Origin of the sequence: Streptomyces sp. NPDC001513 (assembly GCF_042894695.1) — a bacterium.
Lineage (GTDB): Bacteria > Actinomycetota > Actinomycetes > Streptomycetales > Streptomycetaceae > Streptomyces.
In genome coordinates this window covers 56,132-171,474 of record NZ_JBIAVU010000012.1, presented here as the reverse complement: position 1 = coordinate 171,474, position 115,343 = coordinate 56,132, and the positions used below count along the sequence as shown (strand labels likewise).

The following is a 115,343-nucleotide window of genomic DNA, read 5'->3' as shown; positions in this document are numbered from 1 at the left end:
CGCCGGAACCGCCGGCTCCGCCCGTGAGCAGGTGCGTGTAGAACTCCTCGGCGAAGGAGACCCCCTGGTCGTCGGGGATCCGCCAGGCCGCACCGATGTAGTGCCCGACGCCCATCCGCAGGAACTCGTCGGCGAGGCTCGGCACCAGCGCGGCCTGCGGGTTGCCCCACGGGCTCTGGTCCGCCGCTCCGGGCTGCGCGCCGGGCTTGCCGGGCGTGCCCGGCGTGCCGGGGCCGGTGGCGCCGCCGAGCCGGGCCGTGTAGCAGGCGTTGGCGACGACGATCCGGGGCGGCCGTTCGAGCAGTGCCAGTTCCTGGGCGGTCAGCAGGCCGTCCGCGAAGACCCAGCCCGAGCGTCGTCCCGTACCGGTGGGGTCGAAGTCGCTGTGGCCGCAGTAGTGGACGATGTGGTTGCCCCCGCACAGCAGGACGCGCAGGACGTCCAGGCGCCTCGCGGGGTCGATGCCCGGCTGCCGGGTGGAGTTCGCCGCACCGACGAAGAGGGTGACCTTCGCCCCCAGGTCCCTGAGCCGGGTGGCGACGGCCAGGGCCTCGGTGCGGGCTCCCGGCAGCTGGAAGCCCTTCTCCGGGTCTCCCGGGTCGCCGATCACCAGGGCGCGCAGCGGTCCGTCCGACAGCCCCTCGGTCATCACGCGCGAGTAGGGCGTGCGCAGTTGCCGGGACAGCCGCGTCCGGATCGCCAGGGGATCCTGCTGCTCGCCGCCGGCCTGCCGGCTCCCGGCCAGGAACTCCCAGGGCACGGAGGCCGCGTCGCGGTCCAGCTCCAGCAGCACCGTCGCGTCGTCGGTGACCAGTCGCTGGAAGTCCGGAGGCACCACGAACCGCGAGAGCAGGTCCGGGAGTTCGATCGCGTCCTCCACGGTCGGCTCCGTGAGCCGCTCCACGAGCTCCCGCAGCAGGTCCATGTCCACGGGGACGAGCCGTTCCGGTACGGTGGCCCGCCCGGTCAGCGCCGCCCAGCGCAGGCCGCCGATCCCCGACTGGACGGACATCCGGACGGGCACGGAGCCGGAGCCGGGCCCGGAGGCCTCCGGGTCGTCCATGGCCCGTCCGACCGTCAAGGACAGGTCGGTGCGCGCCACTTCGGCCAGGTGGGCCAGCTGTTCGCGGATCTCCCGCCGGATGTCCGGGGCGAAGCCGGCCAGCACCGTGTGCAGGGCGTCCGACGGGTCCGGCGAGTTCGGCGGGTCCGGCGGGTCCGTCCCGCCCGGACTCCCGTCGTGGGCGGCGGCCCCCTCGGAGCGGGCGAGTCCGGTCAGCGCCGTCAGGGCGTACACCGCCGCGGAGGGCGCGAACAGCCGGCCGCCGCTCTCCTCGCGCAGCTCCGGGCCGATCCGCAGCCGGGTCAGTTTCGCGGCGGCTCTGGTCAGCGCGAGGTGGAGCTGCTCCGCGCGCAGCCGGTCGACTTCGACGACGAACACGTCGGTGAGGCGGGGCGCCGGCGCGGAGGTCGGCTGCGTCACGGTCGGCGTCGGCTGCGTCGGCTGCGTCGGGCCCGCGGACGCCAGGATGCCGGCGAATCCCCCGGCCAGTGCGCGGGCGGCCTGGTTCACGGTCAGGTTGCCCGTGCCCGAGCCGATGAGCACGGTCGCCATGGTCCCGACGTGGCCGAGCGCGACCGCCTCGCCCAGCAGCGAGGCGTACATCTGGTGGGCGCGGCGTTCGGTGAGGGTGCCCATCGGCCCCATGCCCACGACGGCGGCCGTCCGTACCGGTCCCCCGTCCTTGCAGGGGAAGTACGTGACCTCCCCCAACTGGGCGCCGATCCAGCCGAGCTTGGTGTGCTCCGTGATGGTCCGGCGGGGGCCGGCGGAGATGGCGGCGTCCAGCGCGAGTTCCGCGGCGGCGGGTGCCACCGACTGGTAGTGCCCGGTGACGTGCAGATCGGCGGGGACCTGTGCGAGGTCGCCCCAGACCACGGTGACGACCAGGACGGGACCGTCGGCACGCGGTGGTTCCTCTGCGGCCGGGTCCGGGGCCGGAGCGGGATGCGGTCCGGGAGGATTGGAGGCGGTCGGTACGTCCTCCAGCAGGTCAGCGATGCGTGCGGCGGCAGTGCTCACCACACTCCTCCTTCGAGTGCGCCACACCGGTCTCCCCAACAGAATTATCCCACTGTTTCCGCGACCGGCCATGGGAGGCGGGGCGGGTGCGCGCCGAAAACCGTTTCGAGCGCGACGGCGGCCGCCCTACCGTGACCTGGTGACGACTCAGGTGATCGTGTTGAACGGCGGGTCCGGCTCGGGCAAGTCCGGGATCCTCCGGTGTCTGCAGGCGGTCCTGCCCGAGCCGTGGCTCGCCGCCGCCGTCGACTCGCTGGTCGAGGCGATGCCCGCCTCCCTGCGGGCGTCGGACGCGGGGATCGGGTTCGCCGCGGACGGCGGCGTGCAGATCGGTCCGGAGTTCCGGCGGCTGGAAGCGGCGTGGATGGCGGGGGTCGCCGCGATGGCCCGCGCGGGCGCCCCCGTCATCGTCGACGACGTCTTCCTCGGCGGAGCGGCGTCCCAGGAACGGTGGCGCACGGCTCTCGACGGCCTGGAGGTGCTGTGGGTCGGCGTCAGGTGCGAGAGCGCGGTCGCCGCGGCGCGCGAGATCGCCCGCGGGGACCGGGCTCGGGGGATGGCCGCCTCCCAGGCCGAGGCGGCCCACCACGGCGTGGTGTACGACCTGGAGGTGGACACCACGCACACGGAGTCGCTCGACTGCGCCCGGGCCATCGCCGCCCGCGTCACGTGACGGGCACCGCGGTCACGGCCGGTACGCCCGCTGCCGCTGGCTCCCGCTAGCGGTGGTGGAGCCACCAGAGCGCGAGGGTCGCGGCCGAGGAGCCGCAGGCGGTGGCCGCGCCGCGGGCCAGTGCGAAGAGCGCGGTCCGCAGGAGCCGTGCGCCCGTCCGCCGCTTGTTCCGATCAGTCGTCCCGGTCATCGCTTCTCCTTGTGCCGTCGGATCTGTGCGGCACCACCGTCGGAGCGGCGACGCTGCGCCGGGCCAAAGAGCGGGCGCAGCGGGCGAGTTCGCTCTAGGCTGCAGGTCATCGACTGCCCGGTGGTGACCGCAGCGGGCACCATCGGGCACGCAAGGGGCACCGGAGCGGGGGGATGACCGAGAAGGCCACGACGCTCCATGCCGAGTTGAGCGCGCTGGAGCGGCGGGCCAGGGCGGGGCGTCGGGCCGACGGCCTGCCGTACTCGCGTCGCGAGACGGCCAAGGCGCTTCGCGCGCGCCCCGAGCCCGTGGACCTGAACAGCAGGCGACTCAGCGACTGGCTGCCCGACGATCCGGCGAAGGCCGTCGCCCCGAGCCCGGCGAACGCCGACGCCGTCTGGGCCCTGGTCTGCCTGTGGAACGAGTGGGCCCGCGTCCCCCCGCGCGAGCGCCCGTCCCGCCGGTACGTCAACGACCTCGTGGACGCCGCGCAACCCGAACGCCGCCCGCGGCCGACCGTCGCGCCCACGCTCCCGCCGCGTCTGCGGGCCCTGCTGGAGCGGCAGAGCACGCTCAGCGAGGACTGGCCCTACGTCCTGCACGAGGGGTCCGGCTCCCTGCTGCCGCTGTCGATGATCCACGTACGGCAGCACATCGACCTCGGCATGGAGACGGACATCGATGGCGGCGACGCCCGCGACAGCGACGGCTATGGAGACGGCGACCAGCACAGCCGGGACCTGGGGCCTGCGCCCCGAAGCCTGCCCCTGGACGCCCTCCTCTCCGACGACGCCGTCGGTCACCTCCTCTTGGAGGCGGGCCCCGGCGGCGGCAAATCGTCCCTGCTGGCCCGGCTGGCCGGGGACGTTTCGGATGCGCTCCTGCGCCGGGACGACCCGCACCGGCCACCCGTCATCCCCCTCTGGGCGACCGCTTCGGCGCTCTCCGCGCACCCCCACGGCGTCGAGGACGCCCTGGCCCGCCCCCTGTCGGACGACCACGGCGGCGAGGAGCCCGTCCGGTTCCACGAGACCGTCGCGGACCTGCTGCCCGAGGCCGGCCGGTGGCTCCTGCTCGTCGACAGCCTGGACGAGCTCCCCGATCCGAACGCCCGCGCCCATCTGGTCCACCGGCTCACGCGCCTCGCCAGGGAGACGGCCGCCCAGAGCGATGAGCGCGTACGGATCGTCATCACCAGCCGCCCCATGCAGGAGCCCGAGCGGAGGCTGCTGGAGATGGCCGGGTTCACCGCGCGCACCCTGGCTCCCTTCGACCACCACCAGCTCCGGGAACTGGCCGGGCGCTGGTTCGACCAGCACGAGCACGGCGGCACCCTCGCGGCGGAGTTCCTGCGCCAGGTCGACCTCGCCCGCCTGCGGGACCTCGTACGCGTACCCCTGCTCGCGGCCGTCGCCATCGCCCTCTACGAGGCGTGGCCCGACCGGGCCCTGCCGTCGAACCAGTACGCCCTCTACGAGCAGTACCGCCTGTACCTGACCGCGGCCAAGGCCCAGCACCGCGGATCCCGCCTCGGCCGGCTGGCGACGCTGTCGCTCAGGAACCCCTCGGCCGCCGCGGCCGTCAGGTTCCTGGAGCAGAACTTCGACGACCTCCTGCGCGAAGTGGCCCACGCGGCACGCGTCATGAAGGCGCCGGACCTGCACCAGCACGCGATCGACTGGCTGGCGCGGAAGCTCGGGCCCGCCGCCCGGGTCTCCATTCCGGGCTGGCGGGACGCCGTCGCCGGGCTCCTGACCTCGACCGGGCTGATCGTCTCCCGGAACGGCAGGCTGCGCTTTCTGCACATCAGCTTCGCCGAGCACCTCGCGGCGGAACACGACGCCCGGCTCCTGCCCGTGGAGTTCTCTCCCCTGGCCGACAGCTGGCAGGAGGTCGTGCTCGGCGCCACCCGCCTGCGCGGCCGGCGGACCCGCCACGCGATGGCCACGCTGCTCCACTACTGTCACCTGCGGCCGCTCTCCTCGGCGGCGTTGCTCAGCTGGCTCCAGCAGGGCAGCGACCGGCATCACCGCGTCGCCGCCCGGCTGTTGGCGGAGGGCTGCCCCGCCTCGGCCGAGCACGTGCGGGACTTCCTGGAGAGGCTGCCGTACCTGCCCGCCGAATGCTGGGAGTCCGCCGGCCACCTGGCCGACGAGGCGGCGTACGAGATGCTCGTCTTCTACGCGTCGAGTTCCGCTCAGCACCGCACGACCAGGGAGCACGCGCTCGACGCGCTCGCCCTCCGGCACCCCGGGGAGGCGCTGCTGCTGCGCGAGCGGCTGGGCCGGGAGGAGTTCCGGCCGCGGCCCGAGTCGCCGTCGACCGGCCTGCATGCGACGGCGGTCGTGGGGACCGGCGTGGAGAGCGTGCTGGAGGGGTTCGGCCCGGCCGATGTCCGCGACCAGGCGGACATCCTGGGCGCCATGATCCTCACCGGGGAGCTGGAGCCGGCCGACAGGGCGGCGATCGCCCAGGCGCTGTGCGCCTCGGCGCCCGACCGGGCCCGGCAGGTCGCGGACCGGCTCGAAACGCTCGCGCGCGACACCGCCCGCACCCCTTGGGCCCGTCATCACGCGGTCGAGGCGCTCCTCGAGTTCGGCGGCTCGTACGTCGGTACCGCCGCGGCCGTGCTGTTGGACCTCGCGACGCGGCCGGACCTCGCGCCCCTGGACCGGTGGGACGCCGCCGAGAGCGTGCTCGACCTGGGTGCACCCCACACCGAGCACGCCCGCCGGATCATGCGGGCGCTGACGCGGGAGCCGGGCCTGTCGGTCGGAGACCTGTTCGACCTCCAGGGCCGCACTCACCGGCCCGGTCCCGCCTGACCGTCCGCGCGTGGTGTGGTCAGGCGAACGGTTGCCGGAGGGTTGCCGACCGGAGGGAGGCGTATCGGGGTGGCTGATATCAGAGGGGGCGACGCGGGTGTCCGCCAGTGGCTCAGGGGCATCGAGGTGTTCGCCCGTCTCCTGCCCGGCTTCGCCCCGGAGCGGGCACCGGCCGAACCGGTCGCGCTGTTCCTGGACTGGCTCGCCGAGGCGGTGGCCGCGGGGGTTCCCGATCCGCACGCCATGACCCTGTCCACGGTGGACGCGTCGGGAGCCCCGGACGCCCGCGTACTCCTCCTCAAGGGCGTGGACGGCGCGGGTTGGCAGTTCGCCGGGCGCGCCTTCAGCCCCAAGGGCGGTCAGCTCGCCTGCCGTCCGCGGGCGGCGCTCACCTTCTACTGGCCGGAGCACGGCCGGCAGGTCCGCGTCCGCGGAACCGTCACCGCCGGCTCGGCGCAGGACAGCGCGGCGGACTTCCTCGGCCGCTCCGCCACCGCCCGCGCGGAGGCCCTGCTGGGCCGCCAGAGCCAGTACCTGACCGACCCCGCCGATCAGGAGCGGGCCCTGGCGAAGTCGCTGGCCATGATCGAGCGGGAGCCCTCGCTCGTGGACACGGCCTGGACGCTCTACACCCTGGAGCCGACGGAGGTGGAGTTCTGGCAGGCCGCCGAGAGCCGCGTCCACACCCGGCTGCGCTACGAACGCTGCCGGGGCGGCTGGGAGCGCTTCCCCCTCTGGTCCTAGCCGCTGCCCCTCCCGGTCCTGGCCGGGCTCCCGCACCATGCGAAAACACAGATGCCAGCAGAACTGAGTATCCACCTCGCAGGTGCCCCAATGATTGACTGATTCTCCTCTTGAATGATTCACTGATCTCCGGCGCTCGCTCCCCGACTGCTTGGCGGCTCTCGCAGTCGCAGCGGGCGTGACGCAAGGAAGCCCCTGCATGCCGATCGCGGTGTTCGGCACGCAGGGGCTCCTTCATGCCGCCATGGCTCGAACGTAAGGAGTGGCCGATGGCAGTCGTCGTCCTGCAGCACGCCCCGGCGGGAGTCCCCTCCGCCGTGGATGCGGCCCTGGAAGCAGCCCGGCTGGACATCCGCATCTACCGCGCGGCGGAGGGCGATCTGCCCGAGGACCTCACCGGGGTCGACGCCGTCGTGGTGACGGGCACGGCCGCGCGGATACCGACCGGCGAGAGCAGCCCCTCGCGCGACGCCGAGCTGGAGCTGTTGCGCGGCGCGCTGGCGACGGAGGTGCCCGTGCTCGGTCTCGGCCTGGGCGCGCAGCTGCTCGCCGAGGCGGCCGGCGGGGGTGCGCCCGAGGACCCCGAGCGCTCCGAGCGGCCGGGCCGAGGGCCCGTACGCACCGCACCGGTGTCGGGCTCGGACCCGCTGTTCGCCGGTATGGCCGCGGAGGACCACCACCGCGTCCACGCGTTCCGCATCGGCGCCAGCGCCTGGGGCCTGCTCCTCCCCGTCGAGGCCGGGCCGGCGCGCGTGGCCGTGGAGCGCTGGTGGGGGCTGCTGCCGGCCCGGTTCGCCGAGCTGGTGGCCGGCCGCTCCGAGCACACCGCCACCCGTGCGTTCTTCACCCGGCGTGCGGACGCGTGGGAGGAGCGCTTCGCCTACCAGACCCCCGCCTACGAGGCCGCCGTCGCCCGCATGGGCCTGCGGCGCGGGCAGACCGCGGTCGACCTGGGCTGCGGTACCGGGCGGGCCATGCCGGCGCTGCGCGCGCACGTGGGCGACGAGGGCACGGTGCTCGGGTTCGACGTCACCCACGCGATGCTCACGGCGGCCGCCCGCATCGGCCGGACCACGGCCGGCCGGCTCCTCCTCGCCGACTGCGCCAGGCTGCCGCTGCGCCCCGCGTCGGTGCACGGCATCTTCGCGGCGGGGCTCCTCGACCACCTCCCGCGCCCGCGCACCGCCCTGCTGGAATGGGCGCGCGTCAGCGCACCGGACGGCGCCCTCCTGCTGTTCCACCCGGCGGGCCGGGCCGAGCGGGCCGCCCGCCACGGCCGGCCGCTGAGCCCGGAGGACCCGCTCGCCGAGCCCAACCTCCGGCCGATGCTCGACGCCACCGGCTGGCGGCTGACGACGTACGACGACGCGGAACAGCACTTCCTCGCCCGGGCCGTCCTCGCACGCTGACCGCCCCGGCATCCCGTGCGCCCTCGACGGCAGGGCCGATTCCCCTGTACGGATGCCGCGGCGGTGGGCCAAGGTGGCGTTGGCGTGGTACCAGTACTGCTTGTAGCAATCCTCGGTGGTGCACTGCGGCGGGCTGCCGGCGTTGCAGCCGTTGCTGCTGTTGCAGAAGGAGTCGAGCGGGGGCTTGACGGCCGTCATACGGGGGTTGATGTCGGCCCACCAGGCCGCCTGGTGGCCGTCGTCAGGTGTCCTTCTTGGCCAGGAACCTTCGCAGGCGGGTCAGCGGCCAGGTGTTGATGACGTCGTCCGCGGTGAGCCAGCCGCGCTGCGCGGTCGCCACGCCGTAGCGCATGTACGGCAGGTGCGTGGTGGCGTGCGCGTCGGAGTTCACGGCGAACTTCACGCCGTACCGCTTCGCGCGCAGGATGTCCTCGTCGCGGAGGTCGAGCCGTTCGGGGTGGGCGTTGACCTCCAGCGCGGTGCCCGCCCGCGCGCAGGCCTCGAACACCGCGTCGAAGTCGGCATCGATACCCGGGCGTTTGCCGATCCGGCGGGTCGTGGGGTGGCCGATGACGGCGACGTGCGGGTTCTCGCAGGCGCGGATGAGGCGGCGGGTGAGTTCGCTCCTGCTCTGGTGGAAGTGGGAGTGCACGGAGGCCACGCAGATGTCGAACTCCGCGAGGAACTCGTCGGGCCAGTCGAGGGTGCCGTCCGGGCCGATGTTGAGTTCCGTGCCGTGCAGCAGCCGCATCCTGTGGTGCGCGCCGTCCAGTTCCCGTACGCGCTCGCGCTGGGCGAGGATCTTCTCGCTGGTCATGCGCTGCATGGAGAGGTTCGGGGCGTGGTCGGTGACCGCGTAGTACGCGTATCCGAGGGCGGCAGCGGCGGCAACCATGTCCTCCAGCGGGGCCAGGCCGTCGGTGAGGTCGGTGTGGGTGTGCAGATCGCCGCGGATGTCCTTGTCCGTGAGGAGGTCCGGGAGTTCGCCGCGCAGCCCGGCCGCGATCTCGCCGCGGTCCTCGCGCAGGGTCGGGGGGATCCAGGGCAGTCCCAGCCGGGCGTAGACCGCTTCCTCGGTCGCGGAGGTGAGGTTCTCGCCGCTCTCGGCGTCGAAGAGTCCGTACTCGGAGAGCTTGAGGCCCTGGCGCACCGCGAGTTCGCGGGTGCGGATGTTGTGCGCCTTGGATCCGGTGAAGTACTGGAGCCCCGCGCCCCAGGAGGCGGGCGGCAGGACGCGCAGGTCCACCTGGAGGCCGGTGGCGGTCCGTACGGAGGTCTTCTTCTGCCCGTGGGCGATGACCTCGGCGGTCTGCGGGAGGGTGGTGAGCGCGTCCATGAACGGAGCCGGCCGGCGGGCCGCCACCAGGATGTCGACGTCGCCGATGGTCTCCCTCATGCGGCGCAGGGACCCGGCGTACGTGCACCGGACGCAGCCGGGGACCTCCGACAGCGCGGCGACGAGCTGCTCGGCGACGTCCATGGCCGCGCTGACGAGGATCCGTCCCTCGCCGGCCTTCTGCAGCACCGCGATGCCGTGCAGGATGTTGTCCTCGGTCCGCTCGCCGAAGCCCTTCAGGTCGCGCAGCCGTTCCTGGCCGATGGCCTCGACCAGCTGGTCCACGGAGCTGATGCCGAGCTCCTCGTACAGCACCATGGCCTTGCGGGGCCCGAGCCCCGGAATCGCGACCAGCTCGCGCACTCCGGCCGGTACGTCGGCCCGGGCCTCGTCGACCACGGTCATGCGGCCGGTCCGCAGGTACTCGATGATCTTGTCGGCGACCGATGTGCCGACGTGGGGGATCTCGCGCAGGCCCTTGGCGTCGAGCGTGGACACGTCCTGCGGGTGGCCCCCGACGGCCCGGGCGGCCTTCTCGTAGGCGCGCGCCTTGAAGGCCTCCCCGCCCCGGATCGCGAGGAGGTCCGCGTACTCCTGGAGCAGAGCCTCGACCTGGTCGTTGGCTCGGGCCATGACTCCAGGGTGCCCCGCGGGCCGCGCCCGGGCACGTCGGGCGGCCCACCGGTCCGTGGGCGGCCCGGGGTCAGAGCATGACGTGTTTGGCCTGGGTGTAGTCCAGGAGGCCGGACAGGGAGAGGTCGCTTCCGTAGCCGGAGTGCTTGACCCCGCCGTGGGGCATCTCGGAGACGGTGGTGCCGTGGGTGTTCACCCAGACGATGCCGGTGTGCAGGGCGCGGGTGGCGCGCATGGCCCGGTCGTGGTCGGTGGTCCACACGCTCGCGGCCAGGCCGAAGCGGACGGCGTTGGCCAGGTGCAGGGCCTCGGTCTCGTCGGCGAAGGGCTGGACGGTCACCACCGGGCCGAAGGTCTCCTCCTGCACGATCTCGTCGTCCTGGCGGACGCCGGCGACCACGGTGGCCTCGTGGAAGAAGCCGGGGCGGGGCGGCCGGCCGCCGCCGGTGACGATCTCGGCGTGGGCCGGCAGCCGGTCCAGCAGGGCCCGTACCGAGGCGAGTTGGGCCGCGTTGTTGAGGGGGCCGAAGTCGACTCCGGTGCGGAGCGCGGCCGCTTCGGCGGCGAAGGCCGCGAGGAAGGCGTCGTGGATCCGGCGGTGGACGAGGAGCCGGGTGGGCGCGGTGCAGTCCTGGCCGGCGTTGTAGTAGGCGACCGCGGCGAGGGCGGCGGCGGTGGCCGGCACGTCCACGTCCTCGTGGATCAGGACGGGGGCGTTGCCGCCCAGTTCCAGGTGGACCCGTTTGAGGCCGGCGGCCGCGGCCGCGGCGATCTCCCGGCCGGCCCGGACGCTGCCGGTGACGGCGATCAGGGCGACGTCCGGGTGGGCGGTCAGGGCCCGCCCGGTGTCGCGGTCACCGCAGACCACGTTGAGCACCCCCGGCGGAAGGTGGTCGGCGGCGAGCCGGGCCAGGAGCACGGCGGAGGAGGGCGTGGTGTCGGCCGGTTTGAGCACGGTGGTGTTCCCGGCGGCGATGGCCGGGGCGATCTTCCAGGCGGCCATCATCAGCGGGTAGTTCCAGGGGGTGATCTGGGCGCAGACGCCGACCGGTTCCCGGCGCAGCAGGGAGGTGCGGCCCTCGGTGTACTCGGCCGCCGCGGCGCCCGGGAGGTTGCGTGCGGCGCCGGCGAAGTAGCGGACGGCGTCCGCGATCGCGGGCAGTTCCTCGGCGCGGAACTGCTCCGGGGGTTTGCCGGTGTCCGCGGTCTCGGCGGCGGTGAGGGCGTCGGCGTGTGCCTCGATGGCATCGGCGATGCCGAGCAGGGCGCGCTGGCGGGCGGCCGGGGTGGTGGTGGACCAGTGCGCGTACGCCGTGGCCGCCGCGGCGCAGGCCGCGTCCGTGTCGGCGGGGCCGGAGCGCGGGGCGTGGCCGTGCACCCGGCCGGTGGCCGGGTCCGTCAGGGCCATGGTCGCGCCCGAGGCGGCGGGGCGGTCCGCTCCCCCGATGTGGTTGTGCAGGACGTCAGCCACGGCGCAGCGCCTCCTCGGCGGCGGCGCGTCCGGTACGGACGGCGCCTTCCATGTATCCGGCCACCCACTGATCGGATCCGCAGACGTAGAAGGGTGGTTCGTGGGTGCCGTGCCGGGGGCCGACGGCCATGACGTCGCCGGGGGTCCACTGGGTGACGTACCCCTGGGTCCAGGGGTCGGTGCCCCACAGGCGCAGGTACGAGGCGAGCGGCCGGTGGGCCTCGTCGCCGTAGAGGCGGGCGATGTCGGCGAGCAGTTCGGTGGTGCGCAGCGGGGCGGGCGTGCCGAGGAGGACGCCGTAGCGTTCGGGCGGGACGAGGGCGGACAGGATGCCTTCGCTCTGCGGCCAGGTGCTGCCGAGGACCCCCTCGCTTTCGGAGAGGCCGCTGAGGCCGCGCCCGCGCCAGAAGGGGCGCTCGTACGCGGCGGTGAACTTGGCGGCGAGGGCGTGGCGTTGGCGGTGCAGGGAGGCGAGGCGTTCGTCGGACACTCCGGTGACGGCGACCGAGCGGAGCGGGCCGACGGGGAGGGCGCTGACGACGGCGCCGGCGGTCAGGGTCTCGCCGCCGGCCAGGCGTACGGTGCAGGGGCCGGGCCGGCGGATCGCGATCGCCTCGACGGGTGAGCCCGTACGGATCCGTCCGGCGAGCCCTTCGGCCATGCGCAGGGCCACGGTGGCCGATCCCTCGGCGACCCGCAGGCCCTCCCAGGCCTCGTACTCGTAGTGGCCGGTGGCGGGTACGGCGGCGTGCTTGCGGAGGGCTGCGAGCAGGGAGGTCCGTTCGCAGGAGCCGTCGGCGAGGGCGAGTTGGCCGATCTCCCAGAGGCGGACGACGGCCGGGGTGGCTCCCTGGGCGCGCAGCCAGTCGCCGACGGACAGCAGGTCGAGGGCGGTGGCTTCGGGGTGCGACCAGGGGTCGGCCGGGTCCACGGACTCGGCGAGCGCGGTGAAGGCGGCGGTGACCTTGGCGTGGCAGGTGTCGTCGCCGGGGCCGAACCAGTGGGGCGGGTCCGCGGCGGACACCCCTTCGGGGGTGGCGCGGACGAGGGCGCCCGGTTCGGCGACGTAGCTGGGCACCAGGGTGAGGCCCAGTTCCGCGGCCAGCGTGGTGTAGGCGGTGTGGGCCCGGCCCGCCACCTCCCCGCCGAGCTGGACCAGCCGGCCGTCGGGGAGGGTGGTCTGTTCGACGCGTCCGCCGACCCGGTCACGGGCTTCGACGACGAGGACGTCGGCCCCGCCCGCGGCCAGGTCGCGGGCGGCGGCGAGACCGGCCAGTCCGGCGCCCAGCACGATGACGTCGTGGTTCATGGGGGTGCTTCCTTCGGTCGGTACCGGGCGGCGGTACGGGCGGGAGCGGCGGCGGGAGGGGCGGCGCGGGCTCAGTCGAGGACCAGGCAGTGTTCGGGCTTCCAGCCGACCTCGACCTGCTCGCCGCCGCTCCAGCGGTCCTCCATGCGGGAGCGGACGGTGTTCTGCTCCAGCACGGACACCGTGACCCCGGGGGCCAGTTCGATGAGGTAGGTGGTGGTCGGTCCGCAGTAGACGGTCTCCCGGACGACTCCGCTCACCTTGGCCATGCCCGGTTCGAAGTCGGAGAGCCAGATCTTCTCCGGGCGGATCGAGAGGCTGACCCGGCTGCCGTCGGGCACGTCGGTCCGGGGGCCGACGGGCAGGGCGGGGCCCTGGTCGAGGACGACCCGGCCGGAGCGGTAGGTGCCGGGGACGAGGTTGGAGGTGCCCATGAAGGAGGCCACGAAGCTGCTCGTCGGGCGCTCGTACACGTCCTCGGGCGTGCCGCACTGCTCGATGCGGCCCTCGTTCATGACGGCGAGGCGGTCCGACATGGTCAGTGCCTCGTCCTGGTCGTGGGTGACGAAGACGAAGGTGATGCCGACCTCGCGCTGGATCTGCTTGAGCTCGACCTGCATGCGGCGGCGGAGTTTGAGGTCGAGGGCGGCCAGCGGTTCGTCCAGCAGCAGGACCTGGGGGCGGTTGACGAGGGCGCGGGCGAGGGCGACGCGCTGGCGCTGGCCGCCGGAGAGGGTGGGCGGCTTGCGGCCGGCCAGTCCCCCGAGCTGGACGAGGTCGAGCATGTCGGCGACGCGCTCGCGGATCTCGGCGCGGGCGACGCCCTTGCGCTTGAGGCCGAAGGCCACGTTGTCGGCCAGTGAGAGGTGGTCGAAGAGGGCGTAGCTCTGGAAGACGGTGTTGACGTTGCGCTTGTTGGGCGGCAGGCCGGTGACGTCCTGGCCGTCGAGCAGCACGCTGCCTTCGGTGGGGTCGGCGAAGCCGCCGGTCATCCGCAGCAGGGTGGTCTTCCCGCAGCCGGAGGGGCCGAGGAGGGAGAAGAACTCGCCCGGGGCGATGTCGAGGGTGACGTCGTGGACGGCGTAGGCCTCGGAGTTGGGGTACCGCTTGCCGATCCGGTCGAGCCGGACGGCGGGGTGGTCGTACACGGGGGTCGGGTACATGGGGTCACTTCCCGGAGAGCAGATCGAGGCCGCCACGGCGGCCGAACAGGCGCGGGATGGCGAGTGCGAGGACGATGAGTCCGATGGATCCGACGAGCATCAGGGTGCCGACGGCGTTGATGGTGGGCTGGACGCCGAACCTGATCGCCGAGTAGATGCGGACGGACAGCGGCTGCGGATCGACGCCGGTGGTGAAGTAGGCGAGGACGAAGTCGTCGAAGACGAGGGCGAAGATCAGCACCCCGGAGGCGAGGATGCTCGGGAGCAGCGCGGGGAGCGTCACCAGGCACAGGGCCTGTCTGCGGGTGGCGCCGAGGTCCATCGCGGCCTCTTCGACCTCGGGGTTGAGGGCGGCGATGCGGGAGCGCAGGATGACCGTCACGTACGAGATGGAGAAGGTGATCTCGGCGAGCATCACGGTGCCGGTGGACAGCGTGATGCCCAGCCCCTTGAAGAGCAGCATCGCCGCGACGCCGGTGACGATCTCCGGGGTGATCAGCGGGACGAGCATGACCAGGCCGGCGAAGGAGCCGAGGCGGCCCCGGTTGCGGACGAGGCCCAGGGCCAGGGCCACGCCGAGGACGAGCGAGCCGGCCATGGCGACGAGGGACACCCGCAGGCTCATGCCGAGCGAGTCGAGGAGCACGTCGTCGTGGAGGAACGCCGAGTACCAGCGGAGGCTGACGCCGTCGAAGACGGTCAGGGACTTCTGCGCGTTGAAGGAGAACAGGACGACGACGGCGACGGGGAGGTAGAGCAGCGCGAAGAAGACCGCGGTGACGGCGATGGCGAACCGGGGCCTGCGCTCGGCTCCGCGGCGCGGCCGCCGCGGGCGCGGGGGGCGGGGCCGCGGTCCGGCGGGCCCCTGCGGCCCGGCCGTGCCGGCGGGACGGGGGACGGTGGGTACGGTCGTTCCGCGCGACAGTCGAAGTGCCGTACGAAGACCTCGGGGGGCGGGTCGCAGGGTCATCGGGCCGCCTCCGCCTCGTCCTTGCGGGTGCGCCGCAGGTAGCCGAGCATCCCGAGCAGCAGGACGGCCATCAGCAGCATGGTCAGGGCGGAGCCGAGCGGCCAGTTCTGGCCCTGGAAGAACTTGTCCTGGATCAGGTTGCCGATCATGATCTGGTCGGGGCCTCCCATGAGCTGGGCGCTGACGAAGTCGCCCATGGCGGGCAGGAAGACGAGGACGCAGCCGGCGGCCGCGCCCTGCCGGGTGGCGGGGACGGTGACGAAGAGGAAGGTCCGCAGGGGGCCGCCGTAGAGGTCGCGGCCGGCTTCGATGAGCGAGGTGTCCATGCGTTCCATGGCCGCGTACAGCGGGATGACCATGAAGACGACGAAGCCGTAGACGAGTCCGGCGATGACGCCCGGTCCGGTCTGCAGGATCCTGGTGCCGTCGTCGGCGACGCCGATCGCGCGCAGGGCCTTGAGCAGTGGTCCGTCGTCGGAGAGGAGGACGGACCAGCCGTACATCCGCACCAGGTAGTTGGCGAAGAACGGGACGACGATCGCGGCGATCAGCAGGTTCTTGAAGCGTCCGCCGTGCAGGGCGATGGCGTAGGCCACCGGGTAGGACACGGCCAGGCAGATGAGGCAGGTGATCAGCGCGTAGCCGAGGGAGCGCAGCAGGACGGTGCGGTAGGCCGGGTCGGCCAGCGCGGCGAAGTTGTCGGGGTTGAGTCCGAAGCGGGGGTTTCCGAGGGGGTCGGTGGTACCGAGTGCGAGGGTGGCCACCAGGAGGAGGGAGGCGAGGAGGAATCCGGTCATCCAGAGGGTGCCGGGGAGCATGAGCCAGGTCCACAGCCGCGCCCCGGACGCGGCGGACGTTCCTCCGCGCGGGCGGGCGGCGGGGCCGGATCGATCGCGTCGCAGCATGTCAGCCGGCCTTCACGTCGGTCCAGGCGGCGTCGCGGCGCTGTTCGCCCTCCGCGGTGCCGTTGCGGAAGTAGCGGTCGTCCTTGAGGTCTTGTGCGGTGACCAGGCACTGGGGGAAGGGTTCGACGAGCGCGGTGTAGGTGTCCTCGGTGCCGCGGACCGGCATCGGGTAGCCGATGTACTCGATGTTCTTCTTCACGTTCTCCGGGCGGAGCATGTAGTCGATGAAGAGCATCGCGGTGCCGGGGTGCTGCGCGTTGGCGGGGATGGCGTAACAGTCGGAGTTGACGGGGGCGCCCTCACGGGCGACTTCGAAGCCGAAGACGGTGGGGTCCTCCGCCTGGGCGAGCATGGCGGCCATGTCACCGCTCCAGGCCTGGGTCATGTCGGCGTTGCCGTTGAGCAGGTTGTTGTAACTGTCGCTGGAGAAGCCGCGCAGGCGGGGGCGGAGCGAGCGCAGGGTGTCGGTGACGCGTGCGAGGTCGCCCGGATCGCCGGTGGTGAGGTCGAGGCCCAGCTTGAGGGCTCCCAGGCCGAGCACCTCGTCGCGGTCGTCGAGGACGAAGACCTTCCCCTTGGCCTGGGCGTTCCACAGGTCGTCCCAGGAGCCGGTCAGGTCGCCGAGCCGGTCGCGGCGCCAGCCGATGCCGGTCTTGAACATGGTGAAGGGGACGGTGTGGGCGGAGCCGGGGTCGTACCAGGGGTCGGTGAAGTAGTCGTAACCGCCGAACACGGCCTCGGCGTTCTTCAGCCGGGTGTGGTCGATCGTCCGCAGTCTGCCGCCGGCGGCGAGGCGCTGCGACCACTTCGCGGTGGGGAAGATGATGTCGTAGCGGTTTCCCGCGTTGAGCTTGGCGGCCATGCCTTCCATGGAGTCGAAGTTCGACTGGACGACCTTGACGCCGTACTCCTTCTCGAATCCTTCGAAGACGGCGGGATCGACGAAGTCGGCCCAGTTGAAATAGACCAGGTCGCCGTCGACCTTGACGTCGATCGGTGCCTGACCGGCCGCTTCGCCGGCCGGGTCAGCGCCGGAGGCGAATCCGCAGCCGGCGGCGGCGAGGCCGAGGACCGTGGCGGTGCCGGCGCGCAGGAAGGAGCGTCTGGTCGGGGGGAGTGCCTCGGGGGACATGGGGTCCTCTCCGTAGGGGGGCCTCGGGGGGAAGGGGCGCCGGGGTGGTGACGGGGGGCGGCGCGGACGTGTGCAGACAAGCGGTGCAGCGGGGGGCGGGCCTACGGCGGTACGGCTGGGAGGGGTGGCCGTACGGTGGTGCCCGCGGCGGGTCTTCAGCGGGAACGGCTCACTGTCCCGCGGTGTCGAGGTCCGCCCGGATGCGGCCGGCGAACCAGCCGACCGCCGACTCGCGGCGGGACAGGGGCCCGGGCTCGAAACCGGGGGTGGAGAGTCCCTTCTGGACGCGGGCGACCAGTTCGGCGTCCTCGTCGTTGGTGATCCAGCCGATGTGGATGTTCAGGCGCCGGGCGAGCCGGGTGCGCAGGCCGGTGCCGCGCCGGGTGTAGAACGCGCCGGGCACTGCCACCCGGTCCACCGCCGTCGGGATCGCGGTCCAGGCCAGTACGTGGTCGGGGTAGAAGTCGATGAGGGTGTTCGGGTAGATCACCGCGTACCGCCAGACCCGCCTGTCGGCCTCGGCGAGGCCGGGCATGGGGGCGGCGATGCGCTGGTAGAGGCGTTCGGCCCAGTTCGAGGACGGTTTGTCCCGCAGCGGCGAGGCGAACAGCGCGTACGAGTCCTCGATCTCGCAGGTGTAGCCCTGGTAGTCGAGCAGCCGCATCAGCCCGGGATGGGCGACGGGGACGTGGTAGCCCTCCAGGTAGTTGTCGACCGCCACCTTCCAGTTGGCCTCCTGCACCTCGGCGCCGGCCAGGTCGTGGATGCGGCTGCGGCCGACGGGCACCAGGTCGGCGCCCGCGTAGTGGCCGACCGCCTCGGCGAGCCCGGCGCACTGTTTCGCCAGTGGCACGGCGTCGGGGTCGAGGTTGACGAAGACGAAGCCGAGGAAGGATTCGACGCGGGCCGGGAACAGGCCGAGCGCGGGCTTGTCGAGGCAGGGGATCTGCCGGGCCTCCGGGGCGCCGACCAGGCTGCCGTCGAGGCGGTACGTCCAGCCGTGGTACGGGCAGCGGATGGCCTTGCCGTCCGGTTCGGGGGCGGTGACCAGGCGCGTTCCGCGGTGCCGGCACACGTTGAGGTGGGCGGCGAGGCCTCCGTCCTCGGTGCGGACGACGAGGACCTCGCGGTCCGCGACCGTGGCGGCGAGCCGGGCGCCGGGGCCGGGCAGGTCGGACTCGTGGCAGACGAGCTGCCAGGACCTGGCGAAGACCTGCCGCGTCTCGGCGGCGGCCGTGCCGGGGTCGGTGTAGTAGCGGGCTGACAGTGCGGGCCCGGGAGCGTCCTGGACCGGCTGCCGGTCAGGGTCGGCGGGGGTTCGTTCGGGGGCTCTGGAGTACATCGGGTGACTCCTCCGTGCCGGCGGTGCGGCGATCGGTTCGGCGTCCGGTTCAGAGAGGGAGGGCGAGACGACCCAGCGGCGGGCAGCAGGAGGCGGCGGACGCCGCAACCTTGCTGACCGATTGGACAGCCAGATTGCTGGCTGATTTCCGCCGGGTCAAGACTTGTACGCTGACCGATCGGTCAGCTAGCGTAATTCTCGTCGCTGCACCGGCGTTCCTCCACTTCTGGGCCTTTTGTCGGGCCGGATGCAGCCCCGCCCCCCGGGCATCCCCCCTCCTCTGCCTTTGGCTCACGTGACCGTCCGGCCCCTGACGGTCACGGACCGTCCCCCTCCCCCCTCCCTTCCTCCACCCCACCCCTCCCGGAGGCACGCATGAGCGGTCGTCGGCGTCTGGACTGGCTCGGGCTCACCCCCGAACCCGAGCGGGAGCTGCCTGCGGCGGTCGCCGCCCTGCGCGCCTCCTCGCAGCGCCCGCCCGTGGCGCCCGCCGAGCTGGCGGCCGCCGAGCGGCGCCGCGTCGAACACCTGGTCCTGCGGGGCAGCCGGCACAGCTGGCTGCGCTACCTGACCGAGGTCACCGAGCTGGTGACCGCCGCGGCCACCGGCCCGGAGCCAGGGCCAGGGCCCGAGCCGGGGCCAGGGCCGGGCCCCGGCGACCGTACGGCCGCCCTGCTCGCCGCCGAGGTGGTCCTCGACCACCACCGCATGCTCATCGGCCTCCCGGGACCGGGGTACGGCCGCACCGCCAGGGACCGCGCCGCGCTGGAAAGCGCCGTACGGACCCTGCGGACCACTCCCCCGACAGGAGAAAGCCGATGACCACGATCCGCCGGCCGGCGCAGCCGCCACCGGACTCCGTACTCGGAGCGTCACCCCACGCCGTCGAGAGCGCGGCGGCCTACCGCGCCGCCGGGGGCTACGCCGCCGCCACCGGCCCGGACGAGCTGCTGCACCACCTCGCCGCGTCCGGTCTGCGCGGCCGGGGCGGGGCCGGCTTCCCGGTCGCCGTCAAACTGCGCTCCGTACGGGACCGGGGCGGCCGCCCGGTGGTGGTGGCGAACGGCGAGGAGGGCGAGCCGGGTTCGGTCAAGGACCGCTGGCTGCTGCGGGCCCGGCCCCATCTGGTCCTCGACGGACTCGCCCGCGCCGCCGCCGTCACCGGCGCCGTCAGCGGCTACGTCTACCTCTCGGACCCCGAAGCGGCGGCGCGCGTCCGCCGGGCCCTCGCCGAACGGGACCCCGGCCTGCGCGTCGAGGTCGTCGAGACCGCCCACACCTACGTCGCCGGGGAGGAGAGCGCGGTCGTCCGCCGGATCGACGGCGGACCGGCGCTGCCCACCGCCAAACCGCCCCGCCCCTTCGAGCGGGGGGTCGGCGGCGCGCCGACCCTGGTCTCCAACGTCGAGACCCTCGCCCGGATCGCCCTCACCGCCGCCCGCCCCGACCTGCGGGACCGGATCGCGGACTCCACCCTGGTCACCCTGTCCGGCGGGCCCGCCGCCCCGGTCCTCACCGAGGTTGCCTTCGGCACGCCGCTGCGCACCCTGGCCTCCCTGCTCGGCACCCCGGAGGCCGGCGGCGCGCTGATGGGCGGCCTGTTCGGCGGGCTCGTCGACTCCGACGCCGTGGACCGCCTCCCGCTCGAACGCGACGCGCTGACCGCCGCCGGTACCGCCCTGGGCTGCGGGGCGATCCGTTTCCTGTCCCCCGGCACCTGCCCGGTGACCGCCTCCGCCGACGCGGCCGGCCACCTCGCGGCCGAGAGCGCCCGGCAGTGCGGGGTCTGCGTCTCCGGGACCAGGGCCGTCGGCGAGGCCCTGTACGCGCTCGCCGCCGGGACGGCCGGGCCGGACACCGCCGACAGCCTGCGGCGCTGGTCGCAGGGGCTGCCGGGGCGGGGCGCCTGCGGTCTGCTCGACGCCGCCGCGGGCATCGCGGGCAGCCTGCTCCGCGCCTTCCCCCGACTCGTCCGCTCCCATCTCGCCGCGCCGTGCCCGGTGTGCGCGGCCGCCGAGCCCGCGGACGGCCGCCGACGCCTCACGGTCGCCGTGCCCGAGGTGGCCCCGCGCACCAGGGCCGCGTCCGCGCCGGCCGTGCCGAAGGCCGCCGCCCTCCCTACCCCGTTGCCCGCCCTGAAAGGAACATCGTGAAACTCCTGCTGGACTCCACCCGCTGCCAGGGCTACGGGCTGTGCCAGGAACACGCACCCGGCCTGGTCGAACTCGACGAATGGGGCTACGCGAAGGTCATCGCCGTCGCGGTCCCGTCCGGTACCGAGGAAGCGGCGCGCGCCTGCGCCGAGAGCTGCCCCAACTCCGCCCTCCGAGTGGAGAAGTGACATGGGACGAGATCTGACGGCCCTCTTCGACCCCCGCTCCGTCGCCGTGGTCGGCGCCAGCGACGACCCCGCCAAGTACGGGCACGCCGTGGCCTCCCAGGCACTGCGCGCCGACGGGCGCCGGCCGGTGCACCTGGTGAACCGGCGCGGCGGCACCGTCCTCGGCAGACCGGCCGCCCCTTCCCTCGCCGCGATCGGCGAACCCGTCGAACTGGTGGTGGTCTCCGTCCCCGGCAACGGCTTCGAGGCCGCCGTCGACGACGCCCTGGCCTGCGGGGCGAAGGCGATCGTCGGCATCACCGCGGGCTTCGCCGAGGCCGGCCCGGCGGGCCTGGCCCGCCAGCGCGCGGTCGTCGCCCGCGTCCGGGAGGCCGGAGCCGTCCTCGTCGGCCCCAACTGCCTGGGCATCGCCGACAACACGACCGAGCTCTACCTCGCCTCGGACCGCTTCGCGCCCGGCGGCGTCGCCCTGCTGAGCCAGAGCGGCAACCTCGCCCTCGAACTCCAGCTCCGCGGCGCCCCGCACGGCCTCGGCTTCTCCCGGTTCGTCTCGCTCGGCAACCAGGCCGACGTGACCCTCGTCGACCTCGTCGAGGACTGTGCCCGCCACGAGGCCACCACCTCGATCGCCGTGTACGCCGAGGACTTCGGCGACGGCAGGGCCTTCGCCCGGGCCGCCGCTGCGGCGGGCAAGCCGGTGGTCCTGCTCACCGCCGGGCGGGGCACCGCCTCCGCGCGCAGCGCCCAGTCGCACACGGGGGCGCTCACCACCTCGGCCGACGTCGTGGTTGCCGCCTGCCGTGACGCGGGCGTGGAACTGGTGCGCACGCCAAGGGAGATGACGGTCGTCCTGGCCGCCCTCAGCGCCCGGCCGGGCCACCCGCGTACGAAGGGACGCGCGAGCGGCGCCCGGACCGCGGTCTTCACCGACGGCGGCGGCCACGGCGCCATCGCCGCCGACGCCGCCGAGGACGCCGGACTCGGCGTGCCGGAACTGGGCGCGGCCACCCAGGCACGGCTGCGGACCGTGCTGTGGCAGCAGTCGGCGGTCGGCAACCCGGTCGACCTGGCCGGCATGGGCGAGCAGCAGCCCCTCTCGTACGCCGACACGGTCGCGGAACTCCTCGCGGCCGAGGAGGTCGACGCGGTCCTGATGACGGGCTACTTCGGTGGCTACGCCGCCTCCGACGGCGGCCTCGGCGGCGGACCGGCCGGCGGCTCCGCGCTCGCCGAGGGCGAGACGCTGGCCGCGGAGAAGATCGTCACGCACCTCGCGGCCGCACCGAAGCCGCTGGTCGTGCAGTCGATGTATCCGGGGTCGCCGAGCTGCCGGGTGCTGGCCGAAGCGGGGGTGCCGGTGTTCGCCGCCACCGAGGACGCGGCCCGCGCGCTGGCGGCGATGACCGGCCGGGCGGCGGCCGGCGGCGGTGCGGGGGAGCTGCCGGAGTTCCCCGCGCTGCCCACCCCGGCCGCGCCGCTGCGGGACGCCGGGTACCACGGGGTGCGGGCGCTGCTCACCGCCGCCGGTGTGCCCTTCCCGGCCGCGCGGGAGATCACCGACGAGGCCGGACTGATCGCCGCCGCCGGTGAGTTCGAGGGCCCGTACGTGCTCAAGGCCCTGCACCTGCTGCACAAGTCGGACGCGGGCGGCGTCGCCCTGCGGCTGGCCGACCGGGAGGCGCTCCTCGCCGCGTACCGGGAGATGCACGCCCGGCTGGGTGCCCCCGCCTACTCGGTCGAGGCGATGGCCGACCTCTCCGACGGCATCGAGCTGATCGTGGGCGTGAACCACGACCCGCGGTTCGGGCCGGTGGCCATGGTCGGACTCGGCGGCGTCCTCACCGAGACCCTGCGCGACGTGGCCTTCGCGCTGGCGCCCGTACCGGCCGGGCGGGCCGAGGCCCTGCTGCGCGGGCTGCGGACCGCCGCGCTGCTGGACGGCGTCCGCGGCCGGCCGGCCGTGGACGTGGCCGCCGCGGCGGCCGTGATCGAACGCATCACCACGGTGGCCGCGGCCCATCCGGAGATCGCCGAGCTGGAGGTGAACCCCTTGCTGGTACGCCCGGACGGCGCCCTGGCCCTGGACGCCCGGGCCGTCCTCGGCTGACCACCGCCGCTCCCCCGCCCCCCTGGCTGGCTCCCTCATCCCTTCCACCGGAGGACACCGCACCATGGACTTCCGCTACACGCCCGAGCAGGCCGACCTCAAGGCCCGCGCCGCCGCCTACGCCCGGCTCCTGATGGAGTACGAGGACCGGTCCGAGGAGGCCGGCGGCCCGCTGCCGGCCGACACGGTCCGCGAACTGACCCGCGCCGCCATGGACGCCGGTGTCTATGCGATCAACATGCCCGCCGCCTGGGGCGGGGCCGGCCTGTCCCTGCTGGACCAGGTCATCGTCGAGGAGGAGTTCGGCAAGGTCACCAACTGCCTCTGGGACATTCCCTGGCGGCCCGCGAACGTCCTCGCGTACGGGACCGAGGCGCAGCGGGAGAAGTACCTGCTGCCCGTCATCCGGGGCGAGCGGTTCGACGCGTTCGCGGTCACCGAGCCCGGGGCGGGCTCCGACCCCGGCTCGGGCACGAGCACCGCGACGCGGACCGACGGCGGCTGGCTGTTGAACGGCGAGAAGTGGTTCGTGACCTGCGGTGACATCGCCGACTTCCTGCTGGTGCAGGCCGATGCGGGCCCGGAGCGGGCCGCGACCCTGTTCTTCGTGGACAAGCACGCACCGGGTGTGGAGATGACGCGGGTCCCGCGCTTCATGCACTCCGCGGTGAACGGGCATCCCGAGTTCACCTTCACCGAGGTGTTCGTCGCCGACGAGGACGTGCTCGGCGGTGTCGGCAACGGGTACGAACTGACCAAGGAGTGGTTCACCGACGAGCGGCTGATGATCGCCGCCCGGACGGTCGGCGCCGCCGAGCGGGCACTGGAGCTCGCCCGCGACTGGGCGGTGCGGCGACGCCAGTTCGGCTCGCCCATCGCCGACTTCCAGCTGATCCAGGGCATGCTCGCCGACTGCGCCGTCGACATCGCCGTCAACCGCGCCTACACCCACCAGGTCGCCTGGGAAGCCGACCAGCCGCACACCGACCGCAAGACCCTGCACGCCAAGGCGTCGACGGCGAAGCTCGCGGCGAGCGAGGCCGCCGGGCGGGTCGTCGACCGCTGCGTGCAGATCTTCGGCGGCCGCGGCTACGACCGCTCGTACCCCGTCGAGCGCATGTACCGGGAGCTGCGCGTCGACCGCATCTGGGAGGGCACCTCCGAGATCCAGCGGCTGATCATCGCCAACGAACTGATCAAGCGCGGCACCCGGGCCCTCGCCCTGCCCGCCTCCTGACCGCTCCTGCCGTCACCCGCTCCCCGTACCGCACCGGTACCAGCACCAGCACCCGTACCCGCCCCCGCGATCACAAGGACCCGGACATGGACTTCCGTCTCACCGCCCGTCAGGAAGAGCTCAGGGACTCGGCGCGCGCCCTCACCGAGTTCATCACGAAGTACGAGCTCGACTGCGAGGAGAACAACGGCCTGCCCCCGCAGGCCCACACCGAGATCCGCGACGCCGTCCTCGACAGCGGCCTGCAGGCCGTCAACATGCCGGCGGAGTGGGGCGGCGCCGGCCTCACCATCCTGGAGCAGGTCACGGTCCAGGCCGAGCTCGGGCGCCTCACCGGCGCCCTCTGGGACATGGTGTGGCGTCCCGCCAACGCACTGTCCTTCTGCACGCCCGAGCAGCGCGAGCGCTACCTCGTCCCCGTCATCCGGGGGCAGCGCCGCGACTGCTACGCGGTGAGCGAGCCCGAGGCCGGCTCCGACCCGCAGAGCCTGAGGACCACCGCGACGCGGACCGCGGACGGCTGGGTGCTGAACGGCGAGAAGTGGTTCGTCACCGTCGGCGACCACGCCGACTTCATGATCGTGCTCGCCGCCGCCGGGGACGAGGGGGCGCCGACCCTGTTCCTCGTCGACAAGGACACACCGGGCATCGAGATGACCCGGGTCCCCCGCTGGATGCACACCTTCGTCTACGAGCACCCCGAGTTCACCTTCACCGACGTGCACGTCCCGGCGGACGCCGTGCTCGGGGAGGTGGGCAACGGCTACGACATCACCCGCTCCTGGTTCACCGAGGAGCGGCTGATGATCGCCGCGCGGACGATCGGGGCGGCCGAGCGCGCCCTGGAACTCGCCCGCGACTGGGCGGTGGAGCGACGCCAGTTCGGCTCGCCCATCGCCGACTTCCAACTGATCCAGGGCATGCTCGCCGACTGCGCCGTCGACATCGCCGTCAACCGCGCCTACACCCACCAGGTCGCCTGGGAGGTCGACGAGGGCGGGATCGACCGCAAGACGCTGCACGCCAAGGCGGCCATCGCCAAGCTGTCCGCGAGCGAGGCCTCCGGCCGGGTCATAGACCGGTGCCTGCAGATCTTCGGCGGCCGCGGCTACGACCGCTCGTACCCCGTCGAGCGGCTCTACCGCGAACTGCGCGTCGACCGCATCTGGGAGGGCACCTCCGAGATCCAGCGCCTCATCATCGCGGGTGAACTGGTCAAGCGCGGCACGGGAGTTCTGCGGCTGCCGGTGACCCGGTGAGCGATGTGGAGCGCGTCGGGATCGTGGGCTGCGGGCTGATGGGATCCGGCATCGCCGAGGTCTGTGCCCGCGCCGGACGGGACGTCGTCGTGGTGGAGGCGGACCGGACCGCCGCGGACGCCGGCCTGGAGCGGATCGAGCGCTCCCTGGCCCGGGCCGCGGCGGCCGGGAAGTTGACCGCCGCCGACCAGGACGCCGCGGTCGGCCGGATCACGCTGACCACGGACATGTCCCTGCTGGCGGACCGGGACCTGGTCGTCGAGGCGGTGGCCGAGGACGAGCGGGCCAAGCTGGAGGTGTTCGCACGGCTGGACCGGGTGGTGGAGCGCCGGGACGCCGTGCTGGCGACGAACACCTCGTCCATCCCGGTCATCCGGCTGGCCGCCGCCACCTCGAGGCCGGCCCAGGTCGTCGGCCTGCACTTCTTCAACCCCGTCCCCGTGCTCCCCCTGGTGGAGCTGGTGCCCTCGCTGCTCACCGGCGAGGAAACCGCCCGGCGCGCGCGGGAGTTCGCCTCCGGGGTGCTGGGCAAACGGGTGGTCCGCGCCCAGGACCGGGCGGGCTTCATCGTGAACGCGCTCCTCGTGCCGTACCTGCTCGCCGCGGTACGGATGGCCGAGTCCGGGATCGCCTCGGCCGAGGACATCGACCAGGGGATGACCCTGGGCTGCGCCCACCCGCTGGGGCCGCTGGCCCTGGCCGACCTGATCGGGCTGGACACCGTCCAGGCCATCGCCCGGTCGATGTACGCGGAGTACCGGGAGCCCCTCTACGCCCCGCCGCCGCTGCTGGCCCGGATGGTGGACGCGGGCCTGCTCGGCCGCAAGACGGGCCGGGGCTTCCACACCTACTCCTGACCGGGTCGGGGGTCGGGGACTGCGTTCCCGACCCGATCTCCGACCCCGTTCCCGATCCCGTTCACGCCCCCGTTCCCGGCCGCCGCGGTCCAACGGCCGGGGACCGGGGGCCCGATGCGCGAGGATGGTGGTCCGGCGGGTCCGGCCGCCGGACCTTCCGCCCACCATCCGCTCAACCACCCACCCACCGACCCAACAGGCGCCGACACGGGGAGCAGCCAACGTGACCAAGGCCGAGCGCGCACTCGAAACGCGGGAACGCATCCTCACGGCCGCGTGCGAGGTGATCGCCGACATCGGTTTCGAGCACGTCTCCATGCGCAAGGTCGCCGAGCACGCCGGTGTCTCCAAGGCCCTGCTGCACTACCACTTCGACACCCGCGAGAAGCTCTTCGCCGAGGCGATGACACACTCCTTCGCCCGGACCGGCACGGACACCGGCAGCGACACCGGTACGGACCCGGCCGCGGTCGTCCTGGCCCGCATCGTGCGCAGCATGCTGCCCACGGACGAGGTGCTCCGCCAGGACTGGAAGCTCTGGCAGGAGCTGTGGGTGCGCGCGCTGCGCGACGGCACGGCCCGGACCCTCGCCGTCGACCTGTACGACCAGCTGCACGCGTGGGTCGCCGGCACCGTGGAACGGGGCATCGCGTCGGGCGAGTTCACCGACTGCGACGTCGCCGCGCTCGGCGCCCTGGTGCTGGCCCTGTGCGACGGCCTCGGCATCCGCCTGATGCTGGACGACCCCCGGGTCGACCTCGCCACGGCCCAGTCGACGGTCTGGCGGGCCATCGCGCCCGCCCTCGGGATCGCGCCGGAGTTCCCTGAGGTCTGACGGCGCCGGGCCGGCGGATTGTTCGGGGAATGTACGGGCGGCGGCGCGCCCGCCGGAACACCGGGTCGACGGGGTTAGCATCGACGGTGTTTCCGCACGTGAGAGGCAGTGATGACGGGTTCGGAGTCCAAGGGCCTCGTGCTGATCGTCGAGGACGAGCGGCACATCTCCGACGTCCAGAGGCTCTATCTGGCGCGCGAGGGCTTCGGTGTCCACGTCGAGGCCGACGGGAGCGCCGGGCTCGCGGCCGCGCGGCGGATGCGTCCGGTGGCCATCGTGCTGGACATCGGCCTGCCGGGCATGGACGGCATCTCCTTCTGCCGTGCCCTGCGCGACGCGGGCGACTGGACGCCGGTGCTGCTGGTCACCGCGCGCGGTGAGGAGGCCGACCGGATCCTCGGCCTGGAGCTGGGCGCGGACGACTACCTGACCAAGCCGTTCTCGCCGCGCGAGCTGGTCGCGCGGGTCAAGACCGTACTGCGCCGGGCGGCGGGGCCGCCCGCGCCGCCGGCGGAGAACCTCGGCGGGCTCAGCGTGGACCCGGTCAGCCGGACCGTGCGCCGCGACGGTGAGCCGGTGGAGCTCACCGCCACCGAGTTCAACCTGCTGGCACACCTGCTCCGGCACGTGGGGCAGGTCTTCACCCGTGAGCAGCTGCTCGCCCAGGTGTGGGGCTACCCGGGCTACCGCGACACGCGCATGGTCGACGTGTTCGTCTCGCAGCTGCGCGCCAAGCTCGGCGACGCGAGCCCGATCCGTACGGTCCGGGGCGTCGGGTACAGCGCGATCGCCCCGCGCACGTGAACCGCCCCCGCCCCGGCTCCGGTACCCGTGGCTCCCTCGCGCGCAACATCGTGGTGCTGAGCACCGTGGTGGCGGCGCTCGCCGTGGCGCTCACCGGGCTGATCGCCTGGCAGACCGCGGCGCACGGCGCGGAGCAGCGCGAGCGCGACCAGCTGGCGCGTCAGGCGACGGTGCTCAGCCGCCTGCCGGCGCTGTCCGAGGCGCTCTTCACCGGCGCCCAGGTCCTGGCGGGGCCGAACGGTGTGCAGCTCGCGGTCATCTCCCCGGACGGCGCGGTGAGCGGAACCGCCACCCCGGCCGTCGACCGGGCGTCGAAATCGGCGCTGCTGGCGGGGAAGCCGGTCTCCACCACGGGCATCCTCGGCGGCGAGGAGGTGCTGCTGGTGGGGCGGCCCGGCGTGCGCGGCGGCGCGGTCGTGCTGACCGAGCCGTACGCGGTGGTCGGCGAGGACACGAACCGGATCCGCCGCAACGTGGTCGTGCCGCTGATCGTCGGCATGCTCGGCGCGGCGCTGGCCGGGGCTCTCCTGGCCCGGCGCATCGCCCGTCCGCTCGTGCGGGCCGCGCAGATCGCGCACCGGCTGGCCGACGGCGAACGCGGCGTACCGGCCCCCGTCGACGGTCCCCGGGAGACCGCGGACATCGGGCGGGCCCTCAACGTCCTGGACGAGGCGCTGGCGCACAGCGAGAACCGGCAGCGGGAGTTCCTGCTCTCCGTCTCCCATGACCTGCGCACTCCGCTGACGGCGTTGCAGGGATACGCCGAGGCGCTCGCCGACGGCCTGATCGAGCCGGAGCGGGTGCCCGAGGTCGGCGGCGTCCTGGCCGACGAGACCCGGCGCCTGGACCGGTTCCTGGGGGACCTGCTGGACCTGGCCCGGCTGGAGGCGGACGACTTCCGTCTCGACATGGCCCCCGCCGATCTGGGCGCGGTCGTCGCCGAGGCCGCCGCCTTCTGGACGGGCCCCTGCGCCCGCGACGGTGTCGGACTCCGGCTGGAGCGGCCCGGGCGGCCCGTCGTCGTCGAGACGGACTCCTTCCGGGTCCGGCAGCTGATCGACGGCCTGGTGCAGAACGCCCTGCGGGTGACGCCCGAGGGCGCCCCCCTGGTCCTCGCCGTCCGCGCCGCTCCGGACGGCGGGGCCGAACTGCAGGTCCGCGACGGCGGACCGGGCCTCACCGAGGACGACGTCCGCATCGCCTTCGACCACGGCGCCCTGCACGAGCGCTACCGGGACAGCCGCCCGGTCGGTTCCGGCCTGGGGCTGGCCATCGCGCACCGGCTGACCGGCCGCCTCGGTGGCGCCATCCGCGTCGAGGGGCACGGGCCGGAGGGCGGCGCCTGCTTCACCGTCACCCTTCCGCCGGCGCCCGGGACCGGGTGAGCGGGCGCGGCTCCGCTTCCCGGCGGGGGCGCGCGGGTGCCCGTACATTCCCCGAACCGGGTGCCCGTACATTCCCCGAACAATGCGCCCACGGCCCCCTTACAGGCGCCGCGCACCATGAGGCCCCATGAACACTCCATCGGCCGGGGGGCCGGGTCTCCTCCATCGCATCGGAAGCCGGTGTGCCCGGCACGCCTGGCGGGTCGTCGCCCTGTGGGTGGTGCTGCTGGCCGGTCTCGGGCTGGCCAACCGGGCGTGGGGCGGGTCCTTCGCGGACAGCTTCTCCCTGCCGGGCACCTCCACGCAGACCGGCGCCGACCTGCTCAAGGCCCACACCAGCGGCTCCGGCGGCACGGCCTCCCCCGTCGTGATCACCTCCGACCAGGGTTCGGTCACCGGGCACCGGGCCGCGATCGAATCGTCCGTGGACCGCCTGCGCCGGCTGCCGGACGTCCTGTCGGTGACCGACCCGCTCACCACGCCCGGGGCGATCTCCGCGAACGGCGGGACCGCCCAGATCACCGTCCGCTTCGACGGTAACCCGGCGACCTTCGACCCCTCCTACCTCACCGGGGTCGACAGCGCCGTCGAGCCGCTGCGCGCGGACCACCTCACCGTCGAGTACGGGGCCCCGCTCGGGCAGCTGGCCACGCCCAAGTCCGCCGACCACACCTCGGAGGCCATCGGTCTGGCCGTCGCCGTGCTCGTGCTGCTGATCGGCTTCGGCAGTGTCGCCGCCACCGGTCTGCCGCTGCTGACGGCCGTGCTCGGCCTGGCCGTCAGCCTGGCCGGTCTCGGACTGCTCGCCGGGTCCTTCGACTTCGCCCAGGCGGCCCCGACCCTGGCCGCGATGATGGGCCTCGGCGTCGGCATCGACTACGCGCTGTTCCTGACCACCCGCTACCGGGCGCTGCTGCAGGCGGGCACGGAGCCGGTGGAGGCGGTCGGGCGTACGGTCGCCACCAGCGGGCGGGCCGTGCTGGTGGCCGCCGCCACGGTCGCCATGGCCCTGGGCGGGCTCTGCGTCTCCGGTGTGGGCTTCATCGGCACGCTCGGCGTCGCGGCCGGGATCAGCGTGGTCGTGGCGGCCGCCGCGACCGTGACGCTGACTCCGGCCCTGCTGGGCCTGCTCGGCAGCCGCATCGACCGCTTCCACGTGCGCACCCCGGTCGCCGAACCCGGCGGCGAGGGCGACGTCTGGCACCGCTGGGCCGTCAGGGTCAGCAGGCGCCCCTGGCTGTTCCTGGTCAGCGGCCTGCTCGTGCTCGGCGTCCTGGCCGTCCCGGTGGCGTCCATGCGGCTCGGGCACGTGGACGCGGGAGCGCAGTCCACCAGCAGGACCGACCGCCGGGCCTACGACCTGATCACCGAGGGCTTCGGCCCCGGCGCCAACGGTCCGCTCACCGTCGTGGCCCACCTCGACAGCCGGCAGGTCGCCGACGGGGCCCGGCGCCAGGAGCTCGCCGCCTCCCTCCAGCGGGACCTGGCCGCCGTACCGGGAGTGGCCTCGGTGAGCACCCCGGTGCCCAGCCCGGACAACGTCCTGCTCATCACCACGGTCACCCCGGCCACCGGACCGCAGGACGGCGCCACCGCCGACCTGATCCACACCTTGCAGGACGAGACGGTGCCGCGGGCGCTGTCGGGCACGGGTGCCACGGGCTACGTCACCGGCACCGCCGCCGCCACCCAGACCTTCACCGACACCCTCACCGCCAAACTGCCCCTGATCATCGGTGTGGTCGTGGCCGCGGCCTTCCTGCTGCTGCTCACCGTCTTCCGCAGCCCGCTGATCGCGCTCAAGGCGGCCGTGCTCAACCTGTTCTCCATCGCCGCCGCGTACGGGGTGGTCGTCGCGGTCTTCCAGTGGGGCTGGGGCGGGGAGCTGTTCGGCATCACCGAGAAGGTGCCCGTCGAGTCGTACGTGCCGATGATGATGTTCGCGATCGTCTTCGGACTCTCGATGGACTACGAGGTCTTCCTGCTGTCCCGGATCCGCGAGGCGTGGCTGCACCGGGAGGACAACCACCTGGCCGTCGCCACCGGCCTGGCCGCCACGGCCCGTGTCATCACCTGCGCGGCCCTGATCATGACCAGCGTCTTCCTGGCCTTCCTGCTCTCCACGAACGTCGCCGTCAAGATGCTCGCCCTCGGTCTGGGCGTCAGCGTGATCATCGATGCCACGGTGGTCCGTCTGCTCCTGGTGCCGGCGTCCATGTACCTCTTCGGGCGGGCGAACTGGTGGCTCCCCGGCTGGCTGGACCGGCTCCTTCCGCATCTCGATCCGGAAGGCCCGGCCGCCGCGCCCGCCCCGTCGCCCGTGTCCGCCCCGTCGTCCGCCTCCGCCCCCACACCCACGCCCCCGGCCCCGGTCTCGGCGGCAACCGATCAAGGAGACCGCCGATGAATCAGCGCCTCGGGAAGACCCGCGCGGCCCTGCGCCGGCACCTCGTCCTCACCGTCACGACCACGGTGGTCCTGCTGACCGTCGTCGTCGCGGGCGCGGCCGAGTTCACCGCCCGCACCGTGATCCGGAACCACGTCACGAAGGCGGCGCCCGGCCTCGGTGAGGACGTGGCGGTCGGCGTGGCCGACGACTGGGCCCTGTGGGACCTGGCGCGGGGAAGCATCCCCCGGCTCGACGTCAGCAGCGACGACGCCCGGGTCGGGCGCCTCCCGCAGGTCCGTGTCCGCGCGCGGCTGGACGACGTCCGCCTCGGCGACGGGGGCACCGTCGGCGGCACGAGCGCCGAGGTGACCGCCTCCACGCAGTCCCTCGCCGCCGCGATCCGGACCGCCGTACCCGCCGTATCGGTCTCCGCCGTCACCACTGATCCGGCGCGCGGGACCCTCCTCGCCTCCGTCGGCCCGGGCGGCGCCGGACAGCTGACGCTGCGTCCCGTACTGGCGGACGGCAAGGTCACCCTCGCGGTGGACGGACTCACCCTGTTCGGGCGCTCCGTCCCCACCGGCCGGCTCGGCATGGGCGAGGGCGCACTCGGCCCGGAAGCGGGTGCGCCCAAGGAGTACCCGCTGGGGCTCAAGGCCACGTCCGTAGACGTCCGGGCGGACGGCCTCCACGTCGCCCTGACGGGCGGCCCGGCCCCCCTGGCGGGTGCCTGACACCGACGGGATCGGGGGTCGGCCCGCGCGTCCGCTCGCGTACCGGGGACGGCAGGGAATCCTGGGGCGACAGCCCTACGGACCCCTACGGACCCTGGAGCACTGATGCGCGCATGAGCCACGACCCCGCCGACGCCCCCGGCCCGCCGCCGGCCGCCGCTCCCGGCAACGGGCCCGCCGTCTCCCGCCGGGAGTTCGACGCGCTCTTCGACGAGGTCCGTACGTGGGGCCGGTGGGCGGCGGCCGACCGCGGCGCCTGGAACAGGGTGACGGCGGACCACGTGCGGCGGGCCGCCGCCCTGGTCCGGTCCGGGACCGTCGTCCCGATGGCCCGGCCCTGGGACACCCGGCCCGGTCCGGACAACGCGAAGCCCGCCCTGCACTACATGTCGGACCTCGGCGACGTGGAGGCCCCGGAGCCCTCCGTCTACAAGGACTTCCTGGCCGTGGACTACCACGGCAAGGGGGTCACCCACCTCGACGCACTGTCACACGTCGCCTACCGGGGGCAACTGTACGACGGCCGGGCGGCCCGCGACTGCGTGGATGCCGCGGGCGCCCGCTTCGGCGCGGTGTCGGCGCTCGGCCCGCTGGTCACCAGGGGCGTGCTCGTCGACCTGCCGGCCGTCCTCGGGATCGAATGGCTCGATCCCGGGCGTGCGGTGCACGCGCGGGACCTCATCGCCGCCGAGCAGGCGCTCGGTGTGACGATCGGGGACGGCGACGCGGTGCTGCTGCGCTCCGGCGCCCTGCGCCGCCGAAGCGAAACCGGCCCCTGGGACCCCGGCGGGGCGAGCGCGGGCTGGCACGTGGACGCCGTGCCGCTGCTGGCCCGGCGCGCCATCGCGCTGCTCGGGGGCGACGGGGACAGCGACGTACGGCCCTCGCCCGTCGAGGGGCTGCACTCCCCCGTGCACGCGCTCACCGTCGCCGCGATGGGGGTGCCGCTGCTGGACAACCTCGATCTGGAACCGCTCTCCGCCGCCTGCGCCGAAACGGGCCGTTACGCCTTCATGCTCGTCGTGACGCCGCTGAACGTCCCGGGCGGGACGGGTTCGCCCGTCAATCCCGTCGCGATCCTGTGAGAGCGGACCTGAGGAATATACTCAAATCTGATGATTCAGGGCATTTCGGCGTGGACATCGAGGGCTGAGGGCCGAGGGCTGACGGCCGAGGGAAGTGGTGCAGATGGGGGTGGTGGAAGACCGCATCGGGCCCGTGCATCCCCGTGACCGATTCCTGCACGGCGAGTCGGTCGAGGGCAGCGTGCGGGGACCGATCCTGCACTCGTGGCAGCGCAGCCAACTGCTGGGCCTCTCGCCCGACCAGTCCGAGCTTCCCTTCACGCAGGACTTCGACCCGGACGGCCGGCTCATCCGCGCCGCCCGGCCCGTACTCGACCGACTGGAGACGGTCTTCGCGGGCAGCCAGATGAACATCAGTCTCGCCGACGGGTACGGCACCGTCCTCGAACGCCGCTTCGGCGAGAAGTCCATGGTCAAGCGCCTCTCCCCGATCCAGACCGTCCCGGGCTTCGTCTTCGCCGAGCAGTTCGCCGGTACGAACGGCATCGGTCTCACCCTCGCGGAACGGCGGCTCTGCCAGGTCTTCGGCGCCGAGCACTTCGCCGAGCGGTCCCAGTCGAGCGCCTGTACGGCGATCCCCCTGCGCGACCAGCTCAGCGGGCACATCGAGGGCGTCCTGTGCCTCGGCTATCCCTACACCGACGCGGACCCGGCGCTGGTCCCCCTGGTGCGCAAGGCGGCCGAGGCCATCGAAAGACGGCTGATGGAGCAGAGTTCGGACCGTGAACGCGGCCTGCTGCACGCCTATCTCGAGGCCGCGAGCCGGACCGGGGCCGAAGACCACAGCGGCAACGGCCACGCGCTCGCCATGTCCGAGCTGCTCCAGAGCGAGCTGGAGCAAAGCGATCAGATGACGCTCAAGGAGAAGGCCACGGAGCTGATGTCCTCGGCCCAGTGGGCGGCCGCCGACGTGCCCCTCTCCCGCGACCGGTGGGTCACCCTCGTGAGCCGCCCCGTGACGAGCCCCTCCGGGGTGGAGGGCATCGTCATCGAGGCGCTCCTGCCCGACGAGGACGAGCGGCACGCCCCCGCCCCCACCGGACCGCCGCCCGGCCCCCTCTCCCGCGCCGCGCCCCGTACGCCCACGAGGGCGGCCCGCACGCGCGGCACATCCGCCACACCCGGGGCGGCGGACGCGGCCGGCTCCGATGACCCCGCCGGCGGGATGGTCCGCGGGCTGGTGCTGGTGGGCGAGCCCGAGGTGGGCAAGTACGCCGTCGCCGCACGGCGCCGCCTGGAGCTGCTGGCCGAGGCCAGCAACAGCATCGGCACCACCCTGGACGTGGGCCGCACCGCCTGGGAGCTCGCCGAGATCGCGGTCCCGCGGCTGGCCGACTTCGTCACCATCGACATGCCCGAGGCCGTCCTGCGCGGCGAGGAGTCCGCCCACCCCACCACCGAGATGCGGCGCACGGTGGTCCACGGAATCCGCGAGGACTGCCCCTTCTACCCGGTGGGCGAGCAGGTCACCCTGCGCCCGACCACGCCGCACATGCGCTCCCTGACCACCGGTCAGCCCGTGCTGGAACCCGATCTGAAGGCCGCCTTCGGCTGGATCGCACAGGACCCCGAGCACGCCGAACTGCTCCTCGCGCACAACATCCACTCCCTCATCACCGTCCCGCTGTTCGCCCGCGGCGTCCTCCTGGGCATCGCGAGCTTCTACCGTTCGCAGGACCCGGCCCCCTACGGGGACGACGACCGCTCCCTGGCCAAGGAGCTCGCCGCCCGCGCCGCCCTCTGCATCGACAACGCCCGCCGCTACACCCGCGAGCACACCCTCGCCCTGGCCCTGCAGCGCAGCCTGCTCCCGCGCGGCCTGCCCGACCAGGACGCCGTGGAGGTCGCCCACCGCTACCTGCCCGCCGAGTCCGGAGTGGGCGGCGACTGGTTCGACGTCATCCCCCTGTCCGGCACCCGCGTCGCCCTCCTCGTCGGCGACGTCGTCGGCCACGGGCTGCACGCCGCCGCCACGATGGGCCGGCTGCGCACCGCCGCCCGCAACTTCGCCGAACTGGAACTCGCCCCCGACGAACTCCTCACCCACCTCGACAACCTGATGGTGCGCCTCGACCGCGAGGAGGGCGAGGACAACCCGGCCCTGGGCAGCGGCATCGTCGGCGCCACCTTCCTGTACGCCGTCTACGACCCCACCTCGCAGCGGTGCACCATGGCCCGGGCCGGCCACCCGCCGCCCGCGCTCGTCCACCCGGACGGCACCGTGACGCTCCTCGAACTGCCGGCGGGACCCCCGCTCGGCCTCGGCGGTCTGCCCTTCGAGTCGGTCGAGATGCGGCTCCCCGAACACAGCCAGCTGGTCCTCTACACCGACGGGCTCATCGAAGACCGCCGGCGCGACATCGACGTGGCCCTGGACGAGCTCATCCGCGCCCTGGCCCACCCGGACCGCGCCCCCGAGGAGACCTGCCAGGCGGTGCTCGACGCCGTGGCGCCCGAGCACCCCGGTGACGACATCGCCCTCCTCGTCGCCCGCACCAACGCCGTGTCCCCCGACCGGATCGCCTCCTGGGACCTGGCCGCCGACCCTGCCCTGGTCGGCGAGGTCCGCGCCGCCGCCGTGAGCCAGCTGAGCCGGTGGGGGCTGGAGGAGTCCGCGTTCGCCACGGAACTGCTGCTCAGCGAGCTGGTCACCAACGCCGTCCGCTACGGCACCGCACCCATCCGGGTACGCCTCATCCTCGACCGCACCCTGATCTGCGAGGTGCACGACGCGAGCAACTCCGCCCCGCGCATGCGCCACGCCGCCAGCACCGACGAGGGCGGCCGCGGCCTGTTCCTCGTCGCCCAGCTCTCCCAGGCCTGGGGCACCCGCTACACCACCGAGGGCAAGGTCATCTGGGCCGAGTGCGCCCTGACCGCGGCGTGACGGCGTCACCCACGACGGGCACATCCCGGCGAGTTCAATACCGGATATACGCGACAAGATCGGCATAGAATCCCCCATGCAGTCGGGAAGATCTCGGAGGCCGACCCCCGGAGAAGTCTGTGCATGACGCTCCCGACACCTCGATGAGCCCGCCCCCTCCCTTCGGCGGCGAACCCCTCGTCCGCATCCGCGGTCTCGGCAAGCGGTTCGGCGGCACCGTCGCGCTGGCCGCGGTCGACCTCGACATCCACCGGGGCAGCGTCCTCGCCCTGCTCGGCCCCAACGGCGCCGGCAAGTCCACCCTCATCAAGGTGCTCGCCGGGGTCCACCACGCCGACGAGGGCGCGGTGACCGTGGCCGGCCACCCGCTCGGCTCCCACGCCGCCGCCCGGACCATGTCCTTCATCCACCAGGACCTCGGCCTCGTCGAGTGGATGACGGTGGCCGAGAACATCGCCCTGGGCACCGGCTACCCGCGCCGCCGCGGACTGATCTCCTGGCGGCGGACCCGGGAGCGCTGCGACGAGGCCCTGCGGATCGTCGCCGGGCACCTGGACGCCGACGCCCGCATCGCCGACCTCGCCCCTGCCGAGCGCTCGCTGGTCGCCATCGCCCGCGCCCTGGCGACCGACGCCGAACTCATCGTGCTCGACGAGCCGACCGCCACCCTCCCCGCCGCGGACTGCGCCCGGCTGTTCGCGGTCCTGCACGCCCTGCGCGACCGGGGGCACGGCATCCTCTACGTCAGCCACCGCCTCGACGAGGTGTACAAGGTCGCCGACACCTTCGCCGTCCTGCGCGACGGCCACGTGGTCGAACGCGGACCCCTCGCCGGTTTCGGCCCCGCCCGGCTGGTGCGCGCCATCGTGGGCCACGAGCCGGTCGCCCACGCGCCGACCGCGCCCCGCGCCGCCGACGGCCCGCCCCTGCTGAGCCTCGACCGCGTACGGACCGCGTACGCCGGACCGGTCAGCCTGGACCTGCGGGCCGGCGAGATCCTCGGCATGGTGGGCCTGACCGGCGCCGGCCACACGGACCTGGGCCGCGCCCTCGCCGGCGCCCGGCCGATCCTCGGCGGGCGGGCCCTGCTCGACGGCCGTCCGTACCGCCCGCGCCGGGTCTCCGCCGCCCTCGACTCCGGTGTCGGCTTCGTGGCGGGCAACCGTCAGGAGGAGGGCTGCGCCGCCGAACTGACCGTGCGGGAGAACTTCCTGGCGAACCCCCGGGCGGCCGGTGTCCCGGCGCTGCGGTGGACCGGTCCCCGGCGCGAGCGCGCCGAGGCGACCGCCCTCATCGACCGCTTCGCGGTGCACCCCCGCGACAGCGAGGTGCCGATCGCCACCCTCTCCGGCGGCAACCAGCAGAAGGTGATGGTCGGCCGGTGGCTCCGCGGGAACCTGCGCCTGCTCGTGCTGGAAGAGCCGACCGCCAGTGTCGACGTCGGCGCCAAGGCCGTGATCCACCGGCTGCTCGACGACGCGCTGGCCTCCGGCCTGGCGGTCCTGCTCATCTCCACCGATTTCGAGGAGGTCGCGAACGTGTGCCACCGCGCGCTGGTGTTCGTCCGCGGGACCGTGAGCGCCGAACTGACGGGTGCGGCCCTCACCGTCACCGAACTCACCCGCACCGCCTCGGCCATGCCCCCGATCACCGGGACCGCGACGAGCCGATGACCCGATCCCCCTCGCCCCGGTCCCCGCTGGGCCACCTTCGCGGGCACCTCATCGGCGGCTACGGTCTCCTGGCCCTCGCCGTCCTGCTCTTCCTGGTCTTCTCCCTCACCCTGCCGGGCACCTTCCCCACCCGGGACAACATCTCCTCGATCCTCTCCAACCAGTCGATCCCCGCCCTCCTGGCGCTCGGCGCCACGGTCCCGATCGCCGCCGGCAAGTTCGACCTGTCGATCGGCTACGGCCTCGGCCTGGCGCACGTGCTGGTGATGCAGCTCATCGTCAACGAGGGCTGGCCCTGGCCCCTCGCCTGCCTCGTGGTGGTCCTCGGCGGGGCGGTGTCGGGCGCGGTCAACGGCGCCATCGTCGAGTTCGGGCGGATCGACTCCTTCATCGCCACGCTCGGCACCGGCAGCATCATGTACGCCTTCACCGGCTGGATCACCGACGGCGGCCGGATCGTCCCCGGCCCGGACGGGCTGCCCGCCGCCTTCACCGGCCTCTACGACTCCCGGTTCCTCGGCCTGCCGGTTCCGGCCTTCTACGTCCTCGCCCTCACGGCCGTCCTCTGGGTGGTCCTGGAGCGGCTGCCGCTCGGCCGGTACCTGTACGTCATCGGCTCCAACCCGCGCGCCGCCGGCATCGTCGGCATCCCCACCCACCGGTACTCCGTCTACGCCTTCACCGCATCGGGGCTGATCGTCGGCTGCGCCGGGGTCCTCCTCGCCGCCCAGCAGCAGACGGGCAACCCCAGCGTCGGACTGGAGTACCTGCTGCCCGCCTTCGTCGGCGCCCTGCTCGGTGCCACCACGATCAAACCCGGCCGTGCCAACGTCCTCGGCACCGTCGTGGCCGTCGCCGTCCTCGCCATCGGCCTCGCGGGCATCGGCCAGCTCGGCGCCCAGTTCTGGGCCACGCCGCTGTTCAACGGCGGCACCCTGCTCATCGCCGTCGGTCTCGCCGGCTACTCGGCCCGCCGCCGGCTGCGCACCGGCACGACGGCGGCCCGCCGGTCCCCCGCGGAGCCTCCGGCCGCACCACCGCAGGACAGCCACCCGTAGCAGACCTCGTACGCGCACCCGCGCCAGGAGCACCGTGTACCCGAACCGCAACACCCCTCTCACGGCCGCAGCCCTGCTGACGGCGGCCACGGTCCTCGTCGCCGGCTGCGGGAGCGGCCCGTCGACGGGCGCCGGGCCGTCGGAAACCGGGTGCCCCGCCACCCTCGCGAGGGCCGGGGCGGCCGTCCGGCAGGCCGAGAACTCCGACGCCGCCTGGCACGGCCCGACCAGCGGGCCCCCGGCGGCGTCCGGCAAGACCCTCGTCTACGTCGCGCAGACCATGACCAACCCCGGTGTCGCGGGCGTCGCCAAGGGCGTCGAGGAGGCCGCGAAGGCCATCGGCTGGAAGCTCCGGGTGATCGACGGGGGCGGCACCCCCGCCGGCATCCAGGCGGCTCTCAGCCAGGCCATCACCCTCAAGCCCTCGGGCATCGTGATCGGCGGCTTCGACCCCCAGCTGACCTCGCAGCAGATGGCGCGGGCCGAGGCCGCGCACATCCCGGTCGTCGGCTGGCACGCGGTCGGGTCGCCCGGCCCGAGCGAGCGCCCCCGGCTCTTCACCAACGTCACCACGAAGGTGGAGGACGTGGCCAGGATCAGCGCGGACTGGATCATCGCGCGGTCCCGCGGCGACGCCGGAGTCGTCCTCTTCACCGACGACTCGATCCCCTTCGCCAAGAACAAGGCCGAGCTCATCCGGCAGGAGCTGGCCACCTGTTCCGGCGTACGGCTCCTGACGACCGAGAACATCCCCATCCCGGACGCCGCCAGCCGCACCCCGCAGGCGGTCTCCTCGCTCGTCTCCCGCTTCCAGGACGACTGGACCCACTCCGTCGCCATCAACGACCTCTACTTCGCGGACGCGGCCCCGGCCCTGCGCGCGGCGGGCAAGCCGGGGGCCGGACCGCCCTTCAACATCGGCGCGGGCGACGGCGACCCGTCCGCCTTCCAGCGGATCAACAGCGAGCAGTTCCAGGCCGCCACCGTGCCCGAGCCGCTGTCCGAGCAGGGCTGGCAGATCGTCGACGAGTTCAACCGCGCGTTCGCCGGCCGGCCCGCCAGCGGTTACGTGGCCCCCGTGCACATCGCGACGGCCGACAACAGTGACGGGGCCACGTCCTGGGATCCGTCCGGCTACCGCGAGGGGTACCTCAGGATCTGGGGCAGGTGACGCACGCCCCCAGCCCCCGGCGGCGGCCGGGGGCTGCGGGGCCGCCTACTGGTACGGGTCGAAGGGGATGCCCGCCGGCTTGGCCTCGGCGAGGTGGGAGGCGAAGGAGTCGTCCCTCAGCCCGAAGTGCGCGCTGCCGAAGTCGGCCTGGCTGAGCTTGTCGCGCAGGGTCGCGGGGTAGCCCGACCATCCGACGAGCGTCGGGAACTGCCAGGTGCCGCGGTGGTTCTCGGGCGGCTCGTCGTTGGTGTTCGCCGCGCGGAAGCAGTGCGTGCCGATCCCGTCCTTGTGGTAGACGATCTTGGGGTGGGTGCCGTCCCAGCGGATCTGGTCGCGCGCGTGGACGTTGAAGTCGCCGTGGGCGGAGGTCGCGACGTACTTGGCCTCGTCGTTCTGGATCCACACCACCACGTGTTCCCAGTCGTGGCGGTGGCCGCCGAGGGAGATGCCGGCGAGGGCCTGGTCCTTCTCGAAGTAGAGCGCGTAGACCACGGCGCACCAGCCGTTGTTGCACTTCCAGCGGGAGTAGCCGTTGGTGTTCTGGAGGTCCGAGGCGTCCCGGCAGCTGCCGTTGAGGGCGCCGGTGGGTTTGAGACCGCCGTTCAGATCTCCGCCCGGGCCTATGGCGGGTGTCGGGTAACAGCCGTCGGTGTCGTAGTCGTAGGCGGGCTGGAAGGTCCGCTCGATCGCCTCGGCCTGGCCGGGCAGGGCCGTGGGCGGGGCGGCGAAGGCCACCTGGGGGATGCCGACGACCAGCGCGAGGGCTGCCCCGACGACCACGGTTGATCTCCGGATGTGACGGTTCGTCCGCAAAACGGGCTCCTGACCGGTCGGCTCGACGATGGCGGGCGGAGCGCGGCCGCCTTCGGCCGACACGCCCGGAGCATCATTCGCGAACCACAGCCGACACGGCAAGGGCCCGAGCAGCCCCTCTTCCATCCCCCAGAGAGCCCGAACCACCCTTCACCCCAAGAGATTTGACTCAATGTCAGGAAATGGGAACGGAATGTTCCACCGACTCTCGACCTCCCGCCCGGAGCGAAACCCGCGTGAGGTCCCGGGCGGATCCCCGTTGGATGCGTGAACGACAAACCCCTGGCGCGCGCGTGGGAGCCGGGAGCGCGGCACACCGCTCCGGTACGTCCCGGTGGAGGAACGGGACCATGGGCCGGCGGTCAGGAGCTTCCCCGCCGTCGACGGCAGGGACGGCGGGCGGATCGGCGACATGCTGATCGAGGTGCGACTCAAGGGCGAGAAGGTGCACGACGGGAACTACGAGCTGTGCGACGCCGCCCTCGTGGACCAGCAGCCCTGCCCTGAGGACGCCTCACTCGTGGACATCGCGCTGTCGTCGGGCGCCTCAGAGGCTTCGGCGCGGTCGTGGAGCTCCGGTGGGCAGGGTCATTTCCCGACGGTGTTCATCAGGACGATGGCGACGAGGTTGAGGAAGATGACGGCGACGACGCCGCCGATCATCATCCAGGCTCTGCGTGATTCGTCCATGCGTACGAGTCACCTCCCGGCTCGCTCGGGCCGCACCCTCGCGGGAGGGTTTCGGCGGCCCTCCCGCCATGATGACCCGGTTCCGCGCGCGGCACAGGTCGGGCGCCCCGAGCCGGTCGTGACCGGTCAGGCGACCCAGGTGCCGGTCATGCCGACGACCGCCGAGCCGTCCTGGTCGACCAGCTTGGTCCCGGTGAAGGCGCGGGCCCACTCCGAGGTCTGGATGCGGAACGCGGGGCGGTCTGCGGTCAGCGCCTCCATCACGGACTCGGCCGCGCCGGCCGGGGTCTGGGCGCCGTCCAGGAACTGGCCGACCGTGCGCTCGACGTAGTGGCGCAGCGCGTCGGCGTACGGGCCGGCCGCGGCGATCCGGCCTTCGATGTCGATCCCGATGTTGTTGACGAACTCGGTGGCCACGGCGCCCGGCTCGATGACGGACACGCTCACGCCGACGGCGCCCGCGACGGGGGCCAGGCTCTCCATGTACCCCTCCACGGCGAACTTCGCGGCGCAGTAGGCCTCGTTGAAGGGCTGGCCGATGACGCCGCCGACGCTGGTGACCGTGATCAGGCGGCCGCCGGTGGCCCGCAGGTGCGGCAGCGCGGCCTTGGAGACGTTCAGCACGCCGAAGAAGTTGACCTCCATGACCTCGCGGACGTCGGCGACGGATTCGAGTTCGAGGGTGCCGACGTGCCCGGCTCCGGCGTTGTTCACGACCGCGTCCAGACGGCCGTAGTCGGCGATCACGCCGTTCACGGCGGCGGTGACGGAGGCCTCGTCGACGACGTCGAGGCGGCGGATGTCGAGGTCGACGCCCGCTTCGGCGGCTGCCTTGCGCAGGGCGTCGGCCTTGCCGGTGTCACGCAGCGTGGCGACCGTACGCCAGCCGGCCCGGGCGGCGGCGATGGCGGCCGCCAGGCCGATACCGGAGGAGGTGCCGGTGATCAGGACGGTGCGGAGGGAGGCATCGGGGGTGGTGGGGAGGGTCGACATGGCGGTCACCTTTCACGGAACGTGATTTATGTGCGTGCACACACACCATAAAGTTATGTGCGTGCGCACGCAACCCCTAGACTGCCGACATGCCGAAGAAGCTCACCGAAGCCGAGATGTCGGCGGCCGACTACGCCTTCTACGGGCTGGTCTGGGCCGGCACCACACTGACCGACCGCGTCGACCGCGCCCTCGTGAAGGCCCACGACCTCCCCGTGTCCTGGTTCGAGGTCATGCTGTGGCTGGCGTCCAGCCCCGAGCCCGTGCCCGCCTCCGTCCTCGGCAACAGCACGCTGCTCAGCCGCAGCCAGGTCTCCCGGGTGGTCGACGCCCTGCAGACCCGCGGCCTGGTGACGCGCACCCCCTCGGCACGCGACGCACGCTCGGTGGAGGTCTCCCTCACGGAGGCCGGACGCACGGTGTTCGCCGCGGCCGACGCCACCCGGCGGGAAGCCCTGGCCCCGGTCTTCACCGAGCTCCTCGACGAGCGGGACCTGGAGGCGCTGGGGACCGTGTGGCGCAAGCTCAAGGCAGAGAAGGGCCGCCTTCAGGACTGAGCGTGGCGGCGGCCGCGAAGAGGCGGGCGCAGCGCCGGGTCATGGCCTCCGGGGACTGCTCCGGATGCTTGACCCACCAGCGGACGAGGGTGGCGACCAGGTCCCGCCAGACGTACTTGAGCGCGTCGGCGTCCAGCGGGTCGGCGGACCCGGCCGCGCGCAGCAGGTCGGCGGTGCCGCCGGCCGCGAGCCCGTCGATGGCCGCCCGGTACTCCGAAGCCCGGCGGGCGGCCTCGCCGCCGGGCGGCAGCGTGGTGTCGTACAGCACGAACCACGCCTCCCGCTGTCCCTCCAGGGCGGCGAAGATGCCGTGCAGCACGCGCAGCGGCGTGTGCGGCGCGGTCCCGTCCTGGCCCATCGCCGTACGGATCGCGTCCAGCAGCCGGTCCCCGACCGGGATCAGGCAGGCGACGTACAGGTCCTCCTTGGTCCCGAGGTACTGGTGCAGCAGCGTCTTGGTGACGCCCACGCGCGCGGCGATCGCGGGGAGCGACGCGGCCGCGTAGCCGTGCGTGCCGAACTCCTCCGTGGCGGCCTCCAGCATCTGCCGGCGGCGGTGCTCCCGCGGGACTCCTTTGGTGCCGGCCTTCGAAGACGGGGCTGGTGGGGTTGCCATGAGCAGATATTATCAGTAGGTAATTTACCGCTAGGTAAATTACCTCGACCCCTGGAGTGCCCCATGACCGGCACCACCGCGCAACCGATGTCCCGTGCCCGCTCCTGGTGGGGCTGGGGGTGGGCCGACGCCCATCCCGACGACGCCGAATGCGCCGCGATGGGCGCCCTCCTGCCCGGTACCCTCGCCCGCCCGCTCCCCGTGCCCCGGGTACGGGACCTGGGCATCGGGAGCTCCGCCGTGCGGCCCCCGCGGAGCCTCGCCCGGCTGGTCACCGCCGATCCCGCGGACCGCGCCGCCCACGCCATGGGCAAGGCGTACCGCGACGTGATGCGCGCCCTGCGCGGGCGGCCCGGCCGCGTCCCCGACCTCGTCGCTCGCCCGCTGGACGAGCGGGACGTGGCCGACCTGCTGGACTGGGCCGGCGAGCGGCGGGTCGCCGTCGTCCCGTACGGCGGGGGCTCCTCGGTCACCGGGGGCGTGGAGTACCGCGGCGACGAGCACCGGGCGGTGCTGTCCCTCGACCTGACCGCCATGGGCCGTGTCCTGGAGGTCGACGCCGAGGGCCGGTCCGCCCGCATCCAGGCGGGCACCCTCGGGCCGAGCCTGGAGGACCAGCTGCGCCCGCACGGCCTCACCCTGCGGCACTTCCCGCAGAGCTTCGAGTTCTCCACCCTCGGGGGCTGGCTCGCCACCCGGGCCGGCGGCCACTACGCCACCGGCCGTACGCACATCGACGACTTCGTCCAGTCGATGCGCGTGGTCACCCCGGCCGGCACCGGAGAATCCTGGCGGCTGCCCGCCTCCGGGGCCGGCCCCTCCCCCGACCGCCTGTTCCTGGGCTCCGAGGGAGCCCTCGGCATCATCACCGAGGCCTGGGTCCGGGTGCAGGAACGCCCCCGCCACAAGGCCTCCGCCGCGGTCTCCTTCGCCGACTTCCACGACGCGCTCCGGGCGGTGCGCGCCCTCGCGCAGTCCGACCTCTCCCCCGCCAACTGCCGGCTGCTGGACGCCGGTGAGGCCGCGCTGTCGGGCGCCGCGCAGGACGGCTGCGCGGTGCTGGTGCTCGGCTTCGAGTCGGCGGACGAACCGGTGACCGCTCGGCTCGACCGGGCCGTCGCCCTCGCCCGCTCGTACGGCGGCCGGCACGAGGCGGCGCACGGCGGAGGCGACACGGTCGCCGGAGCGTCCGGTGACACCGCCGCCGGTGCGTCCGGTGACGCGGCCGTGGGCGCCTGGCGTTCGGCCTTCCTGCGGATGCCCTACCTGCGCGACGGCCTGGCCAGGATGGGCGCCGTCGCGGAGACCTTCGAGACGGCCGCCACCTGGGACCGGATCCCCGGCCTGATCGACGCGGTGCGCACCGAGGTCGGCGCGGCGGCGCTCAAGGCCACCGGACATCCCGCGACGGTCAACTGCCGTCTGACGCACGTGTATCCGGACGGCGCGGCCCCGTACTTCACCGTCCTCGCCGCCGGCCGGCCCGGTGACGAGGTCGCCCTGTGGGACGACCTCAAGGCCGTCGCGGGCGAGGTCCTGCACCGCCACCGGGCCACCATCACCCACCACCACGCCGTCGGCCGGGACCACCGCCCGGACTACGACCGCCAGCGCCCCGAGCCCTTCGCCCTCGCGCTGCGGGCCGCGAAGGGGGCGCTGGACCCGCACGGCATCCTCAACCCCGGCGTCCTCGTGGACTGACCGGTCCCGCGGACGGCGGGTGGGGCCGTGTCCGCCGGGGGGGCGGACCCGGCCCACGGGCCGGAGGGCGCGGTCAGACGCGGTCGGCGGCGATCAGCACGTACTGGAAGGAGCCGTCATTGTAGGACTCGATGAACGCCTCCTCGATACCGGTGACCAGCGAGGACGTGGCCCGCAGCTCCCAGTAGGGCAGCGTCTCGGGCGTCAGGTCGATGACGGCCTGCGGTACGAGACGGTTGTCGGCCATCGCACGCAGGTACTCGCGGCGGGAGTGGATGTTGCACTCGAAGTGCGCGTTGATCTGCGAGACCCACTTCGAGGGCTGGCCGTACCGCGGGTTCCAGCAGCCGGTGATGGTCACGTAGCGGCCGCCGACCGCGAGGACGCGCGCGTGCTCGGCGAAGAGGTCGTGCAGGTCGACGTACATGCTCGACTCGTTGTTCCACGAGCCCGCGGCCTGTCCGGTCTCGAAGGGCGTGCTCAGCATGTTGCAGACGCGGGCGTGGACGTGGTCCTCGATGCCGAGTTCACCGGCGCGCCGGTTGGCGAAGTCGGCCTGCTTGGCCGACAGGGTGACGCCCTCGACCTTGCATCCGAAGCGCTGGTGGGCCATGACCATGGAGCCGCCGCGGCCGCAGCCGGCGTCGACGAGGGTGTCCTCGCGCCGGATGGGGCCGAGGTGGTTCAGGAGGACCTCGGCCTGCGCGGACTCCAGCCGGTGGAGCTCGGCGACCAGCTTCTTCTCGTACTCGCTGTCGCCGGCGTCGCCGAGGGCCGCGTGGTCGACGTCGCCGATGCCGTAGTGGTGGTGGTAAAGGCCGTCGACGTCGCCGAGGCGCAGGTTGACGGGCCGGGCCTCGTTGTTCCAGTAACGGGCGATGTCGCCCTGGTAGGGCGTCGCCGGGGAGGGAATGATCACGGAGGGGTCCGCGGATGTGGCGGCGGTGGTGGTGAGATCGGTGCTAGTCACGGATAAGTCCATCCTTACCAGAAGTCGGGCAGGCTGTAGCGATAGGTGTTCGTCTGGTGCCAGTAGTGGTTGCCGTCGACCCATACGGCCACGCCCCGCAGGAAGCGCGACACGCTCGGGACGGGACAGCCGGCCGCCAGTGCGGCGGCTTCGGCTTCGAACTCGTGCATGAGGTCGTTGTGGACCTCGACCGCCTTCAGGTAGGCCTCCCGCTCGGACATGTCCTCGCGTTCGGCGATCACCACGGGCAGGTTCAGGTGCCGGCCGGGGCCGGCGAGTTCCTTGGTGTAGGAGTACAGGTCGTTGACGATGGTGGTGGCGTTGCCCGCGAGCGCGATGACCCGTTGCATGGCGGCCTGCGCGTGGAGGTCCGCGGGCAGTTCGTAGCCGCCGACGGAGTCGGTGATGGTCGGGCAGGGGCGGAAGTTGTTGAACTGGCGCATCGCCAGGTACTCCCACACCTCGGGCATGTGGTCCGTCTGGGCCCACGCCGCCTCGGCGAGGTACCCCATGTGCAGACGGGCCATGTCGTGCCGGAACCGGTCGGCCTGGGAGGCGGTGGCCACCTGGAGGAAGTACTCCATGGCGGAGCGGTAGGCGCGCCGCGGGGCGTCCGAGTGGAGCGACTGCGCCCACTCCGGCTGGTACTCCTTCGTCGTGTGGAGGGGGTCGAGGGCCGTGTGCGCCAGCAGGAGGCGTCCGCCGAGGCCGATGGGCGAGCCCCCGTGGTCCTCGCAGTAGCAGTCGTCGACCGCGTTCTCGGCGACCATCAGCCGGGTGGCGAGCATCAGGTGCTCGATGCTTGGGGCGTCCGGATGGCAGGCGACCATGTAGCGCCCGACGGAGAAGCCGTCGAACTCGCCCTCCCAGTCGTCGGGGTACAGGTCGACCTCGTCCACCGCCCAGTCCTTGATCCTGCGGCTGACCTCCTCCACCCGTGCGGGATCGGGCTCCGGGATCGGGTGGTAATAGAGACCGGGGATGGGATGGCCGGGCACCGGCTGCTCGAGCGCCTCGGGCACGGCGGACGCGAGCGGCTCCTCGGCCCGCGCCGCCAGGTGCAGGCTCGCCGTGCCCAGCCCGCTGGGTCCGCGCAGGATCCGCTCCAGGGCCGGGCTCGCCTGCCGCACGGCGGCGGCCCCGCCGTCGGACACGGGTACGGCGGCGGGCACGGGTACGGCGGCGGGCACGTGCACGGGCACTGCTACGGGCGCCGGTACGGGTGCCTGTACGGGCACTTCTGCGGGCACGGTGGACAGGGCGCCGGCGGCCTCGACACCGGCGGCCAGGGCGTCGGCGAAGAGGTGGGCCCCGAAACGGGCCGCAGCGGCAGGCAGGCTCGACTGCAGAGGGGAAGGCCCGGGCTCGGGCATCCGTGGCTCCTTGCTGGGGTGGGTGGGCTGTCCCGGACCGTCCCGGGCACGCTCGGCCGGTCCGGCCCGGGGTGATCCGGGCCGGCCGTCGTGGCCGTCGGGGGTGGTGTCGCTAGTCGCGCCTGCGGGCGATCTGCACGTTCTCCAGCACGCCGAGCGCGTCGGGAACCAGGATCGCGGCGGAGTAGTAGGTGGTGACCAGGTAGGAGATGAGCGACTTCTCGTCGATGCCCATGAAACGCACCGACAGGCCGGGCTCGTACTCCTCCGGCAGGCCGGTCTGGCGCAGGCCGATGACGCCCTGGTTGTCCTCGCCGGTTCGCATGACCAGCACGGAGCTGGTGTTCTCCTTGCTGATGGGGATCTTGTTGCAGGGCAGGATCGGGACCCCGCGCCAGGCCGGGACCTGCTGCCCGCCCACGTCCACGTGGTCCGGGTAGAGCCCGCGGGAGTTGAACTCGCGCCCGATGGCCGCGATCGTCCGGGGGTGGGCGAGGAAGAACTTGGAGCCGCGGCGCCGGCAGAGCAGCTCGTCGAGGTCGTCCGGAGTGGGCGGGCCGGAGTGGGTCTGGATCCGCTGCTTGAAGGCGGCGTTGTGGAGCAGGCCGAACTCCCGGTTGTTGATGAGCTCGTGCTCCTGGCGCTCGCGCAACGCCTCGATGGTGAGCCTGAGCTGCTCCTCCGTCTGGTTGTGCGGCCCGTTGTAGAGGTCGGCGACCCTGGTGTGGATCCGCAGTACGGTCTGCGCGATGGAGAGCTCGTACTCGCGGGGCTTGAGCTCGTAGTCGACGAAGGCGCCGGGCAGTTCGGCCTCGCCGGTGTGGCCGGCCGACATCGCGATCTCGGCCTCGCCGTGCTTGTTCTGCCGCTGGTGCGGGAGCGAGCTGAACTGCTGGACGTGGGCCTGGAGGCTCGGCGCCGAGGACAGCACGGCGGCGAACTCGGCGCGGGACAGGGTGAGCAGGGTGCCGGGGGTTTCGGCGGTGGCGGTGTAGTCCCACGTGGCGTCGGCGTCCAGCAGGGCGTTCTCGCCGAACTGCTCGCCGTCGGCGAGTACGGCGACGGCGACCGCGTCACCGTACTTGCCGACGGAGGTCTGGCTGACCCGGCCGTGGGCGATCAGGTGGATCTGGTCGGCGGGGGTGCCGCGCTCGACGAGCACCTCGCCGGCCCGGAAGTCGCGCTGGACGCACCGGCCGGCGATCGCGGACAGCACCTCCTCGTCCTCGAACCCGCGCAGCACGGCCAGTTCGCCGAGCTCGCGGGGGATCACCCGGACGTTGCCGCCTTCCTGGATGAACTCGATCCGTCCGTCGCCGACGGTGTAGCTGAGCCGGCGGTTCACCCGGTAGGTGCCGCCCTTGGTCTCCACCCAGGGGAGCATCCGCAGCAGCCACCGGGAGGTGATCTCCTGCATCTGCGGGGCGGACTTGGTCGTGCTGGCAAGGTTGCGGGCGGCGGCCGTGCTCAGGCTGGACTGCTGGGGGGCTTCCAGCTGCGCTTCCGGGCTCGTGTCAACAGTCATCGGTCGAGCTCTCCTTCGTAAGGGCGGCGATCGGCATACGTGCACGTCACCGGTGAAAGAGGAAAAAAGAAGGGGGAAATATTCGAGAATCCGTCCAGAACCCGGGGAACACTAACGGCGGGTAGGACCGGCGGACCCTGACACGCCGTCCTCATTACCTCGATGCAGTGATCTTGACCCGCACCACGTTTGCCGGGCCGACCGATGAGATCCAGCCTGGTCCAGACCACCGCGGCTCGTTGTCGGCAGTGGCCGCGGCGCCACACGACAAAGGCCCGCCGCGCCCGTGGGGCGCGACGGGCCTTCGCTCCGGCTACTTTCCGGCCTCGCGGCCGTCGACGTACGTTGCCACCACCTGGATGTCGCCGATGCGCGAGACGTCTACCCTGCGCGGGTCGTCGCCGAGGACGACCAGGTCGGCGCGTTTGCCCGGGGTGAGGCTGCCGGCCCGGTCCTCCCAGTGGCAGGCGTGGGCGCCGGCGACGGTGTAGGCGTGCAGGGCCTCGTCCACGGTGATGCCCTCGTCCGGGCCGATCAGCCGGCCGGATGCGGAGGCGCGCTCGACCATGAACTGAATGGCCCGCAGCGGGGAGCCGTCGGTCACCGGGCGGTCGGAGCTGCCGACCAGGGTGATGCCGTGGTCGAGGAACCCCCGGCCCCGGTAGAGCCAGGGCGCCCGCTCCGCGCCCATGATGGCCGCGTAGTCGTCGCCGAAGAAGCGCAGGAAGCTGGGCTGGACCACCGCGCTGACGCCCAGTCGGGCGATGCGCGGGAGCTGGTCGGGGCGGATCAGGCCGGCGTGCTCGATGCGGTGCCGGGCGCCGGGGCGGGGGCGCAGGCGCTGGGCGCGTTCCAGGGCGTCGAGGGCCACGTCGGCCGCGCGGTCGCCGATGGCGTGCACGGCGAGCTGCCAGCCGCCGAGGTGGCCGTCCACGATCGACTGCGCGAGCACCTCGGGGTCGTCCTGCAACTGGCCTGCGTGGTCCAGGCCTTCGTAGGGGGCGCTCAGGGCGGCGGTACGGGCCATCATGCCGCCGTCGGTGAAGATCTTGAGGGCGCCCACGGAGAGCCAGTCGTCGCCGAAGCCCGTGCGCAGGCCGAGGTCGAGGGCCTTGGGGATGCCGTCGGCCTCGTGCGCGCCGACCGGGCGCAGCCGGTCGGCGGAGATCATCAGCTGGACCCGCAGCGGCAGCAGGCCCTTCTCCCGGGCCAGTTGGTAGGCGCCCAGCTCGACCGGGGTGTGGCCGAAGAGGGCGCCGCCGATGCCCGCCTCGGCGCAGGCGGTGATGCCCTCGGCCAGGCAGGTGCGGGCGGCTCGTCCGATGGACTCGGCCACCTCCTCCTGGGAGTACGGCAGCCGCAGGGCTCGGGCGGCGCCCATCGCCCCCTCGGCGAGGAAGCCGTTCTCGTGCGGGACGTCTGCGGCGAGCAGGTCCAGGACGGCGGTGTTGACGACGCAGCCGTGCCCGGAGTCGTGCAGCACGTACAGCTTGTGGCCCTGGCTGACCGTGTCCAGTTCGGCGGCGGTCAGATGGCGGCCCAGCGCCCGCTGGTCGTAGCCGACGATGCTCACCCAGGCGCCGGGCGAGTTCTTCCGGGCGACGGCGTCCGCCACGATCGCGAGGGCGTCGTCGATGCGCGTACAGCCCGCGATGCTGGTGGTGTTCTGGGTGAAGCCGGTCCAGGGCAGGTGCACGTGGGCGTCGATGAACCCGGGGAGCACCGTGGCTCCCTGGAGGTCGATCACCTCGCGCGCGGGCAGGGCGGCGACGGCCTCGTCCAGGCCGACGATCCGGCCCTGCCAGATGCCCAGTTGACGGGCGACCGGATGGTCCGGGTCCATGGTGAGGAAGCGGGCGTTGACGATCTTGGTGCACAGCATGGGCGGTGTCGTCCCCCTGTGGGTGTCGGCCGGAGCGGGTCAGGCGTCGATCGACCGGACGAGGGAACGGGGGCGCAGGTCGGTCCAGTTGGCCTCGATGAACTCCAGGCACGCCCCGCGGGTGTTCTCCTCGAAGACGGTCGTCCACCCGCCGGGCACCTCGGCGAAGGAGGGCCAGAGCGAGTGCTGGCCCTCGCCGTTCACCAGCACGAGGAAGCGGCCCTCGGCGTCGTCGAAGGGGTTGGTGCTCACGGTCGGTACCTCCCGGGAACGTCGTAATTAGGTTAGGCTCGCCTAATTCGGAAGAGCTTAGTCTTTCCCCTTGCCGCTCACAAGGAGATCCGCATGCGCCTGACCGATCCCGTCTCCGGCCGCGGGGCCGGCACGGACCACTCCCTCGCCTCGTACGGACTGCCCGGCGAACCCGGCACCGACGCGTTCTGGGCGGCAGCGGGGGCACCCGCCTCCGTCCGTACCGGAGACGGGAGTTGGACGACCCTGTTCCTGTGGCGCGGCGCTCCGGCGAGCATCGGGTTCGAGAGCTGGTCGGAGCCGGTGTCCCTGCGCCGGTGGGGCGGTACGGACTGCTGGTACGCCGAGGTCCCGATGCCCCCGCGGCTGCGCGTGAGCTACCGGTTCCTCGTCGACGGTACGGCGCACGCCGACCCCTTCAACCCGGCCGGCGCGGGCGGCGACCTGTCGATCGCCGCGACCCCCGACGCTCCCGCCCAGCCGCACTGGCCCCTCATCGGCCCCTCGGACGTCCTGCCCCTCCCGCGCACCCGGCTCCGCTGGGCGAGCGAACGGCTCGGCGGGCGGCGCACCGTACGGGTCCACCCGGCGGGCGGTGGCGGGCCGGTGGTCCTGCTGCTCGACGGGGACGACTGGCTGTACCTGCATCCGGCCGTGACCGCCTTCGACTCGGCCGTCGCCGCCGGCGGGATGCCCCCCGTGACGCTGGTGTTCCTGCCGGTCCGGGACCGGGAGGCCGAGTTCGGGTGCGGGCCCGCGCTGTGGGAGGCCGTACGGGACGAACTGCTGCCGCTGGTGGCGGAGACCGGTCTGCCCGCGGACCGGGACCGGCTGGTGGTCGCCGGGCAGAGCCTCGGCGGACTGAGCGCGCTGTACGCGGCGCTGGAGTTCCCGGACCTGGTGTCCCGGGTCGCCTGCCAGTCGGCGTCGTTCTGGTGGACGCCCGGCGCCCCGGACCTGGCGGACCCCCTGGGCGGCCCGGCGGGCGGCGCCCTCGCCGCGCGCCTGCGGGAGGGCCCCGACCTGTCCGGGCTGCGGATCGCCTTCGACGTGGGGGAACACGAGACCCGGATGCTGCCCCACTGCGAGCAGGTCGAGACCCTGAGCGAACGGGCCGGTGCGACCGTACGGGTGTCCCGCTCGGCGTCCGGCCATGACCGGGCGGGCTGGCGGCACGCCCTGCTCAGGGACGTCGCCTGGGCCCTCGGCTGAGCCGTCTCTTTCGGATTCCGCCGCTCAGCGGGCCACCGCCAGGCAGTAGTCCGCGTCGGTGGCGAGGAGGTTGCGGTGGGTGTCCTCGGCCGTGATGACCCCGTCGTCCAGGACGAGGACGCGGTCGGCGGCGTCCAGGAGGGCCGGGCTGCCGGTGATCACCACGGTGGTGCGGCCCCGGCGCAGCTCCGCGATGTTGCGCGCGACGAGCTGTTCGGTGACCGCGTCCACGGCGGTCGTCGGATCGTGCAGGACGAGGATGTCGCTGTCTGCGGCGAGGGCGCGGGCCAGGGACAGCCGTTGGCGCTGTCCGCCGGACAGGTTCGCGCCGCGGTCCCGGACCCCGTAGTCGAGCCCTTCGCGGTGGAGGGCGACGACGTCGGTCAGCATGGACGCCTCGACGGCCTCGGGGAGCGTGCGGCTGGTGCCCGACGGGTCGATGTTCGTACGGAGGGTGCCCGCGAAGATCTCCCCCTCGTACGGGTTCACCAGCATGTGCTCGCGGACCGCCTCGACCGACAGGCCGGCGATGTCCTCCCCGCTGACCCGCACCACCCCCTCGTACGCGTCCGGCGGGATCCTGACGGCCAGGATCGAGGCGAGGTCGGCCGCGCAGCGCGGCTGGTAGACGGCGATCGCGACGAACTCGCCGGCGGGCACCTGGAACTTCAGGTCGCGCAGGGACCCGTACCGGACGCAGTCGATCTCCAGGTCCCCGCCCGCGGCCGGCCGCTCGGGCCCGCCGGCCGTGACCGGCGGGGCGGCCAGTACCAGGGCCATCCGCTCGGCCGAAGCACGGGCCATCATCACGTACTTGGGCATGTCCGAGAACATCTTGAGCGGTTCCATGATGAACTGGGCCAGCCCGACGGCCATGACGAGTTCGCCGATGGTGATCCGGCCGTCGAAGGCCAGCCAGCCCGCCGTCAGGGTCACGGAGGCCGCGAGGACGGCGTTCAGGGCCATGGCGGTGCCCGCGTACGCGCCGTTCGCCACGGCCACGGTGACCGCCTGGTGCTTCGCCTCCGTGCTGACCTTCCGGTAGGACCGGAAGGCGGCGTGGTTGCCGCCGAAGCCGTGCAGCGGGCGCAGGCCGGTGATCAGGTCGGCGACCTTCGCGCCCGCCCGTGCGACCCGGGCCTGCTGTTCGCGGGTGCCGGAGCCGATCCGTTTGGACATCACGCTCAGGATCGACAGGATCGCGACGGTGCCCACGATCACCAGCAGGCCGAGCCGGAGGTCGGCCAGCCCCAGGGCGACCGCCGCGACCAGCACCGCGACCAGTGAACTGATCAGCAGCGGCACCACCTCGATGATGTCGGCGGTCTGGTCGGCGTCCTCGGTGGCGATGGTCAGCACCTCGCCGGACTTGAGGTCCACGTCCCGGGCCACCGGCTGGAGCCCGCAGTCCGCGACGCGCACCCGCCAGCGGTGCGCCTCGGTCGTGTTGGCCTTCTGCAGGACGCGCATGCCGAACCGCCACGACAGCGACACGGTCGTGATGATCACGGCGAGCGCGGCGATGGACGCGGCGAGCGCGCCGAGGCTGCGCTCCCCGCGCATCGTGTGCTCGACGATCAGGCCGAGGGCGATGGGGAAGGCGGTCTCACCGGCCTGGTAGAGGCCCATGAGGACGGTGCCCCAGGTCAAGGCGCCGACGTTGCGGCGCAATGCGGTGCGGAGGATGTCGGACCCTACCGCCGGGGGTGCCCCCACGGGGGGCCGCTGCTTGTCAGGAGTTTTCATCGAGGTGGCGGGCAATCGCTTCCGGGGTGCGCAGGGTGAACAGATCACGGATCGTGATCACTGGACCGTACTCGCGGCGGAGCAGCCCGATCAGCCGCACCGCCAGCATGGAGTGTCCTCCCAGGGACACGAAGTCGCTCACCGCGCTCACCTCGTCGTCGTCCAGGTCAAGGGCCTCGGCGAAGTACTCGCACACGACGGTCTCGGTCTCCGTCTCCGGGCCGCGCTCCCCCGCCGTCGTCAGGGCGCCGAGCGGCTTCGCCTCCGGCAGCGCCTTGGTGTCGGCCTTCCCGTTCACGGTCAGGGGGATGGCCTCGACCTGCGCGTAGTGGGTCGGGCGCAGGAAGTCCGGCAGTGCAGACCCCACTTCGCCGGCGACGGTCGCCAAGTCACCGCCGTCCAGGACGAGGTAGGCGGCCAGCCGGTGGGCGCCGTCGACCTGCGGGTCGGGCTGGGCGACCGCGGCGGCGAACCGCACGGCCGGGTGCGCGGCGAACGCGGCCTCGACCTCGCCGAGTTCGACCCGGTGGCCCCGGATCTTGACCTGCTGGTCGGTGCGGCCGAGGTACATCAGGTTCCCGTCGGGCCGCCGCAGCACGAGGTCGCCGGTACGGTACATCCGCTCGCCGGGTGCGCCGAACGGGCAGGCGACGAACCGGTCCGCGGTCTGGCCGGGCTGGCCGAGGTAGCCGCGGGCGATGCCGATGCCCGCCACGTACAGCTCACCGGGGACCCCGTCCGGCAGCGGGCGCAGCCACGGGTCCAGTACGTACACGTCCGTGTTGTCGATGGCCACGCCGACCACCGGGTCCTGGCATTCGAAGGTGCCGACGCCGAGGGTGTTGATGGTGTACTCGGTGGGGCCGTACAGGTTGTAGCCGGCCGTCCCCCCGGTCTCGGCGAGGCGCTGCCACAGCGTCGGGGTGACGGCCTCGCCGCCCAGCAGCACCAGCGCCGGCCGCCGCGACGGGTTGTCGAGCAGGCCCTCGGCCACCAGCTGCTGCGCGTAGGTCGGGGTCACGTTGATGACGTCGATCCCGTGCTCGAGGCAGTACTCGACCAGCCGGGGGGCGTCGCGGCGCAGTTCCTCGTCGCAGATGTGCACCTCGTGGCCGTCGGCGAGCCACAAAAGCTCCTCCCACGACATGTCGAAGGCGAAGGACACGGTGTGCGCGATGCGGAAGACCCGGTGGCCGTGCTCGGCCAGCACCGGCTCGAAGATCCGGCGCTGGTGGTTGATCAGCATGTTGGTGAGCCCGGCGTATTCGGTCACCACGCCCTTCGGGCGCCCCGTCGATCCGGAGGTGTAGATCGTGTACGCGGGGTGCCGCAGGCGGTCCGGGTCGTCCGGCGCGTACGTCACGAACGGTTCGGCCTCGGGGAGGGGCCGGTCCAGTGCGATCAGGTCGCCGGCCAGCCGGGGTGACACCGCGCTGACGGTGAGGATGACGTCGGGGCGGGCGTCCGCGACGATCGCCGCGATCCGCTCGTCCGGGTGGTCCAGCTCCAGCGGCACGTACGCGGCGCCGGTGCGCAGCACGGCGAACAGGGCCACGATCGAGTCGAGCGAGCGGGGGATCGCGAGGGCCACGGTCGACTCGGGTCCGATGCCGCGGCGGGCGAGCACGCCCGCCACCGCGCGGCTGCGGTCCCGGAGGCTGCCGAAGGTCGTGGTCCGGCCGTGGGCGACGAGCGCGACCCGCTGCGGGTCACGGTCCGCCGCCCGGTCGAAGCGGTCGACGACGGTGTCCGTGCCGATGTCCGTACGGTCGGCCGGGGCGGGCCGCGGCTCCAGGCCGGGGAGCGCGCCGACCGGGCCGGTGGAGCGGGCCAGGTCGTCGAGCACGCGCAGGTAGTCGTCGAGGAGCCGGCGGGCGGCCTGTGTGTCGTGGTCGCGGTACTCCAGCTTGACCGTGAGCTGGTCGCCGGGCGTGACGACCCAGGTGAAGGGGTAGTGCGTGGAGTCGTCGGCGCGGACCGCGGTGATGCCGTGCCGGGCGTTCATCTCGGCGAACGCGTCCATGTCCAGGAAGTTCTGGAGCACGAACAGGTTGTCGAAGAGGGTGTCGTGGCCGCTGGCCCGCTGGATCTCGCCGAGCCCGAGGTGCTCGTGCTCCATCGCCGCGACCCTCGCCGCCTGTACGGCGGACAGGTACGCGCCGGCCGTGTCGCCCGGCCGGGCCCGCGTCCACATGGGCACGGTGTTGAGGAGTACGCCGACGATGTCGGACAGGCCTTCGCCCTCGCGGCCGGAGACGGTCACGCCGAACACGGCGTCACCGCGGCCGGTGCGTGCGCCCAGGAGGAGGCCGAACGCGCCGGTCAGTACGGAGTTCAGGGTGACGCCGTGCGCCCGGGCCGCCTCCCGCAGCAGTTCCGATTCCTCGGTGGAGAGCGTGTGCACGAGCGTGCGCGGCAGGTCGTCGACGAGGGCCGGCGCCGGTCCGGCGAGGAGCGTCGGGCCCGGGAGGCCGGTCAGGTGCTCCGCCCAGAACCGTTCCGATGCGGCCGCGTCCTTGGCGTCGAGCGCCCGGGCGTAGTCCTCGAAGCTCGGGGCCGCCGGGGCCGGGGGCGTCAACTCGCCCGCGACGGCGGCCTCGTAGGCGTCGAACAGGTCCCGCAGCACGATCTCGCGGGACCAGCCGTCCCAGAGCAGCAGGTGGTAGCTCAGCAGGAGGCCGTCACGGCCGTCGGGCCGCCGCGCCACGGTCAGCCGGATCAACGGCGGCTCACCCGGGTCGAATCCGGTGTCCCGGCCCCGGGCGAGCAGGGCGTCGACCTCCGCGTCCGTGGCGAGGGTGAGCGTGCGGACGCCGACCCGCCGGCCCGCGGCGAGGACCTGCACGGCGTTTCCGTCGTCGTCGGTGGTGAATCCGGCGCCCACCACCGGGTGCCTCGCGATCACCCACGCCATCGCCTCGGCCAGCGCGTCGGTGTCCAGGCGCCGGTCGAAGGTGAACCAGCTCTGCGCCACGTAGTGGCCGGCCGGGCCCGCCAGCTGGGCCTGGAAGAACAGACCCCTTTGGAGCGGGGTGACCGGCGCCGTGCGCTCGGCGCTCGTGGCGGCGTCCGCGATGCGTTCCAGGGCCCGCCGCCAGTGCCCGGTGATCTCGTCGGGTACGCCCTCGGCGAGGGTGAAGGCCGCGTGCAGGCTGCCGGTGGCCGCGTCGGTCCAGGCGTTGACCTCCACGGCGTAAGGGCTGCCCTGGTCCGCGCCGGTGAGGTGCAGGGCCTGGGACTCGCCGCCCCGGCCGAGGTAGTTGAACAGCACCTGCGGGCAGGCGTCCAGCAGGGGGGCGGTCTGCGGGTTGAGGTACCTGAGCTGTCCGTACGCGACGTGCGCGCGCTCGTCCGGCTGCCGTGCGGCCACCTCGCGGGCCGCTGCCACGGGGTCGGTGTGCGCGGTGAGCCGTACGGGCGCGATGGAGGTGAACCAGCCGACCGTACGGGTGTAGTCGTGGTGGGCCAGCGCCGGGACCCGGCCGTGCCGTTCCAGCTCGACGGCGAGATCGGTGGGCGCGGGCTGTACGTGGGTCAGTGCGGTGCGCAGCGCGCCGCACAGCAGCTCGGTGAGCCCGACGCCGAGTGCGGCGGGCGCGGTACGCGTCACGAGCTCGCTGACCTCGGGCGGGAGCACGACCGTGGTCTCGCGCGCTCCCGAGACTGCGGGCAGCAGCGGGGGCGCCTGGAGCGTGGTGATCCAGTGCCCGAGGTCGTCGGTCACGTGGGCGGAGCGGTACGCGAGTGTCTCCGCGTACTCGGCGTAGGAGGTGGTCGGCGGCGCGAGGGGCGTGCCGCGCAGGGCGGCGGCCAGGTCGTCGAGGAGGACCAGCCAGGACACGGAGTCGACGGCGAGGTGGTGCACGGTGACCACCAGGGTGCGGCTCGCCTCCAGCCAGGTGAACGCGATGACGTCCCCGGCCTCGGGATCGAGCCGCCCGGCGGCCTCGTTCGCCGCGGCCGTCGCTGCCGTCATGGCATCAGTGGCATCGGTGGCGTCCGCCCGTACGACGGTGACCGCGCGGGCGGGTTCGGTGCGCAGGGCCCACACCCCGTGCTCGACGCGCAGCCGCAGCCGCAGGGCGGGGTGGGCCGCGACGACGGCGTCCGCGGCGCGCCGGGCGTCGGCGAAGTCGGTGCCCTCGGCTGCCACGAGCGCCCTGGCCTGGGCGAACCGGGCGAGGGAGCCGCCCAGTTCGCGCTGGCGCAGGATGATCGGTGTCGGCGTCAGCGGGCCGTCCTCGCGGATGGCGGGGGCGGGTGCGGCGGACGGCTCCGCCGCCTGCGGGGTGCTCGTCGCCAGGTGTTCGGCGAGGGCGCGGGGTGTCCTGAGCAGGAACACGTCCCGTGGGGCGATCGTGAGGCCGAGCGCCCGGGCCCGGTTGACCACGGTGATGGCGAGGATGCTGTCGCCTCCGGCCCGGAAGAAGTCGCAGTCGCCGTCCACGGCGACACCGGGCAGCGTGTCGGTGAAGATGCCGACCAGCGCGGCGAGCGCCGAGCCGGTGGCGGCCACCGGGGTGTCGTGGTGTGCGGCCCGCTCGGCCAGGGCCTTGCGGTCCAGTTTGCCGTTGACCGTCAGCGGCAGGGCCTCGACCGGGAGGACCAGGCCGGGCACCATGTGCGCGGGCAGCTTCGCGGACAGCAGGCGGGTGAGGGCGGTGGCGTCGCCGGGGACCCGGCCCACGACGTGCGCGACGAGGTGGTCGGCGCTGTCCGCCACGGTCACGGCGACGTCGACCACGCCGTCGAGCTCTCTGATCGCGGACTCCACCTCGCCGAGCTCGATGCGGAAGCCCTTGAGCTGCACCTGGTCGTCGGCGCGGCCGGTGAACTCCAGGTCGCCGTCGAGGGTGCGGCGGGCGAGGTCGCCCGTGTGGTACATGCGGGAGCCGCCGCCCGCGAACGGGTCGGCCACGAACCGGCCCGCGGTGAGTGCCGGACGGCCCAGGTAGCCGAGCGACACCTGGTCGCCGGCGACGTAGATGGCGCCCACCCGGCCCGGCGGCACGGGCCGGAGGCGGTCGTCGAGCAGGTAGGTGACCAGGCCGGGGATCGGGGCGCCGATCGGGCTGGCCTCGTCGCCGTGGCCGAAGTCCGCGTCGGTCAGGACCCGGTGGGTGACGTGGACGGTGGTCTCGGTGATGCCGTACATGTTGACCAGCTCAGGCGTGGCGGTGCCGTGCCGCTCGACCCAGCCGCGCAGCCGGCCGAGGTCGAGTGCCTCGCCTCCGAAGACGATCCGGCGCAGTGCGGGAAGCGGCTCGCCGGCCTGCCGGTCGGCCTCGATGAACTGGTAGAAGGCCGAGGGGGTCTGGTTGAGCACGGTCACACCGCGCTCGCGCACCAGGCGGTGGAAGTCCACCGGGGAACGGGTCAGCCCGTAGTCGGGCACCAGCAGTTCGGCGCCGTGCGTGAGCGCGCCCCACAGTTCCCAGACCGCGAAGTCGAAGGAGTACGAGTGGAACTGGACCCACACGTCGTGCGGGCCGAAGTCCATGTCGGGCCGGGTGTTCGCGAGCAGGGTCACCACGCTGGAGTGCGGCACGACGACCCCCTTCGGCCTGCCGGTCGATCCGGACGTGTAGATCACGTACGCGGGATCGTGCCAGTCGGTCTCGACCTCGGCCGCGGGCGGGGTGGCGTCGTGCGTCGCCTCGTCGCCCTGGACGAGTACGCGGGCCGGTACGCCCGCCCGGTCCAGCAACCGTGTGAAGCGGTCCCGCTGTTCGCGGTCCACGAGGACGACCTGCGGTGCGGCGTCGGCGAGGATGTACTCCAGCCGTTCGTCCGGGTAGGCGAGGTCGAGCGGTACGTACGCGCCGCCCGCGGTGACGATGGCGACCAGGGCGACGACCTGCTCCAGGGAGCGGGGCACGGCGACGGCGACCCGTTCGCCCGGGCGGACGCCGGCCGCACGCAGCACCGCGGCCAACGCGTCCTTGGCCGTGGCCAGTTCGCCGTAGGTCAGGGACCGGGCAGAGCCGTCCAGGGCGCACTGGGTGACGGCAGTCCTGGCCGGGTCCCGGTGCGCGGCGGCGTCGAAGAGCGCTCCCAGGGTCGTCGGGCTGATCTGCTGGGGGCGCCGGGCGTCCTCGGGTGCCAGGTCGTCCACCAGGTCGTCGGGGCGGGTGAGCAGACCGGTGAGGATGTGGGTGAAGGTCTCCAGGATCGCCCGGGCGCTCGCCTCCCGCAGCAGCGCGCCGTCGTAGATGAGGTTGAAGCGCGGCCGGCCGTCGAGGGCGCGTTCCACCACGAGCGTCAACGGGTAGTGCGGGGCGCCTTCGTTGACGATGCCGGTGACGGCCAGGGTGTCGTCGGATCCCCGCAGACCTGCCACGTCGGTCGCGACGTCGAAGACGACCAGGGTGTCGAAGAGCGGTCCGGCGCCGGCCTGGCGGCCGATGCGCGCCAGCGAGACGTGCTGGTGCGGCAGCACCGCGCTCTGGTGTTCCCGTACCGAGGCGAGCAGCTCGCGGGCCGTGGTGCCCGCGGCCCACCGGGCCCGTACCGGGATCGTGTTGATGAACAGGCCCACCATGTCGGCGATGCCGGGCACGTCCGCGTCCCGCCCGGACACCGTGGAGCCGAAGACGACGTCCCCGGTGCCGTGCAGGACGGCGTCCAGGGTCACCGCCCAGGCGCTGTGCACCGCTACGCTCAGCGGCACACCGGCCGACCGGACGGCCTCGTCGATGTCGTCTTGGGGCTCCACGGCCGTGTCGGCGAACCGGTCGGACGGCGTGTGTCCCTCGGCGACCAGTGAGGGGCCGGGCAGCTCGGCGAGCTGCTCGCGCCACACCCGGTCGCTCTCGTCCTCGTCCCGCCCGGCGAGCCAGTGCACGTAGTCGGCGAAACCGCCGAGCGGGTACACCGTGCCGGGTGCGTGGTACTCGGCCAGCAGGGCGCGGAGCATCGGCGGCACCGACCAGCCGTCGGCGATGATGTGGTGCACGGTCTGCACCAGGACGGTGCGGCCGGCGCCCGCGCGGACGAGCGTGTACCGCATCAGCGGGCCGGTGGCCAGGTCGAAGCCCGCGCGGCGGTCCCGTTCGGCGAGGTCGCGGATCTCCTCGTCGGTGATGCCGGGGCGGTCCAGCGTGGTGAACGGGGCCTGCGCTCCGCTTTCCAGTACGGAGACGACCCGGCCGTCGGCGAGGGCCGTGAACCGCGCGGCCAGATTGGGGAAGAGCGTGAGCAGGCGGGTGGCCGCCGCCGCGAGCCGGCCGGGGTCCACCTCCCCCTCCAGCGTCAGCAGTTGCTGCTCGACGTAGCTGCCGGCGGAGTCGTCGTCGAAGACCGAGTGGAAGTACAGGCCCTCCTGGAGCGGGGTCAACGGCAGGACGTCCCGCAGCGACGGGCCGTCCAGGTCGTCGACGTCGGCCTGGGTGAGCTCCACCAGGGCGAAGTCACTGGGCGAGTGGCCGCCCTGGTCGAGTGCGGCCAGGGCGGCCAGGGTCTCCCGGAAGTACCGTCCGATGGTGGCGATGTCCTCGTCGGTGAACATCCCGTCGGGCCAGGAGACGGTGGTGGTCAGCTCGTACGCGCCGGCCGCCGAGGCGGGTTCGGCGATCGCGTTGAACTCCAGGGCGCGCGGCAGCCGCATCCGCGGATCGCGCCGCTCACCCAACTGCCCGGTGCTGCCGGTGAGTTCCCAGTCACCGGAGGCTCCGGCGTCGAAGCGGCCCAGGTAATTGAACAGTACCTGGGGCGCGGGCGTGTCGGACCCGGTGCCGCCGCTCAGGTACCGCAGGACTCCGTAGGAGAGGCCGTTGCCCGGTACCCGGGCGAGGTCCTCCTTGACCGCCTTGAGCGCGGCCGCCAGGTACGCGGGCGCGGTGAGGTCGGCCGCCGGTCCGGGGTCGACGGTCACCGGGAAGAGGGTGGTGAACCAGCCGACGGTGCGGGAGAGTTCGGGCTCGAAGCCGGCGGCCGGCGCCACGAGGTGCCCTTCGCGGCCGTGACCCTCCAGTTCGATGTGCGCGAACGTCTGGTCCTGCCCGAGGTCGCGGCGCCACCGGGCGAGGGTGACGGCGAGCGCGGTGAGCAGTACGTCGTTGACGCCCGCGTGGAACAGGGCGGGGATCTCGCCCAGCAGCGCGGCCGTGACCTCGGGGCCGACCGAGACGGTCGTCACCCGCTCCTGCTCGACGGTGTCGCTCTCGGCCGGCGTCCGCCTGCCCACCGGCGCGTCGGGCCCCGGCAGGGGGCGCCGGTAGTGGGCGCGGTCGGCGTCGAACGCGGTGCGCTCCAGCAATTGCGTCCAGCGCCGGAACGACGTGCCCACCGGGGGCAGTTCCACCGGCTCGCCCGAGGCGAGGCGCTGCCACGCCGTGGCGAGGTCCTCCCGCAGGATCCGCCAGGACACGCCGTCGATCACCACGTGGTGGACGACCACGACCAGCTGTCGTGCCGCGCGGCGCCAGACGGCCCGCAGCATCACGCCGTTGTCCGGGTCCAGCCCGGCGGTGGCGAGGGCCACGCACGCGTCGAGAGGCAGGTCGTCCCTCTCCTGCCACCCCGCGGCGGCTCCGCCGGCCTCCGGGATGTCGAAGCTCCAGTCGTCGCCGCGCACCAGCCTGGCGCGCAGCATGTCGTGCCGTGCGAGGACGGCGGTGAGGATCTCGTCGAGGGCTTCGGCGGTCAGGTCGGCCGGGGTGTTCAGCACCACCGACTGGACGAAGCCGTCGACGGCGTCGGTGGTCTCGCCGAGCCATCGCACGACGGGCGATCCGGCGACGGAACCGGTCGCGACGTCGCCGTGGTCCACGGCGGCCGCGCCCTCGCGGCTCGCCACCGCCGCCAGCGCGCCGATGACGCTGTTGGTGAAGATCTGCCGGGGGGTGACGTGCAGGCCCACGGTGCGCAGCGCGCTCAGCAGGGAGATGGCCAGGAGGCTGTCTCCGCCGAGCTGGAAGAAGTCCTGGTCGACACCGACCCCGTCCAGTCGCAGCAGCGCCGCGACCGCCTCGCACACCAGGCGTTCGTTCTCGGTGGCCGGCGCGGCGAGCGGGCCCGTCCCGAGGTCGGGTTCCGGCAGCGCGCCGCGGTCGAGCTTGCCGTTCGCGGTGAGCGGGAACTCCTTCATCACGACGATGTGGGTGGGCACCATGTACTCCACCATGTGCCCGGCGGCCCAGGCCTTGACCTCGTCCGCCCGCAGGTCCTCGCTTCCGGCGGCGGGGATCACGTACCCCACGAGGTAGGTGCCGCCGGCCGCGTTCTTCTTCGCGAGGACGCAGGTGTGGCGCACGTCGGGGTGTTCCGCGAGGCCGACCTCGACGTCCTCGATCTCCAGGCGCATGCCGCGGATCTTGATCTGGTTGTCGGCGCGGCCGAGGAAGTCCAGCGATCCGTCCGGGGCGAAGCGTGCGAGGTCGCCGGTCCGGTACAGCCGGGATCCGTCCCCGGCGAAGGGGTTGGCGACGAAGCGGGAGGCGGTCAGGCCGGGCGCGCCCACGTATCCGCGCCCCAGGAGGAAGCCTCCGACGTACAGTTCGCCGCCGACCCCGACCGGGACCGGGCGCAGTTCTTCGTCCAGGACGTACAGCTGGGTGTTGGGGTTGGCCTTGCCGATCGACGTCGACAGGCGTTCCGCGGCGCCCCGGTAGATGACGTGCGAGACGCCGATCGTCGTCTCGGCCGGGCCGTAGCCGTGGTACATGGGTATGTCGAGCCGGGTGCGGAACCGTTCGTACAGCTCCGGGGTCAGCACCTCGCCGCCGCACCACACGTGCCGCAGGCTGTCGAGCCGCCCGGAGTCGCCCGCGATCTCCAGCAGCACGTCCAGCATGGACGACACCAGGTAGGTGAAGGTGACGCGCTGCTCGGCGATCACGCCGAGGAGGTGGTGCGGGTCGCGTTCGCCGCCGGGGCGCAGGACCACGAGCCGGCCGCCGGACACCAGCGGCAGGAAGATCTCGTTGATGGAGATGTCGAAGGACAGCGGTGCCTTGAAGAGGGAGGCGTCGTCGTGGCCGAAGCCCAGGATCTCGTCGACCTGCCACAGCAGGCGCTCGCTGATCGCCTCGTGGCGGATCATGGCGCCCTTGGGCCGGCCGGTCGAACCGGACGTGAAGATGACGTAGGCGAGCGCGTTGCCGGGGACGGTGATCCCGGTCCCGTCCGCGGGGTGGGAGCCGTACCGCCAGTCGCCGAGGTCGACGGGCACGGCCGGTGGTTCGCCCGGGTCGTGCTCGCCCGGGCCGGCCAGTTGCAGGACGACGCGGGCGTCGTCGATGACGACGGCCCGGCGCGCGGCGGGCCACTGCGGGTCGAGGGGGACGAACGCGGCCCCCGCCTGGAGCACGGCGAGCAGTCCGATCACCATGTCGGCGGAGCGGCTCAGGGAGATGCCGACGACCTGCTCGGCCGTGATGCCGCGTTCGATCAGGTGGTGGGCCAACTGGCCGGAGAGCTTCGCTGCCTGACCGTACGTCAGTGAGCGGTGCTCGTCGATGACGGCGACGGCGTCCGGCCTGGTCCGGGCCTGCTCGCGGAACATCTCCACGATGCTCGGGCGGACCCGGTCGGCCCCGGTGTCGTTCCACTCGGCGAGGCTCGCGAGGCGTGCCGCCGCGCTGGACGGGGCGATGCTGCCGAGGGAGCGGTCCGGGAAGTCGGCCAGGTCGTCCAGCGCGAGCTGTGCGTCGGCCGCCGCGACGCCTTCGGGTACGGAGATGCCCAGGCCGACCTCGCCGACCTCGCCGACCTCGCCGACCTCCCAGCCGGGCGCCCCGGCACCGCCGTTGGCGGCCCGGCCGAGGACGTCGGCGAACAGGGTGCCGGGGGTGAGTTCCATGCCGTCCGGGCTGCTGCCCGTCGCCCAGTACGACAGCCCGATGGCGCACGCGTGGGCGATGGTCCGGTCGGAGTGGTCGCCTGTTCGCCGGCGCACGCCGGCCAGGCGTGTGGGAGAAAGCCGCACGAGACGAGCGGTCGGTTCCGTCATCGAAGACTCAACGCCCCTTCACAGTCCGTAAGTCGGCCCACCCGGATCAGGGTGGGCTAGCTGCCCTCGCGCCAGGCCCGCCACAGGCGCGCGTACCGGCCGCCCAGAGCCACCAGTTCGTCGTGCGTGCCGTGCTCGACGACGCGTCCCGCGTCCAGCACGGCGATCCGGTCCGCTGCCATCGCCTGCGTCAGCCGGTGCGCCACGAACAGCGTGGTCCGGCCCGCGCACGCGGCGAGCACCGCCCGTTCCAGCTCGGCCGCGCCCTCGCTGCCCGCTTCCGCCGTGGACTCGTCGAGCACCACCACCGGGGACCGGCCCAGCACCAGCCGGGCCAGGGCGATCTGGGCGACCTTGGTGACGTCCAGGCGCTCGCCGCCCTCGCCGACCAGGGTGTTCAGTCCGTCGGGCAGCGCGTCGACCCATCCGTCGGCGCCGACGGTGCGCAGGGCGTCCGCCAGTTCGGCGTCGGTCGCCTCCGGCGCGGCCAGCCGCAGGTCGTCGGCGAGCGGGCCGGAGAACACGTGCGTTTCCTGCGTCAGGATGCTCACCAGGGCCCGCGCCCCGGCCTCGTCCAGACCGGCGAGGTCGGTCGGCCCGATGCGGACCGACCCGGCCTGTGGGGTTCCGATGCCCGCGATCAGCGCGGCCAGGGTGGACTTGCCTGCACCGGTCGCCCCCACCAGCGCGAGCGAACCGCCGGCCGGAATCATCAGGTCGACGTCCCGGAGGACCGGCTCCTCGGTGTCGGGATAGCTGAAGGTGAGTCCCTCCACCCGGACGGGGTAGGGCGCGTCGACCGCCGGTGTGACGCCCGGGGCGCCGACCAGCCGGTCCTCCGCGTCCTCCCCCAGCACCCCGACCAGCCGGGTCAGGCTCGCGCCCGACTTCTGCGCCTCGTCGAAGGTGAACATGATGGAGCCGAGGGGGGTGAACAGCCGGTGGAACAGCAGCGGGGCCGCGGACACCTCGCCCAGGCTGGCGGCATCGGCCTCCAGCAGGGCGTACCCCACCACGATGATGAGGACGAGTCCGATGAACTCGGCGCGGTTCTCCCGGCCGACGAACCGGCCGAAGAGCCGGAACACCTCGATGCCGAGTTCGCGCACCCGCCACGACTCGCTGGTGACCTTCTCGCGGACGGCTCCCTCCAGGCGGTACGCCCGGACCGTGTCGATCCCGTTGAGTCCGCTGATCAGGGCTTGTGCGCGGTCGGCCTGGACCTCGCGCTGTCTGCGGTAGAGCGGGGCGGACCGGGGCAGGTACCAGCGCAGGGCCAGCGCGTACGCGGGCAGGGCGCCGGCGCCCGCCAGGCCGAGCCGCCAGTCCAGGCCGAACATGCCGAGCGTGGCGATGACCACCAGCACGCCCGCCGAGAACACCGTGGGGACGGCCGTGCGGATGCCCCGGGACAGTACGGCAACGTCGTCGCCGACCCTGGACAGCACGTCTCCCCGGCCGACCTGTTCGATGCGTGCGCTCGGCATCCCCAGCACCGCCCGTACGGCGCCTTCGCGCAGCCGGGCGAGCAGATCGGCGCCCAGCTTGCCGACCAGGTAGGTCGACAGGGCGGTGGCCGCCGCGCCGAGGAGCGCGGCGGCGACCATCAGGACTCCCGTCGTGACGAGGATGGAGCGCGACGCGCCCTCCACCACCCCGTCCACGACCCGGCCGAGCAGCAGCAGCGGGAGTACCTGGAGCGCCGCCCCGGCCACCGTGGTGAGCACGGTGGCGGCCGTCAGCCAGGGCACTTCGCGGCAGTGCGCGGTGACCCAGCGGGTGGCCTCGCGTCCGGTCGTCGTGCGCAGGGTCGACGGGGCGACGCGCGTATCCGTGGTGCTCACACCTAGCCGACCGACTTGACGAGTTCGTCGATGGCGTACGGCAGGGACAGCAGGGTGCCCTGGGACATGGCCGCGCCGACCGCCGGGCCCTCGCTGTCGAGCAGGTACGACACCTTGCCGTTCTTGACCGCGGCCAGGTTGGCGAACAGCTCGAACTTCTTGAGCGCCTCCGTGTCGGCCTTGTCGTTGATGACGAAGATGCGGTCGACGTTGATGAGGTCCATGCGTTCGGGGGAGAGCGTGGTGTAGAACTTGCCGTCGGCGATCTTGTCGATCTCGGTCTGGTACTTGAAGCCGGTGCCCGTCACCAGGCGTCCGCGGACGTCGGTGGAGGTGAAGGGGGCCGCCGAGTCCTTGTACCAGGACAGCGCGACGGCGGTCTGGTTCGCGAACTCGGGGTGTGCCTTCTTCGCCGCGTCGAGCTTGTCCTGGATGCCCTTCACCAGCTCGGTGCCCTTGGACTCCTGGCCGAGCGCCTTGGCGATGTGGACCGCGTTGTCCTGCCAGGGGGCGCTGAACGGCTCCTTCTCGGCCTTGGTGCGGCCCACCGTCGGGGCGATCTTGGAGAGCTTGTCGTAGGCGGCCTGGTCGATCTCGGAGTAGACCGCGATGATCAGGTCCGGCCGGAGCGCGGCGATCTTCTCGTAGTTCGGGCCCGTGTCGCCGTTGTTCATGACGACCTCGGGGCGGGTGTCGCCCCACTTGTCCTTCACCCAGGGCCACTGGGTGTTGATGTCCGGGCTGGTGCCCGGCGGGTTCGGGTACTGGTCGACCATGCCGACGGGCTTGATGCCGAACGCCAGGATGGCCTGGTCGTCGGTGTAGCCGACGGAGACGACCCGCTGGGGGGCCTTTGCGACCTTCGTGGATCCGAACGCGTGCTCCACGGTGACCGGGAAGGTGCCGGCCGCGGTGGCCGGGGCGTCGTCGGCCTTCTTGTCGGCCGGGTCCTTCGAGTCGGAACCGCAGCCGGCCAGGAGGCCGACACCGAGGGCCGCGGCGGTCAGCACCGCCGTCAACCGGCCCCAGGAGTTGGTACGAGTCGTTCGCTGGAGAAGCATCCGCAATCCCTTGCTTTCGTGCCGTCCACTACACCCCCGCCCGAGGGCAGGCAAACCGTATCGCGCTCAAGTGAGGCTAGCCTAGCCTTACTTACCTCGGAACTATGTCCAATCTAGTCGAGTCGGCCAGGCTGTACGTGGGTGCGTCCGATGGGCACGATGAGCGGCCGGTCCCCCACCGGATCCTCGATCACCTTGGCACGCAGCCCGAAGGCCTCGTACAGCAACTCGGCGGTGATGACGTCCCGCGGGTGCCCCTGCGCCAGGATCGACCCGGCCCTCATCACGATGAGGTTGTCGCTGTAGCGCGTGGCCAGGTTGAGGTCGTGCAGCACCATGACCACGGTGCATCCCGACTCGTGCAGGTCGTCCACCAGATCCAGTACGTCGATCGCGTGCGCCAGGTCCAGGAAGGTGGTCGGCTCGTCCAGCAGCAGCAGGTCGGTGCCCTGGGCCAGCGTCATCGAGATCCAGACGCGCTGGCGCTGCCCGCCGGACAGGGCGTCCACCGGCCGGTCCGCCAGGTCGGACACCCCGGTCATGGCCAGCGCCCGTTCCACGACGGCGGCGTCGTCCGACGACCACTGGCGCAGCCAGCTCTGGTGCGGATGGCGCCCCCTGGCGACCAGGTCGGCCACCGTGAGCCCCTCCGGCGCTACCGGCGCCTGCGGCAGCAGACCGAGCTTCTTCGCCACGTCCCGGGTCCGGAGCGTGGCGATGTCCTCGCCGTCCAGGACGACCGAGCCCTTCGTCGGCTTGAGCAGCCGCGAGAGGGTCCGCAGCAGGGTCGACTTGCCGCAGCCGTTGGAGCCGATGATCGTGGAGATCACCCCCGGCGGGATCGCCACGTGGAGGTCGTCGATGACGCTCCGGCCGCCGTACCCGACCGTGACCCCTCTGGCCGCCAGCCGCGCGGTCTCCTGCCCCCCGGACGCGATCCCGGTGATGTGCGATACGGCCACAGCTCCCCCTGAACTAGACGTGCCTGCATACGAGTCGGTCAACGGAGGTTCGCCCGCACCAGGAGGTAGACCAGGAAGGGCCCGCCGATCGCGGCGGTGATCACGCCGACCGGCAGGGTGATCGGCAGGGCCGTACGCGCGATCAGGTCGGCGCCGGTCAGCAGCAGGGCCCCGACGATGCCGGAGGCCACCATCGGCGGTGTCGGGCACCTCAGCAGACGCATGGCCACCTGCGGCGCGACCAGGGCGACGAACGGGACCGGGCCCGCCGCGCTCACCGCCACGCCCGCCAGCAGGACCGCGCACAGCAGCAGGACCGCCCGGACGGCCGAGTACCGCACGCCGAGGCCCGCGGCCACCTCGTCGCCGAGGTGCATCGGTTTGAACTGGAACGCGGCGCACGCCACGACGACCATCAGGACGAGCGTGCACCAGAGCGCCACCCGGATGTCGTCCCACGAGCGGTTGTCCAGGGAGCCGATCAGCCAGGCCTGGGCCCGGGCCACGTCCCTGATGTCGGCCTGGACCAGCAGCCAGGTCGTGACGGCCTCCATCACGGCGCTCACCGAGATGCCGATGAGGATGAGCCGGAAGCCGTCGATCCCGCGCCGCCAGGCCAGGAAGTACACGAGGAGGCCCGTACCGAGACCGCCCGCGAGCGCCGCACCGGACAGACCGACGGAGCTGACGACCGCCGCGGCGGTCCCGCCCGAGACCGTCACCAGGAACACCGCGACCGCACCGGCGCCCCCGGTGATCCCCAGGATGTCGGGGCTGGCCAGCGGATTGCGCGCGATCGACTGGGTGATCGCCCCGGACACCCCCAGCGCGATGCCCACGACGCACCCGGCCAGGGCCCGCGGCATCCGCAGGTCCATGATCACGAACTCGTCGACCTGCTCGCCCCGCCCGAGGATCGTGGCGATCACCTGGGGCAGACCGATGGGGAACTCCCCCACGCCGATGGACAGGCAGAACACCAGGAACGTCGCCGCCGCCAGCAGCAGCGTGACGCAGACCATCCAGGGCCGCCATACGAACGACACCCGGCCGAGCCGGACGCCCGGCGCCACCGACGCCTTCGCGACCTCCACCGCTTCCACTTCCACGTCCGCCCCGTTCACGCGCTCTTGAACTTTCCGCGCCACACCAGGACCGCGAAGAACGGGGCACCGAGCAGGGCCACCACGACACCGGCGTCCAGCTCGCCCGGCCGCACCAGCAGCCGCCCCGCGATGTCGCAGACCAGGAGGACGATGGCGCCGAGCAGGCCCGCGTACGGCACCAGCCAGCGGTAGTCCGGACCGGTCAGGTACCGGGCCACGTGGGCCACCATGAGGCCGAGGAAGGCGACGGGCCCGCAGGCCGCCGTCGCCGCCCCCGCCAGCAGGGTGATGGCGGCGATGCCGACGGCCCGGGTCAGCGCGATGTTGACGCCGAGCCCGCGCGCCACGTCGTCGCCGAGGTTGAGCAGGTTGACGGCGGGCAGGGTGGTCAGGGCCAGCACCAGCCCGACGGCGATGAACGCGGTCACCGGCCAGATGACGTCGAATCCGACGCCGGCCACCGAGCCCGCGTACCAGAAGCGCAGCGCGTTCAGCGAGGCCTTGTCCGACAGGGCGACCGCGGTGGTCATGGCGGCCAGGAAGACGGTGATCCCCTGCCCGGCCAGGGCCAGCGTCAGCGGATTGCCAGCCCCCCGGCCGATGCTCGCCAGCCCGAACACGACGACACCGGCGACCGCCGCCCCCAGGAAGGCGAACCAGACGTACTGGAACGGGTCGGCGAAGCCGAACACGGCGATCACCGTCACCACGGCGAAGGAGGCGCCCGCATTCACCCCGAGCAGACCCGTGTCGGCGATCGGGTTGCGCGTGTACCCCTGGATCAGCGCCCCGCCGACTCCCAGGGCCACCCCTGCCACGACCGCGAGGACCGTCCGGGGCACGCGTACGGTCTGCACGATGAGTCTGATCTCGGTGAGCCGCCGGTCCGGGTCCGGCGCCGCCGTCAGCCCCTGCCACACATCGGCCGGGCTCAGCGCGCGGGCACCGACGGCCAACGACACCACCACGGCGGCCAGGAGGATCAACAGAAGCGTCAGCGAGCCCACAACGCGGCGCCTGCGGGCCTCCGTTGCACCCTTGGGCGCGGGACGCTCCACTGTAGTCGTGCCCATGTCGCTGTACGTTATCCCTTCGCTCCACCGGCGAAACATCGTCGGTGGCACGCGCCACCAGGCGTCACGTGTACGGACCGGACCGGTCCAAGTATCGGCTATCGGGCCGTGCTGCCCGTCCCGTCGGCCACCGTCCGGACCTCGTCGGGATCGGACTTGAGGCCCCGGTCGAGGAGCGAGTCCAGGATCTCGCCGACCCTGACGCTGGTGTTGGACAACAGGGACGAGGTGATGCCGTGCGTGTGCTCCGTGCCGCCCTGCACGTAGATGCCGCAGCGCAGTGCGGGGTCGGTCGCGATGCGGTAGTCGCGTTCGACGCGCACGCGTCCCTCCTCGTCGCGCAGGCAGCGGTCGGCGACCTCGCCGAGGAGGCCGAGCGGGTCGGCGGGGCGGTAGCCGGTGGCGAAGACGACCACGTCCGCCTCCAGGGGTGTCTCCTCGCCGGTGACCAGGGACTGCACGGTGGCGTGGACCTTGGCCGGCGTCTCCGTGACGCCGGTGAGCCGGGAGACGTTGAGGAAGCGCAGGCGCTCGGTGCCGAGGACCTTCTCCTGGTACATCTGCCGGTACAGGTCGTCGATCAGATCGATGTCCACCACCGAGTAGTTGGTGTTGCGGTGGTAGTCCATCAGCTTGCGCTTGACGTTCTCGGGCGCGGTGAAGAACTCGCCGACCGCTTCCGGGTCGAAGATCCGGTTGGCGAAGCCGCTGTCGTCGGCGGGGCTGTACCCGTACCGGGAGAAGACGGCGCAGACCTCGGCTTCGGGGAAGCGGCGGTGCAGATAGGCGACGTTCTCGGCGGCGCTCTGTCCCGCACCCACGACGACGAACCGGGAGGGGGCGGCGCCGCCCAGCCCCTCGACCTTCGTCAGGAGGTCGGAGTTGTGCCAGATGCGGTCCGTGCGCTCCACGCCTTCCGGCATGAGGGGGCGTAAACCGGTGCCGATGACGAGGTTGCGGGCCCGGTGGAGCGCGAGTCCCTCCGCCGAGCGGACCGTCACGTCGAGGTGGTCCACCACTCCGTCGCGGACGACCGGCGTGACCCCGACGACCTCGTGGCCGTACGACACCATGTCGTCGACCTTGGCCGCGGACCATTCCAGGTAGTCGTGGAACTCCACCCGCAGCGGGAAGAGGTTCTTGTGGTTGATGAAGTCGATCAGCCGTCCCTTGCTCTTCAGGTAGCACAGGAAGCTGAACTCGCTGGCCGGGTTCCGGAGCGTCACCAGGTCCTTCAGGAAGGACACCTGCATGGTCGCGTCGTCGATGAGCATGCCCCGGTGCCAGCCGAAGCGCGGCTGCTGTTCGAAGAAGTGAGTGGTGATCACTTCTTCCCTGCCGACGCGTGCGTTGTGCTCGCCGACCGCGATCGCCATGGCCACGTTGGACGGCCCGAAGCCGATTCCTATGAGGTCGTGGATCAGCGGGGGGTCGCCAGGACGAGCCTGAGCCATGTCACTCCCATCGTGCGAGGGCAGCCGCCGGACCCGAGGGGCAGGTGGCCTGGTCGAGCATCGGGAAGGCGGGAAAACCGGGCACGCCGACGGAGACGCGACCGAAACTTAGGTAAGGCTAAGCTGATCCCCATGGAGCTGTCGATAGACAAATCGGGCGGCCGGGAAGCTGAGTGATCGTCAATTTACGGCACTGCGGGCACCGTTGCAGACTTAGGCAAGCCTTGCTTTACTCGGCAGGGACCAACCCCTGTCCCTGAGGAGGAACCCCATGCGGGTCGTCATGTTCGGTTACCAGACCTGGGGGCACCGCACCCTGCAAGCCCTCCTGGACTCCGAGCACGACGTGGTGCTGGTGGTGACGCATCCGAAGAGCGAGCACGCCTACGAGAAGATCTGGAGCGACTCCGTCGCCGACCTCGCCGAAGAGCACGGGGTCCCGGTGCTGCTCCGCAACCGGCCGGACGACGAGGAGCTGTTCCAGCGCCTCAAGGAGGCCGATCCGGACATCATCGTCGCCAACAACTGGCGTACGTGGCTGCCCCCGCGGGTCTTCGGACTCCCCCGCCACGGCACGCTGAACGTGCACGACTCACTGCTGCCGAAGTACGCCGGCTTCTCGCCCCTGATCTGGGCGCTGATCAACGGCGAGACCGAAGTGGGCGTCACCGCGCACATGATGAACGACGAACTCGACGCCGGGGACATCGTGCGGCAGGAGTCGGTCCCGGTGGGGCCGACGGACACCGCCACCGACCTCTTCCACCGGACCGTCGACCTCATCGCCCCGGTCACCGTCGGCGCCCTCGACCTCATCGCCTCCGGGCGGACGGAGTTCACCAAGCAGGACCGGACCCGGGCGAGCTTCTTCCACAAGCGGTCCCTCGAGGACAGCCGCATCGACTGGACCTGGCCCGCGGAGGACCTCGACCGGCTGGTCCGCGCCCAGTCCGAGCCGTATCCCAGCGCCTACACCTTCCACAAGGGCAGGCGGCTGGAGGTGCTGTCCGCCTGTGTGTCCGAGGGGCTGTACGGGGGCACGCCCGGCCGGATCTTCTACCGCGAGGGCGAGGGCGTGGTGATCGTCGCGGGCGCCGACGCCCGGACCGGCCGCAACCACGGGCTGGCCATCACCCGCGTACGGACCGAGGACGGCCGGGAGCTGCCCGCGGCCGAGTACTTCACCGCCATGGGCGGATACCTGACCGGCCGGCCCTGACCAACACGCCCTGACCGGCCGGCCCGTCTCGGCTAGCGACGGCTGCGTACGAGCAGGTACAGGAAGTACGGCGTGCCGATCACGGCGGTCATCAGGCCGGCCCCGAGCTGGGCCGGTGCGATGACCGTCCGGCCCACCAGGTCGGCGGTGCAGACGAGGACGGCGCCGAGCAGCACCGCGACGGGGACCACCCTCGCGTGCTGCCGGCCCACCAGGGCGCGGGCGGCGTGCGGTGCGACGAGACCGACGAAGCCGATGGTGCCGGCGGCGGCCACCGCGGTGGCGCTGAGGAGGACGCTGAGGGTGAGGAAGCCGAGGCGTCCTCGTCCGAGGTTCATGCCGAGCAGCCGCGGGGTGTCCTCGTCGAGCGATACGAGGTCGAGTTCGGTGCGGCGTACGACCGCGACGGCCACCCCGACGGCGAGGACGGCCGCGAGGGGCACCACGTCGGGCAGGGTCCGCCCGTAGGTGGAGCCCGACAGCCAGGTCAGCGCCTTCGTCGCGTTGAACGGGTCGGTCAGGATGATGAGCAGACTGACCAGGGCGGCTGTCGCGGTGGCGATGCCGAACCCGACGAGGACCAGCCGGTTCTGCCGGAACCCGCCGCGCGCGGCCAGCCCGAAGACCAGGACGGAGGCGACCGAGGCACCGGCGAACGCCGCGCCGGCCACGCTCCACGATCCGGCCAGGGGGACCGTCGTCACGAGGAGGACGGCGCCCAGCGCGGCGCCGCCGGACACGCCCAGGACGCCCGGTTCGGCGAGGGGGTTGCGGGTCACGGCCTGGACCAGCGTGCCGGCCAGGGCAAGTGCGGCGCCTGCGAGGAGCGCGGCGAGGACCCGGGGCACGCGGGAGTCGAGGACGAAGGTGACGGTCCGGCCGGCCCGCCCCTGGGCCCAGTTCACCACGTCGCCCAGCAGCAGTTTGCTGTCGCCGACCAGCACGGCGGCGATGATCAGGCCGATGAGGACGGCCACCAGGACGGCCGTCGTGGTGAGGAAGACGCTCCGGCTCCTGATGCGCAGGCGATCGGAGGGAATCGCTCCGGCCGTGTCCCGGATCCGGATGGCCATGACGATCAGGAACACGGCGCCGACGAGGCTGGTGACGACGCCGGTCGGCACGGCGACCGCCACGTCCGCCGGGACGACGGCCCGCAGCAGCACGTCCGAGCCGAGCACCAGCGCCGCGCCGGTGAGTCCGGCGACGGGCAGGCTCGTACGCGTCCGGGCGAACGCGCGGAACCTTCGGGTGAGCGGGCGGACGAGGGCGGGGGCGCACAGCCCGACGAAGCCGATGGGCCCGGCGAGGGCGACGGCCGCCGTGGAGAGCAGGGCGGCCAGCACCACGGCGGTGACCCGCGTGGACCGCACGGGGACGCCGAGGCCGCGCGCGGCGTCGTCGCCGAGGGCCAGGGTGTCGATCCGGCGGGCGAGGAGCAGCAGCCCGACGAGACCGGCGATGCCTACGGGGGCCATCTGCAGGACGGCGTCGAACCCGTTCTGGGCGATGCTGCCCTGGTTCCACTGGAAGATGCCCTCGGTCTCCTGGGGGAACAGCAGGAGCAGGCCTTCGGTGACGGCGGTGAGACCGAGGGTCAGGGCGCTTCCGGCGAGGACGAGCCGGACGGTACCGGCGCCCAGGCCGGACAGGGCGAGGACGACGGCCGCCGCGGCGAGACCGCCGGCGAAGGCGATGCCGGAGGAGAGCAGCAGCGGGAGCGAGAAGCCGCAGACGGTGGTGAGGCCGAGGGCGAGGTAGGAGCCGGCGTTGACGGCGAGGGTGTCGGGCGAGGCGAGGACGTTGCGGCTGACGGCCTGCAGGGCGGCGCCCGCCATGCCGAGGAGGGCTCCGACGAGCAGCCCCGCGGCCATCCGCGGCAGCCGGGAGGCCACGACGACGGAGGCGTCGGCCGGGTCGGCCCGGCCGGTGAGCGCCTTCCACACTTCGGGCGCGCCGACGGCGGCGGTGCCCTGCGTGATGTCCACGGCCGCGAGGCAGGCGACGAGGAGGACCAGTGCGGCCGCCACCGCGGCCGCGCCCGTCCGGGACGTGACCGCCGACGGAGGGACGGCGGAGGTGGTTGCGGTGACGGCCATGGTGTTGCTTCTCTACTTCTTCTTCAGCGCGGAGACGACCGCGTCGACGTACTTGCCCATCGATTCGGTCGCGCCGAACATCCAGATGCCGTCGGGCAGCCGGTGCACGTTGCCCTTCTGCACGAACGGCAGCGAGGTCCACACCTTGTCCTGGGCCAGGACGCCGGCGAAGGGGTTGCTGTCCTTGTCGCCGTCGTTGCCGATGTAGGCGAACTGCACGTCGCCGAGCTTGGTGAGGCCCTCGACGTCGGTGGTGGCCAGGCCGTACGCCTCGTCGCCCTGGACCGTCCAGGCGTTCTTCAGGCCGAGCTTCTCGTTGACCCCGCCGATGAGCGAGCCGCTGGTGTAGGGCCTGATGGAAGTCTGGCCGGAGATGACGTACCCGTCGGCGAAGGCGAACTGCGCTCCGGCGTGACCGGCGTCGGCGAGGCTCTTCTTGCCCTCGTCGAGCTTCGCCTGGAACTGCTGCTTGAGCGTGCCGGCCTTCTCGGTCGTGCCGGTGGCCTGGGCGATGAGGTCGAGGTTCTTCGTCATCTGCCCGATCGGGTCGGCGGCGTCGCCGGGGCGCACCTCCAGGACCGGGACGACCTTGCGCAGCTGCTGGAGGGCGGCCGGCGGCAGGTCGGAGGTGGCGATGACGAGGTCAGGCTTGAGGGCCGCGATGGTGTCCATGCTCGGCTCGCCGCGCGTGCCGATGTCCTTGGGCTCGTTCTTCAGCGGAACGGCGGTGTTCCAGGTCTTGTAACCCTTGACGTCCGCGACGCCGACCGGGTCGACACCCAGCGATACCAGGCTCTCGACGACGTTCCACTCGGTCCCCACGACCTTCTTGGCGGGGCCGTCGAGCTCCACCTTCGCGCCGGAGGCGTCGGTGAGGGTGATGCGCTCGGTGGTGGTCTTCTTCGCGGCGTCGTCGGCGGCGGGCTCGGTGGTCCCGCAGGCGGTCAGGGTGACGGCCGCGACGGTGGCGGCCGCCGCGGTGAGGAGGAGGCGTCTCATGAGGTGGTACTGAGCCTTTCGCTTCGCGAGTGGTGCCGGCCGATGGCGCGGGTGCGCAGCCGGCCGGTGAGTGGGTCGGGGTCGACCTCGATGCGGATGCCGTAGGTGTCGGTCAGCCGCTGCGGCGTGAGGACGTCCGCGGGGTCGCCGTCGGCGATGACGCGTCCCGCGTGGAGCAGGACGATGCGGTCGGCCACGGCGGCGGCCTGGTCGAGGTCGTGCAGGACGGCGCCCACGGCGATGCCGTGGTCGTCCGCCAGGTCCCGTATGAGGTCGAGGAGTTCGACCTGGTAGCGCAGGTCGAGGTAGGTCGTGGGTTCGTCGAGCAGGAGCACGCCGGTCTCCTGGGCGAGGCAGCCGGCCAGCCAGACGCGCTGGAGCTGTCCGCCGGACAGGTGCTCGGCGCCGCGTCCGGCGAGTTCCGTGACGCCCGTCAGGGCGAGCGCGCGGTCCACCGCGGCCCGGCCGCCGGGGTCGTCCCGGCCCCAGCGGCCGCGGTAGGGGTAGCGGCCGAAGTCGACGAGGTCGCGTACGGTCAGTCCGCTCGGCGTGGGGCGGCCCTGGGTGAGCAGGGCGACCCGGCGCGAGAACTCGCGGGGGCCCAGGGCCAGTCCGTCGGTGTCGCCGTCGAGGACGAGGGTGCCCGTCCTCAGCCGCTGGAGCCGCGCGATCGTGCGCAGCAGCGTGGATTTGCCACTGCCGTTCGGCCCGACCAGGACGGTCACCTGGCCGGGTCGCAGCGTCATCGAGGCGTCGTGTACGACGTCCACGCCGTCGTACGCCACGGTGACGTCCGTGGCGGACAGTTCATGGCCGCGGGGACGCATCGCCGCGGCGGTCTCTTCAGCTACCTGCACGTCGGTGAGGGTAGCCTAACCTTATGAAATGACAAAAGAGCTCCGGGATCCCTCCGCAAGAGCGGAACCGGCCAAGCTCGCGGCCCGGTGCCCGGGCGCGACTCAGCCCTCGCGCACCTCGTTCACGCTGCCGTGCGGGGTGCGGGCGGTGGGAAGGGTGAGGCGGGTGCCGGGATCCGCGGCCGGGAGGGCGATGGGCCGGGCACCGTCGTGGTCGCGCGTGACGTCCGCGAGCGGACGGGTGTGTTCGGCCGCGCGGGCCATCCACTGCCAGATCCGGAACGGCGTGTCGGGAGTCGCCGGCGCCGGCTCGGTGCCGCTGATCCACGTCGTGAGGGTGAACCGGTGATCGGCGAACTGCCCGCTGGGGCAGGTGGACGGGACCACCTCGTGGAAGGCGCTGGCCGGGAAGAACACGATGGTGTCGTGCTCGGGTTCGATGGTGCGGTAGGTCTCCGCCGGCTGCGGCCCGCTCTCGTGGAACTGGGTGTCGTACAACCGGAGTTGACCGCCTTCGAAACCGCGGGGCCGGCGGTGGAGGTAGTACACCGCCGACACCGCCGTGCTGACGTCACGGACCCGTGAGGCGTCGGTGTGGATGCCGTAGTGGCCCCCTTCGCCGTGCGCCGTCAGGACCGTCAGGGTCTGCGTCAGCGCGGCCTGGTGACCGAGGACCTCCTGGACGAGCGGCAGGCAGTCGGCGAGGTGCCGGCTGAAGACGGAGCTGGTCACGGGGAGGACGAGGGAGCTGCGGCCTTTGTGGGAGACCTGGCCCGACAGGGGGTCCAGGACCGTTCCCGCGTTGAAGTCGGGCTGCCGGGAGATCGCGTACGCCAGCAGGCCGGCGGCGCGCTCCGCGCCCAGGAAGTTCTCGAAGCGGCAGACCGGGGCCGGTATGACGGGGGTCGTGGACCAACGGTCGGAGGGAGGCAAGTCCCGGGTGCTGATTTCCGTCGGCGTGGCCGGTTCCTTCGCGTATCCACTCATGGCCCGGAACCGTAAGCGGAGTGACCCGTGCCGTCGAAGGAGCACATGGGGGCGCACAGGAGTACGCCGCCCCCCGCTCCCATGTGCTGACCCGCGTCCGGCGGGTGGTTGACTGCGTGGCATGGATTCCGCGCGCGTGTTCCCGGCAGGTGGCGAGCCCGGCCCGACGGAGTGGAAGGCGCCCCCTTTCGATCCCGAACTCGGTGCCGCGCTGGCGGCCTTGGGGAACGCGGCGCTGGAGCCGTTCACCCCGGAGAACCTCGCCGCCCGGCAGGAGCAGGACGTCGCGGCCCGGCCCCGGCCGACCCTGCGGGAGCTCCGGGCCGACGGCCTCTTCGAGGTGGACGAGCTGCGGGTGCCGGGAGCACCGGGCGAGCCGGACGTCACGCTCGTGAGCGCACGGCCCGCCCGGACCGCCGGCCCGCTGCCGGTGCTGTACTACATGCACGGCGGCGGCATGGTCATGGGCAATGCCCGTTCGGTCGTCCCGCAGTTGCTGCGCGAATGGGCCCTCCCGCTGGAGCTGGCCGTCGTCTCCGTCGAGTACCGGCTGGCACCGCACACGCGGTACCCGGGACCGGTGGAGGACTGCTACGCCGGACTCGTCTGGGTGTCTCGCCACGCGGCCGAACTGGGCGTCGACCCGGACCGCATCGTCATCGGCGGGAAGAGCGCCGGCGGCGGCCTCGCCGCGGCGCTCGCCCTGCTCACCCGTGACCGGGGCGGGCCCGCACCGATCGGGCAACTGCTGCTGTGCCCGATGCTCGACGACCGCAACGACACCTTCTCCGGCCGGCAGATGGCCGGCCTCGGCATCTGGGACCGGACCTCCAACGCCACCGGGTGGCAGGCACTGCTGGGCGAGCGGTACGGGGCCGCGGACCTGCCGCCGTACGCGGCCCCCGCCCGCGCCACGGACCTGTCCGGGCTGCCCCCCGCCTACATCGACGTCGGGTCGGCCGAGACCTTCCGGGACGAGGACGTGGCCTACGCGAACGCACTCTGGCAGGCGGGCGGCCAGGCCGAACTGCACGTGTGGCCGGGGGCCTTCCACGGCTTCGACGGCTTCGCACCCCAGGCGGCCCTCAGCCGGGACGCCCGCCAGGCCCGCTCCGCCTGGCTCCGGCGCCTCCTCGCCCGGTCCGGTGCGGGCGCCGGGCCCGCTGAGCGCTGAGCGCTGAGCCCTGAGCGCGGCTCGACGGCGGGCCCGGGCGCGGGGTCACCGGTCCGCCGTCGCCGCCGGGATGTCGACGCGGGCGGCCCTGCGGGCCGGCCAGAGCGAGGCGGCCAGCGCTCCCGCCAGGGCGACGAGCACACCGAGGGCGAGGCGTCCCCAGGGCAGGACCAGCGCGTAGCCCGCGACGTTCTCCTGGAGGGTGCGGCCGAGCGCCCAGCCGAGGAAGACCCCCAAAGCCGTGCCGAGCGTCGCGCCGAGCCCGCCGAGGACCAGGGCCTCCAGGCGGATCATCCGGCTCACACCGGCCCGGTCCACACCGAGGGCGCGCAGGGTGCCGATCTCCTTGCGGCGTTCGAGGACGGACATCGCGAGGGTGTTGGCGATGCCGAGGGCGGCGATCGCGAGGGCCATGCTCAGCAGGGCGTAGAAGACGTTGAGCTGGTCACCGATGGACCCGCTGTCCTGGGCTCGGATGCCCTCCTGGTCGAGGACGGCCAGGGCGGGGTTGTCCCCGAGGGCGTGGGTGATACTGCCCAGCGCGGAGCGACTGGGCCCGCCGTCCAGGGCGACGAGGATCCCGGTGGTGTGCGGGGTGGGGTCGTGGTGGGCGACGAGGGAGTCGGGTGCGGTGATGCCGGGCAGCAGGTTGCTCTGCTCGTCCGCCCGGTAGACGGCGCCGATGGTGACGCTGTCCGGCCGGCCGTCCCGCCGCTGCAGGGGCAGGGTCTGGCCGACGTGCCAGCCGGCCGCCCTGGCCTTGAAGTCGGCCACGGCGATCTGGCCCTGGGCGAGGCGGTCGAGGGAGCCCTCGACCACGTCGTACCGCAGCAGCCGGCCGATGGTGGCGGGATCGACGCCGGTCAGGACGGAGGGGGCGCCGGCCAGCCGGTACTCGGTGGACTGGTTGAGCGGGCTGACCGCGGCGCCGGGCAGCTTCCTCAGGGCCGCCGCGGTCTCGGCCGTCATCCGCATGCCGCCCTCGGCGGGCTTCACCAGGTAGTCGGCGGTGAAGTCGTGGGTGGTCGCCCGGTCCAGGTACCGGGCGGCGGAGGCCCCGAGGACGGACAGTCCCGAGGCGAGGGTGAGGGCGATGGCGAGCGCGGCGGCCGTGGCCCCCGTACGGCGCGGGTCGCGCACGGTGTTGCGGGCGGCGAGGTCGCCGTACACCGGGTGGAGGCGGGTCAGCAGCGGCCGGACCAGGGCGACGAACGGCCGGGCCAGCAGCGGGATGAGGACGATCGTGCCGGTCAGGGTGAGGGCCGCGCCGAGGCCGATCACGGTCCGCGCGTCACGCCCCGCGCCGAGCGCCCCGTACGCCGCGGCGGCGAGGCCGGTGACCAGCAGCGCGGCGCCGAGGCCGGTGCGCAGGGAGCCGGTGCGCGCCGGCGCCGTCGGCTCGGCCGCGCTGAGCGCGGCGACCGGCGGGATGGCCATGGCCCGGCGGATCGGCAGCCATGCGGCGACCATGGGCAGGGCGGTGCCGACCAGCAGGGACGCGATCACGGTGCCCGGGGTGAGGACCAGCGGGCCGGCCGGGGTGTCGGCCGGGGCGAACACGGCCTGGAGCAGGGCGGCGGTCCCGGTGCCGGCGGCGAGGCCGGCCGCCGAGGCGATCGCGCCGACGAGGAGGGTCTCGGTCAGCAGGATGCGGCGCACCTGCGTGCGCGAGGCCCCGACGGCCCGCATCAGGGCCAGCTCCCGGGTGCGCCGGGCGACGAGCATGGTGAAGGTGTTGGAGATGAGGAAGGTGGCGACGAACAGGGCGACCGCGGCGAAACCCAGCAGGATCTGACTCATGGTGTCGCTGTCGTTGGTGGCGAGGTTGGCCTGGATCCGGGCGAGCTGGGCCCCGGTGGCCGCGCCGGCGCTCTGGGGCAGCACCGATTCGATCCGGCCGAGGAGTTGCTGCACGTCGGCGCCGGGTGCGGCCGTGACGTCCACGTTCCGGTAGATCCCGGACCGGAGGAAGAGACGCTGCGCGGTGGCGTCGTCGAACAGCGTCAGGCTGCCGCCGGCGGGCAGCGTGGTCCCGTCGGTACGGAAGATCCCCTTCAGGGTGTAGGAGGCGGCGCCCTGCTGTGTGCCGACGCGTACGGTGTCGCCCACGCGGAAGCCGCCGTGCGCGGCGGTGGTCTCGTCGAGGGCGATCGTGTCGCCGCCGGCCGGGCCGGACCCCTGGGTGAAGCGGTAGGCGGGGTCGGTGCCGGCCGCTCCCGGGGCGAAGTTGCCCGCCTTGTGGGAGGGGCCGTGACCGAGGAGCCGGCCGTCCCGGTCGGCGACGGCCGCGAACCCGGTGACGCGGCCCGTGGCGAGGGCGACGCCCGGGACCTTGGCCAGGGCCTGCACGGTGCCGGCGTCGATGCCCGGCGGGCCGTCGTCCTGGTGCGGGGAGCCCTTCGAGCCCTCGGAGTCCTGGGGGAAGACGCTGACGGCGATGCGTTCGTAGCCGTCGGTCGCCCGGGCGGAGGCGGCCCGGTGGAGGCTGTCGCCGTAGACGAGGCTGCCGGAGACGAAAGTGACGCCGAGCATGACCGCGAACGCGGTCATCAGCAGGCGGGCCTTGTGCGCGAACACGTTGCGCAGGGCGGTACGGAACATGGGGATGCGGATCCTGGGGAGACGGGCTCGGCCGGTGCGAGCGGGCGGGCAGGCGGGTGCGTGGGCGGCTGGTGCGGTGCTCGTGCCGGTGCGGGTGCGGGTGCCGGTGCCGGGTGCGGGAAGGGGTCAGCTGGTGCGCGAGCGGGTGTCGAATTCCTTCATCCGGTCCAGCACCCGGTCCGGGGTGGGACGGCTCATCTCGTCGACCAGGCGACCGTCGGAGAGGAAGACCACGCGGTCGGCATAGCCGGCCGCGACGGGGTCGTGGGTGACCATGACCACGGTCTGGCCCAGTTCGCGCACCGAGTCGCGCAGGAAGCCGAGGACTTCGGCCCCGGAGCGGGAGTCGAGATTGCCGGTGGGTTCGTCGCCGAAGACGATCGAGGGGCGGGACACCAGGGCGCGGGCCACCGCGACGCGCTGCTGCTGCCCGCCGGACAGCTGTCCGGGCCGGTGGTCGAGCCGCTGGGCCAGGCCGACCATGGAGACCACGCGGTCCAGCCACTGCCGGTCGGGCCGGCGGCCCGCGATGCTCAGCGGCAGGGTGATGTTCTCCAGCGCGGTCAGCGTCGGCAGCAGGTTGAAGGCCTGGAAGACGAAGCCGATCCGGTCGCGGCGCAGCCGGGTGAGCTGCTGGTCGTCGAGGGTGCCCAGTTCGGTGGTGCCGATGCGGACGGAGCCGGAGCTGAAGGAGTCGAGCCCGGCGGCGCAGTGCATCAGCGTGGACTTGCCGCAGCCGGAGGGGCCCATGATCGCGGTGAACTCGCCCTCCCCGAAGGCGATGCTGACCCGGTCCAGGGCGACGACGCGGGTGTCGCCGCTGCCGTAGACCTTCGACAGGTCGGTGGTGGCGGCCGCGGCCCCGGCCGATGTGTGCGGCGGGTGCGGGGCAAAGGCGTCGGCGGTCACGGAGGACTCCTCTTCGGGTGCGGAAACGTGCACTTCGAAGGGTGTCGGGGGAACGTATCGGGGCCCGGGCGGCCGTGTATCGGCCGCCGCTCCGCTCCGTATCGGTTGTGTAGGCCCCGGCCGTCAGGCCGGCAGGCGCAGGGTGGCGACCGCGCCGCCGTCCGGGGCGTTCCCGAAGCGCAGCTCGGCGCCGAGGAGCCGGGCCTGGCCCAGCGCGATGGTCAGGCCGAGGCCGTGGCCGGAGCCGCGCCCCGCGGCGCCCGTGTGGAAGCGGCGCGGGCCGTCGACGAGCAGGTCCCGGGGGAAGCCGGGGCCGTGGTCGCGGACGACGACCGTACGGCCCTCGACGGTGACCCGCACCGGGGTCTCTCCGTGCCGGTGGGCGTTGACGACGAGGTTGCCGACGATCCGTTCGAGGCGGCGCGGGTCGGTCTCCACGGTCTCCCCGGCCGGGGCGGTGCCGGAGCCGTGCAGGTCGGAGCCGTGCGGGTCGGAGCCGTGCGGGTCGGCGTCGGCGGGCGCGGTGACGATGACCTGCGTGTCCAGGCCGGTCCGCACGACGGCCTCGGAGACGACCGCGCCGAGCGGGACACGGTCGCGGACCGGACGTTCGGCGCCGGCGTCCAGCCGGGAGATCTCCAGGAGGTCCTCGACCAGGCCGCGCAGATCGCGCACCCGGGCCCGGAGCAGGTCCTCCGTCTCGCCGCGGGGCAGCAGGTCGGCGGCGGCCAGCAGGCCGCCGACGGGGGTGCGGAGCTCGTGGGCCACGTCCGCGGTGAACTGGCGCTCGGTGCGCAGCCGTCGGCTGAGACTGTCCGCCATGAGGTCGACGGTGGCGGCGATGTCGGCAACCTCGTCGCCGCCCTCCACGGGCCCGGTCCGGGCGTCCAGGTCCCCGGCGGAGATCCGGACCGCGGTCTCGGAGACCCGGCGCAGCCTACGGGCGAGCAGCCCGGCTCCGTAGACCGCCAGGGGCGCGGCCGCCGCGAGCGCGACCAGCGAGGCCAGGGCCATGCTCACGTCGAGCCGCCGCAGTTCGTGGAGGTCCGAGCTCATGTTGACGCGGACGGCGAGCACCGGACTGTCCGGGCCGACGGTGCGCTGGGCGGCCCAGACGGTGGGGCCCACGTTGCCCTCGACGTGCCCGTCGTGGGCGACGTGCCGGACGCCGTCGGCGGGGCGGCGCAGTGCGGCGGGCAGCTCGGCCGGATCGAGCTCGGCGCCGTCGATCAGCGTTCCGGTGCGCCGGTAGGTGGCCATGGCGGAGTACACGGTGTTGAAGGCCTGGGCCTCGGCCCGGCCGCGGATGTCCTGCGCGGTCCACAGGTGCACGAGGACGCCCACCGCAGCCACGACGAGGAACGCCGTGGCCGCGGCCAGCGCGGCGATCTTCCAGCGCAGGGACACGCGGGCCGGCCGCAGCCGGTGGAACGGGCGCACCGGCCTCAGCGCCTGAGCTTGTAGCCGAAGCCGCGGACCGTTTCGATCCGGTCCCGGCCGAGTTTCCTGCGCAGCCGCTGCACGCACAGGTCCACGACGCGGCTGTCGCCGTCCCAGCCGTAGTCCCACACGTCCCGCAGCAGGGTGTGGCGCTCCAGCACGATGCCCGGGTGGGCGGCGAACACCAGCAGCAGCTTCAGTTCGGTCGGGGTCAGCGCCACCGGGCTGCCCGAGACGAAGACCTCCAGGCCACCGGTGTCGATGGTCAGGTCCCCGAAGACCAGCGACTCCCCCTCGGCCGGGGCCGGCCCGTCCGAGGCGGGGTCGCCGGCCGCCCCGCCGGGTTCGGGGGCGGGCGGCGCGGGTGCGTAGGTCGCCCGCCGCAGCAGCGAACGGATGCGTGCCACGAGCACGTACGTGTCCACGGGCTTGACCACGTAGTCGTCCGCGCCGGCCTCGAGACCGGCGACGACGTCGAGCCCGTCGCCGCGGGCGGACATCATCAGAACCGGCACCAGGCTGGTCTCCCGGACCCTGCGGCACAGGCCGATGCCGTCCAGGCCGGGCAGCATCACGTCCAGGATCAGCAGGTCGAAACTCTCCTCGCGGAAGAGCTCCAGCCCCGCCAGCCCGTCGGCCGCGGTCTCCATCCGGTAGCCGTAGCGCTCGAGGGCGACGGTGAAGGACCGGCGCATCAGGTCGTCGTCCTCCACCAGCAGCACGCGCACGGGACGCGGAGAGGCCGGGGCCGGGGCCGGTACCGGTGCCGGGGGCGGGACGGACGAGGACACGGGCGGATGACTCCTTGTGCGCGCGGACGGGACCTGAAAGGAACGATATGGCAGACATCGGGCGTGACCGGCCGCCACGGCCCGCCGCACGCGTTCGATGGACGACCAAGCGCTCCCTGATACGCGCCCGATACAAACCGGGCCGCCCCCGGGGTCGTCGCCTCGCTCAGCCGGCGGCGTCGAGCAGCAGTTTCGCGGCGACCGTCGCCCCGTCGGTACGGATCGTGGCGGCGACGGCGGCCGCCCGTGCACGGGTCCGCGGCGCCAGGGCCGTGCCGAGCGCGAGCGACAGGGACTCGGTGGTCGGGGCCGGGCCTTCGTGCGCGGTCCCGATGCCCAGGTCGGCGACCCGGCCGCCCCAGTAGGGCGCGTCCCCTCCCTGGGGGAGGACCACCTGGGGCGTGCCGGACCCGGTGGCGGTCGTCGTGGTGCCCGCGCTGCCGTGGTGCACGACGGCGGCCGCCCGGCGGAACAGTGCCTGCTGGTTGACCTCGCCGACGAGGAAGCAGTCGTCCTGGTCGTCGACGAGGTCCAGGCCCGCCCAGCCGCGGGAGAGGACCATGCGCCGGCCCTGCGCGCGGACCGCGTCGACGGCCACCCGCGCGAAGTCCTGCGGGGCGCCGACGGGCGTGCTGCCCAGGCCGACGTACACCGGTGCCGTGCCGGCGTTCAGGAACGCCTCCAGGTCGGCGGGGAGCGGGCGTTCGTCGGGCCCGGTCCAGGCGCCGGTCTGCACCACGTCGAGGTCCGTCGGCTGCCAGGGGTCCAGGACCGGGTCGGTGGCCAGCCACGGCCGGCCGGTGAAGGCGTAGTCGCGGACGCTGTCCACCGGCGGCAGGCCGATCGACGCCCGGCGGCCGTTCAGCTCCTCGCCGAACATCTCGTTCGCGATCCGCGCGTCCAGCTCCCACAGCGCCCGGTTGTCGCCCACCCCCGGCGGCAGCGGCCGGCCCCGCCGCGCGGGCGGCCGCCGGTGGGGCGACGGGAGGGCGACCGGCTGGTGGCTCGCGTGCACGTAGCGGATCCCCAGCTTCTCGGCCACGGACCGCGCCCCGGTCACCGCCGGCAACGGGCCCGTCGCCACCAGCACGTCACAGCCCACGGCCGCCGCGGCGACCGTCTCGAACTGCGCGTCCATCAGGTCGGCCACGCGCTGCGCCAGGCCCACCGCCGAACCCGGCGTCACCGTGCTCACCATCGGACGCACCGGCTGCCCGGCCGGCACCGTCTCCACGCCGAACCCGGCCAGCCGCTCCACGAACTCCGCGTCCGGCGGCGCGCACACCCGGACCTCCGCGCCCAGCTCCCGCAACGCCACCGCGAGACCCACCATCGGCTCGACACTCCCGCGCGACCCGTACGTCGACAACAACACTCGCAACGTGAACAACCCCGACTTCCGCAGATTCCGGCTGAGTTCGGTGATTCTGCGGGACGACGGGGGTCTTGCCGCAAGGCCCCCCGTGCGCTATATGTTGAGAGTGGCAAGGAGCGGACGAGCTCCTTGCCTTTGCTTTTGGCCCTTGCTTCTGGCCGTTGCCTTTGGCGGCCGCCGCCGCGCCGCGCGCAGGGCCGTGAAGATGACGGGACCCGCCCGGACACGGTACGAAGTCCTCCGTGAACGAAAAGATCCACTCCGAGACCGTCCGCGTCTTCATAGCGCTGGCCCCGCCCGACGACGCGAAGGACGAGCTGGCCGAGCAGCTGCGGCCCGCGTACGCCGCGTACCCGGACATGCGATGGAACCGCATCGAGGACTGGCACATCACCCTGGCCTTCCTCGGCGAGCTGCCCGTCGCCGCCGTCCCGCTCCTCAAGGAGCCGCTCGCGGACCTCGCCGCGGCCCGGCGGCCGCTGAAGCTGGCCCTGCGGGGCGGCGGGCACTTCGACGAACGGGTCCTGTGGACCGGTGTCGACGGCGAGCTCGAAGGGCTGCACCTCCTCGCCACCGACGTGCGCGCCGCGGTCCGCGCGTGCGGCATCGACTTCCAGGAGCGGCCGCTGCGCCCCCACCTGACCCTGGCCCGCTCCCGCCGCAACGACCGCATCAGCGCGGTGGAGGCGGCGGCCGGGCTGGCCGCGTTCACCGGCCGCCCGTGGCAGACGCGGAGCCTCCACCTCGTCGGCAGCAACACCGGCCGCGGCCCGGGCCCCATCCACTACCGCGACATCCGGGCCTGGAGCTTCGACGGCCTGGACTGAGAACCGGAGAACCTGAGAGCCGGACAACCTGCGGCCGGGCGGAACCGTATTGATCATCTTTGGCGTCTTTGTCGCCACGTGATCGTCAAGAGAAGAGGAGAGCCGACGTGGAGCGGACCCGTCGAGCGGTACTGACTCTGGGAGCGGGGGCGGCGCTGACCGCGGCCCTGCCGGCGGGCGTGGCGCATGCGGCGTCGCACGGCGGGGACGGTGGGGAGGGCGAGGTCGTCCGGCAGCTGCGCGCGCTGGAGCGCGAGTACGGGGCGCGGCTGGGGGCGTACGCGCGGGACACGGCCACCGGCAGGACGGTGCTGTACCGCGCCGACGAGCTGTTCCCCATGTGCTCGGTGTTCAAGACGATGGCCGCGGCGGCCGTGATGCGGGACCTGGACCGTGACGGCGCGTTCCTCGCCCGGCGCATCCACTACACGGCGGACGACGTCACGGCCGCGGGCGGCGGCTCGGTGACCGAGCGACCCGAGAACATCGCCGGTGGGCTGACAGTGGCCGAGCTGTGCTCGGCGGCCATCTCGCAGAGCGACAACGCCGCCGGGAACCTGCTGCTCCGCGCGTTGGGCGGCCCCACCGCGATCACCGACTTCTGCCGTTCCGTGGGGGACCGTACGACGCGGCTCGACCGGTGGGAGCCCGCGCTGAACTCGGCCGAGCCGTCGCGGGTGACCGACACGACCAGCCCGCGGGCCATCGGGCGGACGTACGGGCGGCTCGTGCTCGGCGACGCGCTGACCCCGCGGCACCGGGAGCTCCTGACGCGCTGGTTGCGGGCCACCACGACGAGCGGCGACCGGTTCCGGGCCGGCCTGCCCGTCGACTGGGTGATCGGCGACAAGACGGGCTCCGGGTCGTACGGGACCAGCAACGACGTGGGCGTCGCCTGGCCGCCGGGACGCCCGCCCGTGGTGCTGGCCGTCCTGACCACCAGGCCGGAGGCTTCCGCGCCGCGTGCCGACGCGCTGGTCGCGAAGGCCGCCGGGACACTGGCGGCGGCGCTCACCTGACGGCCCGGCATCTCCCGGTGATCGCAGTAGGCTTGCCGCCGTGGACCTCTTCTCGGACTCCTGGGCGGCCTTGCGCACGGCGGTCGCCGACCTGCGTGACGAGGACTTCGCACGGCCGTCCGGATGCGCCGGGTGGCTCGTGCGGGACCTGGTGTGCCATCTGATCATCGACGCCCAGGACGTGCTGATCACCCTCGTCACCCCGGCCGGGACGGAACCGACCCGCGACGCGGTGACCTACTGGAACCTCGTCGAGGCCCCGACCGGCGAGGATCCGCTCGACGCGCTGACCGTCCGTCTCGCCGCCGCGTACGGGGAGCCGTGGCTGCTCAGGTTCCACCTCGACGACGTCGGTTCCGCCGCGGGCCGCGCCGCCGCACTCGCGGATCGTACGGTCCGGGTCGCCACCCGGGACGAGGTGCTCACCACGGACGACTACCTCACCGCGTACGTGCTGGAGTGGACCCTGCACCACCTCGACCTGATCGCGCACCTCCCGGACGCGGCCGAGCCGCCCGCCGCGGGTCTCGCCCGGTCGCGCGAACTGCTGGAGCGGATCGCCGGTGCGGCCTTCCCCGCGTCGTTCTCCGACAAGGACGCCCTGCTGGTCGGCACCGGGCGGCGGGCTCCGACCGAAGCGGAGGAGGCCGAACTGGGAAGGGCGGCCACGCCGCTCCCGCTCCCCCTCGTCCTGGGCTGACCGGGAGGGTCCGCCGGCCCCGCGCCGATATTCGGTAGGACCCACGGCCGGGTCTCTGTGACAATCCGCTCTGATGATCACCGCCGTCGAACAGCTGCTGTCCGCGCTCGACTCCCTCCCGCACCAGGCCCGTCTCCGGCACACCGCCGTCACCGCGCACGCGTTGGCGGCCCGCGGCGAGCTCCGGCCCCTGCTCACCGCACTCGACCGGCTCGGCCCGTACGAACGGCGGCTCGGCGCGCTCGCCGCGCTGGCCGGGGCGGACACCGACCACCTCGCCGCGCGCCTGGCCGACCCCGACCCGATCGTCCGGCGCTACGCCCTGCGCGCCGCCCGCGCCTCGGCCGTGCCCGACGATGCCGTCGAGGCCGCCTACGACAACGCCCCCGCCGTGGTCCGCGCCGATCTCGCCCGGCTGCTGCGCGACGGCAGCCGGCCCGCCCTCGCCGAGCGCCTGCTGCTGCGGCTGCGGACCGAGCGCGGCGACCGGGACGCGGCCCTGCTGCTGCCGGGCTGCTCACCGGAGTTCACCGCCCGGATGCTGCCCGAGCTCGCCGGCGCCGTCGCGTTCGAGGGCTGGAGCCTGCTGGCCCGCCGTCACCCGGCGGCCGTGCTCGACCAGGCCGAGCGCGACCTCGCCGCGCTGACCCCCCGGCTGCGCGGCGGCTGGTGGCCGCAGCACGCCAACGGGATCGCGGCGGCCCTGCCCGCCGCCCCCGCCCGGGTGCTGGACCTCCTCGAACGCTACGGCCCCGGGGACCTGCCCGACCCGCTGCACGACCGGCTCGCCGCCCTGGTCGACGCGGACGCCGAGCGGACGGCCCGCTGGCTCGCCGACCCCGGCCGGCAGAGCTTCCGCTGGGAGCGCACCCCGAACCCGTCGGTGCTGCGCCGGCTGGTCGCGGCCGCCCCGCCGTCCCTGCACTCGCTCGCCGCCCGCTGGCCCCACCGGGGCGCCTACGTCACCATGCTGCGCGCCGTACCGCCCGCGGACCGGGTGGCCTTCCACGAGGCGGTCGCCGCCGCGAGCCGCCACCCCGCGTCGCTGGGCATCCCCGATGCCGTACTGGCCCTCTTCCCGGCGGCCGAACGGCACGCCAGGGCGCGGGCGGAGGTCGCGCAGGGCCGTGCCGAACGGTGGTCCGTGTACGAGGTGTGGTCCGCCCTCGCCATGCTCCCGCCGGCCGAGGTCCGGCCGGAACTCCTCGCCGCCACCGGCTCCGGCGACGCCGACGACCGGGCCCTGGCCTGGCGGCAGGTGGCGGCCAACGCCGAGTACGCGGCGGATCCGGCGGAAGTGGCCGTCGTACTGGGCCTGGCCGCGCACCGGCTGCGCAACGAACGCGACCCGGTGCGCCGGTCCGTCCTCGAGACCTTCGCCGCCCTGTCCGCGCCGCTGCTCGCGGCGGCCCTCACCGGGCCCGCGGGCGGGGCCGGCCGCGACGACCTGCAACGGCTCTGCCTGGACGCCCTGCGCGCACGCGACTGCTCGCCGGCCGCCCGGACCGCCGTCCACACCCTCGCCGTCACCCTCCTCAACGCCTCGGCGGACGCGGAGCTCCTCGGCCTCGCCGTGCACCTGCTGGGGGCGCTCACCGCCCACACCGGCTCGCTCGCACCCGCCGTCCGGCTGGACCGGGCACTGCGCCACGGCCGCGAACGCGTCGTGCTCGACGCCGTACGGCCCTGGCTGGACACCGCGGCCGGGCGGGGCGACCACGCACCGCTGCTCGCGCTGGTCGAGGCGTTCGGCAACCGGGCACGCCTGATACCCGAGCTCCAGGACCGCCTCGACGACGGCCTGCGGGGCTGCCCCGACGGCGCGTTCGCCGACCTGGCCGCGGCCTGGCTGGCCGACCCGGCGACCCGGGCCGAGCGGGTCGCCGTACTCCTGGAACGGGAGCCTTCCGCGGCAGCCCTCGGCCCCGTACTCGACGTGCTCGCCGCCGACCGCACCGATCTGCTGGACCACGCCCTGGCCGACCCGCCGCCCGCCGGCCGCTTCCCGGCCCCCGGCACGGCCCGCGCGCTCCCCCGCTTCCGCCGTGCGGACCGGTGGCTGCCCCGCCAGCAGCGGGCCGCCGTACGCCTGGCCGAGACGGCCCTCGCCGACCCCGGCCGGTCCCTGGACGAACGCGCCGCGCTGCTGCGCGAGGCGGCCGGGGTCCCGGGGCACGGATGGGACCTCGTCCGGCGGTACGGCGGCGCGGACGAAGCGGGTTCGGATCCCGCCGCGCCGGCGGATCCCGCCGCGCTGGCGGATCCCGCCGCGCTGGCCGCCGCCGCCCTCGGCGACGGCCCGGACGCCGCCCTGCGCCTGCTGCTCGACAGCGCGGGCGAGGACGACGCGGCCGCGGTCTGGGCGGTGGCCGACCGGGTGGCGCTCCGGGCCCGCCCGGACGCCTTCGCCGCTCTGCTGCGCGACCTGCTCACCCGCGAACGCGGGGTGAAGCTCACCGTCCGCAAGTCGGCCGCGCGGCTCGTGGCCCGTCACCTTCCGCCCGCCGAGGCCGCGCGGCTGCTGGCCCGGGCGGCGCTCGACGCCTCCGCGCACCCGGATCTGCGGACGGCGGCCGTCGCCCTCGCTCCGGCCCTGCTCCCGGCCGAACCGGCCTGGTCGCTCCTGGAGTCCGCCGTCGCCGACGGCCCGGACGGCGCCCGCAGGGCCGTGCTGTGCGGCCCGGCCACGGTGGCCCCGGCGCACCGGTCCCGCTATGGCCGGCTGATCACCGGCCTGCTCACCACCGCCGACGACCTCACGACCCAGAGCGTGTTCTGGGCGCTGGAGGACTGGGCCGCGTACGCACCCACGGTCACCGGGACGCTCACGGACATGGTCACCGACCTGGCCTCCTCCCTCGCGTGGGAGCCGGCCGGCAAGAGCCTGCTGCACATCGCCGGTACGGAGCAGCCCCATCCGTCGGGCGGAGCGGCTCCCGGCAGCGCGCTGCACGAGGCCGTCGGCCGACTGGTGGCCGCCATGGCGTCCGGGGATTCGGAGGACGGCGCCGACGGTCCCGATCTGCCCGCCCGCCATCGGCTGCAGCACCTCCTCGGCTCGTCCGCCGTCACGGTGCCCGACCGGTTGTGCGGCCCGCTCGCCCGGCAGTTGGCGGCGGAACCGCGGCTGGCCGTCCTGCGCGCCTCCCTGCTCGTGCGGGCCGTCGACCCGGCCGCGTCCGAGGCCGAACTGACCGCGGCCTGCCGCGAGCTGAGCGGCGCCGTCGCGGACCGCCCCGCGCTGGCGGGCCGCTGCGCCGAGCAGCTGTTCCGGCGGCACCACTACGCCTCCCGCACGATGCCGCACCCGGAGCGGGCACTGGGGGCCGTACGCGCCCTGTCCGACGGCACGCCCACCGACGGGCTGTTCGCGGTGGCCCTCGCGGCCGCGCTCGGTCCCGGCCTGAGCTGGCCGGGCCCCTGGAACGTCGCCGTCCGCGCACTGCGCCGCCACCAGGACCCGGAGGTCCGTGAGGCGGCCGAGGCCATCGACCTCACCGCCGAGTGACACCGGTCCCGCGTTCCGGTTCTTCCACGGGGCGACGGCGCCCTCGTCTACGGTGGTCCCATGAGGCTGCTGCTGACCTCCGACACCCATGTACCCGCGCGGGCCCGGTACCTGCCGGAGGCGCTGCTGACGGCCGTCGACGAAGCCGACGTGGTGGTCCACGCCGGGGACTGGACCGACGAGGCCACGCTCGATGTGCTGGAGTCGCGGTCGCGGCGCCTGCTCGCCGTGTACGGCAACAACGACGGGCCCGCCCTGCGCCGCAGACTGCCCGAGATCGCCCGCGCCGAACTCGGCGGCCTGCGCTTCGCGGTGGTCCACGAGACCGGTCCGGCCGACGGCCGCGAACGGCGCTGCGCGGCACGCTTCCCCGACGCGGACGTCCTGGTGTTCGGCCACAGCCACATCCCGTGGGACTCCACGGCCCCGAGCGGGCTCCGGCTGCTCAACCCCGGCTCTCCGACGGACCGTCGGAGACAGCCGCACCACACGTTCCTGACCCTCACGGTCACGGACGGCGCCCTGCACGACGTCGTGCTGCACCGGCTGGCCGCACGGTCCTGAACACGCGGGCCGCACAGTCCTGAACCCGCGGGCCGCCGCCTCCAGAGGCCGAAGCGGAACCCTGCCGCTCGACAACGCGCGTGCCGGGCAAGCCGAGTTGGGGCGATTGTCCGGCTCGTCCCTGTGTTGGCCCTGCGGGTTTCCTTAGGGGAACCTGAAGAACCCCTCCAGCGCGCTCTTTTCGCTGGTCGGCGACCTAGGCTCAGCCGGACTCCCCCTCCTCCCCTTCTCCTGCGAGGTGTCACCTTCATGAGCCGCAGCCACACTCCCGAAACGCCGTCCCGCGCCGAGGCACGACGGAAGAGGGCGGTGCGCACCCGCATCGTCCTGTCCGTCACCGCGGCGGCCGCGGCGGTGGCGGTCGGGGTCGCCGTGGCCGACTCCGACGGTGATGCCGGCAGAGACAAGCGGGCCGACGGCATCGCCGGTCAGGCGGCCGGGTCCGCGGGGACCGGTGACGGCGTGGGGACGGCACCCTCCCCTGCCGTCCCCACGCCCACCACCGACGCCACGGCCACGGCGAGCCCGAGCCCGTCCGGCACGCCGGACGCCGGCGCCTCCGAATCCGCCGCCGCGCCCAAGCCCGACACGGCGGAGAGCAGCACTCCGGCCAAGCCGGCCTCGCCCCGGACCGCCGAACCGACGCGCAAGCCCTCCACGACCACGGGCGGCGGCTCCGGGGGCTCGGGCGGGTCGGGTGGTTCGGGGGGCTCGGGCTCCGGCACCGTCAACGGTGATGCCGAGTCCGCGGTCCTCGCCCTGGTCAACAAGGAGCGGTCGGCCGCCGGCTGCGGTGCGCTGACCATGAACTCCAAGCTGAGCGCCGCCGCCCGGACGTACAGCGACACCATGGCCCGGAGCGGCGTCATGTCGCACACCGGCCCCGACGGGTCCACCATGACCAGCCGGGTGGAGGCCGCCGGATACGGGTGGTCCCGCCTGGGCGAGAACATAGCCCGGGGGCAGGCCGACCCCGACGCGGTCATGAAGGCGTGGATGAACAGCTCCGGCCACCGGGCCAACATCCTCAACTGCGCCTTCAAGGAGATCGGCATAGGCGTCCACAAGGGCGACGGCGGCCCCTGGTGGACGCAGGACTTCGGCACCCCGAAGTAGCGAGACCCGCGCCGGCCCAGCCGCGCGCACCGGACCAGCCACCCCCCACGTCACGTCCTCCGACCCGTCCCATGGGTCGGAGGACGTCGGCGTTCCCCGGGGCCGCCCGGCGGGCCCGCACGCGGGGTGCGGGGGCGCGGGGTTCCGGGGTTCTTCGGGGGGAGGGGTGACGGGCCGGCCGGCGGGTCGGCCACTATGGGGCCGTGCCCCGGATTCCGCGTTACCTGTTCATATGGCTGTCGTGCACCGCCACCAGCGTGACCGCCGTGCTCGCCACGGTGCAGTTCGTGGTGGGCTCGACCAGGCATACGCCCCCGGTCGCGCGGTCCGCCCCGGTGGTCATCGACACGCCGCCGGCCTGGGAGGCGGGCAGCCCCGCGCCGAGCGAACCGTCCGCCTCCGCGTCCCCGAGCCCCTCCCCCACCCTGACGCAGCGGCCGACCCCCACCGCCGCGACCCCCGCCAAGGCCTCGCCTGGCACCTCCCGGACCACCGCGCCGAAGCCCTCCGTGGACTGCGAGGAGGGCGGAGCGGGCCTGCACACCGTGCCCTCGCAGGGCGGCAAGGTCACCGTGCGGTACGGGAGCCGGGGCGTGTGCCTGATCTCCGCGATCCCCAGCCGCGGGTTCAAGGCCACCACCGCGCAGACCTCGGACGACACCCTCACCGTCACGTTCTCCGGCACCGACCACCGGTCGGAGGTCACGGCGACGATCGTCCCGTCGGCGAAGGCGAGCGTCCGCGAAACGTCGTTCTGACGGCGGTCCTTTTTGCGCGGTTCACGGCTTGTACGCCCCCATGCGCCGCGCCCCGGCGAAGCGGAAGGTGAGCGCTTCCTTAGGGCAACCTCAAGATCGTGCCGAGGCGGTTCCACCGACCCTGCCGGGGCCTATGCTCGCGTCAGCCGAGCGGCCCTCGGCGCTGGGGAACCACACCCGGCGAACCCCCGGGCCGTCGGTTCCGCCGCGCCGGAAGGCATTCGGCCCTTCCCGCAGTCCGCATCGTGCCTTGGGGTGTCTTCGCCATGAGTTCTCGCCTGCTCCGACCCGCCCGCGCCGACCGCCGTACGACGGCGCCCCGGTCCGCCGCGCCCCTGGGAACCCGACTGCCGCTGGTCGCCGTCGCCGTGGTCGCCGCGGGTCTGACCGCCGCCTGCGGGCCGTCCTCCCAGCCCGTCGGTTCCGCGGCGCCGGCCAAGGCCGGACAGTCCTCCGAGGCCGCTCTCCCCTCCGCCTCGGAGTCGGCGACCGCGTCCCCCGAGGCCTCCCCGTCCGCCTCCGCCTCGCCGTCCGCCTCCGCGTCGGCGTCCCCCTCGCGCGCCGCGACCGCCTCGGCCACGCCCTCCCGGACGCCCTCCAAGCCGGCGCGCACGTCCGCCGCGCCCGAGCCGGCCCGCGTACCCGGCCCCGGCTACGACAGTTCGGCCGACGCGCAGAAGCAGATAGAGGCGGCCCTGAAGGCGGCCAAGGCCGACGGGCGGGCGGTGCTGCTCGACTTCGGCGCGAACTGGTGCGGCAACTGCAAGGCCGCCGACAAGGTGTTCGCCCAGTCGCAGACCACGGCGATCCTCGGAGCCTCGTACCACCTCGTCAAGGTGGACATCGGCGGCAACAGCTCCGCCAACTCGGCGCTCCTGCGCAAGTACAGCCCGTCGGGCGGCACGTACACGATGCCCGTTCTGGTCGTCGTCTCCCCCTCCGGCACGGTGCGCACCGACACCCACGTCACGGGCAACCCCTCCCTGACCGCGGACGGCATCAACGCCTTCCTGCGCAAGTGGGCGTCATGAGACGACCGCTCCGCAGGTCCGTGCTCGTTCCGGCCGGCGCGGGCCTCGCGGTGGCGGCGGGTCTGCTCCTCGCCGGTCTCCTGACGGACGACGGTGGCGCCGAGGCAGCACCGGGCGGTCGGGCCGGCGGGGTCAGTACCGCTACGGGGGCGAGGGTCCTGGCCCCCGGCGCCCGTCAGCACGCGCCCGCGCTGGCCGGCGACGACCTCGACGGGAGGCCGGCCGGCCTCACCGGGCTCCGGGGGCACGTCGTCGTCGTCAACGTCTGGGGCTCCTGGTGCGGCCCCTGCCGGGCGGAGGCCGAGGACCTGGCGCGGCTCAGCCGGGAGACCCCGGCCGAGGAGGTCCGCTTCCTCGGGATCAACACGCGGGACCCGGACCGGGCGGCGGCCCGTTCGTTCGTACGCGAGCACGGCCTGGACTTCCCCAGCCTGCACGACCCCGCCGGCGAACTCCTGCTCCGCTTCCCTCCCGAGCTGCTGAACCCCCAGGCGGTCCCCTCGACGCTCGTGATCGACCGCCGGGGACGCATCGCCGTCGCCATCGGGGGCGCCGTCACCGACGAGCAGTTGCGGCCCCTGCTCGCCCGCGTGGTGGAGGAGGGGTCGTGACGGGGGCGGCGGCCGTGTACCGGACGCTCGCCGTCGCGGACGCGCCCTCCCTGGTGAACGGCGCGTTGGCGATCGCGGCCCCGGTGGCGTTCGTCGCGGGACTCGTCTCCTTCCTCTCGCCGTGCGTACTGCCGCTCGTACCCGGCTACCTCAGCTACGTGACCAGCCTGTCGGTCGCCGACCTGGCGGACGCGCGCGGTGGGCGCCGCAGCCGCATGGCGGCCGGGGCACTGCTGTTCGTCCTCGGCTTCACCGCGGTCCTCGTCTCCGGTGGCGCCCTGTTCGGCTACTTCGGCCGCACCCTCCTCGCCCATCAGGAGATCGTCACCCAGGTGCTCGGCGTCTTCACCGTGCTCATGGGGCTGTCGTTCATGGGGTTCCTGCCGGGCTTCACCCAGCGGGAGTTCCGCAGCCACCGGCGCCCCGCGCTCGGACTGGCCGGGGCGCCCCTGCTGGGGGCGGTGTTCGCGGTCGGCTGGACCCCGTGCATCGGCCCGACGCTGGCCGCCGTCCAGGCGCTCGCGTGGACCGAGGCGAGCGCGGCCCGCGGAGCCCTGCTGATGGTGGCCTACTGCCTCGGGCTGGGCCTGCCGTTCCTCCTGGCGGCGCTGGCGTTCCGGCGCGCCCTGGGTGCGTTCGGACTGGTCAAGCGCCACTACCCGTGGGTGCTGCGGATCGGCGGCGGCATGCTCGTGCTCGTCGGCGTGCTGCTCGCCACCGGGGTGTGGAACGACCTGGTGTACCGCCTGCAGTTGTGGAGCGCGAACTTCAGCACGGCCCTCTAGAGGGCGCCTTGGGCCGCCACTCGCCCGCCACTCGCCCGCCGTTCGCCGGCCGTTCGCCCGCCCCGAAGACCGATTCGTCCCGTGACACCTGACACAGAAGTGCAGAGACACCCATGAACCTTTCCGCATATGTCAGCCGTTCCCGGAAGGTCCGCATCGCGGCCGCCCTCGTCTCGCTGGCCGCGCTCGCGGCCTGCGGCCAGCAGCCCGCCAAGGGCTCCGACGCCGGCGCCGCGACCGCCGCGCCCACGACGCGCTTCAGCGAGAACGGGGTCACCGTCACGCTCTCGGTGTCCGACTGGCGCGCCTCGAAGGGCACCGTCACCGCGGTCTTCACGCCCGAGCGCAAGGGTTTCCACCTCTACAGCATCGACCTGCCGGCCACCGGCATCGAGGACGTGGGCCGGCCGACCGCGATGACCGTGTCCGGGGTCCTCAAGGCGGAGGGCAGGCTGACGGCCGCCGAGGACGTACGGTCCATCAGCGTGCCCGGTGTCGACGCCCCGGTCCCCGTCTACCCCGACGGGCCCGTCACCACCACGCTCCCGGTCAGCGCCGACGGGAACGGGGACGCGACCCTGCTGCTCGGCTACGCGAGCTGCAGCTCCCAGGACGGCTGCACCATCCCGGTCTCCGACCGCGCCGTGCGCCTGCGCGTCACCGGCGACGGCCCGGCCTTCGACACCCCTTAGGGTCCGCCTTCCCCGGCCGAGCCCCTAAGGTGTGCCCATGCCGAGCGTCCTGGTCGTCGAAGACGACCCCAGCATCCGCCAGTCACTCATCGAGGTCCTGGCGGAGCACGGGTATGCCGTGCGCAGCGCGGGCGACGGGTTCGGCGCCCTGCGCGAGGTCACCCAGTCGCCCGTCGACGCGGTGGTGCTCGACCTGGGACTGCCCGATCTGGACGGAGGAGACGCCTTGCGGATGATCCGCGGCATATCCTCCGTGCCCGTGTTGGTGGCCACCGCCCGCGACGACGAGGCGGAGATCATCAAGCTCCTCAACGCGGGCGCCGACGACTACCTCGTCAAGCCGTTCTCCGGCGGGCAGCTCGTCGCACGTCTCTCCGCCGTCCTGCGGCGCACGAGCCACGTCCCGCCGGCCGGTGCCCCGGCGGGCGCATCGGTGGCTCCGGCCGCCGAACCGCTGCGTCCCACCACCGTGGGCGAACTGGCCGTGGACCCGGGCGCGCGCACCGCGTACCTGGCCGGCCGGGAGCTCCGCCTGACCCGCCGGGAGTTCGACCTCCTGGCGTTCCTCGCCCGGCACACCGGCCAGGTCGTCTCCAAGCGCCGCCTGCTCACCGAGGTGTGGCGCGAGCCGTACGTGGACGACCAGACCGTCGACGTGCACCTGTCGTCCCTGCGCCGCAAGCTGGGCGAACGGGCGGCGGCCCCGCGCTACCTGCTGACCGTCCGCGGCGTCGGCATCAAACTGGTGGCCCCGCGTTGAGACGCTCACTGGCCGGAGTGGCGCTCGCCGTGACCTCCATGGTCGCCCTCTCCTTCCTCATACCCCTGGCCGCACTGGTGATGTCGCTGGTCAAGGAGCAGGGCGTCACCGCGGCCGAGCAGCGGGCCGCCGCCCTGGCGCCCGTCCTCGCGCTGACCACGGACCCGGCGGCCCTGCGGGAGTCCGCCGCGAGCCTGGACGCGGCCGAGCACCTGGTCGTCCATCTGCCGGACACCGGGCCCCTCGGCAGTTCGAAGGCCCCCGCCGCGCTGCTCGAACGGGCCCAGCGGGGACGCGAGTCGATCTCGCAGGAGGTTCCGCACGGCTGGATCTGCCTGCAGCCGGTGGTGCTGCCCGGCGAGCAGGTCGCCGTCATCGAGAACTTCGTTCCCGAGGCGGAACTGACCCGCGGGGTGAAGGAGTCCTGGGCGGTCATGGTCTTCCTGGCGGTGGGACTGATCGGCGGATCCGTGCTGGTCGCCGACCGCCTCGGCGCGAAGGTCGTCAGGTCCTCGAAGCGGCTCGCGCAGGCCTCGCGCGCGCTCGGCCAGGGCGATCTGGACACCCGTGTGGATCCGATGGGCCCCAAGGAACTGCGCGAGGCGGGCGTGGCCTTCAACGCGATGGCCCACCGGATGACCGAACTGCTCGCCGTGGAACGCGAACTCGTCGCCGACCTGTCCCACCGGCTGCGCACCCCGCTGACCGCCCTGCACCTGGCCTCGGAGCGGATGGCCGGCACACCCGAATCGGCGAGGGTCGAGGCGGCCGTCGGCGAACTGGAGACGGAGCTCCAGGCCATCATCGCCACGGCCCGCACCCCGCTGGCCGTGGGACCCATGGGCCAGGGCATGCTCGGCGCCGAACCCCTCGCGGGCGACCGGACCGCCGGCAAGGGAGCGTCCGGCCCCCGCTGCGAGGCGGCCGACGTGGTACGCCGCCGCACGGCCTTCTGGGCGGTCCTGGCGGAGCAGCAGAACCGGCCCTGTTGCCTCGACCTCACCCAGGAACCCACCGGTGTGGGCCTCTCCGAGGACGATGTGGCCGCCGTGGTGGACGCACTCATCGGCAACATCTTCCGCCACACCCCGTCCGGGACCCCGTTCGGCGTCCACGTCGTGCGCACGGCCCACGCGGTGGAACTGGTCGTGGAGGACGGCGGGCCCGGCATCCCGGATCCGGAGCGGGCCCTGTCCCGTGGGAGCAGCACCGGTTCCACCGGGCTGGGGCTCGACATCGCACAGCGGGCCGCGTCCGCCACGGGCGGCTCGATGCGCATCTCCCGCGGCCCCCTGGGGGGCGCGCACATCACGGTGACGTTCGCCCTGGCCACGCCGTCGCCGACGGGCCGGGGGCCCCGCCTCTCCCGTCGCCGGCCGACCTGGCGGGCCACCCGCCGGCCCCGGACCTGAGACCCGAACCGGCGGTTCAGGAACGGGTCCAGTAGGCATAGCCCTCCCCGGGGGCCGGCGCGCGGAGCCAGCTGCGGGTCTCGAAGCCGTCCAGGCGGCCGCGGCACACGGCCTCCCGGGACACCGTGACCCCGAAGTGCGCGGCGATCGAGTCGAGCGCCGTGCGGGGCCCGTCGGAAACGGTGCGCCCCGCGAGGAGGCCGGCGGACGTGAGCTCCGCGGGTATCTTCCCGGTCGTGGTCCGCGTCTCGCCCCGGATCGTCAGCCCGTAGCGCTGCTCTCCGTTCTCGGCGCAGGAGAAGTGGAAGGCCGCGGGGGACTCGGGGTCCCCCTGCGGTGCGTACGTGAGCGTCAGGGCCCGCGTCCCGCGGGAGGCTTCCGTGGCGGGTGACGCGAACCGCTCCTGGAGGGCGGCGTCGATGCCCTGACCGGAGTGGGCGAAGGCCCAGCCGTCCCCTGCCGCGCCGAACCGGGCGACCGTCCGGTTCTCCCACGGCTCTCCGCCCGGGTGCGGCTGCCATGCGTCCCCCGGCGTGAGGACCGGCCCCAGGTACGGGTCCGCGAGCAGGCCGACGGGGGCGATGTGGTCGGCGGACCGGGGAGTCCACGCGGGCAGCGCGGTGGCCAGCGTCCGCCAGGCCGCCTCCGGCTGCGCCCGCCGGGCCAGCGCGCGTGCCGTCTCCACGGCCTCCCCGAACGCTCCGTCCGCCCGGTACCGGAAGGTCGCCTCCTCGATCGCCCGCAGGGTCGCGGCCACCGCGGGCCGGTCCTCCTCGGGATAGCACCGCGTCAGCAGCTCCTCCTGATCGGTGCCGTACTGATGGGTGCCGTACCGCGACTGCGCCCGGCAGGTCAGCGGCACCGCTTCGTGGGCGACGTACGGGTCGGCGAGCGAGGCCCCTCCCTCGGCTCCGGTGGCCGTGCCGCACAGCACGTCGATCTGGTCCCGGAGCCGGGACGCCCCCGGCCGGCCGAACGCGGCGGCATCGGACAGGGTTTCCCGTGCCTCCTCGTACGCGCCGCGCAGGGCCGCCAGCCGCGCCTGCTCGACCCTGTCGTCCAGGGCCGCGGTGGTCTCGTTCGCGAAAGCCGGCCGGTCCGAGGCCATGGAGTGGAACTCCCGGTACGCGTCCTCCATGAAGTGGCGGAAGGACGGGAGGCGTTCCGGTGGGCTCCCGCGCCAGGGCGCCCACGTGTACACGGCCCACTCCCCCCGCTCGTCCACGTCCTCCGGGTCCAGCAGGACGTCGACCATGTCGGATTCGGTGGCGAGTTGGAGCGAACGGGACCACAGGCCCGCCAGACGGACCAGGTCCTCGTCGGCGTCGTCCCCGGCGCCGTCCAGCCATATCCCCCGCATGTCGTGCGGGTCGCCGCACCAGCGGAGGTCCTCGCAGCCGGCGAGCCGCCAGACGAAGTGGCCCGCCTGGTGCCAGCCGTCGGTGACCGCGAGAAAAGACCGCAGCGACGGGGGAAAGGTGATGCCGAGGCGGGCCTCGGCCGCGGCGATCCGGGCCGAATCGCATCATGATCGCAAGGGTGGCAGCCCCCACTGACAACGGCCCCGGCCCGCCCGGCCCGTCCGGCCCGGCCCGTCCTAGGCAGGTGCTCTGCGGGCGTGCATGACGTGGGCCTCCAGGGGCAGGGGGGTGTGGTCCAGCAGTTCGAGTCCGGCGTCGGCGAGCAGTCGGGCGTACTGATCGGCACGGCGTTCGCGGCCTCCGACGTTGCACATCATGTGGAGGTCCCAGGCCGTGGCCAGTGAGGGGGAACCGTCGGCGGGCAGGAGGCGTTCGACGATCAGCAGGTCGGCGTGGGCCGGCATCGCGCGGGCACAGTGGCGCAGGATCTCCCGGCACTTGTCGTCGTCCCAGTCGTGGAGCACGCGGGAGAGGATGTAGACGTCGCCGCCGTGGGGCACGTCCGCGAAGTCTCCGCTGCGGTAGTCGCAACGGGCGCCGCACCCCGCGGCGTCCAGCGAGCGGCGGGCGGTCTCGACGGCGTGCGGGCGCTCCAGGAGCGTGCCGCGCAGGCTCGGATGCGCGGTCAGGATGCGGCCGAGGAGCTCGCCGTTCCCGCCAGCCACGTCGACGACGGTCCGGGGGGCGGGTGCCTGGGCCGCGGCGGTGATCACCGGGTGGGCGGGCAGCGGCCGGAACATGCGCGAACTCGCCGCCATGGAACGGTCGAAGAGGTCCGCGAGTTCGGGGTCGCGGGCGAAGTGGTCGAAGTGGTTCTCGCCGAAGAGCTCGTCGAAGGCCGGCTTCCCGGTCCGTACGGTGTGGTCGAGCGCGGCGAAGGACCGGTAGAAGGGGCCCGCGTACATCAGTGCCAGCGGGCGCATCGTGTCCGGGGAGTCCGCGAGCAGCAGGCCGCCGAGCGGGGTGAGGCGGAAGCCGTCCTGCCCCTCGGGGTCCTCGGCCACGACGTCGAGCATCGCGAGGTAGCGCAGGAGCGTGGCGAGGCTGTCGGGGTGGGTCCCGGTGCGCCGGGCGAGTTCCCGGGTGCCGACGGGGGCGCCGGGTTCCATGGCCTCGGGCAGGCGCAGGCGTGCGAACGCGGCGAGGGCCTGGGTGGTCCACGCTCCCGTGAGGAGGTGGAGGAGCGTTTCAGCCGACCGGTCCGCGTCCGCGTCCGGGCGCTCGTCGAGGCCGTCGAGGCCCTCGAGGTGGGCGGCGAGGGCGTCGCGGTGGGCGCCCGGAGCGTAGAGCTCGAGCCGCCGGTAGCCGCACGCCGTGTCCGAGGGGGTGGTGAAGTACAGGACGGTGCCGTCCTCGTGCGGGTTGTACCCGCCGCCGTCGGGGCGGGCGCCGTGCCGGGCGAGTACCGCGCACAGGCCGTGCAGCGCCACGGGGTCCGGGGACTCCAGCTCGAAGGCCAGATGGGCCTCGTGGCCGCGGGCGCGTTCGTGCGCGGCGATCGGTTCCAGGTCCGAGTGCGCGGGCACGTGCAGGGTGAACACCTCCACCACGCGGCGCTCCCCGGCCGGGCCGTGGACGCGGGGGCGCAGGATCCGGACGTCGAGCTCGGCCGCGTCGCGGTGGTGACGCCGGGCGAGCCGCGCCCGTACGACGACGCTGGGCTGTGCCGGGGTGTCGGCGGCGAGGCCGCACTCGACGAGCCGGCTGCGCAGGTCCTGCGCGTCGGAGGGGAAGAGCAGCAGACCGGCGTGGGCGAACCGGCACCGCGCGGCCACCGACTTGAGTTCCGGGCCGCGCAGGCCGGGCAGCAGGAGGGGCAGCAGGGTGGCACTGTCGTGTTCCCGTACGAAGGCGGCTGCCGCGCGCAGGCGGGCCGTGTCGTCGAGGAGCATCGTTTCGCCGGGAAGTTCCGCTCCGGCGGGGAGGATCGATTCGTCGGGGAGGGTCGTCGTCATCGCGCAGGTGTCCTAGGGCCGGTGCTGGGGCGTGGGGGGGGTGGTGCGTGGTGGGCTGGGGTGGGAAGGGGTCGGCGGAAGCGGGTGGGGCCGGGTGGGGCCGTGGTCACACGCCGACGTAGTTCTCGGCGAACCAGTCCTGGTGTGCGCGGGACGTGCGCAGGGAGTCGAGGCGGGCGCGCCGCAGGGAGGCGTGGAAGAACGATCCGCCTGACGGGTCCTGGCCGGGGATCGCGTGCAGCAGCCCGGTCATCCACTGGGTGAACTCCTGCGCGCGCCAGATGTGCGCCAGGCTCTGCGCCGAGTAGCGGTCGAGGGCCGTGCCGTCCCCTCCGGCGAGGGCCTCGGCCAGGGCTCCGGCCAGGAGCTCCGCCTCCAGGACGGCGAGGTTCGCGCCCTTCGCGGCCGCCGGGGCGGTCAGGCTCGCCGCGTCGCCGGCCAGCAGGAGCGAGCCGTGGCGCAGCGGTTCGACGACGTCACAGGCCAGGTCGACGACGCCGCGCTCGATGATCGGCCCCCGGTGCAGCGGGCCGTGCTCGGTGGCGCGCATGCGCAGGTCGAGCTCGTCCCAGATCCGCTCCTCGGACCAGGCGTCGGCGGAGGCGCCGCGCCGGCACTGGAGGTAGTAGCGCGTGACCTGCGGGCTGCGGGCCATGTGGCCGGCGAAACCGCGGTCGTGGACGGCGTAGCCGACGGCGTCGAGGCTGGGCGGGGCTTCGGCGAGCAGACCGAGCCAGCTCACCCCGTGGTCGTGGTGGTGGCGCACCGCGTCGGGCGGGAGCGAGCGGCGGGCCGCTCCGTGCCGGCCGTCGCAGCCGGCGACGTACCGGGCGTCCCAACGGGTGGGGCGTCCGTCCGGCTCGCGGGTGGTGACGTAGGGCTGGGGGCCGTCGGCGTCGTGGACGGCGACCGCCTCGGTGCGGAAGCGGATGCGGCCGCCTGCGTCGAGGTAGTGCGTCAGGAGGTCGGTCACCAGGTTCTGCTGCGGGTAGACGGTGTGCTGCTCGCCACGGCCGAGGGCGCTGTAGTCGAGGCGGAAACGGCCGTCCCCGGTGCGGAACTCGCACGTGCCGTGCGTACGTCCGTCGCGGTGCAGCCCGTCGGCGAGACCGTGACGGTCCAGGATCCGTACGGTGTTCGGGGCGAGGAAGCCGGCCCGGGGCCGGGTCTGGACATGGGAGCGGGCGGCGCGTTCGAGGACGACGCAGTCGATCCCGGCGGCGAGCAGGAGGTTCCCGAGCAGGAGGCCGGCGGGGCCGGCTCCGAGGACGACGACATCGGCCGAATCACATAACGCTCGGCGGCAGTTCTGGCTTTCTCTCATAGCGCGGGAATCATAAGCACGGAAGAACTCGGCAATGATCAAGAGCAATTCGGATGCCGCAATAGAATGAAGATCGCTCTATCTTCCGCCCGGCTCGTCCGGGCGAATTCGGTCTCGAGGCTCGAACCCCCGATGAGGGCCCTCGGCGGTTCGAGCCTCGCATCAGACCGCGTCGATTCAGCCGCGCTTCAGCGCCACCGTCGGGAAGTCGAGCGGAACCTGGAGGGCGACGTTGATGTAGTTGGTGAACAGGTTGAGCGCGACCTGTCCGATCACCTCGACGATGTGCTCGTCGTTCCAGCCCTGATCACGGACGGCCTGCACGTCCTGGGCCGTGACCTGCCCGCGGTCCTCGACCAACTTGAGTGCGAAGCCGAGCAGTACGGCGGTACGGGGGTCGTCGGAAGCACCGGTCTGCGCGGCCTCCAGCGCCTCGCGGGACACGCCGGCCTTGCGGCCCAGCGCGGTGTGCGCCGACAGGCAGTAGGCGCACGCGTTCCGGTTGGCCACCGCGACGGCGATCTGCTCACCGAGGGCAGGGCCGAGAGTGCCGCCGGCGAACGCGCCGAACGAGCCCCACATGCTGGCCAGGGCCGCGGGCGAGTTGGCCACGGCGCGGAACATGGCCGGGACCGCACCGAAAGCGGCGTGGATCTCGTCGAACTGCTGCTTGACGGCTTCGGTCGCGAACTCGTGCTCGACGAGGGGGACGTGGGACATGGCTGCTCCTGGTTCAGGAAGGACTGCTTCGCCACGGTCGAGGCGAAGTAAGATCACCCTGCCGAAGCGCCCTGGACGCTGAGGTTCATATCGTCTCGACTTCTTACCAAATCGTCTGACACGATGAGGCCATGGTGTCCCTCGACCGGATCTCGCCCCTGCTGGAGAAGTTCCGTGTCCGCACTCGGCTGTTCCACACCGGCCCGCTGTGCGGCGTGACGAACTTCGCCGCACAGCCCGGCCGCGGCTTCCTGCACGTCCTCAGGCACGGCGAGATGGAGGTGACCCACCAGGGTGTGGGCGGGCGCCTGGAGAAGTTGCGGATCGACCGACCGAGCCTGCTGTTCTACCCGCGTCCTCTGGAGCACGCATTCCACAACGCCCCCACCGAGGACTCCGACTTCGCCTGCGCCACCCTCGATTTCGACGGCGGCCAGGCCCACCCGCTGGTGCGCACCCTGCCTCCCGTCGTCGTGCTGCCACTCGCTGACGTCGACACGCTCGGCCCCGCCCTCGACCTGTTGTTCGCGGAGATCGACCACGTCCGGTGTGGGAGTCGGGTACTGGCGGACAGGCTGTTCGAGGTGGTCCTGATCCAGCTCTACCGCTGGATACTCGGCCACGCCGACGAGCTCGCGCTGCCCCGCGGCCTCCTGACGGGCCTCTCGGACGAGCGCCTCGCCCGGGCGCTCACGGCGATCCACGAGACACCGGGTGGGCCGTGGACGCTGGCCGCGATGGCCCAGGAAGCACGCATGTCCCGCAGCTCCTTCGCCGCCCGCTTCAAGGAACTGGTCGGACAGCCACCGGCCGACTACCTCGCGGAATGGCGGGTCACCGTCGCACAGGGCCGGCTGCGCACCGGCGCCTCGGTGGCGCACACCGCGGCCGAACTCGGCTACGCGAACCCAGCGGCCTTCTCCCGAGCCTTCACTCAGCGCGTAGGCCATTCCCCGCGCGCCTGGCTGGCCGCGGACGCCGCCGCGCCATGACCGAGCACCGGCGCACGGCTCACCGCCTGGCACCGTTGGGGTTGACCGGCAGGATCGCCCCCCTGCACGCCGGACACCGGCCGGATGTGATGCTCAGCCTGGCGCGGCAATGATCAAGAGGAGGATCCGCGATGTCCCGCGTACCGCGCTGCCCCGGTACGCCACCCAGATCCTCGGCACGTTCCAGCGCAACAAGGCCGGGCGCAACCGGGCGCGCGTGGTCGCGCTCATCCAGGCGCACCTGGAGAACGAGGCCTCGCCCGTCCTCGCCGGTGTCCCGTACCACGAGGCCGACCAGAACGGGACCCTCGCCCCGGCCGCCCTTTCCGCACCCGACCCCCGCCCTCACCACCATCGCCCTGCGCACCCACGCCACGCTGCAGAACGGGCTCACCGAAGGCCGGCGCGGCGCCGAGGGGCGGGTGCTCGGCCGCATGTGCTGATCGCCCGAAGTGCCCACGGGGCCCTTCCGTCAGCCGTCCCTGGGCGGTGAGCCGGCGCAGCATGGTCCGTACCCCGAGCACGCGAGCGCGGTCCGGCACGTACCCCAGTTGACGGCAGACCTCTTCGGCCGACAGCGGGTTGCGTGTCGCTTCCGTGATCAACAGGATGAACGCGGCGACATCGCGATGGGTGGCCCTACCGGCGTGCGTCGTTTCGAGGCGGTCCACAGCCGGCTTGTCGAAGGGCCCGTGGTGCCTTTTTTCCTGCATGATCGTACCTATTTCGAGTTTCAGTGGCAGTACGTACCTGTTTCGCACAGGTCGTGTGCGTTCTCCTGGTGGCGTGTGCTGACGCTACGGGGGACGTCAGGTGCCGGCGAGAGCATGGGCTACTCACCCACGACGATGCCGCGCGGCTCTCACGACGAATCGAACGGAGCCGGACGAGGTGTCTTCGTGGCGGTCGCGGCGTTGTCGCGGCGAGGCTCGGCGCGCGGGCTGATAGATCAAGGGCGCCATGTCATTCCTGACGACCAGGAAGGCCTATGAGAACGACGCCCTCACTGCGGTTCGCGGCATTCGCCGTCGCCGCCAGTCTCCTGCTCGGCGGCACCGCGACCGCGAATCCGAAGCCGCCCGCGGACGGGGCGGGTGGTACCGTCCGCGCCACGGCCGCCAGCTACGTGGAGCACTTCTACCCCCGTTGGTTCACCTACCTCCAGAACCCGCGGGACCTGGCTGCCAACAGCCTGACGGGGCCCGCGACCATGAGCCCCGTGTTCGGGCTGGTCGTCGCGCCCAACGACGACACCCTGTACGTGCGGGCCTTCGTGGACATGACCAACGGTCAGCCGCTCATCCTCACCGTGCCGTCCACCACGGCCACGTACTCCCTGCTCACCACCGACCTGTTCGGCAACGTCTTCACCACGGGCGTGTCGACGGAGCGACCGGGGACGTACGCGCTCACCCCTCCCGGGTGGACCGGCACGCTGCCGCCCGGGGTGACGCAGATCCCGGTGCCGCTGGCGGCCAGCTCGTGGATCTTCCGGGCGGACAAGTACTCCTCCGACGGCACCGACATGCGCGAGGAGGCCGAGCGGTTCCGGCTGAACCTGCACCTGGCCACGCCGGCCGACTACCAGCGCGACCCCTCCTCCGGCCAGGCGCGCGTCCTGCCGGTCATCGTGTACGGGGCGAAGCTCAAGGAGCTCGCCGACCGGGAGATCGGCCGGGCTCCGCTGGCCTACCTCCGCCAGCTCCAGCGAGCCATGCACGACCGGACGACCGCTCCGCTGAGCCCTGCGGACCAGGCCCTGGCCGACCGGTTCGACCGGCTGTTCGGCAACGGCGTGGACCCCGACGAGGCGGACGCGTTCGCCCGCGGCGCCCAGGAGGCCCACGCGCGCATCGTGCGGAACTACCTCACGCACCAGGGTCCGACGAACTGGGTGCACTTCACCAACGTCGGCATCTGGACGGCTTCGGAGTACCTGGACCGGTCCTCCATCAGCGAGTTCCTCCAGTACGGCAACTCCCGGGTCACAGCCGCCTATTACCACGCCTTCACCGACGGGTCCGGAGCCCGGCTCGACGCCTCCGAGCACGGCTACCGGATCACGTTCCCGGCGGGGCAGCTGCCCCAGGCCAGGCGGTTCTGGTCGGTGACCTCGTACCTGCCGAAGTCGGTCACTCTCGTGCCGAACGACGCCGAGAAGTACGTCGTCGCGAGCTACACACCCGGGCTGGTCACCGCCCCGGACGGTTCGGTGACCGTGTACATGACGCCGAAACGACCCGAGGGGGTCCCGGCGGGGAACTGGCTGCCCGTCCCGGACGGTCCGTTCAACGTCATGCTGCGCGTCTACGGCCCCGAAGGAAGCGTCGCGGACAACACGTACGTACCGCCGGCCGTCACCCCGCTCGACTGAAAGCGTTCGTAGAGGAGATCCATGCCCCGGCTTCAGCCATTCGTCACGAAGGCCCTGCTGCTGGCGGGCGCCGTAGCCCTGGCCGCCGGTCCGGCCCTGACCGGCCCGGCCACTGCCGCCGCGCACCCGCCACCGTCCGTTCCGGCACCGGACATGCCGGAGGAACTGGTGGTGGACGCACCGACCATGCCCGGCGTGACCACACGCTGCGCCTGGCCGTTGCTGGCCACCGCCGAGAACCTGAACGTGGCCTTCCCCGACACCAGTTCCTCGTACTGGGTGATCCCGTACCGGTTCACCCCTGGCATGAAGCTGACCGTCAAGGGGACGTTCGCGCAGGCCCGCTTCTTCTCCCTCAGCACGTACGACAACCAGTTCTCGCCCGTGACGGGAGGACCCGACTCCCTCTACGACGCGCAGATCCAGCCCGACAACGGCGAGCAGAACCCCTACACCGTCCCCGGTGCCTCGTACGACGCGACCTACACCGTCACCATCACGGCCGACGGCACGGAGGGGCCCAACCCGCTGAGGGCCGTCCCACCGGATGCCAACGGCACCGGCTACCTCATCTTCCGCGTGTACATTCCGACCGACCCGAACGAGCCGGCCGGCACGCCTGCCCTCCCGGCCGTCTCGGTCACCGGTGCGGGCGGTGTCCCGGTGACCCTGCCGCCGTGCCCCAACCCGGGCGGGAACACGGTCGTCAACGCCCTGCTCACCGCCTTCGTCTACGCGGTCGCGCCGGGGCCCTACCCGGACCTGTGGCCGGAGCCGCTCTTCGCGCACCAGCCACCGCAGTACGAGGCCGGGTTCTTCCCCAACGCGTCCAACGAGTACGTCTCCTCACCGGTGCTCTACCAGGCACGGCGGATCGTGGTGGTCAGGGGCCGGGGGCCGCAGTTCCCGGACACCCGGGGCGGTGAGCCGGTGACCGGGCCGCAGGACCTCAGGTACTGGTCCATGTGCAACAACATCTACGCCAAGCCCTACCCGGTGGTGGCCTGCGCCGCCGACTACCAGACGACTCTCGACTCCGCCGGCCGGTACACGTACGTCGTCTCCACACCGGCGGACCGGCCGGGCAACGCGACCACGGCCAACGGTGTCACCTGGCTCGCCTGGGGCACCAACCTGATCGGCCGGCCGGCACCGCGCGATCTCCTGCTGATGCGCAACATGGTCCCGGCCCCGGGCTTCACCCACGCGGTGCAGAACGTGCCGCCGGACGGCAACCCCGATACCGCGCGCGACGTGATGGGCGCCTACTACCCCGAGGCGGTCTATTGCTCGACCACGCTGTTCGAGGTCGGTGGAGCGGACGCGTGCTTCGCGCAGGCGGAGCACCCGGACAAGCCCCACAAGCCCCACAAGCCGGGAGGCCCCGGCCACGGCAAACCCGGCAAGCCTGCCGAGCCCGGCAGGTCGGGCAAGACCGGCATGTAGGGCCGCGGGGCCGGGCGGTCTGCCGACAGGCCGGGGCACCCGGATCCGAGCCGTGACCTGCTCGAACACCGGGGCACCGTCTCGGCCTGTCGTGCCGCTGCCGAGCGGGCTGCGGATGTTCCCCAACAGCCCGCCCCGCGAGGGGAAGACGCGCCGCCGTCTCGGGGGGGGCTACTCCGGCCTCGATCCGTCAGGGCTGTCGCGTCCCGGCTCGAGATAGGGAAGACGACAGTCGTTCCAAGCCGCTTCGCGGATCGTTCCATAGGCCTCCAGCCCAGCTCGCTGTACTTCCTCCGTGATCCGGCTTGGCGTTGGTGGTGTCGCAACGCCAAGAGGCTGCTGGGCTTCGGCGTGCATCAGCGACACATATCGAGCGTGGGCTTCGGCTGCCTTCCGCAGCCCTCCGTCACTCTGCGCTGCGAGTTTCCGGCTGGAACGCAGCAGATGCTCCAAGAGCTGTTCCTTCCCTTTGACTCCCCTCGGTCGAAAGATCTCGTCCATGGTCTGACAGGCCGCCGAGACGGCCGGCCCCGCGTCCGTGGACTCACGATGGCCCGCACAAGCGGTGAGCACGGTGGCGAGTGCAGCGAGAACGGCGGATGGCAGCGCGAGGCGCCGGATACTTGATCCGGATCCGGTCGGCACAGGATTCACTCCCATCGCGGAGCCTCACCACCCCGGCCCGGCCCACCCCGGCCCGGCCCACTCCGGCCTGTACGGATGCTCAGTTGAGGAAAGAGGAGTCGCGGACAGCGGACCCGTCGGCCCACTGCCACTCGCCCATGCCGCTCTGCCAAAAGTACGCTCCCACCAGGACATAGCTGGAAATGCGGTTCGCAGACAGAGGCGTGTTGTCCAGGACCCAGTCCGAGGTGCACGTCACCTGGTATCCCGGCATGATTTCGCCGGCGTAGCAATTGTTGGTGGGGTCTCCGTAGGATCCCTTGATCACCTTGGTCGCGTCGCCGTATCCGAGTTTGGCTCCGATCATTGCGTTCCCGCCCGCACTGCCGAACTGCACCCACCTTGATCCATTGTGACCGTTGTACTGACCGTTGGTCGTTGCACCGTTGAACACGGTGGCGCTGCCGGAGAAGTACTCGCCCGTCATCGCCTTCGTGATGCATGTCCTGGTCGACATGTGAGTGAAGGAACCACTGGCAGGTCCTCGGTAGGAGGTGACGGCCTGCCATCCCGCACCGCACCATCCGTCTGCGGCATGGGCGGATGTCTGCGGAACAAGGGAGAACGCGAAGGACGACAGGGCCAGGGCTGCGATCGCCAAGCTCTTTCGACGTTGCATGGTTGCATCCGATCGGATTCATGGCACGTGTGTTCGTGCCGGTGATCACACCATGTCCGCGGCGCTGATCTCACCGCATCTGTAACGCCTACTCAGTTGGCCGCGAGGCCGGGGCTGTTGCACATTCCGAAGTCGCGGCGACTGGACGGGTCGGCCGGAAAAGCATTCGCGGCCGGCGTCCTGGCGGCGTCCCACCCCGTCCGGCAGGAATGAGTACGCGTTGCTCTGTGGCTGGGCTGCCCGAGTGGTCAGGATCACCCGATGTAGGCCATGCGCCGGGCTGCTGAGCCCCGCCTCGTCGCCCGGCACCGGGAGAGGGCCGCATTCAGAAGGGCTGTTGACCATGAGAAGAGTTGTCGCTGCCGCGCTGGCCGGAATCGCCGTCCTCGCCACGTCGGCGTTCTCCGCTGAAGCATCCGAAGCACGTGGCGCGAGGGAGAAGGTGCCCCTCGTCCGAGCGGACGGGGAGAGCCGTGACGGTGTGTACCTCGTGGCGGTCCCGGAGGACGAGGACCCGAGGAAGGTCGCCGCGTCGCTGGGAGTGACACCCCGGCACGTCTTCACCGGTGTCTACCACGGGTTCTCGGTGAAGACCGACGCCCACCACATCGAGGCGATGCGCGACCACCCGGAGAAGATCAGGAAGATCTCGGAGAACCACCGGTACCGGACCATGGACGACGGTGCCCGGACGCCCATCTACCGCATCCAAACCCAGGACAACCCCGGTTCCGGCCTGGACAGGATCGACCAGAGGGACCTGCCGCTCGACAGGAAGTACCAGTACCAGCTGATCGCGCGGGGGATGTACGCGTACGTCATCGACACCGGAATCGACACCGACCACCCGGAGTTCGGCGGCAGGGCGATCAATGTCTTCGACGCCGACGGGGAGATCGAGAACGACTGCGAGGGACACGGCACGCATGTGGCGGGCATCATCGGGTCCGACACCTACGGGGTGGCCAAGCGCATCAATCTCCGCGGGGTGAAGGTCACCGACGGCTGCGGGAAGACGGCGAGCCCGGAATCGGTCCTCGCGGGCATGGAGTACGTCTACAACTACGGGATCCAGCCCGCTGTGGTGAACATGTCCCTCGGCGGCGATTTCGATCCCGAGGTGAGTCTCGGCGCCGCCCGGCTGGCCACCCGGTTCTTCGTGGCGGCGGCAGCCGGCAACGACAGGGAGAACGCCTGCTTCCAGACGCCCGCAGGAGTTCCGTCGGTGCTGACCGTGGGGGCTTCGAGCCACATCGGCGGCACGGACCGGGTATGGGAGGACAGCGCCTCGGGGCCCTGCGTCGATCTGTACGCTCCGGGCAACTTCATCCGGTCGACACTGCCGAACACGCCGACGGACCGGTGGACCAACGGGCTGAGGAGCGGGACGTCGATGGCGACTCCGTTCGCCACGGGTGTCGCCGCCATCGTCCTGGCGCACAACCCGACCTTCACACCCCAGAACCTGCACGACTGGCTCACCGGCAACGGCACCAGGGACCGCCTCACAGGTGTTCCCGCCTTCACACCGAACGTCCTGCTCCACAAGGGGCGGTTGTAGCGGCCCGCATGTGCGCACCTGAGCGCGACCCCCGCACCCGGCCGGCCGGATCCCGGCCGCCGTACTTCCATCGAACGAGGAAGGGTGACAGTGCCCCACAACCCACCACCGAACAAGAAGATGTCCCGCCGACTGTTCCTGCGCGTCTCCGGAGCGGCCGGGGTCGTGATCGGTGCCGCCGTCGTGGGTCGGGACGTGATGTCCGATCCTGTCGTACGGACGGTCGAACTGCCCGTGCAGACCACGTATTTGCGACGTCGCGAGGACATGCTCAACCTGCGCATCTCCACAGTGAACCTCCACGTCGCGGACCTCTCCAGGCCCCAGCTCACCAAACGGCTTCCCGGCCAGCCCGCCTATCTCGTGATCGACCTCGGTCCGCAGGCGGCTCAGGAGCGGTCCTTCCACGGTTCGGGCGCGCCGGGCCAGGCCCCGGTGTCCCTGGAGTGGGGCGGGGCGAGCCGCCTCGCCTTCGACGTGACCGACCACGTGCCGCTCCCCTATACGACCGAGGCGCTGCTCCGGTGGGCCGGGTTCGCGCCACGGCTCGTACCCAACGCACAGGGACGTACGGCACCGGACGGCTTCCGTGGCGACCTCCGCGCGCCGACCGGTCACGAAACGGCGCTGGAGGTGCCGTTCGGTGTGATCGTCTCTCCGGACAGCACCAGTGGGTGGTGCCATGCGGAGACGACCGACGTGCCGGAGTCGCCGAGCGGCTGGTCCGAGTTGTGGCACACCCGGCTGGGCACACGCGTGCACGACGAGGACGACGACAGCTGGTCGGTGGCCGAGGACGACACGTCACGGGTGCTCCGTGCCGTCTGGTTGCCCGATCCCCGCTTCCCGGACTGGCTCGGTTCACCGGCCTCCGTCCCGGACGCCGGTCCGTACACGACGTCCCTCACGCCCCGGAACCGCTATGACCTGGTCCGGTTGTCCTCCGACTTCTCCCTGTCCGCCCCGCCGGCCTCCGGACTGCCCGCGCCCATCGAGGCCGACGCCCTGTCGCTGTCCGCGCTGGGCGCCACCCTGGACGCGCACGGGGCCTGGGACACCTCGGGCAGCGGCTTCAGCTCCGGCCTGGCCGAGTGGTCGCACCACCTCACTCAAGGACGCGACCAGAAAGTACGCGTCGTCCAGCACGGCTACCTCCTGCCCTTCGGACACCGGGCCGCCTACATGCGGGTGACGGAACGGCAGATCGAGCGCGACGCCGGCGGGG

84 protein-coding genes (2 of these 84 running past the window's edge) are annotated in these 115,343 nt (G+C 73.0%); 44 read left to right on the top strand and 40 right to left on the bottom strand.

From position 1 onward, the window contains the following. Window positions 1-2,083: the 5' portion of a CHAT domain-containing protein gene (locus tag ACFYZ4_RS26425; protein ID WP_390784984.1), read on the bottom strand. It extends 206 nt beyond the left edge of the window; the window shows 2,083 of its 2,289 coding nt (coding positions 1-2,083); its start codon is at window positions 2,081-2,083; the stop codon falls past the left edge of the window. A 139-nt stretch (window positions 2,084-2,222) separates the two neighbouring features. Between ACFYZ4_RS26425 and cpt the strand changes: the two genes are divergently transcribed. Then, a complete protein-coding gene (gene cpt / locus ACFYZ4_RS26420; RefSeq protein ID WP_390784983.1) occupies window positions 2,223-2,756 on the top strand; it encodes a chloramphenicol phosphotransferase CPT in 534 nt (177 codons plus the stop codon). Between the two features lie 46 nt (window positions 2,757-2,802). On the opposite strand, the gene ACFYZ4_RS26415 is transcribed toward cpt, so the two are convergent. Beyond that, a complete protein-coding gene (locus ACFYZ4_RS26415; RefSeq protein ID WP_351296287.1) occupies window positions 2,803-2,946 on the bottom strand; it encodes a hypothetical protein in 144 nt (47 codons plus the stop codon). Window positions 2,947-3,119: 173 nt separating this feature from the next. Here ACFYZ4_RS26415 and ACFYZ4_RS26410 point away from each other — a divergent pair, with 173 nt between their 5' ends. From ACFYZ4_RS26410 to ACFYZ4_RS26400, 3 genes are all read left to right on the top strand, one after another. Next, entirely contained in the window at window positions 3,120-5,771 is a 2,652-nt protein-coding gene (locus ACFYZ4_RS26410) for an NACHT domain-containing protein (RefSeq protein WP_390784982.1), read from the top strand. Between the two features lie 69 nt (window positions 5,772-5,840). Further along, on the top strand, window positions 5,841-6,515 hold the full coding sequence (locus ACFYZ4_RS26405; RefSeq protein WP_390784981.1) for a pyridoxal 5'-phosphate synthase: 675 nt from the start codon (window positions 5,841-5,843) through the stop codon (window positions 6,513-6,515). Window positions 6,516-6,784: 269 nt separating this feature from the next. Further along, entirely contained in the window at window positions 6,785-7,924 is a 1,140-nt protein-coding gene (locus tag ACFYZ4_RS26400) for a methyltransferase domain-containing protein (RefSeq protein WP_390784980.1), read from the top strand. 241 nt (window positions 7,925-8,165) lie between these two features. Here the strand turns inward: ACFYZ4_RS26400 and polX are convergent, their stop codons facing one another. The 8 genes from polX to ACFYZ4_RS26360 all read right to left on the bottom strand — a co-directional run bounded on the left by polX (window position 8,166) and on the right by ACFYZ4_RS26360 (window position 18,185). Next, a complete protein-coding gene (gene polX / locus ACFYZ4_RS26395; protein WP_390784979.1) occupies window positions 8,166-9,893 on the bottom strand; it encodes a DNA polymerase/3'-5' exonuclease PolX in 1,728 nt (575 codons plus the stop codon). Between the two features lie 70 nt (window positions 9,894-9,963). Further along, entirely contained in the window at window positions 9,964-11,301 is a 1,338-nt protein-coding gene (locus ACFYZ4_RS26390) for an aldehyde dehydrogenase family protein (RefSeq protein WP_390785067.1), read from the bottom strand. 55 nt (window positions 11,302-11,356) lie between these two features. Beyond that, window positions 11,357-12,673, bottom strand: coding sequence for a flavin monoamine oxidase family protein (locus ACFYZ4_RS26385; protein WP_390784978.1), 1,317 nt, complete (start codon window positions 12,671-12,673; stop codon window positions 11,357-11,359). Window positions 12,674-12,744: 71 nt separating this feature from the next. Further along, window positions 12,745-13,836 carry an ABC transporter ATP-binding protein gene (locus ACFYZ4_RS26380; RefSeq protein ID WP_351296270.1) on the bottom strand — a complete coding sequence of 364 codons (1,092 nt, stop codon included), beginning with the start codon at window positions 13,834-13,836 and terminating at the stop codon, window positions 12,745-12,747. Between the two features lie 4 nt (window positions 13,837-13,840). Further along, on the bottom strand, window positions 13,841-14,806 hold the full coding sequence (locus ACFYZ4_RS26375) for an ABC transporter permease (RefSeq protein ID WP_390784977.1): 966 nt from the start codon (window positions 14,804-14,806) through the stop codon (window positions 13,841-13,843). Further along, a complete protein-coding gene (locus ACFYZ4_RS26370; protein ID WP_351296264.1) occupies window positions 14,803-15,711 on the bottom strand; it encodes an ABC transporter permease in 909 nt (302 codons plus the stop codon). The genes ACFYZ4_RS26375 and ACFYZ4_RS26370 overlap by 4 nt, the downstream gene beginning before the upstream one ends. A gap of 1 nt (window position 15,712) precedes the next feature. Then, on the bottom strand, window positions 15,713-16,843 hold the full coding sequence (locus ACFYZ4_RS26365; RefSeq protein WP_351296338.1) for a spermidine/putrescine ABC transporter substrate-binding protein: 1,131 nt from the start codon (window positions 16,841-16,843) through the stop codon (window positions 15,713-15,715). Between the two features lie 169 nt (window positions 16,844-17,012). Then, window positions 17,013-18,185, bottom strand: coding sequence for an aromatic ring-hydroxylating dioxygenase subunit alpha (locus ACFYZ4_RS26360; protein ID WP_351304926.1), 1,173 nt, complete (start codon window positions 18,183-18,185; stop codon window positions 17,013-17,015). Window positions 18,186-18,560: 375 nt separating this feature from the next. Between ACFYZ4_RS26360 and ACFYZ4_RS26355 the strand changes: the two genes are divergently transcribed. The 17 genes from ACFYZ4_RS26355 to ACFYZ4_RS26275 all read left to right on the top strand — a co-directional run bounded on the left by ACFYZ4_RS26355 (window position 18,561) and on the right by ACFYZ4_RS26275 (window position 40,007). After that, complete coding sequence (locus tag ACFYZ4_RS26355; RefSeq protein WP_390784976.1) at window positions 18,561-19,007, top strand: hypothetical protein; 447 nt, start codon at window positions 18,561-18,563, stop codon at window positions 19,005-19,007. Continuing rightward, on the top strand, window positions 19,004-20,338 hold the full coding sequence (locus ACFYZ4_RS26350) for an NADH-ubiquinone oxidoreductase-F iron-sulfur binding region domain-containing protein (protein ID WP_351297996.1): 1,335 nt from the start codon (window positions 19,004-19,006) through the stop codon (window positions 20,336-20,338). Before ACFYZ4_RS26355 ends, ACFYZ4_RS26350 begins: the two co-directional genes overlap by 4 nt. After that, complete coding sequence (locus ACFYZ4_RS26345) at window positions 20,335-20,526, top strand: ferredoxin (RefSeq protein ID WP_351297993.1); 192 nt, start codon at window positions 20,335-20,337, stop codon at window positions 20,524-20,526. Before ACFYZ4_RS26350 ends, ACFYZ4_RS26345 begins: the two co-directional genes overlap by 4 nt. A 1-nt stretch (window position 20,527) precedes the next feature. Further along, window positions 20,528-22,633: an acetate--CoA ligase family protein gene (locus ACFYZ4_RS26340; protein WP_351297990.1), complete on the top strand. Its 2,106-nt coding sequence runs from the start codon at window positions 20,528-20,530 to the stop codon at window positions 22,631-22,633. A gap of 64 nt (window positions 22,634-22,697) precedes the next feature. Continuing rightward, window positions 22,698-23,870: an acyl-CoA dehydrogenase family protein gene (locus ACFYZ4_RS26335; RefSeq protein ID WP_351297988.1), complete on the top strand. Its 1,173-nt coding sequence runs from the start codon at window positions 22,698-22,700 to the stop codon at window positions 23,868-23,870. 86 nt (window positions 23,871-23,956) lie between these two features. Next, window positions 23,957-25,129 (top strand): acyl-CoA dehydrogenase, encoded by a 1,173-nt coding sequence (locus ACFYZ4_RS26330; protein ID WP_351585303.1) that lies wholly within the window; start codon window positions 23,957-23,959, stop codon window positions 25,127-25,129. Continuing rightward, window positions 25,126-25,986, top strand: a complete 861-nt coding sequence (locus tag ACFYZ4_RS26325; protein ID WP_351297982.1) for a 3-hydroxybutyryl-CoA dehydrogenase — start codon at window positions 25,126-25,128, stop codon at window positions 25,984-25,986. The genes ACFYZ4_RS26330 and ACFYZ4_RS26325 overlap by 4 nt, the downstream gene beginning before the upstream one ends. 223 nt (window positions 25,987-26,209) lie before the next feature. Beyond that, window positions 26,210-26,821, top strand: coding sequence for a TetR/AcrR family transcriptional regulator (locus tag ACFYZ4_RS26320; protein ID WP_351297979.1), 612 nt, complete (start codon window positions 26,210-26,212; stop codon window positions 26,819-26,821). Window positions 26,822-26,932: 111 nt separating this feature from the next. After that, window positions 26,933-27,625, top strand: coding sequence for a response regulator transcription factor (locus tag ACFYZ4_RS26315; protein WP_351297976.1), 693 nt, complete (start codon window positions 26,933-26,935; stop codon window positions 27,623-27,625). Then, window positions 27,622-29,010 carry an ATP-binding protein gene (locus ACFYZ4_RS26310; protein WP_390784975.1) on the top strand — a complete coding sequence of 463 codons (1,389 nt, stop codon included), beginning with the start codon at window positions 27,622-27,624 and terminating at the stop codon, window positions 29,008-29,010. The genes ACFYZ4_RS26315 and ACFYZ4_RS26310 overlap by 4 nt, the downstream gene beginning before the upstream one ends. Window positions 29,011-29,137: 127 nt before the next feature. Next, window positions 29,138-31,417, top strand: coding sequence for an MMPL family transporter (locus ACFYZ4_RS26305; protein WP_390784974.1), 2,280 nt, complete (start codon window positions 29,138-29,140; stop codon window positions 31,415-31,417). Beyond that, window positions 31,414-32,133: an LmeA family phospholipid-binding protein gene (locus tag ACFYZ4_RS26300; RefSeq protein WP_390784973.1), complete on the top strand. Its 720-nt coding sequence runs from the start codon at window positions 31,414-31,416 to the stop codon at window positions 32,131-32,133. The genes ACFYZ4_RS26305 and ACFYZ4_RS26300 overlap by 4 nt, the downstream gene beginning before the upstream one ends. A 113-nt stretch (window positions 32,134-32,246) precedes the next feature. Further along, a complete protein-coding gene (locus tag ACFYZ4_RS26295; RefSeq protein WP_390784972.1) occupies window positions 32,247-33,218 on the top strand; it encodes a cyclase family protein in 972 nt (323 codons plus the stop codon). A 103-nt stretch (window positions 33,219-33,321) separates the two neighbouring features. Then, window positions 33,322-36,105, top strand: a complete 2,784-nt coding sequence (locus ACFYZ4_RS26290) for a SpoIIE family protein phosphatase (RefSeq protein ID WP_390784971.1) — start codon at window positions 33,322-33,324, stop codon at window positions 36,103-36,105. A 119-nt stretch (window positions 36,106-36,224) separates the two neighbouring features. Next, a complete protein-coding gene (locus ACFYZ4_RS26285) occupies window positions 36,225-37,778 on the top strand; it encodes a sugar ABC transporter ATP-binding protein (RefSeq protein WP_390784970.1) in 1,554 nt (517 codons plus the stop codon). Continuing rightward, the gene (locus ACFYZ4_RS26280) at window positions 37,775-38,836 is read left to right on the top strand and encodes an ABC transporter permease (protein WP_390784969.1); all 1,062 of its coding nucleotides are present in this window, start codon (window positions 37,775-37,777) and stop codon (window positions 38,834-38,836) included. The genes ACFYZ4_RS26285 and ACFYZ4_RS26280 overlap by 4 nt, the downstream gene beginning before the upstream one ends. A 34-nt stretch (window positions 38,837-38,870) precedes the next feature. Next, window positions 38,871-40,007 carry a substrate-binding domain-containing protein gene (locus ACFYZ4_RS26275; protein ID WP_390784968.1) on the top strand — a complete coding sequence of 379 codons (1,137 nt, stop codon included), beginning with the start codon at window positions 38,871-38,873 and terminating at the stop codon, window positions 40,005-40,007. A 45-nt stretch (window positions 40,008-40,052) separates the two neighbouring features. On the opposite strand, the gene ACFYZ4_RS26270 is transcribed toward ACFYZ4_RS26275, so the two are convergent. Beyond that, a complete protein-coding gene (locus ACFYZ4_RS26270) occupies window positions 40,053-40,820 on the bottom strand; it encodes an NPP1 family protein (RefSeq protein ID WP_351585322.1) in 768 nt (255 codons plus the stop codon). An 816-nt stretch (window positions 40,821-41,636) separates the two neighbouring features. Then, window positions 41,637-42,503, bottom strand: a complete 867-nt coding sequence (locus ACFYZ4_RS26265; RefSeq protein ID WP_351297952.1) for an SDR family NAD(P)-dependent oxidoreductase — start codon at window positions 42,501-42,503, stop codon at window positions 41,637-41,639. 89 nt (window positions 42,504-42,592) lie between these two features. Between ACFYZ4_RS26265 and ACFYZ4_RS26260 the strand changes: the two genes are divergently transcribed. After that, a complete protein-coding gene (locus ACFYZ4_RS26260) occupies window positions 42,593-43,060 on the top strand; it encodes a MarR family transcriptional regulator (protein WP_351297949.1) in 468 nt (155 codons plus the stop codon). Here ACFYZ4_RS26260 and ACFYZ4_RS26255 read toward each other — a convergent pair. Then, window positions 43,029-43,676, bottom strand: coding sequence for a TetR/AcrR family transcriptional regulator (locus ACFYZ4_RS26255; protein ID WP_351297946.1), 648 nt, complete (start codon window positions 43,674-43,676; stop codon window positions 43,029-43,031). The genes ACFYZ4_RS26260 and ACFYZ4_RS26255 overlap by 32 nt on opposite strands. 63 nt (window positions 43,677-43,739) lie before the next feature. Here ACFYZ4_RS26255 and ACFYZ4_RS26250 point away from each other — a divergent pair, with 63 nt between their 5' ends. Next, a complete protein-coding gene (locus tag ACFYZ4_RS26250) occupies window positions 43,740-45,377 on the top strand; it encodes an FAD-binding oxidoreductase (RefSeq protein ID WP_390784967.1) in 1,638 nt (545 codons plus the stop codon). Window positions 45,378-45,450: 73 nt separating this feature from the next. Here ACFYZ4_RS26250 and ACFYZ4_RS26245 read toward each other — a convergent pair whose 3' ends face one another. The 5 genes from ACFYZ4_RS26245 to ACFYZ4_RS26225 form a co-directional block, all read right to left on the bottom strand. Continuing rightward, window positions 45,451-46,359 carry a geranyl diphosphate 2-C-methyltransferase gene (locus tag ACFYZ4_RS26245; protein WP_390784966.1) on the bottom strand — a complete coding sequence of 303 codons (909 nt, stop codon included), beginning with the start codon at window positions 46,357-46,359 and terminating at the stop codon, window positions 45,451-45,453. A gap of 2 nt (window positions 46,360-46,361) precedes the next feature. Then, window positions 46,362-47,720, bottom strand: coding sequence for a family 2 encapsulin nanocompartment cargo protein terpene cyclase (locus ACFYZ4_RS26240; protein WP_390784965.1), 1,359 nt, complete (start codon window positions 47,718-47,720; stop codon window positions 46,362-46,364). 112 nt (window positions 47,721-47,832) lie between these two features. Continuing rightward, entirely contained in the window at window positions 47,833-49,245 is a 1,413-nt protein-coding gene (locus ACFYZ4_RS26235; protein ID WP_390784964.1) for a family 2B encapsulin nanocompartment shell protein, read from the bottom strand. A 313-nt stretch (window positions 49,246-49,558) separates the two neighbouring features. Then, complete coding sequence (locus tag ACFYZ4_RS26230; RefSeq protein WP_390784963.1) at window positions 49,559-51,127, bottom strand: amidohydrolase; 1,569 nt, start codon at window positions 51,125-51,127, stop codon at window positions 49,559-49,561. A 39-nt stretch (window positions 51,128-51,166) separates the two neighbouring features. Then, a complete protein-coding gene (locus ACFYZ4_RS26225) occupies window positions 51,167-51,379 on the bottom strand; it encodes an MbtH family protein (RefSeq protein WP_351296379.1) in 213 nt (70 codons plus the stop codon). A 93-nt stretch (window positions 51,380-51,472) separates the two neighbouring features. On the opposite strand from ACFYZ4_RS26225, the gene ACFYZ4_RS26220 reads away from it, so the two are divergent. After that, complete coding sequence (locus tag ACFYZ4_RS26220; protein WP_390784962.1) at window positions 51,473-52,591, top strand: alpha/beta hydrolase-fold protein; 1,119 nt, start codon at window positions 51,473-51,475, stop codon at window positions 52,589-52,591. A gap of 24 nt (window positions 52,592-52,615) precedes the next feature. Here ACFYZ4_RS26220 and ACFYZ4_RS26215 read toward each other — a convergent pair whose 3' ends face one another. The 8 genes from ACFYZ4_RS26215 to ACFYZ4_RS26180 all read right to left on the bottom strand — a co-directional run bounded on the left by ACFYZ4_RS26215 (window position 52,616) and on the right by ACFYZ4_RS26180 (window position 72,788). After that, a complete protein-coding gene (locus ACFYZ4_RS26215; protein ID WP_390784961.1) occupies window positions 52,616-54,337 on the bottom strand; it encodes an ABC transporter ATP-binding protein in 1,722 nt (573 codons plus the stop codon). Continuing rightward, window positions 54,324-65,288: an amino acid adenylation domain-containing protein gene (locus ACFYZ4_RS26210; protein WP_390784960.1), complete on the bottom strand. Its 10,965-nt coding sequence runs from the start codon at window positions 65,286-65,288 to the stop codon at window positions 54,324-54,326. Before ACFYZ4_RS26210 ends, ACFYZ4_RS26215 begins: the two co-directional genes overlap by 14 nt. Before the next feature lie 56 nt (window positions 65,289-65,344). Further along, a complete protein-coding gene (locus ACFYZ4_RS26205; RefSeq protein WP_351296367.1) occupies window positions 65,345-67,132 on the bottom strand; it encodes an ABC transporter ATP-binding protein in 1,788 nt (595 codons plus the stop codon). 2 nt (window positions 67,133-67,134) lie between these two features. Then, window positions 67,135-68,193, bottom strand: coding sequence for an iron-siderophore ABC transporter substrate-binding protein (locus ACFYZ4_RS26200; protein ID WP_384343370.1), 1,059 nt, complete (start codon window positions 68,191-68,193; stop codon window positions 67,135-67,137). 113 nt (window positions 68,194-68,306) lie between these two features. Continuing rightward, entirely contained in the window at window positions 68,307-69,155 is an 849-nt protein-coding gene (locus ACFYZ4_RS26195; protein ID WP_390784959.1) for an ABC transporter ATP-binding protein, read from the bottom strand. Window positions 69,156-69,193: 38 nt separating this feature from the next. Beyond that, the gene (locus tag ACFYZ4_RS26190; RefSeq protein WP_390784958.1) at window positions 69,194-70,303 is read right to left on the bottom strand and encodes a FecCD family ABC transporter permease; all 1,110 of its coding nucleotides are present in this window, start codon (window positions 70,301-70,303) and stop codon (window positions 69,194-69,196) included. Next, window positions 70,276-71,334, bottom strand: coding sequence for a FecCD family ABC transporter permease (locus ACFYZ4_RS26185; RefSeq protein ID WP_384343377.1), 1,059 nt, complete (start codon window positions 71,332-71,334; stop codon window positions 70,276-70,278). The genes ACFYZ4_RS26190 and ACFYZ4_RS26185 overlap by 28 nt, the downstream gene beginning before the upstream one ends. Window positions 71,335-71,432: 98 nt before the next feature. Then, window positions 71,433-72,788, bottom strand: a complete 1,356-nt coding sequence (locus ACFYZ4_RS26180; protein WP_351296355.1) for a lysine N(6)-hydroxylase/L-ornithine N(5)-oxygenase family protein — start codon at window positions 72,786-72,788, stop codon at window positions 71,433-71,435. Window positions 72,789-73,059: 271 nt separating this feature from the next. Between ACFYZ4_RS26180 and ACFYZ4_RS26175 the strand changes: the two genes are divergently transcribed. After that, a complete protein-coding gene (locus tag ACFYZ4_RS26175; RefSeq protein WP_390784957.1) occupies window positions 73,060-74,007 on the top strand; it encodes a methionyl-tRNA formyltransferase in 948 nt (315 codons plus the stop codon). 32 nt (window positions 74,008-74,039) lie between these two features. On the opposite strand, the gene ACFYZ4_RS26170 is transcribed toward ACFYZ4_RS26175, so the two are convergent. The 4 genes from ACFYZ4_RS26170 to ACFYZ4_RS26155 form a co-directional block, all read right to left on the bottom strand. Beyond that, the gene (locus tag ACFYZ4_RS26170) at window positions 74,040-76,106 is read right to left on the bottom strand and encodes an iron ABC transporter permease (protein WP_390784956.1); all 2,067 of its coding nucleotides are present in this window, start codon (window positions 76,104-76,106) and stop codon (window positions 74,040-74,042) included. A 12-nt stretch (window positions 76,107-76,118) separates the two neighbouring features. Further along, a complete protein-coding gene (locus tag ACFYZ4_RS26165; protein ID WP_390784955.1) occupies window positions 76,119-77,105 on the bottom strand; it encodes an iron-siderophore ABC transporter substrate-binding protein in 987 nt (328 codons plus the stop codon). Continuing rightward, window positions 77,102-77,962 carry an ABC transporter ATP-binding protein gene (locus ACFYZ4_RS26160; RefSeq protein ID WP_390784954.1) on the bottom strand — a complete coding sequence of 287 codons (861 nt, stop codon included), beginning with the start codon at window positions 77,960-77,962 and terminating at the stop codon, window positions 77,102-77,104. Before ACFYZ4_RS26160 ends, ACFYZ4_RS26165 begins: the two co-directional genes overlap by 4 nt. A gap of 102 nt (window positions 77,963-78,064) precedes the next feature. Further along, window positions 78,065-78,949, bottom strand: a complete 885-nt coding sequence (locus ACFYZ4_RS26155; RefSeq protein WP_390784953.1) for a 2OG-Fe(II) oxygenase — start codon at window positions 78,947-78,949, stop codon at window positions 78,065-78,067. 121 nt (window positions 78,950-79,070) lie between these two features. Here ACFYZ4_RS26155 and ACFYZ4_RS26150 point away from each other — a divergent pair, with 121 nt between their 5' ends. Next, the gene (locus ACFYZ4_RS26150; RefSeq protein ID WP_390784952.1) at window positions 79,071-80,123 is read left to right on the top strand and encodes an alpha/beta hydrolase; all 1,053 of its coding nucleotides are present in this window, start codon (window positions 79,071-79,073) and stop codon (window positions 80,121-80,123) included. A gap of 45 nt (window positions 80,124-80,168) precedes the next feature. Here ACFYZ4_RS26150 and ACFYZ4_RS26145 read toward each other — a convergent pair whose 3' ends face one another. The 5 genes from ACFYZ4_RS26145 to ACFYZ4_RS26125 all read right to left on the bottom strand — a co-directional run bounded on the left by ACFYZ4_RS26145 (window position 80,169) and on the right by ACFYZ4_RS26125 (window position 87,197). Further along, entirely contained in the window at window positions 80,169-82,724 is a 2,556-nt protein-coding gene (locus ACFYZ4_RS26145; RefSeq protein ID WP_390784951.1) for an FtsX-like permease family protein, read from the bottom strand. Window positions 82,725-82,850: 126 nt separating this feature from the next. After that, complete coding sequence (locus tag ACFYZ4_RS26140) at window positions 82,851-83,633, bottom strand: ABC transporter ATP-binding protein (protein ID WP_390784950.1); 783 nt, start codon at window positions 83,631-83,633, stop codon at window positions 82,851-82,853. 123 nt (window positions 83,634-83,756) lie between these two features. Beyond that, window positions 83,757-85,082 (bottom strand): ATP-binding protein, encoded by a 1,326-nt coding sequence (locus ACFYZ4_RS26135; protein ID WP_390785066.1) that lies wholly within the window; start codon window positions 85,080-85,082, stop codon window positions 83,757-83,759. After that, window positions 85,079-85,768 (bottom strand): response regulator transcription factor, encoded by a 690-nt coding sequence (locus ACFYZ4_RS26130; RefSeq protein WP_390785065.1) that lies wholly within the window; start codon window positions 85,766-85,768, stop codon window positions 85,079-85,081. Before ACFYZ4_RS26130 ends, ACFYZ4_RS26135 begins: the two co-directional genes overlap by 4 nt. Before the next feature lie 262 nt (window positions 85,769-86,030). Then, window positions 86,031-87,197, bottom strand: coding sequence for a glycosyltransferase (locus ACFYZ4_RS26125; protein WP_390784949.1), 1,167 nt, complete (start codon window positions 87,195-87,197; stop codon window positions 86,031-86,033). Window positions 87,198-87,481: 284 nt separating this feature from the next. On the opposite strand from ACFYZ4_RS26125, the gene thpR reads away from it, so the two are divergent. The 13 genes from thpR (at window position 87,482) to ACFYZ4_RS26060 (ending at window position 101,022) form a co-directional block, all read left to right on the top strand. Next, entirely contained in the window at window positions 87,482-88,066 is a 585-nt protein-coding gene (thpR, locus tag ACFYZ4_RS26120) for an RNA 2',3'-cyclic phosphodiesterase (protein WP_351291715.1), read from the top strand. A 107-nt stretch (window positions 88,067-88,173) separates the two neighbouring features. Next, window positions 88,174-89,085 (top strand): class A beta-lactamase, encoded by a 912-nt coding sequence (gene bla / locus ACFYZ4_RS26115; protein WP_390784948.1) that lies wholly within the window; start codon window positions 88,174-88,176, stop codon window positions 89,083-89,085. 40 nt (window positions 89,086-89,125) lie between these two features. After that, a complete protein-coding gene (locus tag ACFYZ4_RS26110) occupies window positions 89,126-89,785 on the top strand; it encodes a maleylpyruvate isomerase N-terminal domain-containing protein (RefSeq protein WP_390784947.1) in 660 nt (219 codons plus the stop codon). A gap of 73 nt (window positions 89,786-89,858) precedes the next feature. Further along, entirely contained in the window at window positions 89,859-93,293 is a 3,435-nt protein-coding gene (locus ACFYZ4_RS26105; RefSeq protein ID WP_390784946.1) for a hypothetical protein, read from the top strand. 60 nt (window positions 93,294-93,353) lie between these two features. Further along, entirely contained in the window at window positions 93,354-93,857 is a 504-nt protein-coding gene (locus ACFYZ4_RS26100) for a metallophosphoesterase family protein (RefSeq protein ID WP_390784945.1), read from the top strand. 249 nt (window positions 93,858-94,106) lie between these two features. After that, complete coding sequence (locus ACFYZ4_RS26095; protein WP_390784944.1) at window positions 94,107-94,973, top strand: CAP domain-containing protein; 867 nt, start codon at window positions 94,107-94,109, stop codon at window positions 94,971-94,973. Window positions 94,974-95,176: 203 nt separating this feature from the next. Continuing rightward, window positions 95,177-95,731, top strand: a complete 555-nt coding sequence (locus ACFYZ4_RS26090; protein WP_351291727.1) for a hypothetical protein — start codon at window positions 95,177-95,179, stop codon at window positions 95,729-95,731. 266 nt (window positions 95,732-95,997) lie between these two features. Continuing rightward, on the top strand, window positions 95,998-96,762 hold the full coding sequence (locus ACFYZ4_RS26085; protein ID WP_351291729.1) for a thioredoxin family protein: 765 nt from the start codon (window positions 95,998-96,000) through the stop codon (window positions 96,760-96,762). Next, window positions 96,759-97,373: a TlpA family protein disulfide reductase gene (locus tag ACFYZ4_RS26080; protein ID WP_390784943.1), complete on the top strand. Its 615-nt coding sequence runs from the start codon at window positions 96,759-96,761 to the stop codon at window positions 97,371-97,373. The genes ACFYZ4_RS26085 and ACFYZ4_RS26080 overlap by 4 nt, the downstream gene beginning before the upstream one ends. Beyond that, a complete protein-coding gene (locus ACFYZ4_RS26075) occupies window positions 97,370-98,158 on the top strand; it encodes a cytochrome c biogenesis protein CcdA (protein WP_351291733.1) in 789 nt (262 codons plus the stop codon). The genes ACFYZ4_RS26080 and ACFYZ4_RS26075 overlap by 4 nt, the downstream gene beginning before the upstream one ends. A gap of 113 nt (window positions 98,159-98,271) precedes the next feature. Continuing rightward, window positions 98,272-98,850: a hypothetical protein gene (locus ACFYZ4_RS26070; protein ID WP_390784942.1), complete on the top strand. Its 579-nt coding sequence runs from the start codon at window positions 98,272-98,274 to the stop codon at window positions 98,848-98,850. Window positions 98,851-98,887: 37 nt separating this feature from the next. Further along, the gene (locus ACFYZ4_RS26065) at window positions 98,888-99,610 is read left to right on the top strand and encodes a response regulator transcription factor (protein ID WP_390784941.1); all 723 of its coding nucleotides are present in this window, start codon (window positions 98,888-98,890) and stop codon (window positions 99,608-99,610) included. Then, window positions 99,607-101,022 carry an ATP-binding protein gene (locus tag ACFYZ4_RS26060; protein WP_390784940.1) on the top strand — a complete coding sequence of 472 codons (1,416 nt, stop codon included), beginning with the start codon at window positions 99,607-99,609 and terminating at the stop codon, window positions 101,020-101,022. Before ACFYZ4_RS26065 ends, ACFYZ4_RS26060 begins: the two co-directional genes overlap by 4 nt. A 16-nt stretch (window positions 101,023-101,038) precedes the next feature. On the opposite strand, the gene ACFYZ4_RS26055 is transcribed toward ACFYZ4_RS26060, so the two are convergent. The 4 genes from ACFYZ4_RS26055 to ACFYZ4_RS26040 all read right to left on the bottom strand — a co-directional run bounded on the left by ACFYZ4_RS26055 (window position 101,039) and on the right by ACFYZ4_RS26040 (window position 106,442). Further along, window positions 101,039-102,532 carry an SMI1/KNR4 family protein gene (locus ACFYZ4_RS26055; RefSeq protein WP_390785064.1) on the bottom strand — a complete coding sequence of 498 codons (1,494 nt, stop codon included), beginning with the start codon at window positions 102,530-102,532 and terminating at the stop codon, window positions 101,039-101,041. Between the two features lie 87 nt (window positions 102,533-102,619). Then, entirely contained in the window at window positions 102,620-104,398 is a 1,779-nt protein-coding gene (locus ACFYZ4_RS26050; protein ID WP_390784939.1) for a methyltransferase, read from the bottom strand. Between the two features lie 106 nt (window positions 104,399-104,504). Next, a complete protein-coding gene (locus ACFYZ4_RS26045; protein ID WP_390784938.1) occupies window positions 104,505-105,722 on the bottom strand; it encodes a 4-hydroxybenzoate 3-monooxygenase in 1,218 nt (405 codons plus the stop codon). Window positions 105,723-105,899: 177 nt separating this feature from the next. Beyond that, the gene (locus ACFYZ4_RS26040; RefSeq protein WP_384346741.1) at window positions 105,900-106,442 is read right to left on the bottom strand and encodes a carboxymuconolactone decarboxylase family protein; all 543 of its coding nucleotides are present in this window, start codon (window positions 106,440-106,442) and stop codon (window positions 105,900-105,902) included. Window positions 106,443-106,573: 131 nt separating this feature from the next. Here ACFYZ4_RS26040 and ACFYZ4_RS26035 point away from each other — a divergent pair, with 131 nt between their 5' ends. From ACFYZ4_RS26035 to ACFYZ4_RS26025, 3 genes are all read left to right on the top strand, one after another. Continuing rightward, window positions 106,574-107,434 (top strand): AraC family transcriptional regulator, encoded by an 861-nt coding sequence (locus tag ACFYZ4_RS26035; protein WP_390784937.1) that lies wholly within the window; start codon window positions 106,574-106,576, stop codon window positions 107,432-107,434. Window positions 107,435-108,422: 988 nt separating this feature from the next. Beyond that, window positions 108,423-109,808, top strand: a complete 1,386-nt coding sequence (locus ACFYZ4_RS26030; RefSeq protein WP_351291753.1) for a DUF1214 domain-containing protein — start codon at window positions 108,423-108,425, stop codon at window positions 109,806-109,808. Window positions 109,809-109,829: 21 nt separating this feature from the next. Further along, entirely contained in the window at window positions 109,830-111,254 is a 1,425-nt protein-coding gene (locus tag ACFYZ4_RS26025; protein ID WP_390784936.1) for a hypothetical protein, read from the top strand. Between the two features lie 724 nt (window positions 111,255-111,978). Here ACFYZ4_RS26025 and ACFYZ4_RS26020 read toward each other — a convergent pair. Continuing rightward, window positions 111,979-112,557 carry a hypothetical protein gene (locus ACFYZ4_RS26020; protein ID WP_351291757.1) on the bottom strand — a complete coding sequence of 193 codons (579 nt, stop codon included), beginning with the start codon at window positions 112,555-112,557 and terminating at the stop codon, window positions 111,979-111,981. A gap of 343 nt (window positions 112,558-112,900) precedes the next feature. Here ACFYZ4_RS26020 and ACFYZ4_RS26015 point away from each other — a divergent pair, with 343 nt between their 5' ends. Both ACFYZ4_RS26015 and ACFYZ4_RS26010 read left to right on the top strand, forming a co-directional pair. Beyond that, the gene (locus tag ACFYZ4_RS26015; protein ID WP_351291759.1) at window positions 112,901-114,118 is read left to right on the top strand and encodes a S8 family serine peptidase; all 1,218 of its coding nucleotides are present in this window, start codon (window positions 112,901-112,903) and stop codon (window positions 114,116-114,118) included. 84 nt (window positions 114,119-114,202) lie between these two features. After that, window positions 114,203-115,343: the 5' end (the start) of a hypothetical protein gene (locus ACFYZ4_RS26010; protein WP_390784935.1), read on the top strand. It continues 2,210 nt past the right edge of the window; only the first 1,141 of its 3,351 coding nucleotides appear in the window; it begins with the start codon at window positions 114,203-114,205; its stop codon lies beyond the right edge, outside the window.

Excerpts from the sequence above, each read along its gene's own strand:
- ACFYZ4_RS26100 (WP_390784945.1), top strand. The coding sequence starts at position 93,354 with ATGAGGCTGCTGCTGACCTCCGACACCCATGTACCCGCGCGGGCCCGG.
- ACFYZ4_RS26035 (WP_390784937.1), top strand. The coding sequence starts at position 106,574 with ATGGTGTCCCTCGACCGGATCTCGCCCCTGCTGGAGAAGTTCCGTGTC.
- ACFYZ4_RS26235 (WP_390784964.1), bottom strand. The coding sequence starts at position 49,245 with ATGACTGTTGACACGAGCCCGGAAGCGCAGCTGGAAGCCCCCCAGCAG.
- ACFYZ4_RS26080 (WP_390784943.1), top strand. The coding sequence starts at position 96,759 with ATGAGACGACCGCTCCGCAGGTCCGTGCTCGTTCCGGCCGGCGCGGGC.
- ACFYZ4_RS26390 (WP_390785067.1), bottom strand. The coding sequence starts at position 11,301 with ATGGCCCTGACGGACCCGGCCACCGGCCGGGTGCACGGCCACGCCCCG.
- ACFYZ4_RS26095 (WP_390784944.1), top strand. The coding sequence starts at position 94,107 with ATGAGCCGCAGCCACACTCCCGAAACGCCGTCCCGCGCCGAGGCACGA.
- ACFYZ4_RS26355 (WP_390784976.1), top strand. The coding sequence starts at position 18,561 with ATGAGCGGTCGTCGGCGTCTGGACTGGCTCGGGCTCACCCCCGAACCC.
- ACFYZ4_RS26335 (WP_351297988.1), top strand. The coding sequence starts at position 22,698 with ATGGACTTCCGCTACACGCCCGAGCAGGCCGACCTCAAGGCCCGCGCC.
- ACFYZ4_RS26410 (WP_390784982.1), top strand. The coding sequence starts at position 3,120 with ATGACCGAGAAGGCCACGACGCTCCATGCCGAGTTGAGCGCGCTGGAG.
- ACFYZ4_RS26365 (WP_351296338.1), bottom strand. The coding sequence starts at position 16,843 with ATGTCCCCCGAGGCACTCCCCCCGACCAGACGCTCCTTCCTGCGCGCC.
- ACFYZ4_RS26265 (WP_351297952.1), bottom strand. The coding sequence starts at position 42,503 with ATGTCGACCCTCCCCACCACCCCCGATGCCTCCCTCCGCACCGTCCTG.
- ACFYZ4_RS26015 (WP_351291759.1), top strand. The coding sequence starts at position 112,901 with ATGAGAAGAGTTGTCGCTGCCGCGCTGGCCGGAATCGCCGTCCTCGCC.
- ACFYZ4_RS26185 (WP_384343377.1), bottom strand. The coding sequence starts at position 71,334 with ATGGGCACGACTACAGTGGAGCGTCCCGCGCCCAAGGGTGCAACGGAG.
- ACFYZ4_RS26290 (WP_390784971.1), top strand. The coding sequence starts at position 33,322 with ATGGGGGTGGTGGAAGACCGCATCGGGCCCGTGCATCCCCGTGACCGA.
- ACFYZ4_RS26130 (WP_390785065.1), bottom strand. The coding sequence starts at position 85,768 with ATGCGCCGGTCCTTCACCGTCGCCCTCGAGCGCTACGGCTACCGGATG.
- ACFYZ4_RS26350 (WP_351297996.1), top strand. The coding sequence starts at position 19,004 with ATGACCACGATCCGCCGGCCGGCGCAGCCGCCACCGGACTCCGTACTC.
- ACFYZ4_RS26050 (WP_390784939.1), bottom strand. The coding sequence starts at position 104,398 with ATGACGACGACCCTCCCCGACGAATCGATCCTCCCCGCCGGAGCGGAA.
- ACFYZ4_RS26020 (WP_351291757.1), bottom strand. The coding sequence starts at position 112,557 with ATGCAACGTCGAAAGAGCTTGGCGATCGCAGCCCTGGCCCTGTCGTCC.
- ACFYZ4_RS26220 (WP_390784962.1), top strand. The coding sequence starts at position 51,473 with ATGCGCCTGACCGATCCCGTCTCCGGCCGCGGGGCCGGCACGGACCAC.
- ACFYZ4_RS26250 (WP_390784967.1), top strand. The coding sequence starts at position 43,740 with ATGACCGGCACCACCGCGCAACCGATGTCCCGTGCCCGCTCCTGGTGG.
- ACFYZ4_RS26170 (WP_390784956.1), bottom strand. The coding sequence starts at position 76,106 with ATGGCCGTCACCGCAACCACCTCCGCCGTCCCTCCGTCGGCGGTCACG.
- ACFYZ4_RS26200 (WP_384343370.1), bottom strand. The coding sequence starts at position 68,193 with ATGCTTCTCCAGCGAACGACTCGTACCAACTCCTGGGGCCGGTTGACG.
- ACFYZ4_RS26150 (WP_390784952.1), top strand. The coding sequence starts at position 79,071 with ATGGATTCCGCGCGCGTGTTCCCGGCAGGTGGCGAGCCCGGCCCGACG.
- ACFYZ4_RS26370 (WP_351296264.1), bottom strand. The coding sequence starts at position 15,711 with ATGCTGCGACGCGATCGATCCGGCCCCGCCGCCCGCCCGCGCGGAGGA.
- ACFYZ4_RS26300 (WP_390784973.1), top strand. The coding sequence starts at position 31,414 with ATGAATCAGCGCCTCGGGAAGACCCGCGCGGCCCTGCGCCGGCACCTC.
- ACFYZ4_RS26085 (WP_351291729.1), top strand. The coding sequence starts at position 95,998 with ATGAGTTCTCGCCTGCTCCGACCCGCCCGCGCCGACCGCCGTACGACG.
- ACFYZ4_RS26065 (WP_390784941.1), top strand. The coding sequence starts at position 98,888 with ATGCCGAGCGTCCTGGTCGTCGAAGACGACCCCAGCATCCGCCAGTCA.
- ACFYZ4_RS26030 (WP_351291753.1), top strand. The coding sequence starts at position 108,423 with ATGAGAACGACGCCCTCACTGCGGTTCGCGGCATTCGCCGTCGCCGCC.
- ACFYZ4_RS26145 (WP_390784951.1), bottom strand. The coding sequence starts at position 82,724 with ATGTTCCGTACCGCCCTGCGCAACGTGTTCGCGCACAAGGCCCGCCTG.
- ACFYZ4_RS26240 (WP_390784965.1), bottom strand. The coding sequence starts at position 47,720 with ATGCCCGAGCCCGGGCCTTCCCCTCTGCAGTCGAGCCTGCCTGCCGCT.
- ACFYZ4_RS26180 (WP_351296355.1), bottom strand. The coding sequence starts at position 72,788 with ATGGCTCAGGCTCGTCCTGGCGACCCCCCGCTGATCCACGACCTCATA.
- ACFYZ4_RS26315 (WP_351297976.1), top strand. The coding sequence starts at position 26,933 with ATGACGGGTTCGGAGTCCAAGGGCCTCGTGCTGATCGTCGAGGACGAG.
- ACFYZ4_RS26210 (WP_390784960.1), bottom strand. The coding sequence starts at position 65,288 with ATGACGGAACCGACCGCTCGTCTCGTGCGGCTTTCTCCCACACGCCTG.
- ACFYZ4_RS26400 (WP_390784980.1), top strand. The coding sequence starts at position 6,785 with ATGGCAGTCGTCGTCCTGCAGCACGCCCCGGCGGGAGTCCCCTCCGCC.
- ACFYZ4_RS26260 (WP_351297949.1), top strand. The coding sequence starts at position 42,593 with ATGCCGAAGAAGCTCACCGAAGCCGAGATGTCGGCGGCCGACTACGCC.
- ACFYZ4_RS26385 (WP_390784978.1), bottom strand. The coding sequence starts at position 12,673 with ATGAACCACGACGTCATCGTGCTGGGCGCCGGACTGGCCGGTCTCGCC.
- ACFYZ4_RS26040 (WP_384346741.1), bottom strand. The coding sequence starts at position 106,442 with ATGTCCCACGTCCCCCTCGTCGAGCACGAGTTCGCGACCGAAGCCGTC.
- ACFYZ4_RS26025 (WP_390784936.1), top strand. The coding sequence starts at position 109,830 with ATGCCCCGGCTTCAGCCATTCGTCACGAAGGCCCTGCTGCTGGCGGGC.
- ACFYZ4_RS26380 (WP_351296270.1), bottom strand. The coding sequence starts at position 13,836 with ATGTACCCGACCCCCGTGTACGACCACCCCGCCGTCCGGCTCGACCGG.
- ACFYZ4_RS26070 (WP_390784942.1), top strand. The coding sequence starts at position 98,272 with ATGAACCTTTCCGCATATGTCAGCCGTTCCCGGAAGGTCCGCATCGCG.
- ACFYZ4_RS26305 (WP_390784974.1), top strand. The coding sequence starts at position 29,138 with ATGAACACTCCATCGGCCGGGGGGCCGGGTCTCCTCCATCGCATCGGA.
- ACFYZ4_RS26045 (WP_390784938.1), bottom strand. The coding sequence starts at position 105,722 with ATGAGAGAAAGCCAGAACTGCCGCCGAGCGTTATGTGATTCGGCCGAT.
- ACFYZ4_RS26245 (WP_390784966.1), bottom strand. The coding sequence starts at position 46,359 with ATGGACTTATCCGTGACTAGCACCGATCTCACCACCACCGCCGCCACA.
- ACFYZ4_RS26230 (WP_390784963.1), bottom strand. The coding sequence starts at position 51,127 with ATGCTGTGCACCAAGATCGTCAACGCCCGCTTCCTCACCATGGACCCG.
- ACFYZ4_RS26375 (WP_390784977.1), bottom strand. The coding sequence starts at position 14,806 with ATGACCCTGCGACCCGCCCCCCGAGGTCTTCGTACGGCACTTCGACTG.
- ACFYZ4_RS26330 (WP_351585303.1), top strand. The coding sequence starts at position 23,957 with ATGGACTTCCGTCTCACCGCCCGTCAGGAAGAGCTCAGGGACTCGGCG.
- ACFYZ4_RS26155 (WP_390784953.1), bottom strand. The coding sequence starts at position 78,949 with ATGAGTGGATACGCGAAGGAACCGGCCACGCCGACGGAAATCAGCACC.
- ACFYZ4_RS26105 (WP_390784946.1), top strand. The coding sequence starts at position 89,859 with ATGATCACCGCCGTCGAACAGCTGCTGTCCGCGCTCGACTCCCTCCCG.
- ACFYZ4_RS26165 (WP_390784955.1), bottom strand. The coding sequence starts at position 77,105 with ATGAGACGCCTCCTCCTCACCGCGGCGGCCGCCACCGTCGCGGCCGTC.
- ACFYZ4_RS26360 (WP_351304926.1), bottom strand. The coding sequence starts at position 18,185 with ATGTACTCCAGAGCCCCCGAACGAACCCCCGCCGACCCTGACCGGCAG.
- ACFYZ4_RS26295 (WP_390784972.1), top strand. The coding sequence starts at position 32,247 with ATGAGCCACGACCCCGCCGACGCCCCCGGCCCGCCGCCGGCCGCCGCT.
- polX (WP_390784979.1), bottom strand. The coding sequence starts at position 9,893 with ATGGCCCGAGCCAACGACCAGGTCGAGGCTCTGCTCCAGGAGTACGCG.
- ACFYZ4_RS26255 (WP_351297946.1), bottom strand. The coding sequence starts at position 43,676 with ATGGCAACCCCACCAGCCCCGTCTTCGAAGGCCGGCACCAAAGGAGTC.
- ACFYZ4_RS26215 (WP_390784961.1), bottom strand. The coding sequence starts at position 54,337 with ATGAAAACTCCTGACAAGCAGCGGCCCCCCGTGGGGGCACCCCCGGCG.
- ACFYZ4_RS26175 (WP_390784957.1), top strand. The coding sequence starts at position 73,060 with ATGCGGGTCGTCATGTTCGGTTACCAGACCTGGGGGCACCGCACCCTG.
- ACFYZ4_RS26340 (WP_351297990.1), top strand. The coding sequence starts at position 20,528 with ATGGGACGAGATCTGACGGCCCTCTTCGACCCCCGCTCCGTCGCCGTG.
- ACFYZ4_RS26415 (WP_351296287.1), bottom strand. The coding sequence starts at position 2,946 with ATGACCGGGACGACTGATCGGAACAAGCGGCGGACGGGCGCACGGCTC.
- ACFYZ4_RS26125 (WP_390784949.1), bottom strand. The coding sequence starts at position 87,197 with ATGGTGGGTCTCGCGGTGGCGTTGCGGGAGCTGGGCGCGGAGGTCCGG.
- ACFYZ4_RS26280 (WP_390784969.1), top strand. The coding sequence starts at position 37,775 with ATGACCCGATCCCCCTCGCCCCGGTCCCCGCTGGGCCACCTTCGCGGG.